Source organism: Aureimonas jatrophae (assembly GCF_900104035.1).
GTDB classification, from domain to species: Bacteria; Pseudomonadota; Alphaproteobacteria; order Rhizobiales; family Rhizobiaceae; genus Aureimonas; species Aureimonas jatrophae.
Map to the genome: position 1 here is coordinate 332,854 of NZ_FNIT01000001.1, position 110,105 is coordinate 442,958.

At 69.6% G+C, this 110,105-nt stretch carries 109 protein-coding genes and 2 tRNA genes (2 of these 111 only partly in view); 74 read left to right on the forward strand and 37 right to left on the reverse strand.

The window, feature by feature from the left end; translation table 11 throughout:
• The 7 genes from ftsH to serA form a co-directional block, all read left to right on the forward strand.
• Positions 1 to 1,866, forward strand: partial view of an ATP-dependent zinc metalloprotease FtsH gene (ftsH, locus tag BLQ76_RS01615; protein WP_090667909.1) — the 3' portion only. The gene continues 72 nt to the left of window position 1, outside the view; 1,866 of the gene's 1,938 nt are visible here — the last part of the coding sequence; its start codon lies beyond the left edge, outside the window; its stop codon occupies positions 1,864 to 1,866.
• Positions 1,867 to 2,029: 163 nt separating this feature from the next.
• On the forward strand, positions 2,030 to 3,376 hold the full coding sequence (glmM, locus tag BLQ76_RS01620; RefSeq protein WP_090667912.1) for a phosphoglucosamine mutase: 1,347 nt from the start codon (positions 2,030 to 2,032) through the stop codon (positions 3,374 to 3,376).
• Positions 3,377 to 3,512: 136 nt separating this feature from the next.
• A complete protein-coding gene (locus tag BLQ76_RS01625) occupies positions 3,513 to 4,343 on the forward strand; it encodes an outer membrane protein (protein ID WP_090667915.1) in 831 nt (276 codons plus the stop codon).
• A 183-nt stretch (positions 4,344 to 4,526) separates the two neighbouring features.
• Positions 4,527 to 5,291, forward strand: coding sequence for an outer membrane protein (locus BLQ76_RS01630; protein WP_090667918.1), 765 nt, complete (start codon positions 4,527 to 4,529; stop codon positions 5,289 to 5,291).
• 131 nt (positions 5,292 to 5,422) lie between these two features.
• On the forward strand, positions 5,423 to 6,598 hold the full coding sequence (locus BLQ76_RS01635) for a phosphoserine transaminase (protein WP_090667921.1): 1,176 nt from the start codon (positions 5,423 to 5,425) through the stop codon (positions 6,596 to 6,598).
• A gap of 19 nt (positions 6,599 to 6,617) precedes the next feature.
• Entirely contained in the window at positions 6,618 to 7,064 is a 447-nt protein-coding gene (alaE, locus tag BLQ76_RS01640; protein WP_170842421.1) for an L-alanine exporter AlaE, read from the forward strand.
• A gap of 88 nt (positions 7,065 to 7,152) precedes the next feature.
• Positions 7,153 to 8,745 carry a phosphoglycerate dehydrogenase gene (serA, locus tag BLQ76_RS01645; protein WP_090667926.1) on the forward strand — a complete coding sequence of 531 codons (1,593 nt, stop codon included), beginning with the start codon at positions 7,153 to 7,155 and terminating at the stop codon, positions 8,743 to 8,745.
• Between the two features lie 66 nt (positions 8,746 to 8,811).
• Here serA and BLQ76_RS01650 read toward each other — a convergent pair whose 3' ends face one another.
• The gene (locus BLQ76_RS01650; protein ID WP_090667929.1) at positions 8,812 to 9,750 is read right to left on the reverse strand and encodes a DMT family transporter; all 939 of its coding nucleotides are present in this window, start codon (positions 9,748 to 9,750) and stop codon (positions 8,812 to 8,814) included.
• Positions 9,751 to 9,970: 220 nt separating this feature from the next.
• On the opposite strand from BLQ76_RS01650, the gene BLQ76_RS01655 reads away from it, so the two are divergent.
• The gene (locus tag BLQ76_RS01655; protein WP_090667932.1) at positions 9,971 to 11,266 is read left to right on the forward strand and encodes an adenylosuccinate synthase; all 1,296 of its coding nucleotides are present in this window, start codon (positions 9,971 to 9,973) and stop codon (positions 11,264 to 11,266) included.
• A 247-nt stretch (positions 11,267 to 11,513) separates the two neighbouring features.
• On the forward strand, positions 11,514 to 13,283 hold the full coding sequence (locus tag BLQ76_RS01660; protein WP_090667935.1) for a hypothetical protein: 1,770 nt from the start codon (positions 11,514 to 11,516) through the stop codon (positions 13,281 to 13,283).
• Positions 13,284 to 13,370: 87 nt separating this feature from the next.
• Here the strand turns inward: BLQ76_RS01660 and rpoH are convergent, their stop codons facing one another.
• Together rpoH and BLQ76_RS01670 are read right to left on the reverse strand one after the other, a co-directional pair.
• Positions 13,371 to 14,282 carry an RNA polymerase sigma factor RpoH gene (gene rpoH, locus BLQ76_RS01665; protein ID WP_090667937.1) on the reverse strand — a complete coding sequence of 304 codons (912 nt, stop codon included), beginning with the start codon at positions 14,280 to 14,282 and terminating at the stop codon, positions 13,371 to 13,373.
• Positions 14,283 to 14,482: 200 nt separating this feature from the next.
• A complete protein-coding gene (locus BLQ76_RS01670) occupies positions 14,483 to 15,469 on the reverse strand; it encodes an RluA family pseudouridine synthase (RefSeq protein ID WP_090669475.1) in 987 nt (328 codons plus the stop codon).
• A gap of 93 nt (positions 15,470 to 15,562) precedes the next feature.
• Between BLQ76_RS01670 and BLQ76_RS22305 the strand changes: the two genes are divergently transcribed.
• Complete coding sequence (locus tag BLQ76_RS22305) at positions 15,563 to 15,928, forward strand: DUF6476 family protein (RefSeq protein ID WP_183193106.1); 366 nt, start codon at positions 15,563 to 15,565, stop codon at positions 15,926 to 15,928.
• Between the two features lie 70 nt (positions 15,929 to 15,998).
• Positions 15,999 to 16,073 (forward strand) — tRNA-Glu (locus tag BLQ76_RS01680).
• 101 nt (positions 16,074 to 16,174) lie between these two features.
• Here the strand turns inward: BLQ76_RS01680 and BLQ76_RS01685 are convergent.
• Genes BLQ76_RS01685 through BLQ76_RS01695 form a run of 3 tightly spaced genes read right to left on the reverse strand, consistent with a single transcriptional unit; the run spans position 16,175 to position 18,311 of the window.
• Complete coding sequence (locus BLQ76_RS01685; protein WP_090667940.1) at positions 16,175 to 17,206, reverse strand: TadE/TadG family type IV pilus assembly protein; 1,032 nt, start codon at positions 17,204 to 17,206, stop codon at positions 16,175 to 16,177.
• Complete coding sequence (locus BLQ76_RS01690; RefSeq protein WP_170842422.1) at positions 17,191 to 17,748, reverse strand: TadE/TadG family type IV pilus assembly protein; 558 nt, start codon at positions 17,746 to 17,748, stop codon at positions 17,191 to 17,193. Before BLQ76_RS01690 ends, BLQ76_RS01685 begins: the two co-directional genes overlap by 16 nt.
• Entirely contained in the window at positions 17,748 to 18,311 is a 564-nt protein-coding gene (locus BLQ76_RS01695; RefSeq protein WP_090667948.1) for a TadE/TadG family type IV pilus assembly protein, read from the reverse strand. Before BLQ76_RS01695 ends, BLQ76_RS01690 begins: the two co-directional genes overlap by 1 nt.
• A gap of 136 nt (positions 18,312 to 18,447) precedes the next feature.
• Here BLQ76_RS01695 and BLQ76_RS01700 point away from each other — a divergent pair, with 136 nt between their 5' ends.
• A complete protein-coding gene (locus BLQ76_RS01700; RefSeq protein WP_244519435.1) occupies positions 18,448 to 19,278 on the forward strand; it encodes a TrmH family RNA methyltransferase in 831 nt (276 codons plus the stop codon).
• On the opposite strand, the gene BLQ76_RS01705 is transcribed toward BLQ76_RS01700, so the two are convergent.
• Positions 19,217 to 20,260 (reverse strand): hypothetical protein, encoded by a 1,044-nt coding sequence (locus tag BLQ76_RS01705; protein ID WP_090667951.1) that lies wholly within the window; start codon positions 20,258 to 20,260, stop codon positions 19,217 to 19,219. The two genes, BLQ76_RS01700 and BLQ76_RS01705, sit on opposite strands and share 62 nt — an antisense overlap.
• Positions 20,261 to 20,461: 201 nt before the next feature.
• Entirely contained in the window at positions 20,462 to 21,043 is a 582-nt protein-coding gene (locus tag BLQ76_RS01710) for a DUF1134 domain-containing protein (RefSeq protein ID WP_090669480.1), read from the reverse strand.
• Positions 21,044 to 21,256: 213 nt separating this feature from the next.
• On the opposite strand from BLQ76_RS01710, the gene chpT reads away from it, so the two are divergent.
• Positions 21,257 to 21,892, forward strand: a complete 636-nt coding sequence (gene chpT / locus BLQ76_RS01715; protein WP_090667954.1) for a histidine phosphotransferase ChpT — start codon at positions 21,257 to 21,259, stop codon at positions 21,890 to 21,892.
• A 124-nt stretch (positions 21,893 to 22,016) separates the two neighbouring features.
• A complete protein-coding gene (locus BLQ76_RS01720) occupies positions 22,017 to 22,394 on the forward strand; it encodes a response regulator (RefSeq protein ID WP_090667956.1) in 378 nt (125 codons plus the stop codon).
• A 67-nt stretch (positions 22,395 to 22,461) separates the two neighbouring features.
• On the opposite strand, the gene ctrA is transcribed toward BLQ76_RS01720, so the two are convergent.
• Positions 22,462 to 23,157, reverse strand: a complete 696-nt coding sequence (gene ctrA, locus BLQ76_RS01725) for a response regulator transcription factor CtrA (protein WP_062012271.1) — start codon at positions 23,155 to 23,157, stop codon at positions 22,462 to 22,464.
• A 366-nt stretch (positions 23,158 to 23,523) separates the two neighbouring features.
• Between ctrA and BLQ76_RS01730 the strand changes: the two genes are divergently transcribed.
• Positions 23,524 to 23,892 (forward strand): flagellar export protein FliJ, encoded by a 369-nt coding sequence (locus BLQ76_RS01730; protein WP_090667959.1) that lies wholly within the window; start codon positions 23,524 to 23,526, stop codon positions 23,890 to 23,892.
• 168 nt (positions 23,893 to 24,060) lie between these two features.
• Here BLQ76_RS01730 and sciP read toward each other — a convergent pair whose 3' ends face one another.
• Positions 24,061 to 24,351: a CtrA inhibitor SciP gene (sciP, locus tag BLQ76_RS01735; protein ID WP_062012275.1), complete on the reverse strand. Its 291-nt coding sequence runs from the start codon at positions 24,349 to 24,351 to the stop codon at positions 24,061 to 24,063.
• Positions 24,352 to 24,662: 311 nt separating this feature from the next.
• Here sciP and mnmA point away from each other — a divergent pair, with 311 nt between their 5' ends.
• Positions 24,663 to 25,760, forward strand: a complete 1,098-nt coding sequence (mnmA, locus tag BLQ76_RS01740) for a tRNA 2-thiouridine(34) synthase MnmA (protein ID WP_090669482.1) — start codon at positions 24,663 to 24,665, stop codon at positions 25,758 to 25,760.
• Positions 25,761 to 25,763: 3 nt separating this feature from the next.
• On the opposite strand, the gene BLQ76_RS01745 is transcribed toward mnmA, so the two are convergent.
• The 4 genes from BLQ76_RS01745 to BLQ76_RS01760 all read right to left on the reverse strand — a co-directional run bounded on the left by BLQ76_RS01745 (position 25,764) and on the right by BLQ76_RS01760 (position 28,338).
• A complete protein-coding gene (locus BLQ76_RS01745; RefSeq protein WP_090667962.1) occupies positions 25,764 to 26,711 on the reverse strand; it encodes a Gfo/Idh/MocA family protein in 948 nt (315 codons plus the stop codon).
• Positions 26,712 to 26,842: 131 nt separating this feature from the next.
• Entirely contained in the window at positions 26,843 to 27,661 is an 819-nt protein-coding gene (locus tag BLQ76_RS01750; protein ID WP_090667965.1) for a hypothetical protein, read from the reverse strand.
• Positions 27,662 to 27,672: 11 nt separating this feature from the next.
• Positions 27,673 to 28,074: a type III secretion system chaperone gene (locus BLQ76_RS01755; RefSeq protein ID WP_090667969.1), complete on the reverse strand. Its 402-nt coding sequence runs from the start codon at positions 28,072 to 28,074 to the stop codon at positions 27,673 to 27,675.
• 187 nt (positions 28,075 to 28,261) lie between these two features.
• Positions 28,262 to 28,338 (reverse strand) — tRNA-Met (locus tag BLQ76_RS01760).
• A 114-nt stretch (positions 28,339 to 28,452) separates the two neighbouring features.
• Here BLQ76_RS01760 and BLQ76_RS01765 point away from each other — a divergent pair.
• Positions 28,453 to 29,049, forward strand: coding sequence for a DNA-3-methyladenine glycosylase (locus tag BLQ76_RS01765; RefSeq protein ID WP_425285133.1), 597 nt, complete (start codon positions 28,453 to 28,455; stop codon positions 29,047 to 29,049).
• A 91-nt stretch (positions 29,050 to 29,140) separates the two neighbouring features.
• Positions 29,141 to 30,094, forward strand: coding sequence for a DMT family transporter (locus BLQ76_RS01770; protein WP_090667971.1), 954 nt, complete (start codon positions 29,141 to 29,143; stop codon positions 30,092 to 30,094).
• 122 nt (positions 30,095 to 30,216) lie between these two features.
• On the opposite strand, the gene BLQ76_RS22435 is transcribed toward BLQ76_RS01770, so the two are convergent.
• The 4 genes from BLQ76_RS22435 to BLQ76_RS01800 form a co-directional block, all read right to left on the reverse strand.
• The gene (locus tag BLQ76_RS22435; RefSeq protein WP_244519436.1) at positions 30,217 to 31,461 is read right to left on the reverse strand and encodes an outer membrane protein; all 1,245 of its coding nucleotides are present in this window, start codon (positions 31,459 to 31,461) and stop codon (positions 30,217 to 30,219) included.
• Between the two features lie 152 nt (positions 31,462 to 31,613).
• The gene (locus BLQ76_RS01790) at positions 31,614 to 32,435 is read right to left on the reverse strand and encodes a hypothetical protein (protein WP_090667982.1); all 822 of its coding nucleotides are present in this window, start codon (positions 32,433 to 32,435) and stop codon (positions 31,614 to 31,616) included.
• A gap of 126 nt (positions 32,436 to 32,561) precedes the next feature.
• Positions 32,562 to 33,653: a CsgG/HfaB family protein gene (locus BLQ76_RS01795; RefSeq protein WP_090667985.1), complete on the reverse strand. Its 1,092-nt coding sequence runs from the start codon at positions 33,651 to 33,653 to the stop codon at positions 32,562 to 32,564.
• A 10-nt stretch (positions 33,654 to 33,663) separates the two neighbouring features.
• Complete coding sequence (locus BLQ76_RS01800) at positions 33,664 to 34,116, reverse strand: hypothetical protein (RefSeq protein ID WP_090667988.1); 453 nt, start codon at positions 34,114 to 34,116, stop codon at positions 33,664 to 33,666.
• Positions 34,117 to 34,414: 298 nt separating this feature from the next.
• Here BLQ76_RS01800 and BLQ76_RS01805 point away from each other — a divergent pair, with 298 nt between their 5' ends.
• From BLQ76_RS01805 to BLQ76_RS01825, 5 genes are all read left to right on the forward strand, one after another.
• Positions 34,415 to 35,266: a DUF2793 domain-containing protein gene (locus BLQ76_RS01805; protein ID WP_090667991.1), complete on the forward strand. Its 852-nt coding sequence runs from the start codon at positions 34,415 to 34,417 to the stop codon at positions 35,264 to 35,266.
• A 63-nt stretch (positions 35,267 to 35,329) separates the two neighbouring features.
• Complete coding sequence (locus BLQ76_RS01810) at positions 35,330 to 36,451, forward strand: anhydro-N-acetylmuramic acid kinase (RefSeq protein ID WP_090667995.1); 1,122 nt, start codon at positions 35,330 to 35,332, stop codon at positions 36,449 to 36,451.
• A 78-nt stretch (positions 36,452 to 36,529) separates the two neighbouring features.
• On the forward strand, positions 36,530 to 37,057 hold the full coding sequence (locus BLQ76_RS01815; RefSeq protein WP_090667999.1) for a 2Fe-2S iron-sulfur cluster-binding protein: 528 nt from the start codon (positions 36,530 to 36,532) through the stop codon (positions 37,055 to 37,057).
• Positions 37,054 to 38,040 carry an FAD binding domain-containing protein gene (locus BLQ76_RS01820; RefSeq protein ID WP_090668002.1) on the forward strand — a complete coding sequence of 329 codons (987 nt, stop codon included), beginning with the start codon at positions 37,054 to 37,056 and terminating at the stop codon, positions 38,038 to 38,040. Before BLQ76_RS01815 ends, BLQ76_RS01820 begins: the two co-directional genes overlap by 4 nt.
• The gene (locus BLQ76_RS01825) at positions 38,040 to 40,289 is read left to right on the forward strand and encodes a xanthine dehydrogenase family protein molybdopterin-binding subunit (protein ID WP_090668005.1); all 2,250 of its coding nucleotides are present in this window, start codon (positions 38,040 to 38,042) and stop codon (positions 40,287 to 40,289) included. The genes BLQ76_RS01820 and BLQ76_RS01825 overlap by 1 nt, the downstream gene beginning before the upstream one ends.
• Before the next feature lie 49 nt (positions 40,290 to 40,338).
• On the opposite strand, the gene BLQ76_RS01830 is transcribed toward BLQ76_RS01825, so the two are convergent.
• Both BLQ76_RS01830 and BLQ76_RS01835 read right to left on the reverse strand, forming a co-directional pair.
• Complete coding sequence (locus BLQ76_RS01830) at positions 40,339 to 41,301, reverse strand: sugar kinase (protein ID WP_090668009.1); 963 nt, start codon at positions 41,299 to 41,301, stop codon at positions 40,339 to 40,341.
• Positions 41,298 to 42,224 (reverse strand): PfkB family carbohydrate kinase, encoded by a 927-nt coding sequence (locus BLQ76_RS01835; protein ID WP_090668012.1) that lies wholly within the window; start codon positions 42,222 to 42,224, stop codon positions 41,298 to 41,300. The genes BLQ76_RS01830 and BLQ76_RS01835 overlap by 4 nt, the downstream gene beginning before the upstream one ends.
• A 191-nt stretch (positions 42,225 to 42,415) precedes the next feature.
• On the opposite strand from BLQ76_RS01835, the gene BLQ76_RS01840 reads away from it, so the two are divergent.
• From BLQ76_RS01840 to BLQ76_RS01885, 10 genes are all read left to right on the forward strand, one after another.
• Positions 42,416 to 43,483, forward strand: a complete 1,068-nt coding sequence (locus BLQ76_RS01840) for an NAD(P)-dependent alcohol dehydrogenase (protein ID WP_139183895.1) — start codon at positions 42,416 to 42,418, stop codon at positions 43,481 to 43,483.
• Between the two features lie 77 nt (positions 43,484 to 43,560).
• Positions 43,561 to 44,244 (forward strand): dihydrofolate reductase family protein, encoded by a 684-nt coding sequence (locus BLQ76_RS01845; protein WP_090668015.1) that lies wholly within the window; start codon positions 43,561 to 43,563, stop codon positions 44,242 to 44,244.
• Between the two features lie 41 nt (positions 44,245 to 44,285).
• On the forward strand, positions 44,286 to 44,711 hold the full coding sequence (locus BLQ76_RS01850; RefSeq protein WP_090668018.1) for a hypothetical protein: 426 nt from the start codon (positions 44,286 to 44,288) through the stop codon (positions 44,709 to 44,711).
• 73 nt (positions 44,712 to 44,784) lie between these two features.
• Positions 44,785 to 45,759, forward strand: coding sequence for a copper chaperone PCu(A)C domain-containing protein (locus tag BLQ76_RS01855; RefSeq protein ID WP_090668021.1), 975 nt, complete (start codon positions 44,785 to 44,787; stop codon positions 45,757 to 45,759).
• 54 nt (positions 45,760 to 45,813) lie between these two features.
• Positions 45,814 to 46,215: a winged helix-turn-helix domain-containing protein gene (locus tag BLQ76_RS01860; RefSeq protein WP_090668024.1), complete on the forward strand. Its 402-nt coding sequence runs from the start codon at positions 45,814 to 45,816 to the stop codon at positions 46,213 to 46,215.
• Between the two features lie 86 nt (positions 46,216 to 46,301).
• Positions 46,302 to 47,066, forward strand: a complete 765-nt coding sequence (gene modA / locus BLQ76_RS01865) for a molybdate ABC transporter substrate-binding protein (protein WP_244519437.1) — start codon at positions 46,302 to 46,304, stop codon at positions 47,064 to 47,066.
• Between the two features lie 14 nt (positions 47,067 to 47,080).
• The gene (gene modB / locus BLQ76_RS01870; protein ID WP_090668029.1) at positions 47,081 to 47,746 is read left to right on the forward strand and encodes a molybdate ABC transporter permease subunit; all 666 of its coding nucleotides are present in this window, start codon (positions 47,081 to 47,083) and stop codon (positions 47,744 to 47,746) included.
• The gene (gene modC, locus BLQ76_RS01875; RefSeq protein WP_170842425.1) at positions 47,743 to 48,843 is read left to right on the forward strand and encodes a molybdenum ABC transporter ATP-binding protein; all 1,101 of its coding nucleotides are present in this window, start codon (positions 47,743 to 47,745) and stop codon (positions 48,841 to 48,843) included. The genes modB and modC overlap by 4 nt, the downstream gene beginning before the upstream one ends.
• 70 nt (positions 48,844 to 48,913) lie before the next feature.
• Positions 48,914 to 49,171, forward strand: coding sequence for a type II toxin-antitoxin system RelE family toxin (locus BLQ76_RS01880; protein WP_090668032.1), 258 nt, complete (start codon positions 48,914 to 48,916; stop codon positions 49,169 to 49,171).
• A gap of 6 nt (positions 49,172 to 49,177) precedes the next feature.
• Positions 49,178 to 49,549, forward strand: coding sequence for a helix-turn-helix domain-containing protein (locus tag BLQ76_RS01885; protein WP_090668035.1), 372 nt, complete (start codon positions 49,178 to 49,180; stop codon positions 49,547 to 49,549).
• A 50-nt stretch (positions 49,550 to 49,599) separates the two neighbouring features.
• Here BLQ76_RS01885 and BLQ76_RS01890 read toward each other — a convergent pair whose 3' ends face one another.
• Together BLQ76_RS01890 and BLQ76_RS01895 are read right to left on the reverse strand one after the other, a co-directional pair.
• Positions 49,600 to 52,764 carry an efflux RND transporter permease subunit gene (locus BLQ76_RS01890; protein ID WP_090668038.1) on the reverse strand — a complete coding sequence of 1,055 codons (3,165 nt, stop codon included), beginning with the start codon at positions 52,762 to 52,764 and terminating at the stop codon, positions 49,600 to 49,602.
• A complete protein-coding gene (locus BLQ76_RS01895) occupies positions 52,764 to 53,966 on the reverse strand; it encodes an efflux RND transporter periplasmic adaptor subunit (RefSeq protein ID WP_090668041.1) in 1,203 nt (400 codons plus the stop codon). The genes BLQ76_RS01890 and BLQ76_RS01895 overlap by 1 nt, the downstream gene beginning before the upstream one ends.
• Positions 53,967 to 54,041: 75 nt before the next feature.
• On the opposite strand from BLQ76_RS01895, the gene BLQ76_RS01900 reads away from it, so the two are divergent.
• Entirely contained in the window at positions 54,042 to 54,686 is a 645-nt protein-coding gene (locus BLQ76_RS01900; RefSeq protein WP_170842426.1) for a TetR family transcriptional regulator, read from the forward strand.
• A 22-nt stretch (positions 54,687 to 54,708) separates the two neighbouring features.
• On the opposite strand, the gene BLQ76_RS01905 is transcribed toward BLQ76_RS01900, so the two are convergent.
• Positions 54,709 to 55,092 carry a hypothetical protein gene (locus BLQ76_RS01905; RefSeq protein WP_090668046.1) on the reverse strand — a complete coding sequence of 128 codons (384 nt, stop codon included), beginning with the start codon at positions 55,090 to 55,092 and terminating at the stop codon, positions 54,709 to 54,711.
• Between the two features lie 218 nt (positions 55,093 to 55,310).
• Between BLQ76_RS01905 and BLQ76_RS01910 the strand changes: the two genes are divergently transcribed.
• Together BLQ76_RS01910 and BLQ76_RS01915 are read left to right on the forward strand one after the other, a co-directional pair.
• A complete protein-coding gene (locus BLQ76_RS01910; protein WP_090668048.1) occupies positions 55,311 to 55,706 on the forward strand; it encodes a helix-turn-helix domain-containing protein in 396 nt (131 codons plus the stop codon).
• Positions 55,703 to 56,173, forward strand: a complete 471-nt coding sequence (locus BLQ76_RS01915) for a DUF6456 domain-containing protein (protein ID WP_090668051.1) — start codon at positions 55,703 to 55,705, stop codon at positions 56,171 to 56,173. Before BLQ76_RS01910 ends, BLQ76_RS01915 begins: the two co-directional genes overlap by 4 nt.
• Here the strand turns inward: BLQ76_RS01915 and BLQ76_RS01920 are convergent.
• The gene (locus tag BLQ76_RS01920) at positions 56,170 to 56,595 is read right to left on the reverse strand and encodes a SufE family protein (protein WP_090668054.1); all 426 of its coding nucleotides are present in this window, start codon (positions 56,593 to 56,595) and stop codon (positions 56,170 to 56,172) included. The two genes, BLQ76_RS01915 and BLQ76_RS01920, sit on opposite strands and share 4 nt — an antisense overlap.
• A 52-nt stretch (positions 56,596 to 56,647) precedes the next feature.
• Positions 56,648 to 57,397 carry a DUF5330 domain-containing protein gene (locus BLQ76_RS21905; protein WP_090668056.1) on the reverse strand — a complete coding sequence of 250 codons (750 nt, stop codon included), beginning with the start codon at positions 57,395 to 57,397 and terminating at the stop codon, positions 56,648 to 56,650.
• 292 nt (positions 57,398 to 57,689) lie between these two features.
• Here BLQ76_RS21905 and BLQ76_RS01930 point away from each other — a divergent pair, with 292 nt between their 5' ends.
• The 3 genes from BLQ76_RS01930 to BLQ76_RS01940 are packed head-to-tail and all read left to right on the forward strand — an operon-like array spanning position 57,690 to position 60,541.
• Complete coding sequence (locus BLQ76_RS01930; RefSeq protein ID WP_090668059.1) at positions 57,690 to 59,420, forward strand: sensor histidine kinase; 1,731 nt, start codon at positions 57,690 to 57,692, stop codon at positions 59,418 to 59,420.
• A 1-nt stretch (position 59,421) separates the two neighbouring features.
• Positions 59,422 to 60,195, forward strand: coding sequence for a peptidoglycan-binding domain-containing protein (locus BLQ76_RS01935; RefSeq protein ID WP_170842427.1), 774 nt, complete (start codon positions 59,422 to 59,424; stop codon positions 60,193 to 60,195).
• 19 nt (positions 60,196 to 60,214) lie between these two features.
• Positions 60,215 to 60,541, forward strand: coding sequence for a DUF1491 family protein (locus BLQ76_RS01940; protein ID WP_090668064.1), 327 nt, complete (start codon positions 60,215 to 60,217; stop codon positions 60,539 to 60,541).
• A gap of 10 nt (positions 60,542 to 60,551) precedes the next feature.
• Here BLQ76_RS01940 and BLQ76_RS01945 read toward each other — a convergent pair whose 3' ends face one another.
• The 4 genes from BLQ76_RS01945 to BLQ76_RS01960 form a co-directional block, all read right to left on the reverse strand.
• Positions 60,552 to 61,568, reverse strand: coding sequence for a DUF2336 domain-containing protein (locus tag BLQ76_RS01945; RefSeq protein ID WP_090668066.1), 1,017 nt, complete (start codon positions 61,566 to 61,568; stop codon positions 60,552 to 60,554).
• 534 nt (positions 61,569 to 62,102) lie between these two features.
• Positions 62,103 to 62,702 carry a DUF1254 domain-containing protein gene (locus BLQ76_RS01950; protein ID WP_090668069.1) on the reverse strand — a complete coding sequence of 200 codons (600 nt, stop codon included), beginning with the start codon at positions 62,700 to 62,702 and terminating at the stop codon, positions 62,103 to 62,105.
• Entirely contained in the window at positions 62,695 to 63,282 is a 588-nt protein-coding gene (locus BLQ76_RS01955) for a DUF1214 domain-containing protein (protein WP_090668072.1), read from the reverse strand. Before BLQ76_RS01955 ends, BLQ76_RS01950 begins: the two co-directional genes overlap by 8 nt.
• Before the next feature lie 19 nt (positions 63,283 to 63,301).
• Entirely contained in the window at positions 63,302 to 65,482 is a 2,181-nt protein-coding gene (locus BLQ76_RS01960; RefSeq protein ID WP_090668074.1) for a transglycosylase domain-containing protein, read from the reverse strand.
• 133 nt (positions 65,483 to 65,615) lie between these two features.
• Between BLQ76_RS01960 and BLQ76_RS01965 the strand changes: the two genes are divergently transcribed.
• From BLQ76_RS01965 to BLQ76_RS02120, 33 genes are all read left to right on the forward strand, one after another.
• A complete protein-coding gene (locus tag BLQ76_RS01965; RefSeq protein WP_090668077.1) occupies positions 65,616 to 66,089 on the forward strand; it encodes a YcgN family cysteine cluster protein in 474 nt (157 codons plus the stop codon).
• A gap of 165 nt (positions 66,090 to 66,254) precedes the next feature.
• Positions 66,255 to 66,557: a hypothetical protein gene (locus tag BLQ76_RS01970; protein ID WP_090668080.1), complete on the forward strand. Its 303-nt coding sequence runs from the start codon at positions 66,255 to 66,257 to the stop codon at positions 66,555 to 66,557.
• Between the two features lie 92 nt (positions 66,558 to 66,649).
• Entirely contained in the window at positions 66,650 to 67,870 is a 1,221-nt protein-coding gene (locus BLQ76_RS01975) for a DNA-packaging protein (RefSeq protein WP_090669495.1), read from the forward strand.
• Positions 67,871 to 67,880: 10 nt separating this feature from the next.
• Positions 67,881 to 69,092: a phage portal protein gene (locus tag BLQ76_RS01980; protein WP_090668083.1), complete on the forward strand. Its 1,212-nt coding sequence runs from the start codon at positions 67,881 to 67,883 to the stop codon at positions 69,090 to 69,092.
• A 29-nt stretch (positions 69,093 to 69,121) separates the two neighbouring features.
• On the forward strand, positions 69,122 to 69,469 hold the full coding sequence (locus BLQ76_RS01985) for a DUF6107 family protein (RefSeq protein ID WP_090668086.1): 348 nt from the start codon (positions 69,122 to 69,124) through the stop codon (positions 69,467 to 69,469).
• The gene (locus BLQ76_RS01990) at positions 69,466 to 69,996 is read left to right on the forward strand and encodes an HK97 family phage prohead protease (RefSeq protein ID WP_244519439.1); all 531 of its coding nucleotides are present in this window, start codon (positions 69,466 to 69,468) and stop codon (positions 69,994 to 69,996) included. Before BLQ76_RS01985 ends, BLQ76_RS01990 begins: the two co-directional genes overlap by 4 nt.
• 34 nt (positions 69,997 to 70,030) lie before the next feature.
• On the forward strand, positions 70,031 to 71,293 hold the full coding sequence (locus BLQ76_RS01995) for a phage major capsid protein (RefSeq protein ID WP_090668089.1): 1,263 nt from the start codon (positions 70,031 to 70,033) through the stop codon (positions 71,291 to 71,293).
• Positions 71,294 to 71,352: 59 nt separating this feature from the next.
• On the forward strand, positions 71,353 to 71,901 hold the full coding sequence (locus BLQ76_RS02000; RefSeq protein ID WP_090668094.1) for a head-tail connector protein: 549 nt from the start codon (positions 71,353 to 71,355) through the stop codon (positions 71,899 to 71,901).
• On the forward strand, positions 71,901 to 72,233 hold the full coding sequence (locus BLQ76_RS02005) for a phage head closure protein (protein ID WP_090668097.1): 333 nt from the start codon (positions 71,901 to 71,903) through the stop codon (positions 72,231 to 72,233). The genes BLQ76_RS02000 and BLQ76_RS02005 overlap by 1 nt, the downstream gene beginning before the upstream one ends.
• Positions 72,230 to 72,406, forward strand: a complete 177-nt coding sequence (locus BLQ76_RS21910) for a hypothetical protein (RefSeq protein ID WP_170842428.1) — start codon at positions 72,230 to 72,232, stop codon at positions 72,404 to 72,406. Before BLQ76_RS02005 ends, BLQ76_RS21910 begins: the two co-directional genes overlap by 4 nt.
• 65 nt (positions 72,407 to 72,471) lie before the next feature.
• The gene (locus BLQ76_RS02010) at positions 72,472 to 72,885 is read left to right on the forward strand and encodes a DUF3168 domain-containing protein (RefSeq protein ID WP_090668100.1); all 414 of its coding nucleotides are present in this window, start codon (positions 72,472 to 72,474) and stop codon (positions 72,883 to 72,885) included.
• A gap of 86 nt (positions 72,886 to 72,971) precedes the next feature.
• Positions 72,972 to 73,382: a phage major tail protein, TP901-1 family gene (locus BLQ76_RS02015; protein ID WP_090668102.1), complete on the forward strand. Its 411-nt coding sequence runs from the start codon at positions 72,972 to 72,974 to the stop codon at positions 73,380 to 73,382.
• The gene (locus BLQ76_RS02020; RefSeq protein ID WP_090668105.1) at positions 73,382 to 73,714 is read left to right on the forward strand and encodes a gene transfer agent family protein; all 333 of its coding nucleotides are present in this window, start codon (positions 73,382 to 73,384) and stop codon (positions 73,712 to 73,714) included. The genes BLQ76_RS02015 and BLQ76_RS02020 overlap by 1 nt, the downstream gene beginning before the upstream one ends.
• Entirely contained in the window at positions 73,711 to 73,929 is a 219-nt protein-coding gene (locus BLQ76_RS02025) for a phage tail assembly chaperone (protein WP_090668108.1), read from the forward strand. The genes BLQ76_RS02020 and BLQ76_RS02025 overlap by 4 nt, the downstream gene beginning before the upstream one ends.
• 25 nt (positions 73,930 to 73,954) lie before the next feature.
• Complete coding sequence (locus BLQ76_RS02030; RefSeq protein ID WP_090669501.1) at positions 73,955 to 74,533, forward strand: phage tail tape measure protein; 579 nt, start codon at positions 73,955 to 73,957, stop codon at positions 74,531 to 74,533.
• Positions 74,534 to 74,535: 2 nt separating this feature from the next.
• On the forward strand, positions 74,536 to 75,171 hold the full coding sequence (locus BLQ76_RS02035) for a DUF2460 domain-containing protein (RefSeq protein ID WP_090668111.1): 636 nt from the start codon (positions 74,536 to 74,538) through the stop codon (positions 75,169 to 75,171).
• On the forward strand, positions 75,168 to 76,049 hold the full coding sequence (locus tag BLQ76_RS02040) for a DUF2163 domain-containing protein (protein WP_090668114.1): 882 nt from the start codon (positions 75,168 to 75,170) through the stop codon (positions 76,047 to 76,049). The genes BLQ76_RS02035 and BLQ76_RS02040 overlap by 4 nt, the downstream gene beginning before the upstream one ends.
• A complete protein-coding gene (locus BLQ76_RS02045) occupies positions 76,046 to 76,486 on the forward strand; it encodes an NlpC/P60 family protein (RefSeq protein WP_090668118.1) in 441 nt (146 codons plus the stop codon). The genes BLQ76_RS02040 and BLQ76_RS02045 overlap by 4 nt, the downstream gene beginning before the upstream one ends.
• Positions 76,487 to 76,492: 6 nt before the next feature.
• Positions 76,493 to 80,380 carry a baseplate multidomain protein megatron gene (locus BLQ76_RS02050; RefSeq protein WP_090668121.1) on the forward strand — a complete coding sequence of 1,296 codons (3,888 nt, stop codon included), beginning with the start codon at positions 76,493 to 76,495 and terminating at the stop codon, positions 80,378 to 80,380.
• A 31-nt stretch (positions 80,381 to 80,411) separates the two neighbouring features.
• Complete coding sequence (locus tag BLQ76_RS02055) at positions 80,412 to 80,615, forward strand: hypothetical protein (RefSeq protein ID WP_090668124.1); 204 nt, start codon at positions 80,412 to 80,414, stop codon at positions 80,613 to 80,615.
• A 101-nt stretch (positions 80,616 to 80,716) separates the two neighbouring features.
• The gene (locus tag BLQ76_RS02060) at positions 80,717 to 81,028 is read left to right on the forward strand and encodes a hypothetical protein (protein ID WP_090668127.1); all 312 of its coding nucleotides are present in this window, start codon (positions 80,717 to 80,719) and stop codon (positions 81,026 to 81,028) included.
• A 35-nt stretch (positions 81,029 to 81,063) separates the two neighbouring features.
• Entirely contained in the window at positions 81,064 to 81,735 is a 672-nt protein-coding gene (locus BLQ76_RS02065) for a response regulator transcription factor (RefSeq protein ID WP_090668129.1), read from the forward strand.
• Positions 81,732 to 83,129: an ATP-binding protein gene (locus tag BLQ76_RS02070; RefSeq protein WP_090668132.1), complete on the forward strand. Its 1,398-nt coding sequence runs from the start codon at positions 81,732 to 81,734 to the stop codon at positions 83,127 to 83,129. The genes BLQ76_RS02065 and BLQ76_RS02070 overlap by 4 nt, the downstream gene beginning before the upstream one ends.
• A gap of 33 nt (positions 83,130 to 83,162) precedes the next feature.
• The gene (locus BLQ76_RS02075) at positions 83,163 to 83,600 is read left to right on the forward strand and encodes a hypothetical protein (RefSeq protein ID WP_170842429.1); all 438 of its coding nucleotides are present in this window, start codon (positions 83,163 to 83,165) and stop codon (positions 83,598 to 83,600) included.
• Positions 83,601 to 83,688: 88 nt separating this feature from the next.
• Complete coding sequence (ccmI, locus tag BLQ76_RS02080; RefSeq protein WP_090668137.1) at positions 83,689 to 84,828, forward strand: c-type cytochrome biogenesis protein CcmI; 1,140 nt, start codon at positions 83,689 to 83,691, stop codon at positions 84,826 to 84,828.
• Complete coding sequence (gene ccmE / locus BLQ76_RS02085; protein ID WP_090668140.1) at positions 84,825 to 85,310, forward strand: cytochrome c maturation protein CcmE; 486 nt, start codon at positions 84,825 to 84,827, stop codon at positions 85,308 to 85,310. Before ccmI ends, ccmE begins: the two co-directional genes overlap by 4 nt.
• Positions 85,307 to 87,295 carry a heme lyase CcmF/NrfE family subunit gene (locus BLQ76_RS02090; protein WP_090668143.1) on the forward strand — a complete coding sequence of 663 codons (1,989 nt, stop codon included), beginning with the start codon at positions 85,307 to 85,309 and terminating at the stop codon, positions 87,293 to 87,295. The genes ccmE and BLQ76_RS02090 overlap by 4 nt, the downstream gene beginning before the upstream one ends.
• Before the next feature lie 8 nt (positions 87,296 to 87,303).
• Positions 87,304 to 87,765: a cytochrome c-type biogenesis protein gene (locus tag BLQ76_RS02095; RefSeq protein WP_090668146.1), complete on the forward strand. Its 462-nt coding sequence runs from the start codon at positions 87,304 to 87,306 to the stop codon at positions 87,763 to 87,765.
• 225 nt (positions 87,766 to 87,990) lie between these two features.
• Positions 87,991 to 88,548 (forward strand): putative antibiotic biosynthesis monooxygenase, encoded by a 558-nt coding sequence (locus BLQ76_RS02100; protein WP_139183898.1) that lies wholly within the window; start codon positions 87,991 to 87,993, stop codon positions 88,546 to 88,548.
• A gap of 121 nt (positions 88,549 to 88,669) precedes the next feature.
• A complete protein-coding gene (locus BLQ76_RS02105) occupies positions 88,670 to 90,187 on the forward strand; it encodes a Do family serine endopeptidase (protein ID WP_090668151.1) in 1,518 nt (505 codons plus the stop codon).
• A 158-nt stretch (positions 90,188 to 90,345) separates the two neighbouring features.
• Entirely contained in the window at positions 90,346 to 91,029 is a 684-nt protein-coding gene (locus tag BLQ76_RS02110; RefSeq protein WP_090669504.1) for a response regulator transcription factor, read from the forward strand.
• 22 nt (positions 91,030 to 91,051) lie between these two features.
• Positions 91,052 to 92,482 carry a sensor histidine kinase gene (locus tag BLQ76_RS02115; protein WP_090668154.1) on the forward strand — a complete coding sequence of 477 codons (1,431 nt, stop codon included), beginning with the start codon at positions 91,052 to 91,054 and terminating at the stop codon, positions 92,480 to 92,482.
• Complete coding sequence (locus tag BLQ76_RS02120) at positions 92,454 to 95,387, forward strand: bifunctional [glutamine synthetase] adenylyltransferase/[glutamine synthetase]-adenylyl-L-tyrosine phosphorylase (protein ID WP_090668157.1); 2,934 nt, start codon at positions 92,454 to 92,456, stop codon at positions 95,385 to 95,387. Before BLQ76_RS02115 ends, BLQ76_RS02120 begins: the two co-directional genes overlap by 29 nt.
• Here the strand turns inward: BLQ76_RS02120 and BLQ76_RS02125 are convergent.
• Positions 95,384 to 97,630, reverse strand: a complete 2,247-nt coding sequence (locus BLQ76_RS02125) for a PAS domain-containing sensor histidine kinase (protein ID WP_244519440.1) — start codon at positions 97,628 to 97,630, stop codon at positions 95,384 to 95,386. The genes BLQ76_RS02120 and BLQ76_RS02125 overlap by 4 nt on opposite strands.
• A 318-nt stretch (positions 97,631 to 97,948) precedes the next feature.
• Positions 97,949 to 100,597 (reverse strand): aminopeptidase N, encoded by a 2,649-nt coding sequence (gene pepN / locus BLQ76_RS02130; protein ID WP_090668162.1) that lies wholly within the window; start codon positions 100,595 to 100,597, stop codon positions 97,949 to 97,951.
• 221 nt (positions 100,598 to 100,818) lie between these two features.
• Here pepN and BLQ76_RS02135 point away from each other — a divergent pair, with 221 nt between their 5' ends.
• Positions 100,819 to 101,757 (forward strand): DMT family transporter, encoded by a 939-nt coding sequence (locus tag BLQ76_RS02135; RefSeq protein WP_170842467.1) that lies wholly within the window; start codon positions 100,819 to 100,821, stop codon positions 101,755 to 101,757.
• A 16-nt stretch (positions 101,758 to 101,773) separates the two neighbouring features.
• Here BLQ76_RS02135 and BLQ76_RS02140 read toward each other — a convergent pair whose 3' ends face one another.
• The 3 genes from BLQ76_RS02140 to BLQ76_RS02150 form a co-directional block, all read right to left on the reverse strand.
• Positions 101,774 to 102,103 (reverse strand): hypothetical protein, encoded by a 330-nt coding sequence (locus BLQ76_RS02140; protein ID WP_090668165.1) that lies wholly within the window; start codon positions 102,101 to 102,103, stop codon positions 101,774 to 101,776.
• A 146-nt stretch (positions 102,104 to 102,249) separates the two neighbouring features.
• Positions 102,250 to 103,479 carry an MFS transporter gene (locus BLQ76_RS02145; protein ID WP_090668167.1) on the reverse strand — a complete coding sequence of 410 codons (1,230 nt, stop codon included), beginning with the start codon at positions 103,477 to 103,479 and terminating at the stop codon, positions 102,250 to 102,252.
• Between the two features lie 101 nt (positions 103,480 to 103,580).
• Positions 103,581 to 104,456, reverse strand: a complete 876-nt coding sequence (locus BLQ76_RS02150) for a uracil-DNA glycosylase (protein ID WP_090668170.1) — start codon at positions 104,454 to 104,456, stop codon at positions 103,581 to 103,583.
• A 241-nt stretch (positions 104,457 to 104,697) separates the two neighbouring features.
• On the opposite strand from BLQ76_RS02150, the gene BLQ76_RS02155 reads away from it, so the two are divergent.
• Positions 104,698 to 106,326 carry an electron transfer flavoprotein-ubiquinone oxidoreductase gene (locus BLQ76_RS02155; protein ID WP_090669510.1) on the forward strand — a complete coding sequence of 543 codons (1,629 nt, stop codon included), beginning with the start codon at positions 104,698 to 104,700 and terminating at the stop codon, positions 106,324 to 106,326.
• A 24-nt stretch (positions 106,327 to 106,350) separates the two neighbouring features.
• Here BLQ76_RS02155 and sbmA read toward each other — a convergent pair whose 3' ends face one another.
• The 3 genes in view from sbmA to BLQ76_RS02170 are tightly spaced (at most 59 nt apart) and all read right to left on the reverse strand, a layout consistent with a single transcriptional unit that may run on beyond the window.
• Complete coding sequence (sbmA, locus tag BLQ76_RS02160) at positions 106,351 to 107,589, reverse strand: peptide antibiotic transporter SbmA (protein WP_090668174.1); 1,239 nt, start codon at positions 107,587 to 107,589, stop codon at positions 106,351 to 106,353.
• Positions 107,590 to 107,648: 59 nt separating this feature from the next.
• Entirely contained in the window at positions 107,649 to 108,650 is a 1,002-nt protein-coding gene (locus BLQ76_RS02165) for an endonuclease/exonuclease/phosphatase family protein (RefSeq protein WP_090668177.1), read from the reverse strand.
• A gap of 11 nt (positions 108,651 to 108,661) precedes the next feature.
• Positions 108,662 to 110,105 carry the 3' portion of an AMP nucleosidase gene (locus tag BLQ76_RS02170; RefSeq protein ID WP_090668180.1) on the reverse strand. 77 nt of this gene lie beyond the right edge of the window, so the window shows 1,444 of its 1,521 coding nt (coding positions 78-1,521); its start codon lies beyond the right edge, outside the window; its stop codon occupies positions 108,662 to 108,664.

Here is a 110,105-nt window from a genome sequence, read left to right on the forward strand (position 1 = left end):
TTCTCCAACAGCTCGCAGACCGCGAATTCGCGCGAGGTACCCTATTCGCAGTTCCTGTCCGACGTCGACGCGAACCGCGTCCGTTCGGTGACCATCCAGGGCCAGCGCATCTCGGGGACCTACACCGACGGCTCCTCGCCGTTCCAGACCTACTCGCCGGGTGACCCGCAGCTGGTGTCGCGCCTGGAGGGTCATCAGGTCCAGATCAACGCGAGCCCGCCGTCCGACAACACGAACCCGATCTGGTCGATGCTCCTGAGCTTCGGTCCGATCCTCCTCATTCTTGGCGTCTGGATCTTCCTGATGCGGCAGATGCAGGGCGGCGCAGGCGGCAAGGCCATGGGCTTCGGCAAGTCGAAGGCCAAGCTTCTGACCGAGGCGCACGGCCGCGTGACCTTCGCCGACGTCGCGGGTGTCGACGAGGCCAAGGCCGATCTCGAGGAGATCGTCGAGTTCCTGCGCGAGCCGCAGAAGTTCCAGCGCCTTGGCGGCAAGATCCCGCGCGGCGTCCTGCTCGTTGGTCCTCCGGGCACCGGTAAGACGCTGACGGCCCGTGCGGTCGCCGGCGAGGCCAACGTGCCCTTCTTCACGATCTCGGGCTCCGACTTCGTCGAGATGTTCGTCGGCGTCGGCGCGAGCCGCGTGCGCGACATGTTCGAGCAGGCCAAGAAGAACGCGCCCTGCATCATCTTCATCGACGAGATCGACGCCGTCGGCCGCCATCGCGGCGCGGGCCTCGGCGGTGGCAACGACGAGCGCGAGCAGACGCTGAACCAGCTCCTCGTCGAGATGGACGGCTTCGAGGCGAACGAGGGTATCATCCTCATCGCCGCGACCAACCGCCCCGACGTTCTGGACCCCGCGCTTCTTCGTCCGGGCCGCTTCGACCGCCAGGTCATGGTGCCGAACCCCGACGTCGGCGGCCGAGAGAAGATCCTGAAGGTGCACGTGCGCAACGTGCCGCTGGCGCCCAATGTTGACCTCAAGACCATTGCGCGCGGCACGCCCGGCTTCTCGGGTGCCGATCTCGCCAACCTCGTCAACGAGGCAGCGCTGATGGCGGCCCGTCGCTCCAAGCGCCTCGTTACGATGCTCGAGTTCGAGGACGCCAAGGACAAGGTCATGATGGGCGCCGAGCGTCGCTCCATGGCCATGACCGAGGAGGAGAAGAAGCTGACGGCCTACCACGAGGCCGGTCACGCGCTGGTCGGCATCCACGTGCCGGGCAACGATCCGCTCCATAAGGTGACGATCATTCCGCGCGGCCGTGCCCTCGGCGTGACGATGAACCTGCCGGAGCGCGATCGCTACGGCATGAAGAAGATGGAGATGGAGGCGCGGCTCGCGATGATCTTCGGCGGACGCGCCGCCGAGGAGATCATCTACGGCGACGAGAACGTCACGACGGGTGCCTCCAACGACATCCAGCAGGCCACCAACATGGCTCGCGCGATGGTCATGGAATACGGCATGAGCGACAAGCTCGGTCGTCTGCGCTACCGCCAGAACCAGGAGGAGGTCTTTCTCGGCCACTCCGTGTCGCAGCAGCAGAACATGAGCGAGGAGACCGCCAAGCTCATCGACTCCGAGGTGCGCGGCATCATCGAGGTCGCCGAGAACCGCGCCCGCGCCGTGCTGCGCGACAAGATCGACGAACTGCACACGCTCACCAACGGTCTGCTCGAGTACGAGACGCTGTCGGGCGACGAGGTGCGCGACCTCTTGGCCGGCAAGACGCTGGCCCGCGACATGGGCGACGACACGCCGCCCTCGCGCGGCTCGGCGGTGCCCAAGGCCGGTTCGGTCAAGCCGTCCGGTCCGCGCGACGACAAGGAAGGCGGTCTGGAGCCGCAGCCGTCCGCCTGAGGCGGCGGTCTTCCAGCGGAGTTGGGGGAGGGGCGGTGCCGCAAGGTTGCCGCCCCTTTCGCATGCGACCATCACGCTTCTCGTCGCTCTGCGGCAAGTCTTTACTCGCCGATGGTAGAATCGCCGGGATAAACGGAACGCTCGACAGTCAAGGAGACGCGCGATGGCGAAGAGCTATTTCGGCACGGACGGCATTCGCGGACGGGCCAACCGTCATCCCATGACGCCCGAGATCGCCATGAAGGTCGGCATGGCCGCGGGGCTCGCCTTCCGTCGCGGCAACTACCGCCATCGCGTCGTGATCGGCAAGGACACGCGCCTGTCGGGCTACATGCTGGAGCCCGCGCTCTGCGCCGGATTCACCGCCGTCGGCGTCGACGTCCTGATGCTCGGCCCGATCCCGACGCCCGCCGTCGCAATGCTGACGCGCTCCATGCGCGCCGATATCGGCGTGATGATCTCCGCCTCGCACAACCCGTTCGAGGACAACGGCATCAAGCTCTTCGGCCCGGACGGCTACAAGCTGTCCGACGAGGTCGAGACCGAGATCAACCGTCTGATCGACGAGGACCTGTCGAAGCGCCTCGCCGATGGGGCGCATCTCGGGCGCGCTCGGCGCTACGACGACGGCGGCCGTGACCGCTACGTCGAGTTCGCCAAGCGCACGCTGCCGCGCGACCTGACGCTGGACGGTGTGCGCGTCGCCATCGACTGCGCCAACGGTGCCGCGTACCGCGTGGCACCCGACGTCTTGTGGGAGCTGGGCGCCGACGTCGTGAAGCTCGGCGTCGAGCCGAACGGAACCAACATCAACCTGAACTGCGGCTCCACCAGTCCCGCGACGCTGTGCGCCAAGGTGCGCGAGGTGCGGGCCGATATCGGCATCGCGCTCGACGGCGACGCGGACCGGGTGCTGGTGGTGGACGAGCACGGCGAGGTCGTCGACGGCGACCAGATCATGGCCGTGATCGGCGAGGCCTGGGCGCAGGACGGGCGCCTCGCCGCCGGTGGCGTTGTCGCCACGATCATGTCGAACCTTGGCCTCGAGCGCTTCCTGAACGAGCGGCAGATCCAGCTGGCTCGCACGAAGGTCGGCGATCGCTACGTGGTCGAGCATATGCGCCAGCACGGCTACAACGTGGGCGGCGAGCAATCGGGGCACATCGTCCTGTCGGACTACGGCACGACCGGCGACGGTCTGGTCTCCGCGCTGCAGCTTCTGGCTCTCGTGCGCAAGGCGGGCGGTACGGTGTCGGAGGTGTGCCGCAAGTTCGAGCCGGTGCCGCAGGTTCTGAAGAACGTGCGCGTGGCGGGCGGCGAGCCGCTGGAGAACACGGCGGTGCGCGATGCGATCGACGCGGCTCTGGCGCAGCTCGGCACGAGCGGCCGGCTCGTGATCCGACCGAGCGGAACCGAACCGCTGATCCGCGTCATGGCAGAGGGCGACGATCCGCAACTCGTCAACACCGTGGTCGACGACATCATCGGCGCACTGAAGCGCGCGGCCTGACGGCGGGCGTTTCGTCTCCGCGAAGCATCCGGGAAGAGGGCAGGGCCAGTAAACCGACCATTAATCATTAATCTTTAGATTTGCTCGTATCGCGGGACCCAAGCCGCGCGATCGTGCAAATCTGGAGATCTCAGCAATGGCTCGGCTTGCCTTCGGCCTCTTGGCCTCGGCCCTGTTTCTGCCCACCCTTTCGCAGGCTGCGGACATCATCGAACCGATCCCGGTCGTTGAGCCCGCGCCCTACAGCGGCTGGTACATCCGCGGTGATGTCGGCTACGTCTTCGAGTCCAAGACCGATGGTCACTGGGCGTTCTACAACCAGTTCCCAGGCGTCGAGGGCATCGACGACTACTACCGCTACGACGAGCTCCGGCTCGACTCGACGGCCAGCTTCGGCGCCGGCGTCGGCTATCGCTTCTCGGACATGTTCCGTGTGGACGCGACGGTCGACTACTTCCGCACCGACGTGAACGGCAAGACCAAGTGCCCGCTCATGATCAAGACCGACTACGCGCACGGTCTCGGGCCCTTCGACGAGTGCGACTACTACAACAAGTCCGAGGCCGACGTCTGGACGATCATGGCGAACGCCTATGTCGACCTGCCGACCTTCGGCATCGTCACGCCCTACCTCGGCGCCGGTATCGGCACCGCCTATGTCGGCTATGACGACGTCAAGACGCAGGAGAAGTGCCCGACCTGCAAGCCCGGCTACGTGCCCTATACCAGCACCAGCACCGGCGCCGACGACTGGCGCTTCGCGACCTCGCTGATGGCCGGCGCGAGCGTGGACCTGACGCAGAGCCTCGCGCTCGACGTCGGCTACCGCTACACGAAGATCTACGAAGGCGACGCCTGGGACTACGACTCGGCCGACAAGTCCTTCGGGGCGGTCGGCGTCCAGACCAAGGACAACGGCTTCGACATCCACGCGATCCGCGCGGGTCTGCGCTACTCGTTCTTCTGATCCGAACCGCTTCGCGTTCGAATACGACCGGGAAGGGCCGCTCCGAAAGGGGCGGCCCTTCTTGCGTCCGGGCACAAGCTCCGCACCATAGCTCGCCCCTAGGGTCCGGCGACCGATCCCCCCGATAGCATCCGCCCGCCGGCCGCCACGCCGGCAAAGGCGGGTGAAGCCGAGGCCGCCCGCATGACCCTCCGAAGCCTTCTGACCGTCTCCGTTGCGGTCCTGATACCCGTCGTCGGCCATGCCGCGGATGTGGACCTTCTGGCGAGCGCACCGGAGGTCGAACTGGCCGAGACGCGCTCGGGCTTCTACCTGCGCGGCGACGTTTTCTACGACGTTTCGAGCGATCTCGACGGCACCCGTGCGATTGCGCAAGGCAACGCCCTCGCCACCGGCCCCCTGCGCGGCGAGTTGGAGGAGGGGGCGAGCTTCGGCCTCGGGCTCGGCTATCGGTTCACCGATATGCTGCGCGCCGACCTGACCGTCGGCTATGGCGAGCGCGACGTCGCCACGAACGCCTTTGCGGTTCCGGGCTGCGGTTCGATCTGTCTGGCGCGCGACGCGGGCTCCGCGCATAGCTGGAACGTTCTGGCCAGCGCGTATCTGGACCTCGGCACGGTTGCGGGCTTCACGCCCTATGTCGGTGCCGGGCTCGGCGCGGTTCGCATCGACTACGACGACATAGCCCTGACCACCTGCGGCCTGACCGGCTGCCAAGCCATCGACGCAGAGGGCGAGCGTGACTGGCGCTTCGCCTACGCGCTCGACGCGGGCGTCGCCTACGACCTGACCGAGGCGCTGACGCTCGACCTCGGATACCGCTATCTCGACACCGAAGGCGGACAGGCGTGGAGCGTCCGCTCGTCCGGTGGCGCGATGGTCGCCGTCTCCGACGACGGACCGGATCAGCACGCGCTCCGCATCGGGCTGCGCTACCGCTTTCAGTGATGCGACCCGTCGCGCGGCGGAACCCGAGCTCCCTCAGATTGTCGCTTGACGCGGCTCCCGCTTCCGGCCTATCGCCGTCAGCGGGACACGCCTCCCCAACGAGGCGCTTCTATCTGTAAGGGTAGCTTCAGATGGCCAATGCCGCCAAGCCGGACCTGCGTCCGGCCGACCCCCGCTTTTCCTCCGGCCCCTGCGCCAAGCGTCCCGGCTGGACGCTGAGCGCCCTGAGCGATGCACCGCTCGGCCGCTCGCATCGCGCCAAGCTCGGCAAATCGAAGCTGGCTCAGGCGATCGAGGACACCCGCGAGATCCTCCAGGTTCCCGCCGACTACCGCATCGGCATCGTTCCGGCCTCCGACACGGGCGCCGTGGAGATGGCCATGTGGTCGCTGCTCGGCGCGCGCCCCGTCGACATGGTCGCCTGGGAGAGCTTCGGTTCGGGCTGGGTGACCGACGCGGTGAAGCAGCTGAAGCTCGAGAACGCTCGCGTTCTGGAAGCCGGCTACGGCGAGATCGTCGACTTCGCCGATGTGAACTTCGACCACGACGTCGTCTTCACGTGGAACGGCACCACGTCCGGCGTACGCGTTCCCAACGGCGACGCCATTCCGGCCGACCGCCAGGGCCTGACGATCTGCGACGCCACCTCGGCCGCCTTCGCCCAGGACCTTCCCTACGACAAGCTCGATGTCGTCACCTTCTCCTGGCAGAAGGTGATGGGCGGCGAGGCGGCCCACGGCATGCTGATCCTCAGCCCGCGCGCGGTGGAGCGGCTTCTTACCTACAAGCCGGCGTGGCCTCTGCCGAAGATCTTCCGCCTCACCTCGGGCGGCAAGCTGATCGAGGGCATCTTCAAGGGCGAGACGATCAACACGCCCTCGATGCTCTGCGTCGAGGACTATCTGGACGCGCTCAACTGGGGCAAGCGCATCGGCGGCCTCGAAGCCCTCAAGGCGCGGGCCGACGCGAACCTTGCGGTGATCGAGCGCTTCGTCGACGAGAACAGCTGGATCGGCTTCCTGGCCAAGGATCCGGCCACGCGCTCCAACACGTCGGTCTGCCTCCAGTTCACCGATCCCGCGCTCGTCAACCTGCCGCGTGAGGCGCAGGACGCCTTCGCCAAGGGCGTGGCCACCCTCTTGGAGAAGGAGGGCGTCGCTCTCGACATCGGCAGCTACCGCGATGCGCCTCCGGGCCTGCGCATCTGGTGCGGCGCGACCGTGGAGACCGCCGCGGTCGAGGCGTTGATGCCGTGGATCAGCTACGCTTACCAGGCGCAGAAGGCCGCGCTCGCGCAGGCCGCCTGAGGGCGAGCGGCTTGTGCCGGTGTCGGTCGGAACACGCAGCTTCCTGGCCGACACGCTGGCGCTGATCCTCTTCTTCACGCTGACGAGCGGCCTGAACGAGCGTTTCGTCGTCGGAATGGAGTGGAGCGAGGTGCTGGTGTCCCGGTCGATCGGCGCGGCGCTCATGGTGCCGACGGCCCGGCCCTACGGGCTCTGGCGCGAGTGGTTTCTCGCTCGGGTCCGCCCCGAGGGACGGGTCGGCACGGTGCTCGCCGATTGTGCGGCGCTGCTTCTGTTCCAGGTGCCCATCTACCTCGCGATCGTTCTCGTCAGCGGCGCGGACCTTGTGTCCGCGCTGCGAGGCTCCGCCAGCTTCGCGGTGCTGATGCTGGTTCTCGGCCGCCCCTACGGCCTCTGGCTCGAATGGGTCCGCCGCCGGTTCGGCCTCGAGGGGCCGGGCCGCAGGCCCATGTCGCTCGGCGGCTGACTGCCGATCCGCGCGTCGCCCCCGGGCGTCGCGACTCTCATCTCGCTGTTCCGGGAGCCGTCGCTCCCCATCCTTCCAGGAGGCCTGCATGGCACCCCGCGTTCTCGTTTCCGACAAGCTGTCCCCGACCGCCGTCCAGATCTTCAAGGACGGTGGCTGCGAGGTCGACTACCTCCCGGATCTCGGCAAGGACAAGGACCAGCTTCTCGCCGTCATCGACCAGTATGACGGTCTGGCGATCCGCTCGGCCACCAAGGTCACCGAAAAGGTGATCGAGGCGGCGTCGCGCCTGAAGGTGATCGGCCGCGCCGGTATCGGCGTCGACAACGTCGACATCCCGGCAGCCTCGCGCCGCGGCATCATCGTGATGAACACGCCCTTCGGCAACTCGATCACGACCGCCGAGCATGCGGTGGCCATGATGTTCGCGGTCGCGCGCCAGCTGCCCGCAGCCGACCAGTCCACCCAGGCTGGAAAGTGGGAGAAGAACCGCTTCATGGGCGTCGAGATCACCGGCAAGGTGCTCGGCGTCGTCGGCTGCGGCAATATCGGGTCGATCGTGGCGACGCGCGGCGTCGGTCTCAAGATGAAGGTGATCGGCTTCGATCCCTTCCTCAGCCCCGAGCGTGCCGCGCAGCTCGGCATCGAGAAGGTCGAGCTCGACGAGCTCTTCCGCCGTGCCGACTTCATCACGCTGCACACGCCGCTCACCGACAAGACGCGCAACATCATCGACGCCAAGGCGATCGCGACCATGAAGCGGGGCGTGCGCATCATCAACTGCGCGCGCGGCGGCCTGATCGTCGAGGCGGACCTCGCCGAGGCCATCAAGTCCGGCCATGTGGCGGGCGCGGGTATCGACGTGTTCGAGACCGAGCCTGCGACCGACTCGCCGCTCTTCGGGCTCGAGAACGTCGTCTGCACGCCGCATCTCGGCGCCTCAACCACCGAGGCGCAGGAGAACGTCGCGCTCCAGGTCGCCGAGCAGATGGCGGACTACCTCGTGAAGGGCGCCGTCTCCAACGCCCTCAACATGCCCTCGATCACCGCCGAAGAGGCGCCGATCCTCACGCCCTACGTCAAGCTCGCCGAGATCCTCGGCTCGTTCGCCGGCCAGCTGACGGAAGAGGCGATCGATGCGGTCGAGATCCTCTACGATGGCGCGCCGGGCTCGATGAATACGAGGGCCCTCACGGCTGCGGCGCTCGCCGGCCTTCTCAAGGCGCAGGTCCAGACCGTCAACATGGTCTCGGCCCCGCTCATGGCCAAGGAGCGCGGCATCGCCGTGTCCGAGGTGCGTCGCGACAAGTCGGGCGTCTTCGACGGCTACATCAAGGTCACCGTCACCACCAAGAAGCAGACCCGCTCGGTGGCCGGCACGACCTTCTCGGACGGCAAGCCGCGCTTCATCCAGATCAAGGGCATCAACATGGAGGCCGATGTCGGCCGCTACATGCTCTACACCGCCAACAAGGACGTTCCCGGCGTCATCGGCCAGATCGGCACGGCCTTCGGAAAGGCTGGCATCAACATCGCGAACTTCCATCTCGGCCGTGACGAGCAGGGCGGCAGCGCGATCGCGATCATCTACCTCGACGAGCCGCTGAGCGAGACCTTCCTCGACGAGTTGCGCGGCCTGAACGCGATCGGCCAGGCGAAGATGCTGACCTTCGACGTCTGATCGCACGCCAAGGCCATACGACACGACGAAAGGGCGGGACCCGGCCGGGTCCCGCCCTTTCGCGCGTCAGGCGGCGTCCTGGCTGACCGGGGTCTTCGGGTGGCTGGCGATCCGCTCAGAGCGTTTGCCGCGCTCTGCGAGCACGATGCCGGCGAACACCAGCGCAAGGGCCGCGAGGTGATAGGGAAAAAGCGGCTCGCCCAAGAGCAGGACGGCGAGAAGCGCGGCGAAGATCGGCGTCGCGTTGGTGAAGAGGTTCGCCCGGTTGGCGCCGATCATTTCGATGCCGCGGATGTAGAGCGCCTGCGAGACGATCGATGGCATGACGGCCGAGAACACGACGAGCGACCACCCCTGCGCATCGGGCCAGCGCGTCGCGCCGAACGCGCTCTCGACTGCGAGCAGAGGCAATGATGCCACAAAGGCGACGACGCACAGGGCGAGGAGGTTGCTGCTCCAATGCACCGGCGGGCGGCGCGTCACGATCACCGTGTAGAGCCCGAAGATGCCGACCGCGACCAGCGCGAGGACGTCGCCCCGGTTGAGCACGAGGTGCAGGAGCGTCGACGGCTCGCCGTGCGCCGTCGTCACCAGAACGCCTATCAGTGTGAGTGCGAAGCCGGCCAGTTGCAGGCTCGTCACCCTCGCGCGGAACAGAAGAAAGCTGCCGGCGAACACGAACAACGGCATGGCCGCCTGCACGATCGCGACGTGGATCGTGGATGTGAACTGGAGGGCGAGGTAGAACAGGGCGTTGAAGCCCGTGAACCCGGCGGTTCCCAGGAACAGGTAGAGCCGCTTGTGCTGGCGGATCCGCGCCCAGTCCCGCTCCAGATGGGGCCGAGCGATCGGCAGCAGCAGCAGTCCGGCGATGAGCCAGCGCAGCATGGTCAGCACCATCGGCGAGACATGACCGACCGCGAGTTTTCCGGCGACCGCGTTCGCGCCCCAGATCAGGGCCGTGAAGGTGAGGACGGCGTAGGGATGGGTCACGAAGCGCTTCATTCGCCTCCCTTAGGGCCCGGACCGCGTTTCCGGCAACAGCCCTTGTGTGCAAGCGCCCACAAATCGCCGGATGCCTCTCGCGCCGGTGGCGCGCTCCCCCTATAGTCCGCCCGTTTTGAGGGTCGGCGCGAGGCGCTCCGGCCGGTCTTGGCGCGTGCGCGCGGGACCCGAGGCATTCGCAAAGCCGGCCTTCTGTCTGCCGGCGCGCCAAGGAGTAGGCATGGCAAACGTCGTGGTGGTCGGCTCGCAGTGGGGCGACGAGGGCAAGGGCAAGATCGTCGACTGGCTGAGCGAGCGGGCCGACGTGGTGGTGCGCTTCCAGGGCGGTCACAATGCCGGCCACACGCTGGTCGTGGACGGCACCTCCTACAAGCTCTCGCTTCTGCCCTCGGGCGTGGTGCGGCAGGGTAAGCTGTCGGTGATCGGAAACGGCGTCGTGTTCGATCCGCACGCCTTCGTGGCCGAGCGCGGGCGCTTGGCCGCGCAGGGCGTCACGATCTCGCCCGAGACGCTGCGCATCGCCGACAACGCGGCGTTGATCCTGTCGCTTCACCGCGAGCTCGACGCGATTCGCGAGAACCAGGCCGCCGCCGGCACCAAGATTGGGACCACGGGCCGCGGCATCGGCCCGGCCTACGAGGACAAGGTCGGGCGCCGGGCGATCCGCGTCATGGACCTGGCCGAGCCCGACCTCCTGCCGAGCCGCATCGAGCGGCTGCTTGCGCACCACAACCCGTTGCGTCGCGGGCTCGGCCAGCCGGAGATCCAGCCGCAGGCGATCCTGGAGGAGCTGACCACGGTGGCGGCCGAGATCGTGCCCTTCGTGGATCGCGTATGGCGGCTGCTCGACGAGCGCCGCAAGGCGGGCGCGCGCATCCTGTTCGAGGGTGCACAAGGCACGCTCCTCGACATCGATCACGGCACCTATCCCTATGTGACCTCGTCCAACACGGTGGCGGGTCAGGCGGCGGCGGGCTCGGGCCTCGGCCCGTCTGCGGCGGGCTTCGTGCTCGGCATCACCAAGGCCTACACGACGCGCGTGGGCGAGGGGCCCTTTCCGACCGAGCAGGACAACGCGGTCGGCGAGTTTCTGGGCACGCGCGGTCACGAGTTCGGCACGGTCACGGGTCGCAAGCGTCGCTGCGGCTGGTTCGATGCCGTGCTGGTGCGTCAGGCGGTGGCGCTGAACGGCATCCACGGTCTCGCGCTCACCAAGCTCGACGTCCTCGACGGGATGGAGGAGATTCGCATCTGCGTCGGCTACGAGCTCGACGGCGAGCGCATCGACTACCTGCCCGCCAGCCTCGGCACGCAGGCGCGGATCGTTCCCGTCTACCAGAGTTTCGAAGGGTGGAGCGGCACCACGGCCGGAGCCCGGTCCTGGGGTGACCTGCCGGCGCAGGCCGTCAAATACGTGCGCCAGATCGAGGAACTCGTCGGCGCCCCGGTTTCGCTCCTGTCCACATCGCCGGAGCGTGACGATACGATCCTTGTCCGCGATCCGTTTCAGGATTAATGAAAACTTGACCAAAGACACGGTATTCGTCTGGACTTGAAGGCCGGGTGCGGGACGCCCGGATCGCGAACGACCAAAGCCTGCCGCGCCTCCGGCGCGGCATCCCGGCGTCCTGGCAGGACAGCCACGGTCCGGTTCGCCGGGCGGTGCCGGGCGGCCAGGAACCCGTGGCAGGACGGGCGACGTTCGCGACACCGGACCCTCAGTCGATGCCACGTCGCTTCACGACCAGTGAGTGCCCCAATCCATGGCGAACCTGACCGCCGTTCTGCGCAAGACGATCGACGGCCTTCCCAACGCGACGCCCCAATTGCGGGCCAAGGTCTACGAGAAGGCGCGTTCGGCGATCACGCGCCAGATCCAGGCTGCCAATCCGCCGCTCGAGCCCCATGTGGCCGAGGCGCGCTATCGCGTTCTTGAAGACGCGATCCGCGAGACCGAGGCGCATTACGGCGGTGGCGACGAGGACAACGCGCCTCCGCCCGCGGAGGAACCTGCCGCGCCGATCGCGGTCCGCGACGAGGAACCACCACCTGCACCTCCGCCTGCGCCAAGGCCGGTCGAGCGCCAGCCTGAACGCGCGGCCTTCCCGCGCGTCACGCCGACCATGCGCCCTGCCGCGCCGGCCGACACGACCCTAGACGTGCCGCCGCGTGGCGATCAACCGGCGCAAGCCGTCGAGCCTGCGCGTCGCTTCGAGCGCGACCCCGCGGTCGCTGCGCCGAGCGCGGTGTCGGCGCGCGCGCCCTCGCGCGAGGCGTTCGGGGCGGGCGAGGACCGCGTGGGCGAGATCGGTCCCGCTCCGCTCGAGGAGGCGCCGCGCCGCACCGCGCCACCGCCGCCACGGGCTGGGACGTTGCGTCCGGCGCGCGACGAACCGCGCGGCGAGGACGGCGCGCCCTATAGCGGCCTGTTCGCGGGCATCCCGGAGGCCGACCTCGAGGGACCTCGCCGGGCGAAGCGTCGCAGCGCCTCGAGCTCCGGTTCCCGGCGACCGGCTCTTGTCGCCGGCAGCGCGCTGGCGGTGATAGCGGCGCTTGGCGCCGCGGCGTTCTTCTACGGCGACCAGATCCGCGACGTCCTGACCGGATCGGGGACCTCGCAGGTTGCCTCGGTCCCTGCACCCACCGCGACCACCGACGGCGGAGAGGCACCCGCCGATACGGGCGGAGAAGCGCCCGCGACCGCTGCGCCGCCGAGTGGCACCGTGACCGACACGGCTCCCGCCGCACCGGTGACCGGAGGCGCGCGGCCCCGCCAGTTCACGCAGCGACTTCTGCCCGACGGAAACGAGGTCGACGAAGGGCCCGGGACGAGCGTCGCCAATGCGTTCGAGGAGGGCACCGACGTCGCGGCCGCATCCCCGGCGGAACCGGCCCCCACGACGCCGGAATCGACGCCCGCACCCGCTGCCCCCACAACATCGGCGCCGGCGACACCGCCCGCGACGGCTTCCAACGAGACCGTGCCCGTCGGCCAGCGCGCCGTGTTCTACGAAGAGCGCGCGACGAACCGCGAGGGCTCGCAGCAGAACGGCAACGTGGTCTGGAGCCTTGTCAGCGAGCCGCCCGCCGATGGTCAGCCCGCCGAGCCGGCGATCCGCGGCGTCGTGGACGTGCCGCAGGACAATCTGAAGATGACGCTCACGATCCGGCGCAACGCTGACGCGACGCTGCCGGCCAGCCACGTGATCGAGATCATGTTCGACACGCCCGCCGACTTCCCGGGTGGCGAGGTCGCCAACGTGCAGCGGCTGGCGCTGAAGCCCACGGAACAGGCGCGCGGCGAACCCTTGATCGGTGTCGCCGGCAAGATATCGCCGGGCTTCTTCATCATCGCCCTGAACGATCTGCCGCAGGCGATCCAGAGCAATCTCGGTCTGCTGGGGCGCGAGCAGTGGATCGACATCCCGCTCGCCTACGAGAGCGGGCAACGGGCGTTGATGTCGGTCGAGAAGGGATTGCCGGGCGAACGCGTCTTCAAGCAGGCGCTCGACGCCTGGGCCGCCAAGACCTAGGGCGTTCCGGCGCAGGGGGCTCGCAAGTAAAAAGGGCCGGCCTCCTCGCGGAAGCCGGCCCTTTCTGGTTTCAGTGTCGGTGGCCGATCAGGCGTGGGCGTCCTCGACCACGCGCAGCGCGCGCCGGGCCGCTTCGGCCGTGTCCTGCACCGCCTTCTGCACCTTCTCGAAAGCGCGCACCTCGATCTGGCGCACGCGCTCGCGGCTGATGTCGAACTCGCCCGACAACGCTTCCAGCGTCAGCGGGTCCTCGGCCAGACGCCGCGCCTCGAAGATGCGCCGCTCGCGGTCGTTCAGAACGTCCATCGCCTGATGCAGCATGCCGCGCCGCTGGGCCAGCTCGTCCTGCTCGACCAGGATCTGCTCCTGGTTCTCGGACTGGTCGACCAACCAGTCCTGCCACTCGCCGGACTCGCCCTCGGTCGCACGGATCGGAGCGTTCAACGACGCGTCGCCCGAGAGGCGGCGGTTCATCGAGACGACCTCTTCCTCGGACACGCCGAGCTGCGTCGCGATCTGGTTGACCTGATCCGGGCGCAGGTCGCCCTCGTCGAGCGCCTGAATGCGGCTCTTCATCTTGCGCAGATTGAAGAACAACCGCTTCTGGTTCGCGGTCGTGCCCATCTTCACGAGGCTCCACGAGCGCAGGATGTACTCCTGGATCGAGGCCTTGATCCACCACATGGCATAGGTCGCCAGACGGAAGCCCCGCTCCGGATCGAAGCGCTTGACCGCCTGCATCAGGCCGACGTTGCCCTCCGACACGACCTCGCCGATCGGCAGACCATAGCCGCGATAGCCCATGGCGATCTTGGCGACGAGGCGCAGGTGGCTGGTCACGAGTCGATGGGCGGCGTCGCGGTCGTCATGCTCTGCGTAGCGCTTGGCGAGCATGTATTCTTCTTGCGGCTCCAGCATGGGGAACCGCCGGATCTCGTCGAGGTAGCGGCTGAGGCCGCCTTCTCCTGCTGCGATGCTGGGAAGATTGGCTTTCGCCATACTCCGCACCCTCCTTCTCCTGTGTCCGACCGCCCGCAAGCCGGCCCGGTCGAAGGCGGTGCGCAGAACCGCGCCCAATCCGCCCGAACAAACATATGGGTACGCACGTGTGGTTTCGCACGGCTTCGCGCTCGCGAACGAGGTTACAAATCGTTCACGTAGTCGGCTCGATCGGACGGCGTTGGCTGCGATCGGCGATGTTATTCGGCGCTTGAACGGCGCAACGCTTCGCAGAGTTCCCGCATGTCGTCTGGCAACTCGCTCTCGAACAGCATCGTCTCGCCGGTCGCGGGGTGCTCGAAGCCGAGACGGAAGGCGTGAAGCGCCTGCCTCCCGAAGCGCTCGACGGCCTCGCCGACCAGTCCCAGCTTGCGCGCCTTGGAACGGAAGTGCGCGCCGTAGACGTCGTCGCCGACCAGCGGATGGCCGATATGGGACAGGTGGACCCGGATCTGGTGCGTACGGCCGGTTTCCAGCGTGCAAGCGACGAGCGAGGCTTGTTCGCCGAGCCGTTCGACGACCTCGTAACGCGTTACCGCGTGGCGGGCGTCCGGTCGCCCTTCGGGTACGACGCTCCGCTTGGTTCGATCGGAGTTCGACCGCCCGAGCGGCGCATCGATCACGCCTACCGGGCGGGGGAGGGTTCCCCAGACCACGGCCAGATAAGCGCGCTCCATGCGGCCGTCGCGTCCGTGCGCCGCGAACTGCTCGGCCAGCGAGCGGTGGGCGAGATCGGTCTTGGCGACCACCATGACGCCGCTCGTATCCTTGTCGAGCCGGTGAACGATACCGGGACGGCGCACGCCGTTGATGCCGGACAGCGAGTCGCCGCAGTGGTGCAGCAGCGCGTTGACCAGCGTGCCGGTCCAGTTGCCGGGCGCCGGATGCACCACGAGGCCTGCCGGCTTGTCGACGACGATCAGCTCCGCGTCCTCGAAGAGGACCGTGAGCGGGATATCCTCGGCCGCTGGCTCCGGCGCCTCGGGCATGGGCACCGCGAGCCGGACGCTTTCGCCGGACCGCACGCGCCGCTTGGGCTCGGCGACGCTCACATCATCGACGCTCGCATGGCCGCGCTCGATAAGGCTCTGGACGCGCGAGCGCGACAGCTGACCGCCGAGCTTGGCGGCGATGAACTGATCCAGCCGCGCGCCGGCATCCTCGGGCTCGACCCGCAACGCCACGATCTCGTCCTCGCCCGCCTCGAACGCGCTTGCCGGGGCGTCCTGCGTGCCTGTACCAAGCGCCGGAATGACGGTTCTCCTTGAGAAAGACGGCGAATGACGCAAACGGATGGGGCCGACGAGCCGCTCGACCCGGCCCTGGAAAAGGTCCGCCGCAAGATGATCCGGCTTCTCGCCGTCTCGATCGCGGTCCTGATGGTCGGGCTTATCGCGGTTCTGAGCGCGGTTGTCTATCGCGCGGGGCGCGACGGCGAGGAGACCGCAGACGGCGCACCCGCGACCCCGGCCGAGGCCGTGCTGAGCGTGCCGATGGGCGCGCGCATCACGGCGACGGCCGGCCTCTCGCGCGACCGGGCGATGGTCGTGGTGGAAACGGCGGACGGTCGGCAGGAGATCCTCGTCCTCGACGCAGCCAGCGGTGGCCTCGTTTCCCGGACACGCCTGCAGGCCGCGCAACCCTGAACGCGCCCCGCGCCGCAAAAAGGCCCTTGCCAGGGCGAGGCGGCGCGGCTATGTACCCAACCACTGGCACGCGCCCATCGTCTAGCGGTTAGGACGGCGCCCTCTCACGGCGCAAACAGGGGTTCGATTCCCCTTGGGCGTACCAGTTTCCCCTTCATATCGTTCATCGTTTCATTCGGCGCTGCGGCGTGTGTGCGGTGTTTCGATATCTATGTAAATGATAGGCCTGTTCGACAGCGACCGCCTTTATTGCACGAGCCGAGCGTTCTCTTCGCCGGTTGCAATCAACTCGGGGCATTTGATGATTACGCGGATGTCGTCATAGTCCTTATCGCTCTCGTGCTTCTTGTCTCCGGGAGGGCGATCCTCCCACCCGTAGTACATGTAGTGACCAGGAGAGCAGGCTCGTTCATCAAAAGTTGGCGTCCTGTTCTTCCCTTCCGGCAATACGCCGCCCTTGCTCTTAACTTCACAGGCTTTCAACGAGGGACATAATACAGTTTCGAGTATCAGTTCACCGTCAAGATTGTATACCTCAGCGCCTTTTTCGTTTAGGGTCGTGTCAGTAAAGTAAGAGTATTTGCTATTGTTTCCCTTATCCCAATTATTCTTATTTGTCCTTGCATCGCGGGCGTTGTAAAGTTGAAAACTTAAACGTTCGCCAGGCCGGCACTCAGGCATCTTCGCATCATACTTCGTGCCGCCATTGTCTGATATTGCAGTCATTTGACTGCGACCCTTGTTCGGCGCAGAAACACCTGTTGGATCAAAACAATAGGCGTACACGCGGTTGTAGTCGCCAGCCTCGGGATCAAGCGAGCTTAACTCTGGCGGCTTGTAGACGTACTTCAGCCCGATGTAGCGCGCGACGGACTGGGTGCCGACCGGCATCGTCGTTCCGGCGCCTGGTATGATTTGCGAGAGCGTGAGGGCGAGAGGAAGGATCGCCTCGACGGTGTAGTCGGTCGCGCTGGTCCACCGGCCCGTGAACGTCGCCTGACCCATCGCGCTGTTGGCGATTGCGTCCGCCTTGAGGCTGGCCAGCATCGCGGCACTGTCGGCCGCAGGCCCATGCGAGGCCACCGCCAAGGCCATGGCGTCGGCCCGTGTTTGCAGGTGCGTTCTCGCATTCACGGCGCGCGAGTAGTCCAGGGCCAGCCCCGACAGGCCGAACAGCGGGACGGCCATCAGGGCCGTCAGAAGCGCGAAGTTGCCGCGCTGGTCCCGCGCGAACCGCCGCAGGGTGCGCGTATCGAGCCTGTCTAGCAATCGTCGCATCGGACACCTGTCTTGCTTCGAGCCCGAAAGGTCGCGACCTGGGCCATATCGATCGGTTTCGTGAAGCCGTAGCCGCCGAGCGGCTGGTAGGCGTAACGCGCGGTGGTGACGACGATGAAGGCGTCCTTCAACGAGGCGAAGTCGGAACCGAGCGTGAAGGGAGAGTTGCGGGCGGGCGCGGGTGCGTTGCGCGCGAAACTCCAGACGACCTTCGCCTGACCGCTCGGCGCGATATCGATGCCGACGACCGACAGCCCGAGCGCGGTGACATCATAAGGCCGCATGATGTCGCGCGCGACATTCGCCAGCCCCTCCAGCTCCGACTTGGTGACGGCATTGTTGTGGGTCGCGAGATCCGACACGGTGCCGGCGGTATCGACGAGCTTGCGATGCAGCGTCACGGCCAGCGTCGCTTCCGTTCCGCCCATGTACAGGATCAGGAGCATCGGCGCGATCAGCGCGAATTCGAGGGCCGCGACGCCGCGTCGGTCCGCGGCAAGGCGGCGAAGGGTCGGAAGAAGATCGGCGAGGCGCGGCTTCATCAGAAACGCTCCCCCCGGAACGCCGTCGTCGAGGACAGGAGGTAATGACCGTTGTCGAGACCCGCGAGCGATCGGCGGAACAGGTCCGTGACGAGCGGCCATTCGTAGTAGACACGCACGATGTTGATGGAACCGGACCCGCCGGGCGCGAACTGGAAGCCGCTGGCGTCGAAGACGCCGTTGTCGCCGGCGGTGGCGGGCGGAATGGCGGCAAACGTGGCGTAGGAGCGAACGTCGTATCGCAGCTTGTCACAGGTCAGCAGGAAGCCGACATGCTCGCACAGGTGCTTCTGGAACACCGCCTGTTGCCCGGTTCGGACCGTCCCGAGGCGAAGGTCGCGCGAAACGCTCTCGACGCCGCGCTGAAGCGTGACCTCACCGAGAAACACGAGCGAGGTCTCGAGGATCGCCAGAACGATCAGGAAGAAGGGCAGGGCCAGCAGGCCGAACTCGACCGCCGTCGCGCCGCTGTTGTTCTTCCTCCACAGGTGGAGCGAACGACGGAGACGGCGGTTCGCAGGCCCTCGGTGCCGCTCGCGCGTCGTCAGCGTGGCCGGTGGCATGCGAGCGTCTCCCTCCGCGATAACAGAAGGATGGCATACGAATGTTAAGCACAACCTGCGCGATTACGAAGAAAAAGAGCGGTCCGGTGCCGCAAGGCCGATTGTCCACCGCTTTTCAGCCGGTCCTGACGTGGTCGTGACCGGGTTTGGCGACGCTGGACATCCGATCCGGATCGACGACCCGAACGACCCCCGGATCGAGCCGTATCGCATGGTGCGCGAGCGGGATCTCACCGGTCGTGGCGGCCTGATCGCGGAAGGAACGGTCGTGCTCGACCAGCTCCTGCGCTCGAGACGATTTCGGCCGCGATCGCTTCTCGTGCTGCCCGCGCGACTGGACGGCCTGTCCGAGCGCCTGGCGCGCCTGCCGCGCGACGTCCCGGTCTATGTCGCCGAGTCCGCGGTCTTCGATCGCATCGCGGGCTTTCCCGTGCATCGGGGCGTGCTTGCCTATGCGGAGCGCCACGAGGAGGCGAGCGATCCCCTGTCCGGCCTCCGAGAGGCGGCGGAGGGCGGCGGAACCGTGGTGGTCGCCTGCGGTCTATCGAATCATGACAACATGGGAGCGCTGTTTCGCAACGCGTCGGTCTTTGGCGCCGCCGCGGTGCTGCTCGACGATCGGTGTTGCGATCCGCTCTACCGAAAGGCGATTCGCGTCTCGGTCGGCACCGTGCTGACGTTGCCCTTCGTGCGCCTGGGCTCGGCCGGCGAGATTTGGCGCTCTCTTGAGGAACTGGGCTTCGAGGCGCTGGCGCTTTCGCCCGCGGGAACGAGCGATCTTCGGGATCTGCGCAGCGGCCCGCCGCGCGCCCTATTCCTGGGAACCGAGGGCGAGGGACTCGGCGAGGCGTTCCTGCGCCGTCACCGCTCGCTGCGCGTCGCCATGGCGAGCGGTCTCGATAGCCTCAACGTCGCGACCTGCGCCGCGATCGTCCTGCACCGTCTTTACGAGCTGCGGAACCCTTAGGGGATGTCTCGTCCGCGGCCGGCGATGGTTCCGGCACGGATGCGGACGGCGCGTCCCCTTGCGCAGCGAGCGCCCGGACGCGGGCGGCGAGCGACGGGGGCGCACCGGCCTCCGGCTCGTCCGCCGCGTCAGGGGCGAGAATGCCGGCGATGGGCGAGGTCGGTCCCTCGGCATCGACCTGCCGGCGCAGGATACGTGCCGCGAGATCGCTGATGCGCTCGCGGATCTCGGCATTCTCCGCGCGGGTCGCCGGCGCCCTGGCGCCGACGCCAGCGGCAATGGCGGCGCGCAGGCGCTCGCCGCCGGTCAGCGGCGTGGCGGTCGCCGGTTCCGGCGCTGGCGTCGTCGGCTGCGCCGCTTCCGGCTCGATGGCCGGCCTGCTCGGCGCGGTCGGCTGCGCACCGTCGACGACCGGGAGTACCGCAGGGTCGGCCGCCGGGCGCTCCAGCTCCGCAAGCCGCCGCTCGAGATGACCGAGACGGTCCTGCATCGCGGCCAACCGTTCCTGCCCCGCCGCGTGGCGTCCGTGCAGCGCTTCCAACTCGCTGCCGCGCCGCTCGAAGGCCTCGCCGAGAGCCTGGCGATCGCGCGCGATGTCGTCGCGCTCCAGGCGCGTCGCCGCGAGCGTCTGCTCGATCGCCTCGAAGCGCGCTCCGACCTCGGCGAGGTCCCGCTCGAGTTCCGCCTGGCGCGCGCGCAGCGTGCCGTTCTCGAGAACGATGCGGCCGGCTTCCGCGCGCTCCGTCGTCGCACGACCGAGGGCCTCGGTGGCGCGCATCTCCTCGCGACGCAGATCGAACGCGGCGCGTGCGCGCACGGCATCGATTTCGCCCTGCATCTCGCGCACGTTCGCCGGGATCTCCGCATCGAAGCGGCGCCGCGCGAGGCGCTGCGCCTTGTGCCAGAGAAACGGGGCGAACAGGAGGGCGATCAGCGCCGCAGCCATGAAGCCGAGCGCAAAGACGAGCAGCGTCCCGATCATGCGAGAATCCGATCAGGAATGGAGCCGGTCGCGAGGCGCACGCCGGTGTGCCGTCGCCCGTTCGGAGCGTCGACCAGCGGCAAGGGGAGGGGAAGAGCAGCGCGCAAGAGCGACCCGGCAAGGTTGCGTGGGTTCGCTCTTACCGGAGAACGGCCCGCGCTGCCAAGCGAGGCGCAGACGGGAACGGCGGGCGAGGTCCCGTCAGAACGGGTTCCAGGTCGCCTGCGGGCTGAACTTCAGGTAGCCGAGGTTCACGCCGAGCCGCGCGCCGAGCCCGGTGCGGATCGGGGCCAGCGAGATCGAGTCCTTCTGGAGAAGCGTCATGCCGAGCCCGCCCACCAGATACGCGCTTCCCGAGAAGCCCACGAAGCGCCCGTAGATGGCCTCGGTCGAGGGGAGGTTGTAGACGAGCATCATCGTGCGCGCGCCGTCGCCGCCTGCGTCGAAGCCGATCGAGGGCCCCTGCCAGTAGACGCGGTGCTCGCCCGCGTTCTTGGTGAACAACGTTCCCTCGCCGTAGCGCAGACCGCCGATAAAGGCGCCCGAGCCCTCCTCGCCGAGAATGTAGCCGTTCGGCAGTCCGCGCTCCTGAAAGGCCTTCTCGACCACCGTGGCGAGCCCGCCCGCCGTCGCGCCGAAGAAGCGATGCCCCTCCGTCACGATCTCGGCCATCGTGTAGCCGGACGCCTGCTGCGCCTGCGCGGCCACGGGAGCCAGGGCAGCCGGCGCGACGCTCGCCAGCGCAAGCGCGGTCAGGGCGAGGCGGCGGAGGAGGGGGCGCATGGAGATCATCGGCGGTGGGTCCCGGAAGATCGGATCGGATCGCGGCCCGCGCGATGGCGGGCGATGTGTCCCCAGCTTGCCGCAAGCTTGGTTTCCGAAGTGCTAACGTCGTGTTCGTCCGTTCCGCGCGAAGGCGATGCAGCGGTGCACTCGCTGGCATGCGCGTCGTCGTGTTAGGGCGGATCCATCCGGCTCTCACGCAACGGACCGACCATGCATCAGCTGCCCGAACTTTCCGCCCCGGATCTCGCCTCGCTGCTCGCCAGCCGGTTGTGTCACGATGCGGTGTCGCCGGTCGGCGCGATCCGCACGGGCCTCGAGATGCTGGACGAAGACCCGCAGGACGCCGAGGCGATGAACCTGACGCGCGAATCAACCGCGCGGGCCGTCGCCAAGCTGCAATTCCTGCGCATCGCCTTCGGAGCCTCGGGCTCGGCGACCTCTCCGATCGACCTGGGCGACGCGCGCTCGCTGTCGGAAGGTTGGATGTCGTTCGAGCGCGCGAACCTCACCTGGGAAGGCGAACGCGCCTTCGTGCCCAAGAACGTCGCCAAGCTGATCATGAACCTCGTGCTGGTCGCCAACGCCTCGGTGCCGCGCGGTCCGAGCGTCGAGGTTCGCATCGAGGCGATCGAGCCCGATCCTCGCATCGTCGTGGTGGCACGCGGGAAGCCGCTGCGCGTACCTGTGGCCTTCCGCCAGCTCGTGTCGGGCGAGGCGATGGAGGGGCCGGTCGATGCGCAGAGCGTGCAGCTCTACTACACGCTCCTGCTGGCGAACCTGGCGGGTCTCACGGTGTCCCTCGACCAGGACGAGGCGAGCGCGACCTTCACCGCCGCGAAGGCCTGAGAAAAATTTGAAAGGTTTGCACAGGTTTTCGTTAGCCTCGTTCGGAAACGCGGCGTCAGGAACCCGCTGCTAAGGTCGTCTTCGTGATCCGGCATCCGGCCGGACAGCTCGAAAGACGACCGCCATGCCACTTTGCCTGATCATCGACGAGTCGGAGATCGTCGTGAAGGTCGCCGCGCGCATCCTGTCGGGCATCGACATGGACGCGGTTGGAGCCTCCACCGCGAGCGCGGGGCTTGCGCTTCTCCCCGGGCGGGAGAAGGAGCTCGAGCTCGTCATTCTCTCCGGCGCGCTGCCGGACTCCACCGTCGAAGCCAACGTGCGGGCCCTGCGCGCCGCGCCGGCCACCGCGCAGGTGCCGATCCTCGTGTCGGTGGTCGAGACCAACCTGGGCCTGATGACCCGTGCCAAGCGGGCCGGGGCGAGCGGCTTCGTGTTCCGTCCCTTCGACCGCGCCTCGCTGCTCGCCTGGGTGGATCGCCACCTGACGGTCGCGGCCTGACGCACGCGCCGCGACGAAAAAGGGGCGCTCGCGCGCCCCGTCTCGTCCTGTTCCGTCGCGCTCGTCGTCAGGCGGCGCGCGTATCGGCTTCCGGCTCGCGCAGCACGTAGCCGCGGCCCCAAACCGTCTCGATGTAGTTCTTGCCTTCCGTCGCGGTCGCGAGCTTCTTGCGCAGCTTGCAGATGAAGACGTCGATGATCTTCAGCTCCGGCTCGTCCATGCCGCCGTAGAGATGGTTCAGGAACATCTCCTTGGTGAGCGTCGTGCCCTTGCGCAGGCTCAGAAGCTCGAGCATCGCGTATTCCTTGCCCGTCAGGTGAACGCGCTGGCCGTTGACCTCCACGGTCTTGGCATCGAGGTTCACCGTCAGGTCGCCGGTCACGATCACCGACTGGGCGTGGCCCTTCGAGCGACGGACGATGGCGTGGATACGGGCGACCAGCTCGTCCTTGTGGAACGGCTTGGTCATGTAGTCGTCCGCGCCGAAGCCGAGGCCGCGCACCTTGTCCTCGATGCCGGCCATGCCGGAGAGGATCAGGATCGGGGTCTTGACCTTCGATATGCGCAGCGTGCGCAGAACCTCGTAGCCCGACATGTCGGGCAGGTTCAGGTCCAGGAGGATGATGTCGTAGTCGTAGAGCTTGCCGAGGTCGACGCCCTCCTCGCCGAGGTCGGTCGTGTAGACGTTGAAGCTCTCGGACTTGAGCATCAGCTCGATGCTCTGCGCGACGGCGCTGTCATCCTCGATCAAAAGAACGCGCATCCGTGTGATCCTTCGCGTCAGCCCAACCGGCCCTTGGGCCGACGAGGTTGGAGTAAGTGTGGTGCCTGAGCGTGAGGATGGCGGTGAATGGTTAACAACCCCTTCTCTCCCAGGGTCTCGATCAATCAAAAATTTCGACCCGCGGCGAGAATGCGTTAGCCAGTGTCGAAACATGCGGAGACGGGGCTCGATGGGCCCCGTTCGGCCGGTTTAACCGGCCCTCAATCCTTTCCGCCGATCTTGGACGGTGCGCTTGTACAGGTTGCAGAGCACTAGCTGCCGAGCCTTGCCTGAAACCGCAGGCGCACTGCCGAAGCCGGGGTCTCATGAGCGCGAAACCCTATGAAACAAGGGATTATCCCATTCATGTCGAAGCGTGAGAACCTCCTGCGCCTGGCGCGCTTCAAGGTGACGGAGAAGCGCCGACAGGTGGACCAGCTCCAGCTGATGATGGCTGAGTTCGAGCGCATGGCGACCGAGCTCGACGTGCAGATCAACAACGAGGAGAAGCGCTCGGGCATCACCGACACGACGCACTTCGCCTACCCGACCTTCGCCAAGGCGGCGCGCGCGCGGCGCGACAACCTGGTGAACTCCGTCGGCGATCTGCGCATCCAAATGAATGCGGCCCGAATCAGCCTCGAGGAGGCGGAAGCCGAGCTGTCCAACGCCGAGAAGCTGGAGCAGCGCGACAACGGCGCGGAGATCGAGCGGCGCGGCAGCGCCGTCGCCTGATCCGCCGCCGCTTCGCGAAGGCCCATCCAGGCCCGGCGCCCTTCACGGGGCGGCCGGGCCTTTTCGTTGGCGGCTTAGCCACGCGGACGGCACAAAAAAACCGGCGCAGGCGCCGGTCTTCGTCGATGTCGCGGGAAGGGGAGCGGGCGAGATCCTCGCCCGGCGGTCCTAATGCAGGTCCGTCTTCTTGCGATACTCCTGGATCTGCGTCGTGCGCAGCCCGGCCAGGCCGTGGCTGTCGATCGACATCTGCCAGGACAGGAACTCCTCGACGGTCAGCGTATAGCGCGAGCACGCTTCGTCGAGGCTGAGCAGCCCGCCACGAACCGCGGCCACCACCTCGGCCTTGCGGCGAATGACCCAGCGCCGCGTATTGGTCGGCGGCAGGTCGTTGATCGTCAGCGGACTGCCGTCGGGTCCGATGACGTATTTCACTCGTGGTCTCACCTGATCGGTCATTGAACTCTCAAACATCCGCAAGGACCTAATCGCCAGGGAACCCTAGACTTCTGCATCTAAAAATTCCGCTAAGCCCCTAGAAAGAATTCGATAACAGGTTGAAGCAAGTTTCTCTTCGCCACGCCCGTGCCGCATTTGCGAGCGACGTCGGGCCGGGATTCGAGAGACTCCCCAACGACTTGGCATCGGCCCGTCCGCTTCGCTAAACAGCTGGGACCCGCGCGCCACGCCCGCCGACATCCGCGAGACCTGCCGTGACCAACAGCCTGGACCTGCCGAAAGCCCCCGCCGACACGCGCGTCGTCGTCGCCATGTCGGGCGGGGTCGACTCGTCGGTCACCGCGGCGATCCTCAAGGCGGAGGGCTACGACGTCGTCGGCATCACCCTGCAGCTCTACGACGGCGGCGCGCAGCCCCGCCGCGCCGGTGCCTGTTGCGCGGGTCAGGACATCGCCGATGCCCGGCGCACCGCGGAAATCATCGGCATCCCGCACTACGTGCTCGACTACGAGCAGCGCTTCCGCGAATCGGTGATCGATCCCTTCGCCGCAAGCTATCTGGCCGGCGAAACGCCCGTGCCCTGCATCGCCTGCAATCAGACCGTGAAGTTCCGGGATCTGCTCGCTACCGCCCGCGACCTGGGCGCCGACGCGCTGGCGACCGGCCACTACATCCTGTCGCGGCCGAACGGCGCGCACCGCTCGCTCCACCGCCCGGCCGATCTCGACCGGGACCAGAGTTACTTCCTGTACGGCACGACGCAGGAGCAGCTCGACTTCCTGCGATTTCCGCTCGGCCCGCTACCCAAGAGCGAGACGCGCGAGATCGCCCGCCTGCACGGGCTCGAGGTCGCGGCCAAGCCCGACAGCCAGGACATCTGCTTCGTCGCCAACGGCCGCTATTCCGACGTCATCGCGAAGCTGCGACCGGAGGCCAACGAACCGGGCGACATCCGCCACCTCGACGGCCGGCACCTCGGCCGGCACGACGGCATCATGGGCTTCACGGTCGGGCAGCGCCGCGGCCTCGGCGTCGCCTCCGGCGAGCCGCTCTACGTCGTGGCGATCGAGGCCGCGACCCGAACGGTGCGCGTGGGTCCCCGCGAGGCGCTCGCGACGCGCCGTCTGGCGCTGCGCGACGTGAACTGGCTGGGCGACGCGCCGCTCGCGCCCGGTTCCGGGCAGGAGGTCTTCGTGAAGGTCCGGTCCACGCGTCCGCCCGCGCCGGCCGTCCTGCGCATGACGCCGGACGGCGAGGTCGAGGTCGAACTGTCGGGCGCGGAAAGCGGCGTGTCGCCGGGCCAGGCCTGCGTCGTCTACGACGGGGAGGGGGCGGGCGCCCGCGTCTTCGGCGGCGGCGTCATCGCCCGCACGAGCCTGACCGAGGCGCTCGCGAGCGTCGCCGCCTGATCATCAACCGCGCGGCGAGGCCTGCGACAGGATCCGAACGGTCTCGACCGCCTCGGCCGCACCGGTGCGCACCGGCTTGCCGGTCGCGATCGCGCGCAGGAAGTCCCTCAGTTCCCGGTCGAGCGGCAGGCCGGGCTCGGTCTCCAGATACTCGGGATCGGCATGGCGGAAGCCGAAGCTCGATCCGTCGCGCCAGACCTCGTGCGCGTGGAAGGCCAGCTTGCGTCCCTCCGCTTCCAGATCGTCGAAGACCAGCATCCCCTTCGTGCCGACGGCCGTGAAGCGGCGGTCGCGATAGGCCGAAACGCGCGAGACGCGGATCGACCCCGTCAGCCCGTCGCCGAAGTCGAGCGCGATCTCGGCCTCGTCGGTCTCGTCGCTGAGCACCGTGCGTCGCAGCGTCTCGATCGATTCGGGCGGCCGGCCCGCGACTTGGAGAACCAGCGAAAGGTCGTGCGGCGCGAGGTCCCACACCGCATCCATGCCGAGGAAGCGCCCGAGGCCGAGGCGGGTCGACACGATGTGGCGCAAGGTGCCGATCCGTCCCTCGCGCACCAGCGCGTCGAGCCGCTCGAACACCGGATGGAAGCGCAGAACGTGGCCGACCATGAGGTGACGCCCGGTCTCGCGCGCGACCGCGGCCGTCGCCTCCGCATCGGCCGGGTCGAGCGCGATGGGCTTCTCGACGAGGACGTGCTTGCCCGCTCGCAGGGCGCGGCGGGCGGTCTCGCCGTGCAGGCGAGGGGGCATGGCGAGGACGAGGCCGTGGATCGAGGCATCGGCGAGCAACTCGTCGAGGCTTCGCGCCGGAACGCCGAAGCGCGACGCGAAATCGCTCGCGCGCGCCGCGTCGGCGTCGGCCACGGCGGCGAGCGCGCCGATCTCCGCCAGCGTGCGCACATGGTTGCGACCCCATTGGCCACAGCCGACCACAGCGATGCGAATGCTCATGACGATCCGGCAGAAGGAGTGCGGTTCCTGCGCTCCCTAGCGCCGCGCGGCTCCCGGCGCAACGAAGACGGGCAGGGTCGCCGCGACCATGTCCGCCTGTTCATCACGCATACCGTCGAGTCTATGTAGCCTCAGCCGACGCCGAGGTGCTCCAGCGTGTTCACGATGGCGTCGTGACGTTCCAGGGCGAGCTCGGCTCGGATCTCGCTGATCGCCGTCTGCGTGTCGCCACCGTTCTCGACGACGCGTTCCGCGAACCGCTGCATTTCGGGACTCGGGTTGGATCCGCTGACGTTCACGGTCTCGACCTTGAAGCCCCGCGCTTCCAGTTCCGACTGGACGCTGCCACGCAGCGACAGGGCGAGGAAGCCGAGGTCGTTGACCCGCCCGCCAGCTCTCTGCTCGTCGACCGTCAGATCGTCGACCCGCCCCTTGTCCAGATCGGTGAGCGCCATGACGGCGGAGGAGCCGGACTGCGTCAGCGCTTCGCCGAACTCCGGGTTCTTTTGGAACGTCGTATGGAGGCGCAGGAGCTGCATGTCGGACATGTTCTGGAACTCGTGCCGGAACATCTGACCCGACTCCTGGGTCATGCCGTCCCGGCCGGCGTCCAGCGTGCAATGACCATGGTCGAGCAGTTGCGACAGGGATCCGAGGACGCTCAACGTGTCCGGCTCGCGCTTCGTCATGGCATGCATCACGGCGCGCGTGGCGTCGTCCGCATTGTTGACCTGCTGCGGCTCGGGCGTGCTCACGCGCATGCCGACCAGGGGTTCGAAGAAGTGCTGCACCTCCAGCCATGCGGTCTTGAGAGCGCTGGTCGCGCGCGGCTGCGCGGGGGCTGCGGCAACGGTATGACCGTTGAACTGGCCCTGCGCGCCCCCGACAGTCTGCTGCGCGATGGTCTGGATGCTCTGCGCGCTGTGCGCGCTGCCGATCGTATGGGACATGGCGACCTCCCTCAGACGCGCATCATGGAATGGTCGGCAAAGGCTTCCTGCGACCGGCCACCCCCTGCGGAAGCACCGGACTTGAGCTTCTCGGTCCAGGCTCCGACCCGCGCGATGAAGTCCTCCAGCGCGTCCGTGAACTCGGCATACCCGAGGTGGCGCTCGTCCAATCGGCGCAGGAGCACGACCTCGCCGAGATCGCGATCCACGGCCAGGACCGCGGCGCCCGTATCGCGACCGAACAGGTTGCTCGACAGCAGTTGCTCGTAGATCGCCTCGCGGCCGCTGGCCGGAAGAACGCCGACCGCACTGTGCAGGAATACGGTCCCGGTCTGCGCCGCCGGAGCTCCGATGTCGACGCTAACGCGGCCGTCGAAGACGAGGCGGCAGCTGCGCGTCTCGTCCACTTTCAGTGCAAGGCCCGTCTACCGGGTGAACTGCTCCAGAATCTCTTCGATACGCATTCGGCTCTCCTCCGCCGCATCACCTCAAGCGGCGATGGAAGATGGCCGATGGCGCAGCGTCTCGTTGTCCTGCTCGAGACAGACCGGGGACGAGATCCGACCGCACTTCAAAATTCTTAAGTGATCGAGGGTTGCTTGGTAGCAGTGGGCAGATTTGAACCGCCGACCTCCGGGTTATGAATCCGGCGCTCTCACCAACTGAGCTACACTGCCAAGCCAAAGCAGAGGCGTCCGAGACAAGGGGTGCCCGCCGGACGTCTCAGCGGTATAAGGATCGGGCCTTCCCGCTGTCAAGACGCCGACGGGCCGAGCCCGTTGGCGACACCGATTTTTCCGGAGACGGTTCTGAACCTGTCCACAGACCTCCACTGGCTCGCCGCCGACCCGGTGACGCTCGCTCGCAACCTCGTCGGTGCGACCTTCACGGTCGACGGCGTTGGCGGTCGCATTGTCGAGACCGAAGCCTATCGACGCGACGACCCGGCCTCGCACTCGTTTCGCGGCGAGACCCCGCGCAACCGCACGATGTTCGGTCCCGTCGGCTGCGCCTACGTGTATCGCTCCTACGGCATCCACTGGTGCTTCAACGTCGTCTGCCACGAAGGCGAGCCGGGAAGTGCGGTGCTCCTGCGCGCGCTGGAGCCGACCGAGGGGCTGGAGCGCATGGCGGCGCGGCGCGGCACCGCGAACCCGCGTCTCCTGTGCGCGGGGCCGGGACGGCTGTGCCAGGCGCTCGGAATCGACAGCTCCCTCGACGGCCGGCCACTCGATCGGCCGCCCTTCCGCCTCGAGCCGGCGAATGCCGCGGTTCGCCTTCTGGAAGGGCCGCGAATCGGAATCACCAAGGGGGTCGAGGCGGTCTGGCGTTTCGGCGAGGCCGGGTCGCCGTTTCTCAGCCGCCGCTTCCTGTCGGCCGGATCGTAAGCCCGACGAAGCGCCGTCGTCCGCAAAGCGCTGGAGGCGGCGTGCCGGCGGGTGTATGCGCGGCCCAACGCCTTTGTCCGCCGAGCCTTTCATGACCAGCATCGCCCCCGCCCGTCGTTCGACCTCCGGTGCCCTGGCTGGCGTCGGCTTCATGCTGCTCGGCGTGTTCCTGTTCGCCAGCAACGACGCCATGGGGAAATGGCTGGTGGGCAGCTATGCGGTCGGGCAGATCCTGCTGGTCCGTTCCATCTCGGCGCTGGCCGTGCTGGTGCCGTTCTGGCGACGCGAGGGCTGGCGCCGGTTGGTGCGCCCGCCGCGCCTGCGCCTGCAGATCGCCCGTGCGGTCTGTTCGGCGCTGGAGGTCGGGCTGTTCTATTGGGCGTTGAGCTCGATGTCGCTCGCCACCGTGATGACCTTCTATCTCGCCGGGCCGATCTACGTCACCGCGCTGGGCGCCCTGTTGCTTGGCGAGCGGGTCGGATGGGTGCGCTGGAGCGCCGTGCTCGTGGGCTTTGCCGGTGTGCTGGTCGCGCTCGGGCCGGGCATCGCCGAGGCCGGGCCCGCCGCGCTGATCGCGATCGCCGGCTCCTTCGCCTATGCCGTGCTGATCATCACGACGCGCATTCTCGTGCCGTCGGGCGAGGTCACGCTGATCACGTGGCAAACCGCTTCGGCGCTCGTGTTCGGCCTCGTGCTGACGCCGATCGTCGGCTGGACCCCGCCGTCCGCCTTTGACTGGATCTTCCTTCTCCTGCTCGGCCTCGTGTCGATGACCGCGCATGTCTGCGTGAACCGCTCGCTGCTGCTCGCGCCCGCCAGCACGGTCGTGCCCTACCAGTACACGCTGATCGTCTGGGCCATCATCTTCGGCGCCGTGTTCTTCGGCGAGCAGCCTACGCCGGCGCTGCTTCTGGGCGCGGTGCTGATCACGGGATCGGGTGTGTTCATCTTTCTGCGCGAGCAGCGGCTCGGCCGCGAGGCGGCCTCGGTGGCGGCCGCGCCGCCGGAGGTCGCGGTCGGGGGTGATCCGTCCGGACGGTCCTGAAACGGGCGCGAAGGCGGAGCCGGGCAGGGGCTCCGCCTTCGCTGGGCGGGTTCGGCAGCAGGACAGGAGCGCCGAAGCCCGCTTGCGGCGGCGCCGGCCAGGCATGGCCGGCGCGATGCGGCTCAGTTGAAGCGGTAGGAGACCTTGCCCCACACGGTGTGGAAGTCGAAGTCCTCGTCGGTGCGCGTCGTCAGCGTCGAGCCGTTGGCGAGCGGCGTGACGAAGGCGCGGTCGTCGGAGCCGAGGTCGGTGTAGAGATACTCCAGGCCGATCAGCAGATTGTCCGTGACAGCGTAGTCCGTGCCTGCGCCCACGGCATAGCCGACGCGCGTGTCGTCGTCCGAGCCCGCGGCCAGGAAGGGCGTCGCGACGAACGAGGTCTCGATCTTGCCAAAGGCGACGCCGCCCGTTCCGTAGACGAAGAAGCGGTCGAGGCCCGCGCCCGCCTTCAGGCGCACCGTCGCCAGATAGTCGAGCTCCTGGCGGATGCCGACCGTGTCGAGCCCGTCGGCAATGCCGCCGCCCTTGGTGATGTCGACATAGGACAGGTCGGCCACCGCGCCGACGACGAACGTGTTCCCACCGAGCGCGCCGAGCGCGTAGTTGTAGCCGATGTGGCCGCCGCCGGCGAAGCTGTCGTCCTCGTCGGAGTAGTTCTGGGTCGTCGGTCCGAACGTGTAGGCGTAGTTCTGATCGGGAACGCCGGGCGTGCCGGGCGTTGCGGGAACCAGCGGCGTGCCTGGCGTGGCCGGGACTTCCGGTGTTCCGGGAACCGCGGGCGTGCCAGGGGTGCCGGGAGTGGCGGGGGTTCCTGGCGTTCCGGGCACGGCCGGCGTGACGACCACCGCGACCTCGACGGCCTGCCCGAACGTGATGGCCTGGCCGGAGGCGGCCAGCGTCCGGGACAGCTCGGCCGCCGGAACGTTCAGGCGGCTGGTGCCGTCCGGATAGATCACGGCGCAGGAACCGGCGCCGGCCGCGCCGGCGGCTGCGGCCGTGCAGGAATATTCAAGCGTTCCGAAGACGGCCGGAATGCCGGGCGTTCCCGGTGTGGCCGGCGTTCCGGGCGTGCCCGGGATCGCCGGGGTGCCCGGCGTGGCCGGGGTGCCGGGCGTGCCCGGTGTGGCGGGGATCTCGGGCGTGCCGGGCGTGGCCGCGATGCCGGGAACGAAGACGAAGCTCGACGGAGCATTCGACGAGCCGTTGTTGAACGATCCGCCGGCCTGTCCGCCGACGTAGAGGCCGGTCCACGAGAAGGCCGGCACGAAGGCGACCGGCGGCTCGGGCGGGGGATAGTCGACGATGTCGGCGGCGAGGGCCGAACCGGCGATGGTCGAGGCGGCAAGGGCGAGGGCCAGTTTCTGCATGGCGTCGGCTCCAGGGTTCGAGGTCTGCCCGACGTCGTGGCGAAGCGTCGGCTTGAGGGCGTGCGGAAGCCGCCGCCGAAGGGCGGGTCGAGGGCGGCGACGATGACCGGTGGAAGGGGACGGGCCCTCGGCCCGCCCCCGACCTGTCTGCCTTACTCCGGCAGGTTGAGCGCCGAGCCGTCGAAGCCCAGCGAGATCGTGCCGGTGTTGACGGCGCCGACGACCGTCGTACCGATGCCGGCGAGGTCCATGTTGTTGGCGACCGCGGTGACCGAGCCGAGGATCGTGCCACCGTTGAACGCGCGGTTCGCGGCATAGACGTCGGCCAGCGGGCCGGACGACAGGGCCTCGGTCGCGGCCGTGATCGTCGTGGACGGACCCTGGAAGTCCACCGAGTTCACCGAGCTCGCCGCGGAGGACGAGGCGGTGTTGGTCGTGCTGGCGGCCGAGGACGCGCTGCCCGAGATGGTCGTGGCGAGGCTGCCCGTGCTGGCGGTCGTGCTGTTGCTGGCGCGCAGGGCGCTGTTCTGCACGGCGCTCGCGATGTCGCCCGTGTTCACCGCGCCGACGACGACGGTCTCGATCGCGGCCGAGCTGGCGATCTCGCCGGCGGTCGCCGCACGGGTCGCCACCGAGCCGAGGTCGATGCCGAGGCCGACTTCCGCCGCGCCCGACAGCGAGAGAAGCGGCGGCAGGACGCTGATGGCGCCCGACGCGGCACCCTGGACGCCGACGTTGATCGCGCCGAGATCGACCTCGGTCGCGGTGTCCAGACCGGCCTGGCCGAGCGTCACCGCACCGTTGATGGTGCCGATGTTGATCGAGTCGTTGACCCAGTTGCCGTTTGCGAACGTCGCCTGCAGACCGACGAGATTGTCGCCGATCACCGCGCCGAGCGACTGCGCCTGAGCGCCGCCGATCGAAGCCAGACCCATGACCAGCGCCGAGGCGCCGATTGTGAAGAGGGACTTCATTTGTTAACTCCAGCTCGTTGCCTGGGGTTTGCCGGCTCCCTGTCGGCGGTCCCCTTGGGTTGGACAGGTCGTTCACGAGAGCCCTGTCGATCGGCGGAGCGGTTCCAGCGCTCCGCCGAATTTCCGTCATTGCGTCAGGATGGCCTGCGCCTTGGCCTGATCGCTGAGTTCGGTTTCCGCCTTGCCGCCGCCAGCACCCGGGAAGGCGCCGCTCGACCCGGCATAGGGTTTCTCGGTGCGCACGGCGGCCGGCGTCGTGGCGGGCGCGGCAGCCTTCACACCCATCTGCACGCCCGGCAGCGCGGCGGGCGTGGGGCCGGCGGCCGGCGCGGGCTTGGCGCCGGGCGGCTGCGCGCCGACGGCACGCGCGGCGCTCTTCGCCTTTTCCAGAGCCGCCACGGCCTCGGCCGTCTTGGTGTGGTCGATGTAGCCGTGCGCCCGATCCACGAAGCTGCGGCACTCCGCGAAGTTCTCGGCCTTCATGACCTGCGTCAGCAGCTCGAAGGTCGCGAGGTTCAGCATCTGCCGGAGCGCGAAGTGGATCGCCTCGCGCTCGCGCCCGCCGAAGTCGACATTGGTCAGCTGGTCGCCGATGAAGCGCCCGACGCCAATGCCGGCTTCCGACGAGAAGATCTGCTTCTGGAGCGGGACGTTCGCGACGATCAGGCCGCTGTTGGCGTCGGTCATCGCAAGATCGAGCCCGATCAGGATGCGGTTCTGCCGGTAGCGCGCACCGATGCCGGCGACCTCGACCTCCGCTCCCGAGCCGGGAATGAAGTCCAGCGAGTTGATCGAGCCCGTGATGTAGAAGTTCGACGGGATCTGCCGCGACAGGTCGCGCACGCGCCACTCGGCCTCCGTGGTCGCCACGCGCGGATCGCGGCGGTTCACCACGGTCGCGCCCGCCCGGAACAGGGCGGACTGGATCATGTCGCCCGCGCCCTGACTGACGAACTTGCCGACGCCACCGTCCGTGAAGCTCTCCTTGCCGGTCTGGTCCAGCACCGCGCCGACCGAGAAGACGAGCTGGCGCGCGATGCGCCCGTTCAGGCAGATCAGCGCCTTGTCGAAGGGCGTGACGATGTCGCTGATCGGCGGACCCTGGACCAGCTTGGCGTTGCTGGTCGAGCTCGCCACGCCCGGCGCGGCGGCGCAGCCGAACAGCGAGGCGGCCGACAGAATGGCCGCAAGCGTGCGCGCAAGGGGGCGAAGACGCATGACGCCTCGCTCAGTTGCAGGTGGGCTGACCGCCGGGCAAGGTCGCGTCGATCGAGACGCGTCCGTCCTGGCAACCGTGCGATTGGGCCTCGTTGCTGGTTGCGACGTTGATGTTGCCGCGGCCCGAGATATCGATGTTGTTGGTGGAGTTGTTCACGGCGCCGATCGCCGTGGTCTGCTGCCCGATCTCGTTCCGCTCGTTGTTGGTCTGCGTGCCGATCTCGTCGCCGTAGTGCACATTGTTGAACGAGGTGATCTGCGTCTTGCCGAGCGACTCGTAGTAGCCCTCCTCGTTTTTGCGCAGGACATCGGTCTGCAGGAGGCGCAGGTTCTTGTCGGCGGTCGAGGCGAAGCCGTAGTTGCCGTTCCAGTCCGACTGGGGGCTGACGGTGCTTTGCGCCCAGGCTGCAGGCGCACACAAGAGCACGGCGAGCACGCCCGCCGCCTGGCATGGTCTGATCATGTCGGTTCCCCCTGCGGTCGTGCTGTCGCCCGCCGATACGCTGCCGGCGACCCATGGAGCCGCGTGACGGAAACGACCTCGCCGAAAGGTCGAACGCCCCGTCGCCGATCATATGCCCACACCCGGCCCGATCGTCGCAACTCATAATTGCGCGAATGGTTGACGTCGCAACCAAACTGTTGCCACCTCAACACAACCATGGCGCGCGTACAACAGCGAGGGAACGGCAGCGCCGTTCTCCCCGCGTCTCCAGCCTCGCGTATGCTTCGCCGTCGCAACGGATGGACCAGGACGCGCCATGGACGAGACACCCCGACTGAACCTGCCCTTTCTGCTGGCCCAGCAGGCGCAGAAGCATCTGACCCACAACGAGGCGCTACGTCTTCTGGACGTCCTTGTGCAAACGGCCGTGCACTCGATGCGTACGGCCGCCGAGCCGGACGCCGCCGAAGAGGGCGACCTCTTCATTCTGCCGCCCGACCGCACCGGCGCCCGCTGGGAAGAGATGGCACCCGGCTCGCTCGCGCTGTTCGAGAACGGTGGCTTCGTCGCCATCCGCCCCGTGCTCGGTCAGGTTGCATACGTGCTCGACGAGCGCCGTCTTGTGATCTTCGACGGTGCAACCTGGAGCGGCGACGCCTTCGCGGCGCGCGACCTGCCGAGCCTCGGCATCAACGCCGCGCCGTCCTCCGCCAACCGCCTGACCGTCGCGACCGACGTTGAGCTGCTGACCCACGACGACCGAACGCCCGGAACCGGGGATGCCCGCAAGGTCGTCAATAAGGCGGCGAGCGCGCGCACCGCCTCGCTCGTGTTCCAGACCGCTTGGTCGGGGCGCGCGGAGCTGGGCCTGACCGGCGACGACGACCTGCAGTTCCGCGTCTCGGCCGACGGCGCGAGCTTTCGCACCGCGTTGCGCGCCGCGCGTGCGAGCGGCTTCGTGGCATTGGCGGGTGGGCACGAGCCGGCCTGCGCGCTGGACGTCGCGGGACCTGTCAGGGTCGGCGCCTATGCGCGCGCCGCGCTTCCCTCCGCCGCGAGTGGCGCCGGGCAGGTGATCTTCGTGCCGGACGAGGCGGGCGGCGCGACGCTCGCCTTTTCGGACGGCACGCGCTGGCGACGCGTCGGCGACCGCGCCGTGGTCGCTTGAGCGGGCTGGACGGCGCGGGTCCCCCTCTGCGACAAGCCGGCCGCGCGGCAGGGAGATGGATGCATGGATGCGATCTGGACGCTGGGCCTGATGACCGGAACGGTGCTCGACGGCGAGATCGACATCGCCCTCCTGCGCTCGGACGGCGAGCGCATCGCCGAGTTCGGCCCGGCGCGGCTCGCGAGCTACCCGCGCGACCTGCGCCCGCTGCTGCGCGAGACCTTCGAAGCGGCAGCCCGGTGGAACTTCGAGGGACCAGAGCCCACCATCTTCGCCGAGGCCGAGCGCGCGCTGACGCTCGGTCAGGCCGAGGCCGTGGCACGCTTCCTCGCGGAGGAGGGCGTCGATCGGTCTGCGGTCGCGGCGGTCGGCTTCCATGGCCAGACCGTCCTGCACCGACGTCGCGAGCCGGCGCGGCTCGGCGCGACGCGTCAGCTCGGCGACGGCGCGCTGATGGCGCGAGAGCTCGGCATCCCGGTCGTCTTCGACTTCCGCTCGGCCGATGTCGCCGCCGGCGGCCAGGGCGCGCCGCTTGCCCCCGTCTATCACGCCGCGCTGCTGCGCCACGCCGGGGCCGGGCCCGACACGGCGATCCTCAACCTTGGAGGCGTCGGCAACATCACCTGGGCCGACGAGAGCGGCGGACTCCACGCCTTCGATACCGGTCCCGCGAACGCTCCGCTCAACGATTGGGTGCGCGCTCATACCGGTGAGGAGATGGACTGGGACGGGCGTCTCGGCGCCGTCGGTCGCGTGGACGAGGAGCGCCTCGCCGGCCTCCTCGATCATCCCTATCTCGCCGCGCCCTATCCGAAGTCCCTCGACCGCAACGATTTCACCAGCCGCATGGCGGACGGTCTGTCGCTGGAGGACGGCGCCGCGCTTCTCACCGCCTTCACGGCGGCCAGCGTCGCGCGCGGCCTCGAGCGCCTGCCTGGCCGGCCGCGCCGGCTCGCGCTGTCCGGCGGCGGGCGGCGCAACCCGACCCTGTCGCGCATGATCGCGGAGCGCTGCGGCGTCGAGGTCGTGGACGCCGACCGTCTCGGCCTGCGAGGCGACGCCGTGGAGGCGGAATGCTTCGCGTTTCTGGCCGCGCGCGTTCTGCGCGGCCTGCCGCTCGGCTTCCCCGGCACGACCGGTGTGCCTGTTCCAACACCGGGCGGACGGATCGCCCGGCCCGACTGAGGCGCTTTTCCACGCGACAAACTGCCGGCCGCCGTTCCCTCATTGGACCTGCGCACTAGCTGCCAACCCCTGTTTGGAATGGTTTCAGGGAACGGCGGTACGCCCATGCAACTGACGATCAACGGGACCGAGCACGCGCTCGACATCGATCCGAGGACCACCCTGCTCGACGCGCTGCGCGAGCATCTCGCCCTCACGGGCTCCAAGAAGGGCTGCGATCACGGCCAATGCGGCGCCTGCACGGTGCTGGTCAACGGAAGGCGTATCAACAGCTGCCTCAGCCTCGCGGTGATGCACGAGGGCGACGAGATCACCACGATCGAGGGCCTCGGCACCCCGGATCACCTGCACCCGATGCAGGAAAGCTTCGTGCATCACGACGGCTACCAGTGCGGCTATTGCACGCCGGGCCAGATCGTGTCGGCGGTCGGCATGCTGGGCGAGGCGCGCGATAATTGGCCGAGCGCGGTGACCGAGAGCCTCGAGGGCGGCTCGGAACTCACCGACGCCGAAATTTCCGAGCGCATGAGCGGCAATATCTGCCGCTGCTCGGCCTACCCCAACATCGTGCGGGCGATCCGCGGCGCGGAAGGAGATGCACGATGAGGCCCTTCGACTACAGCCGCGCCGCGAGCGAGGCGGAAGCCGCCAAGGCCGTCGCGGCCAACTCCGCCGCCAAGTTCATCGCGGGCGGCACGAACCTCCTCGACCTCATGAAGCTGCAGGTCGAGACGCCTCGCGCGCTGGTCGACATCAACCGCCTGCCGTTGAAGACGATCGAGGCGGCGGGCGAGGGCCTTCGCATCGGCACGCTCGTGACGAACTCGGATCTGGCCGCCGACGAGCGCGTGCGACGCGACTACGGCGTCCTGTCGCGCGCGATCCTGGCCGGCGCGTCCGGCCAGCTGCGCAACAAGGCGACCACCGGCGGCAACCTTCTTCAGCGCACGCGCTGCGGCTACTTCTACGAGACCAACGCGCGCTGCAACAAGCGCGAGCCGGGCTCGGGCTGTGACGGACGCGAGGGCTTCAACCGCATCCTCGCCATCCTCGGAACGTCCGAAAGCTGCATCGCGACCCACCCGTCCGACATGGCGGTCGCCATGCGCGTCCTCGACGCGGTGGTCGAGACTGTGAAGGCCGACGGCTCGACGCGCGAGATCAAGATCGCGGACCTCCACAAGAAGCCGGTCAACACGCCCCATATCGAGACGCACCTGACGGACGGCGAGCTGATCACGGCGGTGCGCCTGCCCGCGCCCATCGGCGGCAAGCACCTCTACCGCAAGGTGCGCGACCGCGCATCCTATGCCTTCGCGCTCGTCTCGGTCGCTGCCGTGGTGCGGATGGACGAGGGGCGCATGGCCGAGGTCCGGCTCGGGTTCGGTGGTATCGGAACGGTTCCGTGGCGCTCGGCCGAGGTCGAGGCGAGCCTCAAGGGCCGGGCGCCCGACGAGGCGCTCTTCGCGAAGGCCGCCGACATTCTCCTCGCCGATGCCAAGGGCTTTGGCGACAACGACTTCAAGATCGACCTGATGCGGCGGACCCTGCCGGCCGTCCTGGCGGAAGCGGTGAGCGGAGACGCGTGATGGACACCACCCAGAACCTCACCATGAACAAGCCGGTCGGCGAGACGCGCCTCGACCGAGGCGTGCAGAACGTGCTCGGCAAGGGCGTCGACCGCTACGAGGGGCCGCTCAAGGTCTCGGGGCAGGCGACCTATGCCTACGAGCACAAGGTCGGGCAGCGCGTCGCCTACGGCTACATCGTCACGTCCGGCATCGGCTCGGGCAAGATCAAGCGCATCGACACGATGGCGGCACTCTCGACGGCGGGCGTCCTCCATGTCGTGACCGACACCAAGACCGCGCCCCGCGCCTCGGCCGATCCGAGCGATCCCGCGCCCACGCCGATCAACGGCGAGATCACCCACTTCGGCCAGCCTGTCGCGATGGTCGTGGCCGAGACGTTCGAGATCGCGCGCGACGCAGCCAAGCTCGTCGAGATCGAGGTCGAGCCGCGCGAGGGTCGCTACTCCATCTTCCGGGAGCGCGAGAACGCTATCGACCCCGGCAAGCAGACCATGGACTCCAACACGCTGAAGGGGAACTTCCCGAAGGCGTTCGAGGAGGCCGAGGTCACGTTCGACGCGACCTACACGACGCCCTCGCAAAGCTCGTCCGCCATGGAGCCGCACGCCGCGATCGCGGAGTGGACCGACGGCAAGCTGACGCTGCACGGCTGCTACCAGCTCGTCTCCACCAACGTGCAGCAGCTCGCCAAGGCGCTCGGCATCTCCACCAAGGACGTGCGCATCATCGTGCCCTATGTCGGCGGCGGCTTCGGCTCCAAGCTCGGCATCGGGCCGGAGTCCGTCTTCGCCTCGATGGCCGCGCGCGAGATCGGCCGGCCCGTCAAGGTCGCGCTGACCCGTCAGCAGGTCTACCAGGCGACCTCGCGGCGCTCCGACACGATCCAGCGTGTCCGCCTCGGCGCACGCCGCGACGGCACGATCACCGCGATCGCGCACGACACGATCACCACCAACACGCCGGGCGACGACTTCTTCGAGCCGGCCGGCATCTCGACCGTGTTCCTGTATGCCGGCGAGAACCGGCAGGTGACGCATCGCAAGGCGGACGTGAACATCCTTCTGTCCTCGTCCATGCGCGCGCCCGGCGAGGCGGTCGGCATGCTCGCGCTCGAGAACGCGATGGACGAGATGGCGGAGAAGCTGGATCTCGACCCGATCGAGTTCCGCCGCCGCAACGAGCCGAAGGAGGACCCGCAGACGGGGCTGCCCTTCTCGTCGCGCCGCCTCGTCGAGTGCATGCAGGTGGGCGCCGAGCGCTTCGGCTGGTCCCAGCGCAACAAGGTGCCCGCCCAGCGCCGCGAGGGCGAATGGTTGATCGGGATGGGCATGGCGTCCGCCTCGCGCAAGAACATGACCCAGCAGTCCTCGGCCCGCGTCACCTTGCTCAGCAACGGCACGGCGCTGATCGAGACCGACATGACCGACATCGGCACGGGCACCTACACGATCCTGCAGCAGATTGCGGGCGAGATGCTGGGCCTGCCGCTCGACAAGATCGCGGTCACGCTGGGCGACTCGGCGTTGCCGTCCGCGTCGGGCTCGGGCGGCTCGTGGGGCGCGAACTCCTCGGGCTCGTCGGTCTATGCGGCCTGCCAGGGCATCGTCGAGGCGCTGGCCAAGAAGCTCGGCGTCTCGGCCGACGACCTGACGCTCAAGGATGGCACCGCGATCGGCGCCAACCGCCAGGTTCCCCTGCACGAACTCCTCGCCGGCGAGCCCATCGCCGTGACCGGGACGTTCAAGCCGGGCTCGACCTCCAACAACACGCATCAGGCGAGCTACGGCGCGCACTTCTGCGAGGTGGCGGTAAACGCGGTAACCGGCGAGACGCGCGTTCGCCGTCTCCTGACGGTCGCCACCGCCGGGCGCATCCTCAACGAGAAGACCGCGACCTCGCAGTGCTACGGCGGGCAGATCTTCGGCATCGGCACGGCCTTGACCGAGGAGCTGGTCGTCGATGAGCGCACGGGTCTCATGGTGAACCACGATCTCGCCGAGTACCACGTCCCGGTGAATGCCGACGTGCCGGACCTCGACGTCCTGATCCTAGAGGACCGCGACGCCGCCGCGAGCCCGCTCGCGGGCAAGGGTATCGGCGAGTTGGCCATTGCCGGCGTCGGGGCGGCGATCACGAACGCGATCTACAACGCCTGCGGCGTGCGTGTGCGCGACTACCCGATGACGCTCGACAAGGTGCTGGCCGGCCTGCCGCGCGAGCCCGCGCAGCGCATGGCGGCGGAGTAGCCGTCACGCTGAAAGGAAAGGAAGGCCGGACCGAGAGGTCCGGCCTTTTTCAGGCCGCGAGCGGTCCGGCGCTCCAGTGTGTGCGCGGGTCGTCCACGATCGCGCCGTAGCCGCCGATCACCAGGCCCGCCATGCGATGCCCGGCCCGCGCCGCGGCATCGAGATCGCCGCCCTGGAGAAGGGTCGCCAGCGCCGCGCCGTCGAAACTGTCGCCGGCCGCCGTCGTGTCGACGATCGGGCCCGGCAGGGCGGGGGCGTCCACCTCGCGCAGGCCCGCATCGTCGAGAAGGATCGCCGCGCCGCCGCCGCGCTTCACGATCGCGGCCTTGGCCCCGAACTCCAGGAGGCGCCGCGCGGCAGCCTCCGCCGTTTCCTCGCCGAACAGGGCGTGCTCGTCGTCGAGCCCCGGCATGGTAAGCGTCGCCACGGCATGGCCCGCCCGGATTGCCCGTCGGGCGGTCGCGACATCGCTCCACAGGCGCGGCCGGTAGTTGCCGTCGAAGCCGACGAGCTTGCCGGCCTGCCGCATGCGCCGCGCCAGGCCGAGCAGTCGCTCGCGACCCTCGGGCGACAGGATCGCGAGCGAGATCCCTGAGAAGAACAGCGCGTCGCAGGCTTCGACCGACGCCTCGACATCCTTGTGGGCGCGCTCGGCGAACAGGCGCCGCGCGGCAGCGGCCGACCGCCAGTAGCTGAACGACCGCTCGCCCGCGTCGTCGCGCGAGATGGCGTAGATCCCGGTGGTCTCGCCGGCGCTCACCTCGATCAAGTCCGTCGCGATGCCGTGGGCCGCGCAGAAGGCGGGGATCTCCCGGCCGAACGGATCGTCGCCGACCCGCGTCACGTAGCCGACCGACACCTCACCCGCGTCGCCCAGCGCGCGCCGGCAGTAGACGGCCGCGTTCAGCGTATCGCCGCCCACCGTGCGTCGCAGCATGTCCGGCTCGTCGCCGAGCCGGTGGTAGAGTTCCACCATGCATTCGCCGAGGAACGCGATGCGTCGCTCGCTCATGCGGCCTCTGCCAGCGCGGCGTCGATCGCCTCCACGCGCGGCATGGCGGTGCGCGCGCCGAAGTCGAGGCAGCTCAGCGAGGCGGCGGCGACCGCGCGCCTCACCGCTTCGGGAACCGGCAGGCCGGCGTCGAGCGAGGCGGCGAGCACGCCGCACAGCGTGTCGCCGGCCCCGGTCGTGTCCACCGGGCGGATCGCGGGTGCCGCGAACCGTTGCACCTCCTCGCGCCCGGGCTTGGCCAGAAGGGCGCCGTCCGCACCCAGCGTCGCGACGACCGTCAGGCGCTGGCCGCGCGCGACCGCCAGGATCTGCTTCTCGGCTGTCGGCTCGCGCAGGCCGAGAAGGCGCGCCGCATCCGCCAGTTCGTGCTCGTTCACCACTAGGATGTCGGTCGAGGATAGGAGTTCGCCGAGCGCCTCGGGCTGCAGGTCGGCCGGCACCGGCGCAAGGTTCGCGACGACGGGAACGCTGCGGTGACGCGCCGAGCGGGCGGCGGCGAGCGTCGGCTCGAGCGGCAGCTCCATCTGCAGCACGAGGCAGCTCGGACGCTGGCCGAGAAGCGCGTCCACCGCGGAAGCGTCCGCCATGCGGTTCGCGCCGCTCGCGACCGTGATCGCGTTCTCGCCCTCGGCCGACACGGTGATGAAGGCGCAACCCGTCGGCTCGGCGACGCGCGCCAGCGCCTCGATGTCGATCCCCTCGCGCGAAAGGGCCTCGGCCTCCTCGTCGCCGAAGGCGTCGCGGCCCACCGCGCCCGCCATGGCGACGCCCGCTCCGGCCCGCGCCGCCGCGACCGCCTGGTTCGCGCCCTTGCCGCCGGACTGCCTGATGTAGCCGGGCGCCAGCACGGTCTCGCCGGGCTTCGGAATCGTGCCGACCCTTGCGACCAGATCGACGTTCACGGATCCGAACACCACGATCATGCGGGCCCCCCTTTAACCATTGGCGCGGACGGTGGGGGTACCGAAGTTCGGCTTCCGCGACAAGCGTCGGAAGCGGACACAGGGTTGCCGGTGCGGCTCTGGCCGACGCCTAGGTGTCACGCTATCTGGTCCGCGATCGTTTCCGGCCGCTTCTCCCGGCGGTCCGCCGCATCCACAAGGAACCAGACCGAATGACCCCTTCCTTCGGCTTTGCCTGCACCGACGCCAACGAGCCCATGAAGCCCTGGAGCTTCGAGCGCCGCGAGGTGCGCGACGACGACGTGCGCATCGAGATCACCCATTGCGGCGTCTGCCATTCCGACATCCATCAGGCGCGCAACGACTGGGGCTGGGCGACCTATCCGCTGGTGCCCGGTCACGAGATCGTGGGCCGCGTCGTGGAGGTCGGCTCCGAGGTCCAGGGCTTCCAGGTCGGCGACAAGGTCGGCGTCGGCTGCATGGTCGACAGCTGCCAGGAGTGCGCCTCGTGCCATGAGGGGCTGGAGCAGTTCTGCGAGAACGGCATGACGCAGACCTATGCCGACAAGGACCGCCGCGACGGCCAGCCGACCTACGGCGGCTATTCCGACCAGATCATCGTTCGCGACAAGTTCGTGCTGCGCATGCCGGAGGGGCTGGACCTCGCCGCCGCCGCGCCTCTCCTGTGCGCCGGCATCACCACCTACTCGCCGCTGCGCCACGTGAACCTGCAGAAGGGGCAGAAGCTCGCCGTGATCGGCCTCGGCGGCCTCGGCCACATGGGCATCAAGTTCGGCGTCGCCATGGGCGCCGAGGTGACGCTCTTCACGCGTTCCAAGTCGAAGGAAGCGGAGGCGAAGGCCCTCGGCGTCGCCCACGTCGTTCTCTCCACCGACCAGGCGCAGATGGACGCGGTGGCCAACACGTTCGACTACATCCTCGACACCGTTCCGGTGCCGCACGACATCAACCCCTATCTCTCGACGCTGAAGCGCGACGGCACGCACATCATCGTGGGCGTGATCGGCCCGATCGATCCGCCCGTCAGCGGCGCGCAGCTCATCATCGGCCGCAAGTCGGTGATCGGCTCGCTGATCGGCGGCATCGCCGAGACGCAGGAGATGCTCGACTTCTGCGCCGAGCACGGCATCACCTGCGACATCGAGACGATCAAGATCGCCGACATCAACGAAGCCTTCGAGCGCACTGTGAAGGGTGACGTGCACTACCGCTTCGTGATCGACATGGCCTCGCTCAAGGACGTGCGGCAGGCCGCCTGACGCCGCGCGTTCCCATCGGAAGGGCGGGCCGTTCGGGTCCGCCCTTCTTTCGTTTCCATCTCCTGAGACCCGTCCCGATGCGCCCGCATACGCTCTGCCTGATGATGACCTCGATCGACGGCCGCGTCCTGACGGAAGGCTGGGCGATCGACGCCCCCTCCGAGATCTTTGAGCGCGCCCACGACGAACTCGGCGGCGATGCCTGGATCGTCGGCCGCGTGACGATGGAAGAGGACTTCGACGCCGCCGGCGACTGGGAGCGGGGGCTGGCGGACGGGCCGATCGAGCGCGCCGACTGGTTCGCGAACCGCGAGGCCGGCAAATTCGCCATCGCGCTCGACCCGCACGGCAGGCTCAACTGGAAGCGCGACAACATCGACGGCGAGCACTTCGTCGCGATCGTCGGCGACGAGGTGTCGGACGACTACCTCGCCTTCCTGCGCCATCGCGGCGTTTCCTACATTCTCGGCGGGCGCGACGGCATCGATTTTTCGCGTGTCCTCGATACGCTCGGCCGCGAACTCGGCATCCGGCGCCTTCTGGTCGAGGGCGGCGGCGGGCTGAACGGCGCGATCCTGAACGCGGGGCTGCTCGACGAGCTTCTCGTCTTCCTTCTGCCGCTCACGGACGCGCGGCCCGACGCGCCGAGCCTGTTCGATGCGGCCGGCGAATGGCACGGGTCCCGCAAGCTCGAGCTCCTGTCGCACGAGCTGCGTGACGGCGGCATCCTCAAGCTGCACTACCGCGTCATCAACGGCTAGCGCCGCTTCCCGGCCGCGCGCCGGGCTGGTAGATCGACGGCATGAGGCCATCGCGCACATCACGCTGGAACGGGTTCGCCGCGCTGCGGCGTGAGCGCTCGGCCTTTGCCGCGCTCGGTCTCGTGCTTCTGTTGGTCCAGATGCTCCTGTCCGGCGTCTCGCAGGGCGCGATGGCGGCCGAGCGGCTGGCGGCACCGGACCTCGGCCTGATCTGCCATTCGCTGGCTGACGGCAACCGGCTGATCGCCCCTCAGACGCCGGAAGAGCCGGAGCGCTCGTGCCCGTGTCTGGCGGGCGTCTGTCTCGTCTCGGCCCATGCGCTCGTGCCGGGTGATGCGGACGCCTCGGTCACCGTCCGACCGCAGGTCGCGCGTTCCGTCGCGACGCGCCCGGCAGCCGCGTCGGACCCCCGGCGTCCGATCGACCTCTTCGCCCGGGCCAGTCGAGGCCCGCCGACCCGGATCTAGACGGCATTCTCCGGCGGCGTCGGTCGCGCTCGCGTCCCGCGCCGTCCGTTCAGCTCTGGTTTCGGATCCTCCCATGAACACCACCCTTCGTTTCGGGGCGCTTTTCCTCGCGCTCACCCCGGCGCTCGCCCACGCCCATGCCGTTCTCACCGAAGGCGAGGCGACCGCCGGACGCGCCTTCAAGGCCACGGTCGGCATCGGCCACGGCTGCGACGGCGCGCCGACCGACACGCTGGCGGTCGAGCTTCCGCCCGGCTTCCTGTCCGCCCATCCCATGCCCAAGCCGGGCTGGCAGATCGACGTGCGCGAGGGCGACTACGACCGGACCTACACGCTCTACGGCGAGACGGTCTCGCGCGGGCCGGTCGAGATCCGCTGGACCGGCGGGTCGCTCGACGACCGCTTCTACGACGAGTTCACCGTTCGCGGCGTGTTCGATGCGCAGGCGGTCGGCGACGCCGTTCCCTTCAAGGTGACGCAGGGCTGCGGTACGCAGAGCGTCGCTTGGACCGAGGTTGCGGCGTCCGGCGCGGATGCCCATGCCCTGGAGCATCCCGCTCCCACCGTTCGCGTGTTCGAGGCCGCGCCGGCGGCGGGCGGCGGCCACGCTCATCACGCCATGGCAGCGCCTGCGGCGGCGACCTCTGTCACGGCGGAGGGCGGCTATGCGCGTGCGATGCTGCCGGGCGCCAAGGTCGGCGGCGGCTATCTCACCGTCACGAACCTGGGCGCCGAGCCCGATCGTCTCGTCTCGGCCACGTCGCCGCGCGCGGGAGAGGTCTCGATTCACGAGTCCTCGATGGAGAACGGCGTCATGCGCATGCGCGAGGCGACGGGCGGCCTTGCGGTCCCGGCCGGGGGCTCCCTTCAGCTCGAGCCGAGTGGGGCGCATCTGATGTTCGAGAACGTCGCGCAGCCCTTTCGCGAGGGCGAGAGCGTGCCGGTCACGCTGCGCTTCGAGCGGGGCGGCGAGGTCGCGATGACGCTGATTGTCGGCGCGCCCAACGCGGCGGGCGCCCCCGACCCTCACGCGGGCCACGGCAACTGACGCTTTCGCCAACGTCGTCCCGGCTCTAAACCGAGCCGGGACGGAGGGTGAGAGATGAGCGACGAGACCGAAAGGACGGACGACGCGGCGCCCCATCTCGTGCCGCGCCTGCGCATCCTCTTCGGCGACCGGCGCATCGTCGGTCCCGGGCGGGCCGACCTTCTCGAACACATCCGCGATACCGGCTCGATCGCCGCCGCCGGCCGCCGCATGGGTATGAGCTACAAGCGCGCCTGGTCGCTGGTGGAGGATCTGAACCGGACGTTCGATGCGCCGCTTGTCGCCATGCATCGCGGCGGCGCGGGGCAGGGCGGCGCGGCGCTCACCGTGCTCGGCGCGGAAGTCCTCGCCCGGTACCGCCATATGCAGCGCGAAAGCGACCGCGCCATCGCTGCCGACCTCGAGGCGCTGGCGGCCCGGCTCGCGCCTGTGGACGAGCCCGGCTCCGCGGCTTGAGACGGGACGCCCGCGCCTTGTCGATAGCCCCGCGCCGGCCTAGCTTGCGCGATATGTCCAACCGGCCATATCGGAGCGCCGCGCGCATGAGCACTACCCGTCGTCTCGTCCTGCAGCTCGGTCTCGGCCTGTCGGCCCTCGTTCTTCCGGCCGCGGCCGAGGCCGCATCCGTCAACGTCGTCGTGGCCGCCAACTTCACCGACGCCGCCAAGGAGATCGCCGGCGCCTTCCAGGCCGACACGAAGCACGAGGCCGTCCTGTCCTTCGGTGCGACGGGCGCGATCTACACGCAGATCACGCAAGGCGCGCCCTACGAGGTCTTCCTCGCCGCCGACGACCAGCGCCCGAAGAAGGCCGTCGACGAGGGCTACGGCGTCGCCGGCACCGTCTCGACCTATGCGATCGGCCAGCTCGTCCTCTATTCCAAGGAGCCGAACCTCGTGTCCAGCGAGGCGACGCTGCGAAGCGCGGCGTTCGAGACGATCGCGATCGCCAACCCGGAGGCCGCGCCCTACGGTGCGGCGGCCGTCGAGACCATGCGCAAGCTCGGCGTTTACGACAGGCTGCAGCCGAAGATCGTCCAGGGGACCTCGATCGCCCAGGCCTATCAGTTCGTCGAGACCGGCTCGGCGGCGCTCGGCTTCGTCGCGCTCGGACAGGTCGTCAACGAGTCGGGCGGTTCGCGATGGGACGTTCCGCAGGAGTTCTACAAGCCGATCCGCCAGGACGTCGTGCTTCTCAAGACCGGCGAGAACAACGAGGCGGCCCGCGCCTTCGTGGAGTATCTCAAGGGCCCGAGGGCGCTGGAGATCATCCGCAAGTACGGCTATCGCACGGGAGCCGGCGCCTGACAGAAGGGAGCGCGATGTCGCCCGACCTCTGGACCGCCGTCGGGCTGACGCTGAAGCTCGCCACCGCCACGACGCTGATCCTTCTCGTCCTGGCGACCCCGCTCGGCTACTGGCTTGCCTTCTCGCACCGGGCCTGGAAGGAGGCGGTGGCCGCCGTGGTGGCGCTGCCGCTCGTGCTGCCGCCGACGGTTCTCGGCTTCTACCTCCTGATCGCGCTGGGACCGCAGGGCCTGGGCGGACTGACGGGGGTGCGCACCTTCGCCTTTTCCTTCACCGGCCTTCTCGTCGGATCGGTGGTGGCGAGCCTGCCCTTCGTGGTGCAGCCGATCCGGGTCAGCTTCGATGCGATGGGCCGCCGGCCGCTCGAGGTGGCGGCGACGCTGCGTGCCTCGCCGGTCGACCGCTTCGTCACGGTCGCGCTGCCACTGGCGCGGCCGGGTCTTCTCACGGGCGCGGTGCTGGGCTTCGCCCACACGGTCGGCGAGTTCGGCGTGATCCTGATGATCGGCGGCAATATTCCCGGCGAGACCCGTGTCCTGTCGGTCGCGATCTTCGATCTCGTGGAGACGCTGCGCTGGCGCGAGGCGCACATCCTGGCGGGCGCGCTCGTTCTGTTCGCCTTCCTGGTGATCCTCGCCGTCCAGCTTCTCGACCGTCGCCAGCGGCAGCGCACCCTGTGACCGAGACGGGCGAGGGGATCGCGGCACGATTGTCGGGCCAGCTCGGCGGGTTCACGCTGGACGTCGCCTTCACGGCGCCGTCACAGGGCGTCACAGCGCTGTTCGGCCCCTCCGGCTGCGGCAAGACGACGATCCTGCGCTGCATCGCCGGCCTCCAGCGCCTCGCGGGTCGTCTGACGGTTGGCACGGAGGTCTGGCAGGACGAGCGCCGCTTCCTGCCCGCGCACCGGCGCGGTGCCGCCTATGTCTTCCAGGAGGCAAGCCTCTTTCCGCACCTCGACGTGCGAGGCAACCTCGACTTCGGCCGCCGCCGCCTCCCTGCCAGCCGGCAGCCGACCGCCCGCCTCGACGAGCTTGTCGTGCTTCTCGGCTTGGAGCCGCTGCTCCCCCGGCGACCGCAGGCGCTTTCGGGCGGCGAGCGTCAGCGCGTCTCGCTCGCCCGCGCGCTGCTCGCCGAGCCGCGTCTCCTCCTGTTGGACGAGCCGCTCTCGGCGCTCGATCAGGACGCCAAGGACGAGATCCTGTCCTATCTCGAACGGCTTCACGCGCAGCTGCGCATTCCGGCCATCCTTGTCACGCATGACCGTACCGAGGTCGAGCGGCTGGCCGATCGCGTCGTCGTCCTCCGGGCGGGGCACGTCGTCGGATCCGGTGCGATCGCCGAGGTTCTCGCCGATCCCGTGCTGCCCTTCGCCGCGCGCCAGGGGGCGGCGAGCGTCCTGCGCGCGACCGTCGTCGGGCACGAGGCAGCGGACGGTCTCGCCGTGCTCGACCTCGCCGGCCATCGCATCCTCCTCGCAAGCCCGGAACTCCCGGTCGGTGCTGCGCTGCGCCTGCGCGTGCGCTCGGCCGACGTCAGCCTGACCCTCGCGCCGTCGCAGGACACGACGATCCTGAACGTCATCCCCGCGACGATCGGGCGGATCCTTCCCGCCGGTCTCGCGGAACTCGACGTCGCGCTGCGGCTCGCCGATGGCCAGCACCTCGCCGGCCGCATCACCCGCCGCTCCGCCCGTCTCCTCGCGCTGACGGAAGGGCAACCGGTCCACGCACAGATGAAGGGCGTGTCGCTGTCGGGCGCGGTGGAGGGGATGTAAGGACGCGCTCGTTATTGCAAATTCATAGCTGCACGCTATAAATATTGCAGTGGCGTGAGTTGAGGGTGTCGTGAGGGAGCTTCGTTTCGAACGTCAGGCCTTGAAGACGTTGAAGCGGATGCCCGCCAACACGGCGCGAACCATCCGGTCCAAGATCGATCAATATGTCGCCGATCCGGCAAGCCTTGCCAACAATGTCAAGCGGATGCAGGGCATCGACGACCTGTTCCGGCTGAGGGTCGGGGACTGGCGCATCATCTTCGGCGACGATGGCCGGGTCGTCGCGATCATCCGTATCGGTCCGCGCGGCGACGTGTACGAAGGATAAAGGGCTATGAACAAGCAGGTCATCGTGTCTCCGACCGGCGAGCGCCTGGTCGTCATTGCCGAAGCGGATTTCGATGCGCTGGTCGAGGCGGCGGACGATCGGTCCGACAGGGAAGCGGTCGTGGATTACCAGCGCCGGCTGGCAGCAGGCGAAACGGAGTTCGTGCCGGCCGCCATGGTGGACCGCATTCTGGCCGGGGAAAGCGCTCTTCGTGTCTGGCGCGAGCATCGTGGTCTCAGTGTCTCGGCTCTGGCCGAGGCGGCAGGTTTGTCGCAGCCCTTTGTCAGCCAGATCGAGTCCGGCCGGCGGGTTGCGGGACGCGACAGCCTCGCGCGCCTGGCCGCAGCGCTCGGCGTCGACGCGGACGATCTCGAGTAAAAGGGTTTCGACAAGCGAAGGGCGCCGTCTCCGGCGCCCTGTGTCTATCGTCATTCCGCCGGGGCGGGATGGCCGCCGCCGTGGCTCACGGTCTGCGGTGGCTGCGGCGCGGCGGCTGCCGGCTTCTTCCGGTCCCGTGCGAGCAGCTTGTAGAAGAGCGGGATAAAGAAGATCGCGACAAAGGTCGCCATCAGCATGCCGCCGATCACGCCCGTGCCGATCGAGTGGCGGCTGGCCGACGAGGCGCCGGTCGCGATCGCCAGCGGCACGACGCCGAGAATGAAGGCGAGCGAGGTCATCACGATCGGGCGGAAGCGGAGCTTGGCGCCTTCCAGCGCCGCGTCGAAGGCCGACAGACCCTCCTCGCGTTTGAGCACCGCGAACTCCACGATCAGGATGGCGTTCTTGGCCGCCAGTCCCACCAGCGTCACGAGGCCGATCTGGAAGTAGACGTCGTTCTCGAGCCCGCGCGCCCAGATCGCGGCGAGAGCCCCGAACATGGCGAAGGGAACGGCGAGAAGCACCGCGATCGGCAGCGACCAGCGCTCGTACTGGGCGGCGAGGATCAGGAACACCATGATCATGCCGAAGCCGATCGCGATCGCGCCCGTGCCGCCGGCCTGGATCTCCTGGTAGGCCGAGCCCGTCCACGCGACCACGAAGCCTTCCGGAAGAGACTGGCTCGCAACCTCCTGCATGGCCTGCAACGCCTGGCCCGACGAGTAGCCGGGGGCGGGGCCGCCCGAGACCTTGGCCGAGGTGAAGGCGTTGAAGCGCTCGATGAGATCGGGACCGACGATGCGCTTGGTGATCAGGAGCGAGTCCAGCGGCACCATCGAGCCGTTCGACGCCTGCACGTAGACGAAGCGCAGGTCCTCGGGCTTCTCGCGGAAGTCGGACTCCGACTGGAGCGAGACGCGGTAGTTGCGGCCGAGCAGTGTGAAGTCGTTCACGTAGAGCGAGCCGAAGGTCGACTGCATGGTCTCGAAGATCGAGGCGATGGGAACGCCAAGCGCCTTGGCCTTCTCGCGGTCGACGTCGATCTGGTACTGCGGCACGTTCGCCTCGAACGAGGTGCGCACGCCGGCGAGCTCCGGCCGCTTCGAGGCTTCGGCGACCAGCGCGCCGGTCGCCTCGATCAGGGCCTGGCTGCCACGGCCGCCGCGGTCCTGCACGAAGAGCTCGAAGCCGCCCGTGGTCGACAGGCCCTGGATCGGCGGCGGCGAGAAGGCCAGCACCATCGCGTCCTGAATACCGCTATTCATGCCGATGAAGGGGCCCGGCAGGTTGCGCGCGTCGAGGTCCGGCGTCGGACGCTCTGACCAGTCCTTCAGCGTGATGAAGGCGGCGCCCGCAGACGACTTCTGCGACCCCGACAGAAGGTCGAAGCCTGCAAAGGCCACGACGTCCTTCACCGCCGGATGGTTGCGGATGTTGGCGCTCATCTCGTTCATGACGTCGGTCGTGCGCGAGAGCGAGGCGGCCGGCGGCAGGATCGCGACGCCGAAGTTCGAGCCCTGGTCCTCGTTGGGCACGAGCGAGCCCGGCAGCGTTTGGAAGAGATAGGCCGTGCCGCCGAGAAGCGCCGCGAACAGGACGAGGGCCAGGAACGCGCGGCGCATGATGAAGGCGACGCCATGCCCGTAACCGTTGGTCAACCGGTCGAACATGCGGTTGAACCAGCGGAACGGCGCGATCGGCTCCTTGTGCTCTTTGCGCAGGAGAAGCGCGCAGAGGGCCGGGGTCAGCGTCAGCGCCACGATGCCCGAGATCGTCACCGACACGGCGATGGTCACGGCGAACTGACGGTACATCGTGCCCGCCAGACCGCCGAGGAAGGCGACCGGGATGAACACGGCGCAGAGCGTGAGCACGATCGCGATGACGGGACCCGTCACCTCGGTCATGGCCTTGGCGGTGGCATCGGCCGGCGCCAGTCCCTCGTCGCGCATGATGCGCTCGACGTTCTCCAGCACCACGATCGCGTCGTCCACGACGATGCCGATGGCGAGCACGAGGCCGAACAGCGTGAGGAGGTTGATCGAGAAGCCGAGCGCGAGAAGCACGCCGAACGTGCCGATGATCGACACGGGCACCGCGATCATCGGGATCAGCGTCGCGCGGAAGCTCTGGAGGAAGAGGTAGACGACCACCAGCACCAGCACCATCGCCTCAATGAAGGTGTGGATCACCGACTCGATCGAGGCCTCGATGAAGAGCGTCGTGTCGAACGGCACGGCAAACGAGATGCCGTCCGGGAACTGCTTCGACAGCTCGGTCATCCGCGTCTCGACCGCCGACAGCACGTTCAGCGCGTTCGCGCCGGGCTGAAGGTAGAGGCCGATCGGCACCGTCTGGTTGCCGTTGTAGGTGGCGTTGAACGAGTAGTCCTGCGAGCCGAGCTCGACGCGCGCGACGTCCTTCAGAAGCAGCGCGCCGCCGTTGGCGTCGGAGCGGATGATGATATTCTCGAAAGCCTGCGCGTCGGGCAGGCGGCCGGCCGTGGTCACCGAATAGGTGAAGGCAAGCGGGTTGTTCGAAGGCTGGGCGCCGAACTGGCCGGCGGCGAACTGGGCGTTCTGCTCGCGGATCGCGGTGGCGATGTCGGTCGGCGTCAGGTTGTACTGCGCGAGCTGGTCGGGACGCAGCCAGATGCGCATGGAGTAGTTGCGCGCGCCGAAGAGCTGCGCGTTGCCGACGCCGGGAATGCGCTTCAGCTCGTCGAGGACGTAGAGCAGCGCGTAGTTCGACACGTAGGTCGCGTCGTAGCGCGGGTCGGTCGAGGTCATGGTCGCGACCGCGAGGATCGACGACGACTGCTTGGTCACGGTCACGCCGAGGCGCTGCACCTCGGAGGGAAGCGAGGAGACGGCCTGCTGGACGCGGTTGTTGACGTTGATCGTCGCCTGGTCGGGGTCGGTGCCCGACTGGAACGTCACGGTGATCGTGGCCGTGCCCGTCGAGGAGTTCGACGAGGTCATGTAGATCATGTCCTCGACGCCGTTGACCTGCTGCTCGATCGGCGCCGACACGGTCTGTGCGATGGTCTCGGCGGAGGCGCCGGGATAGGTCGCCGCGATCTGGACCTGCGGCGGCACGAGTTGGGGATACTGCTCGATCGGCAGCGCGCGCATGGCGGCGAGGCCGCCCAGCACGATGATGATCGAGATGACGGCCGCGAAGACCGGCCGGTCGACGAAGAAGCGCGAGTTCATCACTGGGCCTCGGCGACGGAGCTGGCGGGGGCGGCGGAGGCCTGGGGCACCTGCCCGGCAGGCGAGGAGCCGGCGGGCGTCTCGACTGCGCCGGTCGGCTGGACCGGCGAGCCGGGCCGGACCTTGATGACGCCGACCGTCACGACGCGGTCGCCGCCCTGCAGGCCGTTCGAGACAAGGAGGCGGTCACCGAGCTCGCGCCCGACCGTGACGGGCCGCACCGCCGCGACGTTCTGCGCGTCGAGCGCATAAACGAAGGTGCCCTGCGGACCCTGCATGAGCGCGGCCGTCGGGATGGTGACAGCGTTCGGGACCTTGAGGCCCTCGACCTCGACGCGGACGAACTGGCCGGGCAGCAGGCGCGAATCGGGGTTAGGCAGGACGGCGCGCGACAGGATCGTGCCGGTCTGCGTGTCGATCGAGGAGCTCAGGAAGTCGATCGAGCCGGTCTGCGCGTAGGTCTCGCCGTTGCCGAAGCGCACGGACACCTTGAGGTCCTCGAGCGAGCCTTCCGCCGTGCCGCTCTCGATCTGCTGGCGAATCGACTGGGCTTCCGTGTCGGCGGGCGAGAAGTTGACGTAGATCGGGTCGAGCTGCGTGATCTGGGTCAGGAGCGCGCCCTGCTGGATCAGCGAGCCTTCCGGCACCTGTTCCAGCGAGGTGATACCGCCGGCCGATGCGGTGACCGTGGTGTAGCCGAGCGAGAGTTGGGCGGTTTGGAGCCGCGCCTCCGCCTGCGCGACCGCCGCATCGGCGAGTTCGCGCTGCGAGCGAGCGTCGTCCAGCGTTGCGGTGGATGTCGCGCCGGTGCGGGCCAGCGACTGGGCCCGCTCCTCGGTGCGCTGGGCCTGGGACTGCTGCGCGCGGGCCTGCGTCACCTGCGCTTCCGCCAGCGCCACCTCGGCCTGGTAGGGCTTGGGATCGATGCGGAACAGCGTGTCGCCCTCGTTGACGCGGGCGCCCTCGTTGAACGAGCGCTCCAGGAGGATGCCGCCGACCTGCGCGCGGATCTCCACGAGACGCGAGGCGGCGACCCGCGCCGGATACTCATAGGTCACGGGAACGGTGGAGGGGGTCACCGTCTCCACCGTCACGGCCGGCGGGGGCGGAGCGGCGCCGCCGCCGGGCGCACCCTGCGCAAAGGCCCATCCCGAGGAAGCCAGCAGCGGAAGCGCGAGGAGGAGTGCGCGGGAGGAGGGCATCGTGGCTCCGGGAACTTGGATATTGCGTTGCAGCGAACATACATTCATAAATGGATGTATTCAAGGAGGGCCACGATGCGCCGCACCAAGGAAGCCGCCGACCAGACACGCGCCAGCATCCTCGATGCGGCCGAGACGGTTTTCTTCGAGCGCGGCGTCAGCCAGACCTCGCTGTCGCACATCGCGGCGGCGGCCGGTTGCACGAGAGGAGCGATCTACTGGCACTTTCGCGGCAAGTCGGACCTCTTCATGGCCATGCGCGAACGCGCCTTCCTGCCGCAGGAGGAGTTCTTCGAGGCGCAGAACATCGTGTCCGATCCCGACCCGCTGGAGGCGCTGCATCGCACCACGATCGAGAGCCTTCAGCGCTTCGCCGCCGACGAGCGCGCGCAGCGCGTGGTCGCGATCCTGACGCTGCGCTGCGAGTATGTCGGCGAGATGGAGGAGGCGACGCTGTGCCAGCGCGAGGCGGACGCGCACATGCACAGCAACATCCGCCGTGCCTTCGAGCGGGCCGCGCAGCTTGGACATCTGGCCGCCGAGTGGACCCCCGAGCGCGCGACGGATGCCTGCGTCTGCGTCTTCACCGGCCTGTTCAACCATTGGTTGCGCTCGGGCGAGAGCTTCGACTTCCCGACGCTCGGAGCCCAGCTCTTCGACGGGCTGTTTGCCCAGATGCGCGCCGCTCGCGCCCCGGCGCAGCTCGCCGCCGCCGAGTAGGGCGCCGCACGCGCAGCGGTCCTCAGACGGTCCGGCACGGCGTGCGGAAGCGCCCGTTCAGTTCCGCGCCGGAACGCCGCGTCTCCCGAATCGAAGGCATCGGCAACGCCGCCTCCTGTCCCGCCAGGAGGCGTCGCACCGCAATGTGCCGGTTGAGGTCGTAGCGTGCATCGCCCCGCAGCGCCGCGCGGCGCAATCGCTCGTTTTCGCGCGTCAGCGCGGTGCGAGCGGCGTCCGGAAGCGGAAAGCGCGCGCCCTCGAAGCCGAGACGGCCGAGAAGGGATTCGGCCGACCGGCGAATCGGGTCGGTGGATCTCTGCAGCCGGTCGCCAAAGGCGGCAACCGCTTCGGCGAGCGCGGCTTCGAACGCGTGCAGGGCGGGAGAGGCAGGGGTGGATGCAGGCATGGACGGCTCCTTGCGATCGAGTGTCGAGCCGCAAGGGTGAGGGATCGGAAGCGGGCGGGAAGAAATCGGGGACGCGGGAGCGACTAGCTGGAAGCCTCGGGAGCCGCACACGTAGGCGTTGCGGACACCAACATTTTTTTCTGAAGTCCGGAAAATATTCCTGACTCGTATGTTCACGGTATGTTCTCTTATCTCGTCACCGATGCCGTGAGTCGAACATGCCCCAGCCCCGCGCCACGCCTCGCAACGGTCGCCCCGCCGCTCCGCCGCCGGACCCGGCGCGCCGACGTCGCGGGCGATTGCAATGCCGTGTCTCGGTCGAGATCGCCGCGGCCTTCACGGGCGTCAGCAGTCTCGAGATCCTGTCGGCGCATCGCTCCGGCTCCGCCGTCTCGCGGGCGCGGCATCTTGCCATGTATCTTGCCCATGTCGCGTTCCAGCTACGCTACGCCCAGGTGGCGGAGGGCTTCGGGCGGGACCGCAAGAGCATCGTCTATGCGGTGGAGCGCATCGAGGACGCGCGCGACGACGAGGTGTTCGACCGGCAGCTGACGCAGCTCGAACGCCTTGCCGGCTCGTGCCGCCAGCTGTCGAGCGAGGATGACGGCGCATGAGCGCCGCGCGCGGTTCGACCGAGACGCCCCTGATGCGCCTCGGCAAGCGGCGCGGCGCGGACGGCGTGCCGTTCCTCGCCCCCGAGGAGGTCGAGGCCGGCGAGCGCCTGGCGCGCGACTGGATGCGCGGCCAGCTCATGCCCTCCGTGACGCAAAGCTGGAGCGGCATGCCGGCGGGCGGAACGGGCGGAGCCGGCGCGGGCGCCGACATCGGCGACTTCGCGCTCGAATGCCGGACGCGCGTCGCCCGCGCGCTGGACGCGGCGGGGCCGGAACTCGCCGGCGTCCTCGTCGACATCTGCTGCTTCGAGCGCGGGCTGGAGGACGTGGAACGGGCCCGCCAATGGCCGCGACGCTCGGCAAAGCTCCTTCTGAAGGCCGGCCTCTCCGTTCTCGCCCGGCACTACGGTCTCGTTCACGAGAGCGGCGGCGCGGGCGGTGCGACGCGCGCCTGGCGCAAAAGCTAGGCGGCTTCCGCCAGCGCGGCCTGCGCGTCGCGGCGGATGCGGCCGACCATGGAGCGCAGGCCGTTGGAGCGCTGCGGCGTCAGGTGCTCCTTCAGACCCAGCTCGGCGAACACCGTCTCGGCGTCGAGCGCCAGGATCTCGGGCGCGGTCTTGCCGGAATACAGCGCCAGCGTGATCGCCACGAGCCCGCGCACGATGTGAGCGTCCGAGTCGCCCTGAAAGAAGAGGTGCGGCGGCGAGGCGGCGTCGTGCCGGCTGAGGAGCCAGACCTGGCTGACGCAGCCCGGCACCTTGTTCTCGTCGTTCGTCGCGCCCTCGGGAAGCGGTTCGAGTTCGCGCCCGAGCTCGATCACGTAGCGATAGCGATCCTCCCAGTCGTCCAGGAGTTCGAAGTCGGCGAGAATGTCGTCGAAGGTCCGCATGATGATCCGCTCTTCCTGTGCCGCCCTCATATAGGCGGTCCGGCGCGGATCGTCAGGCGCGCGGCGCGCTCAGCGGCATGGGCGGCCGGGCCGGAGCCGGTGGCGGCACGAGGGCGAAGGGTCGCGGCGAGACCGGTGGCTCGGCGCCGCCCGCCATGGCCGGCATGCGGAACGGCTTGTCGGCGCCCGGCACGCCCGCCGGCCGAACCGCGGGACGCGGCTCGGCCTGCGCGGCGCGCGTCGTCGAGGCGCGAGGGGGTGCCGTCACGGCCGGGCGGCTCGGGGCGGTGGCCGCCGGCGCGCGGGATGCCGTGGCCGCCGGCGACGCGGGTGCGGCGTCGCGGCGCGGCGCGGTCGGCACGTCGCGGCGGACCGGCGGCTCGGGCTGCAGGAGCGGCGGCTGATAGGGGCGGGGACCCGGCGCGATCGATCCGGTTCGCTCGGACGGCGCCGTGGGGCGCAGCGACACCGCCTCCGCCGGCGGGGCAACGAGCGGCGAGCGAACGGGCGCGGCCGGTCTGGCCTCGGCGGGCTCGCTCCGACCGGTCGCCATGGCGACCAGAACCTGGACGCCGTCCATGATGCGTGCGCCGGCATAGGCCGCCGCCTCGCGGCCCGACGCACAGGCCGCCGGCGAGCGGTCGCAGAAGCTGCCGAGATCGGACAGCGCTTGCGTCGCCCCGTAGAACAGAACCACCGGCGACAGGGCCGGCTCGGCCGTCCGGCCGTCCCGGTCCTCGCGCGGCACGAAGAAGGCGACCACCGCGATCAGGAGCGCCAGCTTAAAGAGAGTTCGTATCATCGCCGTCCGTCACGCTCGGGTCGCGCAGTCGTTGAGCGGGCGATCATGCCCCGGAAAACGTTGCCAAAACACCGCCGACGCGCGCGCGATCCACAAGGATCCGCCCGGTTTAACCATGCGGCAGGATTTTCCCGGGTTGTGGCCCGTACGGTCTTCCCCAAATCCGCGCGCCTGGTTTTCGCGCCTCCGCTTATGCCTTCCTTAAACGCTCGGCTCCAAGATCGGGACCGCGAGCCCGAAGAGCCGGCACCATGAGGGGGCCATCGACGGGCGCGCAGGAGATGGAATTGCGATGCTGCATCAGAGCGCCGACACACAGGGCTGCACGCCTGCCGCGCGTGACGGTTCGCCGCTTCCGCGCGGCGCCGCGATGATGCGCGCCGGTGGGTCGAGCCTGGGCGCACGCCTCGATGCGCTGGTGTCTCCGCGCGTCCACGATCCGGAGCGCCGGCGGGCCCAGGCCCGCCGCATGGGCGCTCTCGTGGGCGGCGCGCTGCTTCTGGCCGTGAGCGCGCCGGCCATGACGCTGGCGGGCGCGGGCCTGGCTTCGACGCTCGCGGTCGCGACGCTGGCCGGGCTTCTGCTCGTATCCGCCGCCGCGCTGGCGGGGACCGGCGAGGACGACCTGTCGCTGGCGATCCTGTTCACGGCCGGTGCGGTCGCGCTCGGCGCGATCGCGCTGCGGCTCGACAGCGTATGGCCGCTGGCGCTTCTGCTGGCCGGTCCCGCCGAGGCGTTCAGCGCCAACCGGCGCCCTCTGGCCCGCCTGATGCTGCCGGCGGTTCTGGCCGCGTTCGGCCTGACAGGGTTCCTGTCGCTGCACGGCATCGGCCCGACGGCGGACGGCTTCGTCGGCTGGCCGTTCGCGCTTCCGATCCTGTCGATCTACGCGACGACGCTGGTCTTCCGCGGCGCGCCGCGCCGTGCCGCATCCCCGTCGCAGCCCTTCGCGGTGCTGTCGCCGGACGGGCTCGACAACCGCGCCGGCGCGAGCTTCGGCCAGCGCCTGCACCTTCTCGACCGCATCCAGTTCCTGAAGGCGATGGACGACCTGCGCGAGGGCGGCGAGGCGCGCGATCTCGTGCTCCGGCTCCTCAGCGGCGACGGCCGGGCGGAGGAGGCGACGCTGCGCTTCGTGCCCGAGCGCTCCGGCGGTCGCTTGCGCGAGGTCCGCGTGTTCCGCGAGGGCGCGGTGGACCCGGTCGCCGTGCCGCAGGCAGCGCCGGCGAGGCGCGACCAGGCCGCGTTTCTGGCCACCGTCAGCCACGAGCTGCGCACCCCGCTCAACGCCATCGTCGGCTTCTCCGACATGCTCGACGGCGAGGTGTTCGGTCCCTTCGCCGACCCGCGCCAGAAGGAATACGTCGCGCTGATCCGCCGCTCGTCGGAGCACCTCCTGTCGCTGGTGAACGGCCTTCTCGACATGTCGAAGATCGAGGCGGGACGCTACGAGCTCCTGCGCGAGCGCTTCGAGGTCGCGGAGGTCGCGGAAGCCGCCGCCGCGATGATCCGCTGCGAGGCGGAGCGCAAGGGCCTGCGCCTCGTTGTGCGCACCGGAACCGGCGGCGAGACCGCCGTCGCGGACCGGCGCGCCTGCCAGCAGATCCTGCTGAACCTTCTGGCCAACGCCGTGAAGTTCACGGACCGGGGAACCGTGACGCTCTCGGTGGCGGTGGACGGCCCGTGGCTCGACATCACCGTGTGCGACACCGGCATCGGCATCGCCGCGGACGACATCAGCCGTCTGGGACAACCCTTCGTCCAGCTCAGCCAGGGCCTTGCGCGTCGCTACGAGGGAACCGGCCTCGGCCTGTCGCTCGTGCGGGGCCTGGCCGAACTGCACCACGGCACCCTGACCATCCGCTCCACGGAAGGGCGCGGCACGACCGTTTGCGTGCGCATCCCGGCCGAGGGCGTGGATATCCGATCCGACCTCTCCGAAAACATCGTAGCGTTGACCGATGCCCGCCAAAAAACCAGCAGCCCGTCCGTCGTCCTCCCGTCGCGCCGCTTCTCGGCCTAGCGTGACGGCGCTGGCGGCTCAGGGTCTTGCGCGCGGCACGGCCCGCGGGGCCGCAACCTGCCTCGGGATCATCGCCGCGCGGCCGGTTCTCTTCGGCTCCGTCGCGCTGTTCGGCGCGCTGGCGGGACTGGTGGGCGACAACGCGCTGAACCGGCAGACCGGGCGGCACCCCCATCCCATGCTGGTGACGCGGCCGGACGCGGGCGCCGCGACGCAGCGCGCCGGCGCCAGAGCCGCATCGGCCGCGCCGCGCGTGGCCAGCGCGCCCCGCATCGAGAACGACCCGCGCATCCTGGCCTTCCCGCTCGTCAGCGAGGTCCAGACGCTTCTGGCGGAAGCGGGCTACTACAAGCTTGCTGTGGACGGCCGCCCGGGTCAGGCGACGGATATCGCGATCCGCGCCTTCCAGCGCGACCATGGCCTGCGCGTCGACGGCATGGCGACGCCGCTTCTCCTGTCGCAACTGCGCCAGGGCGACGATCTCGCGCCCGCGAGCGACAGCGCGGACCAGGTGGCGAGCCTGATCGAGGGCACCGACCCGGCCGCGACCGGTGCGGTGGTCTCCGACGCCTCGCCGGGCTCCGCCGATGGCGATCTCGTGCGCCAGATCCAGGACCGGCTCGCCAGGGCGCGCATCGCCGACGTGCAGCCCGACGGTATCCTGGGCGAGCGTACGCGCGCGGCGATCCGCACCTTCGAGGCGCTGGAGGGCATGGAGCCGACCGGCGAGCCCAGCACCGAGATCCTGCGCCGCCTTGAAAAGGCGAGCCGTTGAGGTGGCAGGCGGGCGGCTCATGCGTCTGACGAGCGAAATCTTCGCGGCGGTCCTCACACGGCGCGTCTTTGCGGATGGCGGGTTCGCGGCCGTCGTGCGGCGCGGCGCGGAGGCGGCGGGCGCGGTGTTCGTGACGGTGCGGGGGCGCGAGGGTTCGCTGCGCTTCTATGCGCCCGCGCCTCAGACCCTGGCCGAGCCCGATGGCGAGCGACGCTTCACGCTGGAGCCGGAAGGCGACGACGAGGCTCTGGAGGCACGACTTCGGCGGGAAGCGCGCTTCGACCCGGACTTCTGGGTGATCGATATCGAGACCGACACGCCGGAGCGCTATCTCGCGATCGTCTGAGCCAGGGGCCTCAGCCCTTGGCGCTGCGCTCGTCGGGGCGGGACGCGCGACGCCCGAAGGTCGCGCGCGGCTCGGCGACCGGCTCGATGCGCGGCCGGGCCGGAGCCCTTGCGGCGGGTGTCGGGACGGCCTGCGCGCCTTGGATCAGGCGCCGGCAGTCGTCGGACTGGAGCTGCGCATAATAGCGGCCGATCGCATCGAACGCCGCGACGTCGTGACCGATGCGGGGCTTCAGAAGAAGAAGGATGCTCATCGCGTCGGCGGCGCGCAGGTCCAGCGCCTTCAGGGCGACCGCCAGGCGCTCGCCCGACGCGTCCGCCTCGATCAGCGCCACCGTGTCCCCGTCGATCCGCAGCATGGCGGCCAGACGGTCCGCGAACAGGGCGCTGTCGCGCTCCATCGCGGCCTGAAGGAGATCGGCCTCGGTGAGGCTCGCGGTCGCGGCGCGCGTGCCAAGCACCATGCGCTTGAGCGCCTCGCGCACGCCGGCGGCGCTCGCCGTGATCTCGGCGCCGGTCGCCGTGACGGGCCGGACTGGCTGCAGGGGCTCTGCCGCCAGCTCGCCCGCGAGTTCGACGGGGGCGAGGGGCGGGGCCTCGATGTCGGGGCGGTCGCCGGTCGCGGGCGAGGGGAGCGCACCGTCCGCCTCGCGCAGGGCGCGCGATGCCGCGACGCGTCGGACCCGCTCGTCGAACGAAGCCGCGAGCCGGTCGAGATCCTCGCCCGTCACCAGCGGGCTCGAGACGAGAAACGGCGCCGACACCTCGATTGGGCTCGCCACGAGTTGCTCCACCAAGCCGCGCGGAACCCGATCGGAATGCGACAGGGCGGCCGCGCAGTTGCGCAACGTGTCCGCGGACACGCGATCCCACAGGGGCAGGACGAGGCGGGCCAGGTCGTCGCATTGGCGCGGCGTCGGGCGGCGCAGCGCCGCGAAGGCGCTGACGGCCGCGGTGACCACGTCGTCCAGGTCGGGGCCGCCCTGCCGCGCGAGGGACCGGAAAACCTTGGGGCTGGCGTCCTTCATGGAACTCCCGGCATGCGCTCGAAACCGTCGATGCGTCCGGGTCACACCGGAGACATCGGTCAATTTGCGCCCAACTCCTTATGAAGCTGTTAACCCTGGCTTTGCTTTGATCCGGATCGCGCTCTCGCGATTGTGCTCGCACAACCACGCCGGTTTCGGGAAAGCCGAGACTGGCATGACAGACCCGTTATCAGGGACGGCCAAAGTCGAGCGTCAAAGCCGTCCAGCGCAGATCGAGCGCCGGAACGGACCCCGTCGGGTCCGGCTCCGGCGGCCATCAGGATCGCCGAGGCCTTGCGGGGCGCTGGCGCGATCCGTTGTCAGAACCTGGAAGAGCTGGTCCGCCGCGGCATATCGTTCGGCAGGTCAGCGGGGACACGAAGACCATGGCAGTCGTTCATCGCCTGGAGACCGCTCCGGGGAAAACGCGGGAAAGACCTCAGCCGACGACGCGCGGACCGGCGGAGATCGTCATCCTGCCCTGCGTCCGGCGCGAGCCGCTCGCCGCAGCGCCGACCCCGGCATCCTGACGCGTCAGGGCGAGGTCGTGGCGATCTGGCCCGATTCCTCGGGACTGGCCGGCCGGCACGCGACGGACCGCGCGAAGCGGTCGACGAAGGGGCGTTCGCTCTCGGCCCGCACCAGCGCCCGAACCGTCACGTAGCCTTCCGCCGCCGGGAACTCCACCGGGATCGCCGTGTCGTCGTCCTCGGTTCCCTCGACTCGTGCCAGATCCAGCTGCTCGCGCGTGCCCACGAGAAGGTCGAGGCGACCTTCCAGTGCCACGCGCTCGGAGATCGAGTACAGGTTGTCGCCGTTGCGCGCATAGATCGACGCGCTCCAGAAGCCGGTCCGCTCGCTCGCCTGAACGCGCACCGGCGCGGCCGACAGATCGAAGCGGCAGGCGACGTCGATAAAGGCCGGGTCCACGAAGACGAAGTCGGCGCCGGGCGCCGGATCCGCGCCCTGGGCCGGGACCGTGGCGATCTGGACCGTCGCGAACAGGGGTCCGAGCCGCGACAGGCGGTTCCAGCTGTCGTTCTGCGCGAGACCCGGGATCGCGAAGATCACCGCGATATGGACGATCGCCGCGCCGACGAGGCCGATCAGGACAGCCAGGAGAAGCTTACCCATCGGTGAGGCATCCCGTCCGGACGATCAGGGGCATGGCCACCGGCGCCGCGCCGCTATCGGTGGAGATGGGCGTGTCGTAGAAGGTCAGCGCCAGGACGAAGGGACCCGTTCCGCTATTGGCGAGCCAGTTGCCGGGACGCGCTTCGCGCCCGACCGAGATCAAGGCGCTGTTGTCGTCCGCGCGCATGAGGTTGAGCGACACGAGGTGGCGCGGACGTCCGTCGTCGCCGCCGATCAGGCGACCCGCCGGATCGAAGGCCGCCAGCGTCCAGACGCGGGCCGGCGGATAGGCGCCCTCCAGCCGGTAGGCGCATTCGCGGCGCAACTCGCGGTTTTGCGTGTCGACGCGCGCCTGGAAGGCGACGCCCTCGCCAAGGCCCAGCGTCAGGTTGCCGGAACGGGCGAGGCGCGCCTTGGCATAGGGGTCGGCATCGGGCGAGCCGGTCGTGCGGTCGGCGTGCCAGGGCCCGACGATCAGCGCATCCGCGCCCTCGAAGCGCTCCAGCATGCGAACCGCCGATGCGGTGCCGAGGCCGAGCGCGATGGCCACCGCCAGAACGGTCAGAAGAAGAAAGCGCATGGGCGGCGTGCGGGTCCCGTCAGCGACGCGCGAGCGCTTCGTCGGCGGCGTCCGCCGTGGCCGCGAACTTCTCGGGCGTGGCGGCAACCGGCGCGCTGTCGAAGAGGGTGGCAAGATCCGCCAGCACCTTCTGCGCCGCGTTGTTGACGAGGCTGGGCCGCGCGCGGACCGGCTGGCCGTCCTCGCCCTCGGCCTGTGCGACCTTGACCGAGCCGGGCTTGGGCAGCGGGTTGTCGATATAGGGCAGGGGGCGCAGCTCGATGCCCTGGTGAGCCGCTTCCATGAAGCGCTGCCAGGTCATCGCCGGCAGGCCGCCGCCGGTCAGCTTGTTGGTGGGCTTGTAGCTGTCGTTGCCGAACCAGACGGCTGCGGTGAAGTTGCCGGTGTAGCCGACGAACCAGGCGTCGCGGTAGCTCTGCGTCGTGCCGGTCTTGCCGGCGGCGCGCGTCATGGAGAGCTGGGCCCGGCGCGCCGTGCCCACTTCCGGAATGCGCACCATCATCTCGATCATGCTCTTGTCGGCCTGTTCCGACAGGACGCGGTGGCGCGGGGGCATGTCGCGGTCGGCGTTCCACAGGACGTGGCCCTCGCCGTCGGTCAGCTCCTCGATGGCATGGCGGTGGGAGCTGAGGCCGCCCGAGGGAAAGACGGAGTAGCCGGTCGCCTGGTCGAGCACCGTCACCTCGTTGGTGCCGAGCGCGATGGTCTTGTCGCCGCGCAAGGGGGTCTCGACGCCGAAGCTCTTGGCCAGCGCCGCGACGCGGCCCGGACCGACGCCCTTCTCCTGCGATAGCTGGACCGCGACCGTGTTCAGCGAGCGCGCCATCGCGTCCTGGATCTGGATGCGGCCGGCGAACGAGTTGCCGTAGTTCTGCGGGCTCCAGTTGCCGACCGTGATCGGGCGGTCCACCACGACGTCGGTCGGCTTGTGACCGTTCTCCATGGCGGCGGCGTAGACATAGGCCTTGAACGACGAGCCCGGCTGGCGAAGCGCGCGCGTCGCGCGGTTGAACTGCGACAGGCCGTAGTCGCGACCGCCGACGATGGCGACGAGGCCGCCATTGTCGTCGAGAACGGCCATCGCGCCTTCCTCGACGCCGTAGGTCTTGCCGAACTGGCGCAGGTGGAAGTCCACCGCCTCGTCGGCGAGCTTCTGCAGGCCCATGTCGATCGTCGTGCGGGCGACGAAGGTGCGCTGGGGCATCGTGGCCGCGATGCGCTGCACCTCGTCGAAGGCGAAGTCGAGGAAGTAGTCCGGCGACTGGATCACGGAGCGGTCGACCGCGGTCGCGGGATGGCGGCGCGCGGCGACGACCTGACCCTCGGTCATGAAGCCGGAATCTACCATGGCCGACAGAACGACGTTGGCGCGGGCGCGCGCGGCCGGCAGGTTGACGTGCGGTGCGTACTGGGTCGGCGCCTTGAAGAGGCCGGCGAGCATGGCCGACTCGGCGAGGTTCACGTCGCGGATGTTCTTGCCGAAGTAGAACTGCGCGGCCGCCGCCGCGCCGTTGGTGCCGCCGCCCATGTAGGCGCGGTCGAGATACATGCCGAGGATCTCGCGCTTGGTGAGATTGGCCTCGAGCCAGAGCGCCAGGAAGGCCTCGTTGATCTTGCGCTCCAGCGAGCGCTCGTTCGACAGGAAGACGTTCTTGGCGAGCTGCTGGGTCAGCGTCGATCCGCCCTGAACGACGCCGCCGGCGCGCGCATTGGTGGAGAGCGCGCGGGCAAGGCCCAGGAAGTCGATGCCCCAGTGCTCGAAGAAGCGCCGGTCCTCGGTGGCGAGAACGGCCTTCACGAACTGGTCGGGCAGCTCGTCGATCGGGACGGCATTCGCCTTGAGGATGCCGCGCCGGCCGATCTCGTTGCCGTGTCGATCCAGAAACAGGACGGAATAGTCGGCCTGCTGCGGCAGCCCGTTCACGGTCATCTTCATGGCCGACTGGCTGAGAAGCAGCAGGACCACGAAGCCCGCGACGCCCAGCGTCAGGGCCTCGCCGGTGAGCTCGGTCACCCAGCGGCTGAAGCCGCGCACGCGCATGCGGCGCGACAGGATGGTAACGCTCTCCCAGAAACGCGAAAGACCATGAAAAAGACGCCACAGGCTGGTATCCAGCCAAGCGTCGACCTCGATCAGCCGAGACGGGCCGCCGCGGGACTTCCCCTTGCGTTCCAACAGCTTCGGCACCGCACCCACCATTCCAGGACGCGCCCCTTCGGCGCGCCACGTTCGCATTCTACAGCAAGACATGGCCGAAACAACGACCGGAGCCCCATCCATCCCCCGCTCGCCCGACGACATAGCGCGCGCCGAGGCGCCGGCCCACGGCCTGATGGCCGCGGCGGAGCCCTTGCCCTTCTGGCGCACCAAGACGCTGGAGGAGATGAGCACTCAGGAGTGGGAATCGCTGTGCGACGGCTGCGGCCGATGCTGCCTCAACAAGCTCGAGGACTGGGACACGGGCGAGATCATCTGGACCGATCTCGCCTGCCGCCTGTTCGACGGCGAAAGCTGCCGCTGCCGGGACTACGAGAACCGGCTCGAAACCGTGCCGGACTGCGTCGGCCTCGACGCCGAGACGGTTCGCACGATCTCTTGGCTGCCGCCGAGCTGCGCCTATCGGCTCGTGGCGGAAGGGCGGGACCTGCGCTGGTGGCACCACCTGATCTCCGGCGACCGCGAGACCGTTCACCTGGCCGGCGCCTCGGCGCAGGGGCGGACGAGCAGCGAAGAGGGAATCGAGCCGGAAGCCTACGAGGACCACCTGGCCGCGTGGCCCGGCGAGGATCCGGACGCCTCACGCTGATTGGCAATTATTCCTAGAATAGGAAAATAGTCATTGACACCGTGACGGTCCGTGGGTAGGTTCTGTCTACGGTCGAGATAGTGCGGGTTGCGCCAAGGGCGCTCGCTTCCGGAAACGGAGGGAGCGCCCTTTTTCGTGCCCGCTCGGGGACAGGGGAACGCAATCATGGGCGAGACGAAGACGACGCGCGTGCCGCCGCCGCGCCTTTCGGAGCGCCTGCTGCGGGCCCTAACGCAGGAGATCGAGCTTCTCGAAGGCGACGCCAGCGAGGGAGCCGGCGGCAAGGCGCGCGTCGAGGCGATCTCGCTTCTTGCGCGCACTTTGGAGAAGCTGCTCGACCTGTCGCGCCTGGAACGCGAGCCTGCGACGGAGGGCGCGGCCGGCGAGGGGGAACGCCTGCGCAAGGAGCTGATGCGCCGTCTGCGCGCCCTGCACCGGCGCGAGGCGGGCGGGGAAGCGCTGGCGTGAGCGCGGCGCACGAGGGGCCGGCGGATGATGCCTTCTGGCGCGACCTCGAACGCCGTCTCGCCGGGCTGCCGCCCCGCGTTCTGCGCGAGGCGATGCCGCCCTGGAGCGCGATCGCGCGCCGCTCGCAGCGCCCGCCGCCCGGACCCTGGCGCCAGTGGCTGCTGATGGGCGGGCGCGGCTCCGGCAAGACGCGAGCCGGAGCCGAGTGGATCCGGGCGCAGGCGCTGGGCGAGAGGCCCTTCGCCAGCCGGCCGCACGGACGGATCGCGCTGGTGGCCGAGACGCTCGGCGACGCGCGCGAGGTGATGGTGGAGGGCGAGAGCGGGTTGCGCTCGCTGGACTACGGCGAGCGCCCGGTCTTCGAGGCGACGCGTCGTCGGCTCGTGTTCGCGAACGGCGCGATCGCGCAGATCTTCTCCTCGGAGGACCCCGACAGCCTACGCGGCTACCAGTTCGATGCGGCCTGGGGCGACGAGCTCGCCAAGTGGACGCATGACGAGGCGACGTTCGACAACCTGCAGCTGGCGCTTCGCCTCGGCGAGGATCCGCGCATGGTTCTCACCACGACGCCGCGCCCGGTGCCGCTGGTGAAGCGGCTGCTGGGCGAGGACGGCACGGCGGTGACGCGCATGCCGACCGGCGACAACCGGGAGAATTTGGCGGCGGGCTTCCTTGCGGCGATGGAGCGGCGCTACGGCGGCTCGCGCCTCGGGCGACAGGAACTCGACGGCGAGATGGTGGAAGGGCGCGAGGACGCGCTGTTCCGGCGCGAGCGGATCGACGCCGGACGGCTGCGCGCCGCGCCCGAGCTGCGGCGCATCGTGGTGGCCGTCGACCCGCCGGCCTCGGCGACCCGTCGCTCCGATGCTTGCGGGATCGTCGCGGCGGGCCGCGCGGCGGACGGGATCGTCTACGTTCTCGCCGACCGGTCGCGGCGCGGCCTCTCGCCGCCGCAATGGGCGGAGCGGGCGGTGGCGCTGTTCCGCGAGCTGGAGGCCGACCGGATCGTCGCCGAGGTGAACCAGGGCGGCGACATGGTGGAGGCGGTGATCCGGGCGGTGGCGCCGGGCGTGCCGGTGTCGGGCGTGCGGGCGACGCGCGGCAAGTGGCTGCGCGCCGAGCCGGTGGCCGCGCTCTACGAGCAGGGGCTGGTGCGCCATGTCGGCGGCTTTCCCGAACTCGAGGACGAGATGGCCGACTTCGGCCCGGACGGCCTGTCGAACGGCCGTTCGCCGGACCGGCTCGACGCGCTGGTCTGGGCGGTGACGGCGCTCGGCGGCCCGGTGATCGAGCCGCGCGTCAGGACGATCTGAGGAGACATCGATGGTGGGACCAGTGGAGAGGCTGCGCGCCTGGGCGCGCGGGCCGGACGGCGCGCGTGCGCCCGAGCGCAAGGAGGGCGGGTTCCACGGGGGCGCGCTTGTCTTCGCCGGCGGGCAGTCGGACGGGGCGAGCTGGAGCGAGCGGGGCTACGTCTCGGCGGCGCGCGAGGGCTTCATGCGCAACCCGGTGGCCTATCGCTGCGTGCGGCTCGTCGCCGAGAGCACGGCCGCGGTGCCGCTGATCCTTTACGACGGATCGCAGGAGGTGGCCGAGCATCCGATGCTCCAGCTGCTGCGCCGCCCGAACGGCGCGCAGGACGGCGCGGCGCTGGTGGAGGCACTATGCGGGCATCTGCTCCTGTCGGGCGCGGCGCATCTGGAGGCCGTCGCGCTGGACGGGGTGCCGCGCCTTCTCCACGCGCTGCGGCCCGATACGGTGCGCACGATCGCCGGGGCGGACGGCTGGCCGACGATGGTCGAGGTTCGCCACGGCGAGGGCGTGCGCCGCTTGGCGCTCGACGGCGACGGCGGGCGGCCGCCGCGCATTCTGGCGATCCGCCTCTTTCATCCGCTGAACGGGGCCGACGGCTTTGCGCCGCTGGAGGCCGCGCGCACCGCGCTCGACCTGCACAACGCGGCGACGCGCTGGAACAAGGCGCTGCTCGACAACTCGGCCCGGCCGAGCGGGGCGCTGGTCTACCAGCCGGGCGACGGCTCGAACCTGTCGCCCGACCAGTTCGACCGACTGAAGAGCGAGCTGGAAAGCGGCTATGTCGGCGCGGCGCGGGCCGGGCGACCGATGCTGCTGGAAGGCGGCCTCGACTGGAAGACCATGGCTCTCTCGCCCCGCGACATGGACTTCGTGGAGGCGCGCAACGGGGCGGCGCGCGACATCGCGGTCGCCTTCGGTGTTCCGCCGATGCTGCTCGGCATTCCCGGCGACGCCACCTACGCGAACTACGCCGAGGCCAACCGGGCGCTGTTCCGGCTGACGGTGCTGCCGCTGGTCGCGCGCCTGTGCGCGGCGGTCGGCGACTGGCTGGCCGCGCTCTATGGCGAGCCGGCCTTGCGGCTCGGCTTCGACGCCGACCGGATCGAGGGTCTGGCGCAGGAGCGAGAGGCCCTGTGGCGGCGGCTCGGCGGGGCGGAGTTCCTGTCCGAGGACGAGAAGCGCGAGGCGGTGGGCTACGGCCCGCGCCGGACCGCGCGCTGACCTTTCCCATTCACTGATGGAGGCAAGCCATGGATACGACGGTGGCCGGGGACGTCGCGTCCCCGCTCGTGCTCCTGGGCGCGAAGTGCGCCGGGGCGATCGGCGGCTCGGTGATCTCGATCGCCTATCTCCTGCCGGAAGGGCGACGCGAGGCGGCGACCCGCTTTCTGATCGGGCTCGCGACCGGACTGGTGTTCGGGGGGCCGGCGGGACTTCTTCTGGCCGACCATCTCGGCTTCGGGCAGGCGCTCGGCGCCACCGAGACGGCGGTGATGGGTTCGGCGGCGGCCAGCCTATCGGCCTGGTGGGCGCTGGGGGCGCTCGGACGCTTCGCGGACGGCCTGTTCCGGCAGCGCCGCCGGGGAGGCCGCTCGTGAACCCCGCCCGGCTGGAATCCGACGGGACCGTCAGGGGTTACGCCAGTCTGTTCGAGCGACCCGACAGCGGCGGCGACCGCGTGGAGCGCGGCGCCTTCCGCCGCTCGCTGGCACAGCGCGGCGCGGCGGGCGTGCGCATGCTCTGGCAGCACGACCCGGCGCGACCGATCGGCATCTGGACGCGCCTCACCGAGGACGCGGTCGGGCTCTTCGCGGAAGGGCGCCTGGCGCTCGCGTCGGGCGCCGGGCGCGAGGCCTTCGAGCTCGTGCGGGCCGGCGCGATCGACGGCCTGTCGATCGGCTTCCACACGCGCCGGGCGCTGCCGCTGCGCGACGGACGCGCGCGGCGCAGCCTCGTCGAGCTCGACCTCTGGGAGATCTCGATCGTCACCTTCCCGATGCAGGAGGCCGCGCGCGTCACGCAGACGCGCTCGGCCGCGCGGCCGGCCCGCGACCTGTCCGTGCGCCTCGTCGAGGCGGCGCGACGCCTGCTGCTGCCACCCGCGGCGCCCCTGGCCCTGCGCTGAACCCTTCACCTTCAAGCCAACAAGGATGGATCCGATGCACACGATGCCCATGACGTCGCCCGAGACCAAGGCCGCGGACGCGCCGCGCGGCGCCGAAACGACGGATGCCTTCGACGAGTTCATGCGCGCCTTCGAGGGCTTCCGCGAGGCGAACGACGAGCGCCTCGCGCAGATCGAACGGCGCATGAGCGCCGACACGGTGACGCAGGACAAGGCGGACCGCCTGTCCCGCGCGATGGACGAGCAGGAGCGGCGCCTGGAGCGCCTCGTCCTGAAGGGGCTGCGACCGCCGGTGGGCGGCGCCTCGGACGGCGCCATGCCGGAGCCGAGCGAGCACCGCTCGGCCTTCGAGAGCTACGTGCGCGGCGGCGACGAGAACCGCATCCGCCGCCTGGAAGAGAAGGCGATGTCGGGCCTGGCCGGCCAGGACGGCGGCTTCCTGGTGCCGCCCGAGACCGAGACCGAGATCGGGCGACGGCTGGCCGCCGTGTCGCCGATCCGCTCGATCGCGAGCGTGCGGACGGTCTCGTCGACCGTGCTGCGTAAGCCGTTCGCCGTGAACGGCGCGCAGACGGGCTGGGTGGGCGAGGCCGACGCGCGGCCGCAGACCAGCGCGCCGCAGCTTTCGGAGCTGAGCTTCCCGACCATGGAGCTCTACGCCATGCCCGCGGCCACCGCCGCGCTGCTCGACGACGCGGCGATCGACCTCGATCGCTGGCTCGGCGAGGAGGTCGAGCAGGCCTTCGCGACCCAGGAGGGCGCGGCCTTCGTGACGGGCGACGGCGTCGCCAAGCCCAAGGGCTTCATGACCTATCCGACGGTCACGGAAGCCGATTGGGCCTGGGGCAAGGTCGGGACGGTCGCGACGGGGGCTGCGGGCGGCTTCCTCCCGGGGCTCGGCGGCGACGCGCTGATCGACCTCGTCTATGCGCTCAAGGGCAGCTACCGGCAGAACGCGACGTTCGTGATGAACCGTCGCACGCAGAGCGCCGTGCGAAAGCTCAAGGACGCCGACGGCAACTACCTCTGGGCACCGCCGAGCGTGGCGGGCGGACGCGCTAGCCTGATGGGCTTCCCGGTGGTCGAGGCCGAGGCCATGCCCGACATCGCGGCCGGGGCGAAGGCGATCGCCTTCGGCGACTTCGCGCGGTTCTACCTCGTGGTGGACCGGCAGGGCGTGCGCGTCCTGCGCGATCCGTATTCCGCCAAGCCCTACGTCCTTTTCTACACGACCAAGCGCGTGGGCGGAGGCGTCCAGGACTTCGACGCGGCGAAGCTTCTCGCCTTCACGGTCTGACCGGGCGGGCCGGGCGGCAGGCCGTCCGGCCCATCTTCCAGCAATCCGAGGGTGTATCCATGATCTGGATCGAGACCAACGCGCCGGCCGACGAGCCGGTGGGCGTGGCGGAACTGCGTGCCTTCCTGCGCCTCGAGCGCGAGGACGAGGACGCGCTGCTCGTGCGCCTCCTGCGGGCGGCGCGCGAGGACGTGGAGCGGCGCACCGGGCTGCTCGTCGCCGAGCGAACGGGACGGCTCGTCGTGGAAGCGGCGGTGGGCACGCTGACGCTCGGCTTTCGGCCGGTCACCGCGGTGCTCGGCGTCACGCTGTTCGACGAGCAGAGCGAGACCCGCGCGGGCGACCCCGCCGATGTCCGGTTCGAGAATACGCCGCTGCGCACCCGCCTTCACTGGCGCCGTGCGGTCGCGGCGCCGGGCGGCGCGGAGCTCGAGCTGCGGGCCGGGTTGCCGCCCGAACTCGTGCCGGAATCGCTGCGGCTCGCCATGCTGCGACTGGCGGCGACGAGCTACGAGACGCGCACGCTGCTCGCCCCGGCGCTGCAGCCCGACACGATCCCGCCGCTGGTCGGCAGCCTCCTGTCGCCCTACCGGAGCCTGGCGATCTGATGGGGACGCTGTTTCTGGACGCGGGGCTGCTGCGGCACCGGGCGCTGATCGAGCGCAACGACCCGGTGCCCGACGCGATGGGCGGGGCGGCGGATCGCTGGCACGAGGTGGGCGAGGCTGCGGTCCGCGTCGAGCCGGCCCGCGCCGAGGTTTCGCCGGAGGCCGGACAGCGGATCGCCCGCATCACGCATCGCGTCACGCTGCGGCATCGCGACGGGCTCGAGCGCGGCATGGCGTTTCGCCTCGGTTCCCGGCGGCTCGTGATCCGGACGCTGCACGACCCCGACGAGACGGGACGCTATCTCGTTTGCCGCTGCGAGGAGGAGCGGTGAGGGCGCTCGTGCGACGACCGGCCGGCGCGAAGCTGCGCGCCCGCATGCTGCGCCAGCTGCGCGAGCGGCTCGCGCGCGACCTCGAACGCCGCCTGGACCCGCTGCCGCGCGGCGATAGCCGGAGGGTCGAAGATGAGGAAAAGTTAACGGATCCGCTGGACGCGCGTGCCTGATCACGCCACATTTCAGTGCATATATTCCGTGACACGCACATCGTGAAACAGGGAGATCACCGGCCATGATGCAGGCCAGCGCCGAACTGCAGACCACGATCGTCTCCGCGCTGACGGGCGACCCGGCGCTGACCGCGATGCTGGGCGGGCCCAAGGTCTTCGACCGGCAGCCCGAACGGGCCGCCTTTCCCTACCTGACGCTGGGACGTACGGCGGTGGTGGACTGGTCCACGGGCTCCGAGGACGGGTCCGAGCATATCCTGACGCTTCATGTCTGGGGACGCGGCGGCTCGAAGCAGGAAACCTACGCGATCATGGACAAGGTGACGAACCGGCTCCACGACGCGACGCTTCCGATGGACGGGCACCGGCTGGTGAACCTGCGCCTTCAGTTCGCGGAAGCGCGGCAGGAGCCGGACTCGCCCGCCTATCACGGCATCCTGCGCTTCCGGGCGGTGACCGAGCCGCTCGCCTCCTAGCGCGCCCCATCCACCACCGACGCCATCGCAAGGGGCGGTCCGAACGGACCGCCCCTTTTTCGTTTTCCGATCAGGGATCGACGCTCATGGGCGCACAGCGCGGCAAGGACCTTCTTCTCAAGATCTCGGTGGACGGCACCCCGTTCCAGACCGTGGCGGGCCTGCGCACGCGCCGCCTCGCGATGAACGCCGAGGTCGTCGACGTGACCGACGGCGAAAGCGCGGGTCGCTGGCGCGAGCTGCTGGGCGGGGCGGGCGTGCAGCGCGCCTCGCTGTCGGGCGCGGGCATCTTCAAGGACGCGGCGTCCGACGCGCTGATCCGCCGGGTATTCTTCGAGGGGCGGCCCGTCGCCTTCCAGGCGGTGGTGCCGGACTTCGGCAGCGTCACCGGCCCGTTTCAGGTGACGGCGCTGGAATACGGCGGCGAGCACGACGGCGAGGTGTCGTTCGAGATGACGCTGGAATCGGCCGGCGCCCTGAACTTCGAGGCGCTGTGATGGCGGCGAACCGGCGGCGCGGCGAGGTTTCCGCCGTGATCGGGGGCGAGGAGCGGCGGCTGTGCCTGACGCTCGGCGCGCTGGCCGAGCTCGAGGACGCCTTCGCGCTGGAGGATCTCGGTCAGCTCGCGACGCGCTTCGGCTCGGGTCAGCTTTCGGCGCGCGACCTGACGCGCATCCTGGGCGCCGGGCTTCGCGGGGCGGGCGCCACCACCAGCGACGCGGAACTCGCGCGCCTACCGATCGAGGGCGGCGTGGCGGGTGCGGCGCGCGTCGCCGCCGAGCTTCTGGAGGCCGCCTTCGGCGGCGGCGAGGCGCCCGCCCGCCCTTGACGGCCGCCGCGCCCGAGGGTGAGGGCGCGGCGGCGTTTCCCTGGGACCGCGCGATGCGGGCCGTGCTCGCGCTCGGCCTGTCGCCCGCCGACTTCTGGCGCCTCGCGCCGCGCGAGCTGGCCGTGCTGCTGGACGCGCATGCGCCCGCCACCCCCGGCCGACCCGACCGCGCCGGTCTCGACGCACTGATGCAACGCTTTCCCGACGGAGGATGACATGGCGCTGGACGGCGCGGACACGATGCGCATCGCGGTGGAGGCCGACACGCGCGGCTTCGATCGCGCGATGGGCGACCTGCAGCTGCGGGCCGGAGCGCTCGGCTCGGCCTTCACGAGCGCCTTCCGCCAAGCGTCGGGTGGCGGCCGGTCGCTGGAAGGCGTCCTGCAGCAGCTGGCCACCCGCATCAGCGGGCTCGCGCTGGACAGCGCGCTGCGGCCGATCGGGAACCTGGCGGGCAATCTCCTGAACGGGCTTCTGGGCAGCCTAACGGGAGCGCTCGGCGGCGGCGGTGGCGGCGCGGCGGCCTCGCCGGCGCGCGTCCTGCCCTTCGCCAAGGGTGGCGTTGTGCGGGCGCCGAGCTTCTTTCCGATGGGCGGCGCCGCCGGACTGATGGGCGAGGCGGGCGCGGAGGCGATCCTGCCGCTTCGACGCGGCAGCGACGGGAGCCTCGGCGTCGCCGCCGGCGGCGGGGGCCGGGGAGGCCCGACGACGGTGGTCTTCAACGTCTCGACGCCGGACGCGCCGAGCTTCCGCCGGGCTGAGGGGCAGATCCAGGCGATGCTGGCGCGCGCCGCCATGCGCGGGCAGAGGGGGCTCTGACCATGGCCATCCCGTCCTTCTGCGACGAGCGTTTTCCGCTTCGGCTGAGCCTCAGCACGAGCGGCGGACCCGAGCGGCGCACCGACATCGTGCGCCTGTCCACCGGCTTCGAGAACCGCAACCAGCGCCAGCGTCATTCGGCCCGGCGCTACGATGCCGGCTCGGGCGTGAAGGCGTTGGCCGATCTGGCACTCGTGCTTGACTTCTTCGAGGCGCGGCGGGGTCGCCTCGTCGCCTTCCGCTTTCGCGACCCGTTCGACCATGCCTCGGCACGTTTCGGGCTGCCGGTGACGGCGTTCGATCAGACGCTCGGCGTCGGCGACGGCCAGCGCACGGAGTTCGCCCTCGTGAAGCGCTACGGCGCGGGCGAGGGCGCCTACGAGCGGCCGATCTGCAAACCCGTCGCCGACACGCTGCGGGTCGCCGTCGGCGGCACGCAGACCGGCGCGGGCTTCGCGCTCGACGCGGCGACGGGGTTGTTGCGCTTCGACGCACCGCCCGTCGCGGGCGCGGCGGTGACGGCGGGCTTCCTGTTCGACGTGCCGGTGCGCTTCTACACCGACCATCTCGCGATCAACCTCGCGGCCTTCGAGGCGGGCGAGATCCCGACCATTCCGCTCATTGAGGTGCGCGCATGAGAGAGCTTCCCGCCGAACTGGCCGAGCGGCTGCGCCAGCCCGCCACGACGTTGGCGAGCGCCTGGCGCCTCACGTGCCGCGACGGTGCCGTGTTCGGGTTCACGGACCACGACGAGGACCTGCGCTTTTCCGACACGCTGTTTCGCGCTGCGAGCGGCTGGACCGCGGGCGAGGCGGAGGCAGCGGCCGGGCTGGCGGCAGGGTCGGCGGCGGTGGAGGGGGCGTTGTTCTCGAAAGCCTTGCGAGAGGACGATATCGCGGCGGGCCGCTTCGACGGGGCCCGGATCGAGGTCTTCCGCGTGGACTGGAGCGAGCCGGCGCTGCATGTCCTCGTCGACGTGGCCGACCTTGGGCCGATCCGGCGCGCCGGTGGCGGCTTCTCGGCGGAACTGCGGGGGCTCGCGGCCCGGCTCGACGACGAGCACGGACGCACCTACCGGCGCCGGTGCGATGCCGTTCTGGGAGACCGGCGCTGCGGCGTCGATCTCGGGCAAGCCGCCTGGCGGCGCGCGGGCACGCTGGTCGAGAGCGGCGAGGGGTGGCTCGTCGCGCGGCTCGGGTCCGGGGTCGACGCGGCGGTGTTCGGGCTCGGCCGCGTCGTCCTCGATGGGGAGACGCTGTTCTTGGCGGGCCTCGGCGAGGCGGACGCGCCGGGTGACTGGCGGCTGGCGTTTGCCGAGCCGCAGGCCCGCACACGGGCGGCGCCCGGCGCCTCGCTGCAGCTTGTGGCCGGGTGCGACCGACGGTTCGGCACCTGCCGCGACCGGTTCCGCAACGCGCTCAACTTCCGCGGCTTCCCGCACATGCCGGGCAACGACGCGGCGCTGGGCGTCGCCAAGCGCGACGGCGCGCATGACGGCTCTCCGGTGGTGCCGTGACCGGCGCGCGGCGGAACGAGGCGCTGCGCGAGGCGCGGCGCTTTCTGGGAACGCCCTACCGCCACCAGGGGAGCCGCGCGGGCGTCGGATGCGATTGTCTCGGGCTGGTACGCGGCGTGTGGCGCGCGCTCTACGGCGCGGAACCCGAAGCCATGCCGACCTACGCGGCGGATTGGGCGGAACTGGCAACCGGCGATCCCCTGCTGGAGGCGGCGCGTCGGCACTTTCCGGCGGTCGACCGCCGCGATGCGCGACCGGGCGATCTCGTGCTGTTTCGCTGGCGGGACGGTCGCCCGGCGCGCCACTGCGCCATCCTCGACGAACCCGACGCGGCCGGCCCCCGCATTCTCCACGCGCTGGAGGGCGCGGCGGTGATCTCCTCGCCGCTGGCTGGCGCCTGGGCCCGTCGTATCTGCGGTCAGTTTCAATTTCCGTGAGGCACTATGGCGACGATCCTTCTTCAGGCGGCCGGCGGCGTGGCGGGCGGGCTCGTCGGCGGACCGTTCGGGGCGATGGCGGGCCGGGCGCTGGGCGCGCTGGGCGGCGCCGCGATCGACCAGACGCTGTTCGGCACCGGCGGGCGACGCGAGGGGCCGCGCCTCGGGGCCGCCCGCATCCTCGAGGCCGACGAGGGGGCGGGCGTGCCACGCCTCTACGGCACCGCCCGCATCGCGGGGCAGGTGATCTGGACGACCCGCTTCGAGGAGGTCGCCAGCACGGAGCGACAGGGCGGCAAGGGCGGGCGCGGCGCGGGCACCGAGACCACGAGCTACAGCTACTTCGGCAACGTCGCGATCGGCTTGTGCGAGGGGCCGGTCGCCTGCGTGCGCCGCATCTGGGCGGACGGCGAGGAGATGGACCTGTCGCTCGTCAACTGGCGGCTCCACCCCGGCGACGAGAGCCAAGCGCCCGATCCGCTGATCGAAGCGCGGCAGGGACGCGGCAACGCGCCGGGCTATCGCGGTCTTGCTTATGTCGTGTTCGAGCGGCTCCCCTTGGATCGGTGGGGCAACCGCATTCCGCAGATCTCGTGCGAGGTCGTTCGGCCGGTCGGCGCGCTGGAGGCCAACCTGCGGGCCGTGACGATCATTCCCGGCGCGAGCGAGCACGGGCTCGACCCGGCGGTGGTGCGCGAGCGCGTCGGCCTTGGCGAGGACCGGCTCGTGAACCGGCACGTGCTGCACGGCGAGAGCGACTGGACCGCATCAATTGACGAGTTGACCGCGCTCTGTCCGAAGCTGACGCGCGCGGCGCTCGTGGTCGGGTGGTTCGCGACCGATCTGCGGGTCGGACGTGCCGAGGTGCGTCCCGGCGTCGAGACGGCGCAGCGCGACGAGACGGAAACCTGGCGCGTCGGCGAAACCGAGCGGGACGCGGCGCTTCTGGTCAGCCGGTCGGAGGGCGGACCGGCCTATGGCGGCACGCCCTCCGATGCGGGCGTCCTGCGCGCGATCGCGGATCTCAAGGCGCGGGGGCTGCGGGTGACGCTCTACCCCTTCCTTCTGATGGACGTGCCGGCCGGCAACGCGCTGCCGGACCCTTACGGCGAGGCGATGCAGGCAAGCTATCCCTGGCGCGGGCGCATGACGCTGGACGAGGCGCCAGGACGACCGGGATCGAGCGACCGGACGGCGGACGCACGCGCCGAGATCGCGCGCTTCGTCGGCCGCGCGAGCCCGGCGGACTTCCGGCTGGAGGCCGGGCGCGTCCGCTACACCGGGCCGGGGGAATGGAGCCTGCGGCGCATGGTGCTGCATCAGGCGTTCCTGGCGCGGCTGACCGGCGGCGTGGACGCCTTCGTGATAGGCTCGGAGATGGTGGGCCTGACGCGGCTGCGCGACGACGGCGACCGCTTCCCCTTCGTAGAAGCGTTGATCCAGCTGGCGCGCGACGTGAAGGCGGTCCTGCCGGAGGCGACCGTGACCTATGCCGCGGACTGGAGCGAGTATTTCGGCTTCCAGCCCTCGGACGGGTCCGGCGACGTCTTCTTCAACCTCGACCCGCTCTGGGCCGAGCCGGCGATCGGGGCCGTCGGCATCGACAACTACCTGCCGCTTCTCGACTGGCGCGACGGCGACGCCGACGGTTCGTCGCCCGACGGAGCGGCGTCGTCGCTGGACGAGACGGCTCTGCGCCGGAACATCGCCGCGGGCGAATGGTTCGACTGGTTCTACGCCGACGACAAGGATCGTCGCGCGGGACGTCGCACGCCGATCACGGACGGTCTCGGCAAGCCCTGGGTGTTCCGTGCCAAGGATATCCGCAGCTGGTGGGAGAACCGCCACCGCGAGCGACGCGGGGGCCGGGAGACCGGAGGTGACACGGCCTGGGTGCCGTGCTCCAAGCCCATCTGGTTCACCGAGCTCGGATGTCCCGCGGCCGACCGGGGCGCGAACCGGCCGAACGTCTTCCTGGACCCGAAATCCGCCGAAAGCGCCCTTCCGTGGTTCTCGACGGGACATCGCGACGACGCGGCGCAGCGTGCCTTCCTGGACGCTCATCTCAGGCACTGGGACGAGACCGCGCCGGGTTTTCGCGACCGGGACAACCCGGTCTCGCCGCACTACGGCGGACGCATGGTGCCGATCGACGCGATCCATCTCTGGTGCTGGGACGCGCGACCCTATCCGGCGTTTCCGGCCGCCCGCGAGGTCTGGCGCGACGGCGCGAACTGGGAGCGCGGACACTGGCTGAGCGGCCGGCTGGGCGCGGTCTCCCTGCGCGAGCTGCTTCTCGCGCTTCTGACCGACCATGGCGTGACGGCCGTGGACGCGTCCGGCGTCGAGGGCGTCGTCGGCGGCTTCCTTCTGGCATCGCCCGGCAGCGCCCGCTCGCAGATCGAGGCGCTGCTGCGTCTTGGCGGCATCGAGGCGGCGCAGGTCGACGGCCAGCTTCGCCTGCGCACGATCGACCGGGCGACCCGGATCGCCGAGATCGAAGCGGTGGCCGAGGATGCGGACGCACCTCTCCTGGAACGGCGACGAACCGAGGACCGCGATCGCCCGGGGGAACTCGTTCTCGCCTTCAGCGATCCGGCGCGAGCCTACCAGCCGGGTGTCGCGGAGGCGCTGCGCGGCGATGCGGAGCGTCCCCGCCAGGAACGGGTGCAGCTTCCGCTGACGCTCGATGAGGACGCGGCGCGGCGCCTCGCCTCCGGTCTCCTGCGACGTCTGGCGGGAGCAAGCGAGACCGCGAGCTTCGCCCTTTCGCCGGCCGATCTCGAGGTGGTGCCGGGCGACCGGCTCCGCATCGCCGGCGAGATGGGCATCTGGAGCGTGGAGCGGATCGAGGACGGCCTCATGCGCCGCATCGAGGCGCGCCGCATCGGCTTCACCCCGGCGCTATCGGACGGCAGCGGGCGCGAGCCCCCGGCCGCGCCGGTCACTGCCGCGCCGGTGTTCCCCTCGCGCCCGCTCGCTACGTTTCTGGACCTGCCGCCGCTCGGCCTTTTGGCGGACGGTGAGGGGCCGCGCGTCGCGCTGGCGGCCCGGCCCTTCGTGCCGCTCGAGGTGCTGGTCTCGCGCGGGGGCGGCGACATGCGCCCGCGTGCCCGCGTGATGCAGCCGGCGGTGATGGGACGCCTTGCCGCCCCGTTGCCGGCCGGCCGCGAGGCGATCCTCGACCGGTCGAACCGGATCCTCGTGGACCTCGCCGTCGGAGCGCTCGCGTCGGCCGACCAGCCGCGACTGATGGGCGGCGCGAACCTGGCGGCCGTGGAAACCGGCGAGGGCCGATGGGAGGTCCTGCAGTTTCGCGACGCCGACGAGGTGTCGCCTGGTCGCTTCCGGCTCGGCGTTCTCGTGCGCGGTCGCGCCGGTTCGGGCGGGGCGGCGGCAGCGGTGGGGGCGCGCTTCGTGCTGCTCGACGAGCGCTGCGTGCCGCTTCCGCTCGCCGAAAGCGAGACCGGCGCGGCGCTCGACTGGCTGGTCGTCCCGGCGGGGCGCCCGCTCGACGACGGCGCGGCGCTGCGCGAATCGTACGCGCTCGGTCGGCAGACGCGGCTTCCGCTGGCGCCCGCGCATCTGCGCGCCCGGCGCGACGCCGCCGGCCTCGCGATCCGCTGGATCCGGCGCAGCCGCGCGACCCTCGATCCCTTCGACGACGAGATCGCGCTGGACGAGGATGCGGAGCGCTATCGCGTTCGCATCGAAGCGGGGAACGGACGGGAGATCGTCCGGGATACGCAGGCGCCCTCGCTCGCGGTGACGCGGGAGGAGATCGCAGCGGCCTTTGGCGCGGAGGCGCCGGGCGTGCTGCGGGTATCGGTCGCACAGATGGGTGCGACGGTCGGTCCGGGTGGGTGGCGGACCGTGGAGGTCGGAGCGGCGTGACGCCGCTCCGCGAACAAGGATGGAGACAGGCATGGACGAGAAGGACTGGTGGAAGTCGAAGACGGTCTGGGGCGCGGTGGTGGTGCTGGCCGGCGCGCTGGCCGGCATGGCGGGCGTCCAGCTCGACGCCGCCTCTAGCGAGGAGGCGGTGGGCGCGCTGACGGCGCTCGCCGGAGCGGCCGGTGCGTTGGTCGCGATCTGGGGCCGGTTTGCCGCACGCGAGACGCTGCGCTAGGTCGGTGCGGCGGGCGTTCCCCGGGGTGGGAGCGCCCGCCATTCATTGGACATTCAGCGACGGGTTGCTAGCGTTCGGGGGACTGCTGGAATGGATCACCGATGACGCGTCCCTCGACCCTTCGCCCGCTTGCGCTCGCCGCACTGGTTCTGTTGCCGGCGACTGCGGCCGAGGCGCTGCACGTCGCCCCGCGCGGGACGCGAACCGGCGATTCCGTTGCGGAGACGGGCCTTCGAGTGGCGCAAGGCGGCTGTTCGGCGGCCGCGCGCGAGGCCGCCCAGCAGTCGGGCGGTCAGGTCCTTTCGGTGCAGACCGCCAACCGCGGCGGCCGGACGGTCTGCGTCGTGACCGTGCTGATTCCCGCGCAGGACGGCAACCGGCCGCGTCGCCAGACGATCACGATCGAGCAGTAAGCGACACGCGACAGACCCGAGGCCGGACCCGTTTCATGCGCATCCTGATCATCGAGGACGACCCGAACCTCAACCGCCAGTTGGCCGAGGCGCTGGAAGGCGCGGGCTACGTGGTGGACCGCGCGAGCGACGGCGAGGAGGGGCATTTCCTCGGCGACACCGAGCCCTACGACGCCGTGGTGCTCGATGTCGGCCTGCCCAAGATGGACGGCATCAGCGTCCTGGAGCGCTGGCGCCGGGAGGGGCGCGCCATGCCGGTCCTCATGCTGACGGCCCGCGACCGCTGGAGCGACAAGGTGGCCGGCATCGACGCGGGCGCCGACGACTACGTGGCCAAGCCCTTCCACATGGAAGAGGTGCTGGCGCGCCTGCGCGCGCTGATCCGGCGCGCCGCCGGGCACGCCTCGTCGGAGATCCTGTGCGGCCCGTTGCGGCTCGACACGCGCACCTCTCGCGCGACGCTGAACGGCCAGGTGCTGAAGCTCACCTCGCACGAGTATCGCCTGCTGAGCTATCTCATGCATCACCAGGGCGAGATCGTATCGCGGTCGGAACTGACCGAGCACATGTACGACCAGGATTTCGACCGCGACTCCAACACGATCGAGGTCTTCGTTGGCCGGCTGCGCCGCAAGATCGGGTTGGATCTGATCGAGACGGTGCGTGGGCTCGGCTACCGCATGAACGGGGACGCGGGCGGCTCGTGATCGGCCCGACGCGCTTTCGCCCGACCGAGAGCCTGGCGGTTCGCGTCATCGGCCTGTCGAGCCTCTGGGCGATCGCCGCCTTTCTCGTGGTGGGCACGCTGATCTCCTCGCTCTACGAGCGGACGGCCCAGTCCGGCTTCCAGGCCGTGGTGCGTGCGCAGCTGTTCAACCTCATCAACGCCGTGACCGTGAACGAGGACGGCGGACTCGTGGGCGTGCCGGACCTTGGCGACCTCGAATACTCCCAGCCGCTGTCGGGCTGGTACTGGGAGGTGCTGCCGGCCAGCGCCAACACGGAGGGACGCCTGTCCTCGTTCTCGCTGGGACCGGGCCGGATCGAGGCGCCGAACGAGCGCGAGCGACCCTTCGACGGCCAGTATCGCCGCGATTACCGGACCACCGGCTTGAATGGCGAAACGCTCTATGTCGAGGAGGCGGAGGTCGTGCTGGACGGCGACAACCACGCCGCGCGCTTTCGCGTCATGGGAAACGCCAGCGTCGTGGACGGCGACGTCGCTGCCTTCAACCGGCGTCTCGGCCTTTATCTCGGCGTCTTCGGCCTCGGCTCGATCGTCATCAACGCCTTGGCGATCCTGACCGGCCTTCATCCGCTGATCGGCGTTCGCCGGTCACTGGCCGAGGTGCGGGAAGGGCGCGCCGACCGGCTGCCGGGATCGTTTCCCGCCGAGATCCGGCCGCTGGCGACAGAGATGAACCTCCTGATCGACTCCAACCGGCGCATCGTGGAGCGGGCCCGCACGCAGGTCGGAAACCTCGCCCATTCGCTGAAGACGCCGATCGCGGTGCTCCGGAACGAGGCGGATGCGATCGGCGGCGAACGCGGCCGCCTTGTCGCCGAGCAGACCGAGGCGATGCGCGTTCAGGTGCAGCACTATCTCGACCGGGCGCGCGTCGCCGCGCTGGGCGGTCTGGCGGTGGCCCGCACGCCCGCGCTGCCCGTGCTGGAGCGCTCCATGCGCGTCATCGCCCGGCTGTCGCCGGGCAGCCGCGTCGAGCTCGACGCAGACGGCGCGGGCCGGGCGGTGTTCGCCGGCGAGGCGCAGGATCTCGAGGAGATCGTCGGCAACCTTCTCGAGAACGCGGCGAAGTACGGACGGAGCCGGATCCGCGCCGAACTGCGCCTCCCGGACGACGACCATCTCCTGATCGCCATCGAGGACGACGGGGCAGGGTTGTCGGAGCGGGAGCGTGCCGAGGCGTTGCGACGCGGCGCCCGGCTCGACGAACGGGTGGCGGGAAGCGGGCTCGGCCTGTCGATCGTGACTGATACCGTTCTGCAATACCGTGGCGACTTTCGCCTCGCGAAGGCGGAAATCGGGGGATTGCGCGCCGAGGTCGTCTTGCCTCGCGCGCCCGACACGCCGATGTCCTGACGGTTGTTTCCTGGCGCCGCGACGAGGTTTCGGATGCCACAGCGGTCCGGTTCCATGCGCCTAGCCCGTCGATCGATCCTGCTCATCGTTCCGCTGATCCTGGCGGGCTGCGCGAACGCGAACCTCACCGCGCTGCCCGGGCTGACGGGTGCCCAACCGGTCACGCTGCCGCCGGGCGCGGTGGCGCTGCGCGGCTCGATCGCCTCGACGCAACGCATCAAGCTTTCGCCGTCCGCCGAGGAGCGGGCGATCCTTGCCGAATATCAGGCGCTCCAGTTCGGCCCGGTTGGGCAGCCGGTAAGCTGGGAAGCGGACGGCTTCCGCGGCCAGTTCGTGCCGACCCAGCTTTACCGCGTCGGCTCGCAGGACTGCCGTGGCTTCACGCATACGATCACGCGCGGTGACAACACCGTGCGCCAGGTCGGCACCGCCTGCCGGCAGGGCGAGGACCAGTGGACGCCGGTTGCCTGACGCGTGCGTGACCGGATCGCGCGCAGGCCCGCCTTGATGTCGCCGCCCCGAACGGGCAGACGGGCCTTCTGACCCGTCCGGATCGTTCATGCTCTTCTGGCTTCTCGCCGCCCTTCTCACGCTTCTTGCGACTGCCGCGATCGTCCTGCCGCTTCTGCGTCGCCGGCGCGACGACACGGTGGACGACACGCGCGAGGCCTATGACCGCGAGGTGTTTCGCGCCCAGCTGCGTGAACTCGCGGTGGACGTCGAGCGCGGCGCGATCTCGCCAACCGACGCCGCCGGCGCGCGGGCGGAGATCGGCCGGCGGCTCCTGCGCGCCGAGACCTCGGCGCCCCGAGCGTCCGTCGCATCGCGGCGCCCGGTTCTGGCCGCCTTGTTCGTGGCTCTGCTGCTGCCGCTCGGTGCCTTCGTCTTCTACGACCGCACCGGCGCGCCGGAGATCGGCGACCAGCCGCTGGCCGCGCGGGACCTCGAAGCCGAGCGGCCGAGCGTCGCCGCCATCGTCGGACTGATCGAACGGCGCCTGGCGGAGCGACCGGACGACGGCGAGGGGTGGAGCGTCGTGGCGCCCGTCTACCTGCGCATGGGCGAGGGGGCGAAGGCCGCGAACGCCTATCGCAACGTGATCCGCCTTGCGGGCGAGACGGCGCAGAGCCAAGCGGGGCTCGGCGAGGCGCTGGTGCAGGCCGCGGGCGGCGAGGTGACCGGCGACGCGCAGGCGAGCTTCCGCCGCGCGCTGGACCTGCAGCCCGGCTATCCGGCGGCGCGCTTCTACCTCGCGCTGGCGCTGTCGCAGACCGGACGGGCCGCCGAGGCCGCCGACGCCTGGAGCGCGCTTCTGGCGGACGCCCCGGCCGACGCGCGGTTCCGGCCCGTGGCGGAGGCAGCCTTGGCGGACGCGCGCGCGGCCTCGGCCGCGCCCGCTCGCGGCCCGACCGCCGCCGATGTCGAGGCGGCGGCGTCCTTGTCGACCGAGGATCGCGGCGCGATGGTCGAGGGCATGGTCGCGCAGCTCGCCAGCCGCCTCGAGGCGACGCCGGACGATCCGGCTGGATGGGCTCGCTTGATGCGCTCCTACATGGTTCTCGGGCAGCGCGAGCGCGCCGACGCGGCGCTGCGGCGCGCCCTCGACGTCTTTCCGCAAGGGTCGCCCGGGCGTATGACGGTGAGCGACGCCGCGACCGCGCTCGGCCTCGACGCATCCGCACCGGTAGCAACGCCATGACCCGCAAGACCAAGCGCGCCCTTTCGCTGGCCGCCATCCTCGCCGTGATCGGAACGGCGGGAGGGCTCGTCCTGACCGCCTTGTCCGACAGTGTCGCCTACTTCGCCTCGCCCACCGACGTGCTGTCGCATCCGCCGGGTTCGGGCCAGCGCCTGCGGCTCGGCGGGATCGTCGAGGCGGGATCGGTCGCGCGCGGCGAGGGCGCGCCCGTGCGCTTCCGCGTGACCGATACGGTGGGAAGCGTCGACGTGACCTATGCGGGCCTCCTGCCGGACCTCTTTCGCGAAGGACAGGGCGTCGTGGCGGAGGGAACCGTCGGGCCCGACCACGTCTTCCGCGCCGACACGGTTCTCGCCAAGCACGACGAGACCTACATGCCGAAGGAGGTCGTGGACGACATGAAGCGTCGCGGCCTGTGGAAGGAGGGCGCCGTCATGGCCGGCGCGGATGCCCCGGCGGCGCAAAGCGGAGCGGGCATGTGAGCGTCGAGCTCGGCCATTTCGCCCTGGTGCTCGCGCTGGCGCTCTCGCTCGTCCAGTCCGTGCTGCCGCCGCTCGGCGCGCGCCTGCGCGACGATCGGCTGATGGCGACGGGGCCGGCAAGCTCGGTCGCGGGCGTCCTGCTCCTTCTGCTGAGCTTCGCCGCGCTGACCCATGCCTATGTCGCGTCCGACTTTTCGGTCGTGAACGTCGTCGAGAACAGCCACTCGGCCAAGCCGCTTCTCTACAAGATCACCGGCGTCTGGGGGAACCACGAGGGCTCGATGCTCCTGTGGGTGCTGATCCTGTCGCTGTTCGGATCCTCCGTCGCCCTGTTCGGTCGCGACCTGCCACCGACGCTGAAGGCCAACGTGCTAGGCGTTCAGGCCTGGATCCAGACGGCGTTCCTTCTGTTCATCCTGCTGACGTCGAACCCGTTCCTGCGCTCGGTGCCGGCGCCGCCCGAGGGCAACGACCTCAATCCGGTGTTGCAGGATATCGGCCTCGCGATCCATCCGCCGCTGCTTTATCTCGGCTATGTCGGCTTCTCGATCTCCTTCTCGTTCGCGGTCGCCGCTCTCATCGATGGTCGCATCGACGCTGCCTGGGCCCGCTGGGTGCGGCCGTGGACGCTGCTCGCCTGGGCGTTCCTGACGGCCGGCATCGCGATGGGTTCCTACTGGGCCTATTACGAGCTCGGCTGGGGCGGCTGGTGGTTCTGGGATCCGGTCGAGAACGCCTCCTTCATGCCCTGGCTTTCGGGCACCGCTCTTCTGCACTCGGCGCTGGTCATGGAGAAGCGGTCGGCGCTGAAGATCTGGACCGTGCTTCTGGCGATCCTGACCTTCTCGCTGTCGCTGCTCGGAACCTTCCTCGTGCGCTCCGGCGTCCTGACGTCGGTCCATGCTTTCGCGGTGGACCCGGAGCGCGGCGTCTTCATTCTCGGCATCCTGTGCCTGTTCATCGGCGGCTCGCTGTCGCTCTTCGCCTGGCGGGCGCAGGCTCTCGAGTCGGGATCGATCTTCGCGCCGATCTCGCGCGAAGGCGCGCTCGTCTTCAACAACCTGTTCCTGTCGACGGCCGCCGCCACGGTGCTCGTCGGCACGCTCTACCCACTGGCGCTCGAGGTGGTCACCGGCACGAAGATCTCGGTCGGCGCACCGTTCTTCAACCTGACCTTCGGCCCGCTCATGGTGCCGCTCCTGCTGGCGGTGCCCTTCGGCCCCTTCCTAGCCTGGAAGCGAGGCGATCTCCTGGCCGCCGCTCAGCGCCTCTACGTGGCGATCGGCGCGGCGATCGTGGCGGTCGTGGTGGTCCTCGCCTTCACGCAGGGGCCGCGCATCCTCGCGGCGCTGGGTTTCGGGCTCGCGGTCTGGGTGATCGTTGGCAGCCTCGTCGATCTGGCGAGCCGCGCGGGCCTCGGCCGCGTGCCGCTCGGCACGGCCTGGGCTCGGTTCCGCGGCCTTCCGCGTTCGGCGTTCGGTACGGCGCTGGCCCATGCCGGCGTCGGCGCGACGCTTCTCGGCATCGTCGCGGTGAACAGCTTCGAGACCGAGACCGTCACCACCATGGTGCCGGGCGCGAGCGTCGTGGCCGATGGCCAGACGGTGCGCTTCGACGGGATGACCGCGCGCGAGGGGCCGAACTACCGTGAGGATGTCGGGCGCTTCACGCTGATCCGTCCCGACGGCGCGCAGACGCCGATCGAGACCGCGCGGCGCTTCTATCCGGTGCGTCAGATGCCGACCACGGAAGCGGGCATTCATACGCGGTTCTTCAGCCAGGTCTACATCGCGCTCGGCGACAGCGCCGCGAACGGCGGGGCGACGGTCGTGCGCATCTGGACCAAGCCGATGATCACGCTGATCTGGCTGGGCGCCGTCTTGATGGCGCTGGGCGGCGTCGCCTCGCTCAGCGATCGGCGCCTGCGCGTCGGCGCCCCGGCGCGCTCGCGGCGCGCGGCGGCATCGCCGGTCCCGGCCGAGTAGGACGACCGTTGCGTCGCGCGCTCGCCACTCTGGCTCTCGTTCTGTCGCTCGGTGGCGCCGCGCTCGCGGTCCAGCCCGACGAGGTGCTGCCCGACGCCGCGCTGGAAGCGCGGGCGCGCGGCATCTCGGCCGAGTTGCGCTGCATGGTCTGCCAGAACCAGTCGATCGACGACTCCGACGCGCCGCTCGCCAAGGACCTGCGCGTCCTTGTGCGCCAGCGGCTTCAGGCCGGCGACAGCGACGACGGCGTGCGCGACTATCTCGTGTCGCGCTACGGGCAGTTCGTGCTCCTGCGCCCGCGCCTGGAATGGCAGACCGTCGCCCTCTGGGGCACGCCAGCGGCGCTTCTTCTGTTCGGGCTCTGTCTCGTCTGGCTCGCGCGACGCGGATCCGGCGCTGCGTCCGAACCTCGTCCGCTGGACGCCGGCGAGGAGGCGGCCTTGAAGCGCCTTCTCGAGCGCGAGCGCTGACGGGCGACCGAACCGCCTTCTTTTAGCACACATGATTGGCTTCTCGCGAGCGTTCGGGCGGACACCGCGCCGCTTTGCGGGCGCGGCGCGACGGCGCAGGGCCCGGCGATCGTCCGATCGATGGGAGCCTTTCGCTCGCCACGGGACTTCTGGTGTTCGACGGCTACGCACAGCCGGCTGACGATCCGGTGCCGCTGCCCGATGACGCCCAACAACGAAGCTTCTGTGACGACGGATGAGGGACCACAGGCCTGTCTCGTCGTGACCCGTATCGTCGCCCCGAACAAGGAGGACGACCTGCGCCGTTGGACCGACGGGGTCGGCGATGCAGCGCGCGCGGCCGACGGGTTCGCCGCGATGCTCCGCTTCCGGCAGACTGGCGGGCTGTCCCACAACGTCTTCCTGTTCCAGTCGGCCGCCGACCTCGACCGCTGGGAGGGGACCCGTCGTTACCATCAGCTCATGGAAGACGGCGACCGCTTCTCCACGGCCCGGCGTCAGCGGCTCGACCCCGGCAACGGAATCGCCCAGCTGCCGGCGGAGTCGGACAGTCCGAAATGGAAGCGCTTCATGATGACCTATGTGGCGGTTCTGCCGATCGTGCTGGTGGTGAACGTCGCCCTGAATGCTCTGCCGCAGCCGCTTCCGGCGCTCGCGCAGGCCGTCGTGTCGTCGCTGATCCTGGTCGCCGCGATGACCTGGGCGGTGCTGCCGTTCGTGTCGCGCCGCCTGAAGCCCTGGGTCGTTCGCGACGAGCGGGGCCGGGCGCGGATCGAGCGCTGACCGGCGCACCTTACCAAGGTTTCATGCCCCCGAAGGATTGCCGTAAGGTGGCAATCCCTACGTTCCGGGTCACGGACACAGCGGCATACCGCCCGACCGAACCAATCGAACGAGGGTCATCATGAGCATCCAGAACCTGTCGAAGACGAAGCGCCGCCTTTCCGCCGCCGCGCTCGCGGCCGGCGTCGCCGGGCTCGCCTTCTCCACCGGTGTCGTGACCACCACCGGCCCGAGCTATGCCGAGGCCGTCCAGGTCGCCCCGGCCGCCGAAAGCTTCGGCTTCGCCAACGTCGTCGAGAAGGTCTCGCCTGCCGTCGTCTCGGTGCGCGTCAAGGAGGCCGTGCGGCCCGCCGCCGACGACGGCGACGGCGCGTCGCCGTTCGATTCCCTGCCCGAGGGGCATCCGCTGCGCCGCTTCTTCGAAGGCCCGAACGGTCAGCAGCTTCCCGGCCAGCGCGGTCCCCAGCGCCGTGCCCCGCGTGAGGGCGGCATGGCTCAGGGCTCCGGCTTCTTCATCTCCGACGACGGCTATGTCGTGACCAACAACCACGTGGTCGACGGCGGCACCCAGTACACCGTCGTGATGGACGACGGCACGGAGTACGACGCCAAGCTGATCGGCACCGATCCGCGCACCGACCTCGCCCTCCTGAAGGTCGATGCCCAGAACCAGAAGTTCACCTACGTGAACTTTGCCGACGACTCCAAGGTTCGCGTCGGCGATTGGGTGATCGCGGTGGGCAACCCGTTCGGCCTCGGCGGCTCGGTGACGGCCGGCATCGTCTCGGCGCGCGGCCGTGACATCGGCGCGGGTCCCTACGACGACTTCATCCAGATCGACGCGCCGGTGAACCGGGGCAACTCGGGTGGTCCCGCCTTCAACCAGCAGGGACAGGTGATCGGCATCAACACGGCGATCTTCTCGCCCTCGGGCGGCTCGGTCGGCATCGGCTTCGCCATTCCCGCCTCGACCGCCCAGTCCGTGGTGCAGTCGCTGCGCGAGAACGGCAATGTCCAGCGCGGCTGGCTCGGCGTCCAGATCGCCCCGGTGACCAAGGACATCGCGGAGGCGGTGGGCCTGGGCAACGAGAAGGGCGCGATCGTCACGCTGCCGGACACCGAGACCCCGGCCACCAAGGCGGGCATCCAGACCGGCGACGTCATCACCGCGGTCAACGGCGAGACGGTGGACGGACCGCGCGATCTGGCCCGCAAGGTGGCGGCCTACCGCCCTGGCACCACGGTCGACGTGACCCTGTGGCGCGGCGGCTCGGCGCAGGACGTCAAGGTGGCGCTGGGCAACATCGCCTCGCTCGACGAGGCGTCGAACCAGGGCAACAACAACAGCCGCGTGCCGGTCAACCCGTCGTCGCTGCAGGGCTATGGCCTGACGCTGACGCCTTCCGACGAGGGCAACGGCGTGGTCGTGACCGACGTCGATCCGGACTCCGAGGCCGCGACCCGCGGCGTGTCGGCCGGCGACACGATCGTGGCCGTGAACGGCAAGGCCGTGAACTCGCAGCGCGAGGTGCAGGACGCGATCAAGGCGGCCAAGGACTCGGGCCGCAAGGCCGCCCTGTTCCAGCTGCGCCAGAACGACCAGAACCGCTTCGTCGCGCTGCCGATCGCCGGCAGCTGACATCAGCGAGGCCCCGCTTTCCCCGATGGGGAGGCGGGGCCGCCCGAGCGCATCGGGGCGGCGAGCCAGCGGGTTCGCCGCCCTTTTTACGATCAAGTCCCCTCGAACCGCCGGAGGATCAGATGACGCTGGCCGCCGTCTCCCCTACATCCGACCCCATGCGCATCCTCATCATCGAAGACGACCGGGAGGCCGCCTCCTATCTCGTGAAGGCCTTCAAGGAGGCCGGGCATCAGGCCGACCACGCGGCCGATGGCGAGACCGGCTTCCATATGGCCGACACGCAGAACTACGACGTTCTCGTGGTGGACCGGATGCTGCCCGAACGCGACGGCCTGTCGGTCATCTCGGGTCTTCGGGACAAGAAGAACGCGACGCCCGCGCTGATCCTCTCGGCGCTCGGACAGGTGGACGACCGCGTGACCGGCCTGCGGGCGGGCGGCGACGACTATCTCTCCAAGCCCTACGCGATGTCGGAGCTGCTCGCGCGCGTCGAAGTGCTCGGTCGACGGCGCGGGACGCGCGAGGTCGAGATGCAGTATCAGGTCGGCGACCTGGAGCTCGATCGCCTCAGCCACGAGGTGCGGCGCGCCGGCAAGACCATCTTGCTGCAGCCGCGCGAGTTCCGCCTGCTCGAATACATGATGAAGCACGCGGGCCAGGTGGTGACGCGCACCATGCTTCTCGAGAACGTGTGGGACTACCACTTCGACCCGCAGACCAACGTGATCGACGTGCACATCTCGCGCCTGCGCTCCAAGATCGAGCGCGACTTCGGCGAGCCGCTGCTTCATACGGTCCGGGGCTCGGGCTACATCATGAAGGCCGGCGAGGGCGCGTGATCCGGCGGACCGACGGCCCCCGATGACGCGGCTGCGAGACCTCCTGCGAATGACCGCCGTCCGCTTGTCGGCGGTCTTCCTTCTCCTGTTCGCCGTGTTCGCGGCGGTTCTCCTGCTCTACGTCACCTCGACCGCTCAGACGCTTCTTCAGTCGCAGAGCCGCGCGACCATCGCGGAGGAGATCGCCGAGCTCAGCCAGATCTACGAGGGCGCCGGCATCGTCGGGCTCGTGCGCTCGATCGACCGCCGCTCGCGCCGACCCGGCGCCTCGCTCTACCTCGTGTCCGACGCGTCGGGCCGGATCCTGGCGGGCAACGTCGAGAGCATCCAGCCCGGCACGCTCGACGACCCGGGCTTCACCCAGCGCGCCTTCGGTTACGCGCGCTACTCCGAGAACGAGACCGATCGCGTCCATACCGCCGTCGCGGAGGTTCTGACGCTGTCGAACGGGATGCGGGTACTGGTCGGGCGCGACGTCTCCGACCTCGAGCGCATCCGTCTGATCGTGCGCAACGCGGTGATCCTGGCGCTGGTCCTGATGACGGTCGGCGCCCTGGCCGCCTGGGTGCTCGTCGGCCGCACGGCGCTCCGGCGCCTGAACCGCATGTCGGCATCCACCGCCCGCATCATGGCGGGAGATCTCCATGAGCGCTTGCCCGTGGACGGCTCGGGCGACGAGTTCGACCGCTTGTCGGCCAACCTCAACCTCATGCTCTCGCGCATCGCCCTCTTGCAGGAGGGGCTGCGTCAGGTGTCCGACAACATCGCCCACGACCTCAAGACGCCGTTGACGCGACTGCGCAACCGCGTGGAGGCGGGCCTGTCCGGCAGCGCCGACGAGCCCCGGTCGCGCCAGGCGCTGGAAGGGGCGATGGCGGAAGCCGACAACATGATCCGCACCTTCGACGCGTTGCTGATGATCAGTCGCGTGGAGGCTGGCTCCCACCCGGCGATCAAGACCCGCGTCGATCTGGCGGAGCTCGTGGCGGGCGTGGCCGAACTCTACGAGCCGCTCGTGGAGGACGATGGCGGCCGGCTGATCGTCGAGACCGACAGCCTGCTTCCGGCCGTCGTCAGCCGCGAGCTGATCGCGCAGGCCGTGTCGAACCTCATCGACAATGCCCTCAAATACGGCGAGACGCCGGAGCGCGCGCTTGTCGTGCGTGTTCGCGTGCGGCAGTCGGGGAGCCTGATCGAGCTCTCGGTCTCCGACAACGGGCCTGGCATTCCGACCGACAAGCACGACCGCGTTCTGGAGCGCTTCTTCCGGCTCGACGAAAGCCGCACCAAGCCGGGCTCCGGCCTCGGCCTGTCCCTTGTGCAGGCGATCGCGCGCATCCATGACGGAACCTTGCGCCTGAGCGACGCGGAGCCCGGCCTCGAGGTGACGCTGAGCTTCCCGGCAGGCGAGGGGGAGGGAACCGATGGAGAGGGCGAGCGGGGCAGCGTCTGAACTGCGGATCGGGGGCGGTCTGCCGCTGTCGGCCTATGACGCCGATCTTGCCGCGCGACGAAGCTCGGAGCTGGCGGAACGGGCGGCGGAGACGGGTTGCGATCGCCTCGCCGACTGGCTTCGGTCCGCCCGGGTCGATGCGCGGCTGGCGGCCGTTTGGTCGCTTTCGCCCCACCTCTTCTCGATCGCGCACGCCCATCCCGACTGGCTGCAGCAGCTGTTCGACGAGGACGCCGGCGCCCGCGTCGAAGCGATCATTGCCGGACTGGCTGTGCCGGTTATGGATGGCGCCAGCGAGGCCGAGGTCATGACGCAGCTGCGGCGCGCCAAGGCGGAGGCCTCGCTTCTCGTCGCGCTTCGCGATCTTCTCGGTGCCGCCACGCCCGATCGAACCTGCCGCGACCTTTCGGCCCTCGCGCAGGCCGCCGTCGGCCATGCGATCCGCTTCCTGGCGCTCGATCTCGACCGGCGCGGCGCGCTGCAACTTCCGGACCGCGCGGACCCCGAGCGGGGGCTTGGCCTCTTCGCACTGGGCATGGGCAAGCTCGGCGGCGCGGAGCTGAACTACTCCTCCGACATCGATCTGATCCTGTTCTTCGATCCCGATGCGCCCGCGGTCATGGACCCGGCGGACAGCGTCGAGACGTTCGGCAAGCTCGCGCGACGGCTCGTGCGCATGATCGGGGAGCGCACGCGCGAGGGGTATGTCTTCCGCACGGACCTGCGGCTGCGGCCCGATCCATCCGCCATGCCGCTCGCCATCCCGCTACCCGCCGCGCTGGTCTACTACGAAGGCTCGGGCCGCGACTGGGAGCGCGCCGCCATGATCAAGGCTCGCGTGGTCGCCGGCGACCGCGAGGCGGGCGCGGCCTTCCTTCAGGAGATCACGCCCTTCGTCTGGCGTCGCTATCTCGACTTCGTCGCGATCCGCGACATCCGGAACATGAAGGCACGCATCGATCAGCACCGCGGCTTCACGGGAATCGAGGTCGCCGGTCACAACCTCAAGCTCGGTCGCGGCGGCATTCGCGAGATCGAGTTCTTCGCGCAGGCCCAGCAGCTGATCGCGGGCGGCCGCGCCCCGCGCCTGCGCACCCGGCGCACCGACGAGGCGCTCGAGCAGCTGGCGGCCAGCGACTGGATCGACGCCGAGGTCGCGGCCGAGATGACGCGCGCCTACTGGTTCCTGCGTCGCGCCGAGCATGCGGTGCAGATGATCGCCGACGAGCAGACCCACACGCTACCGGACAGCGCGGACGCGCTGGAAACCGTCGCGCGCCTTTGCAACCAACCCGACGCCGCGCACTTCGCAAGCGCGCTGACGGGGCATCTCGAACGGGTGGAGCGCCGCTTCTCCGCCCTGTTTGCGGACGGCCGCGACGACGACGCGACGGACACTTTCGGCGACGACGACGCGACGCGCGAACGGCTTGCCGCGCTCGGCTACCGCCGGCCGGCCGACATGGCGCGCATTCTCGGCGGCTGGACCGAGGGACGGTTGCGCGCGACGCGCTCCGAAGCCGCCCGCGAGCCGCTCGGCCGGGTCCTGCCCCGCCTGCTCCAGAGCTTTGCCGCCGCGCCCGACCCGGACTCGGCGCTCGCGGAGTTCGACCGCTTTCTCGCGGGTCTTCCGGCCGGCCTCCAGTTCTTCTCGCTGATCGCCTCGAACCCGCGCCTCCTCGATCTTCTCACGCTGATCGTGACCTCGGCGCCCGAGCTCGGGCGCACCATCACGGCGCGGCCGCACGTCTTCGACGCACTGCTGGAGCCCGCCTTCTTCCGCGACGTGCCGGGCGCCGACGCGCGGCGCCGGCAGCTTGCGGTCTTTCTGGCCGAGGCGACGTCGCTCGAGGAGCGCCTAGTGCGGCTGCGCATCTTCGCTTCGGAAGGCCGCTTCCTGATCGGCGTCCGCCTTCTGTCGGGCGCGATCGAGGGGCCGGCGGCCGGCGAAGCCTTCACGACGCTGGCGGAGGTCGTGATCGAGGCCGTGCTGGACGCGGTTCTGACCGAGTTCATGAAGGCGCACGGCGAGGTCGCGGGCGGACGCGTCGCCGTGCTCGGTTTGGGTCGGCTCGGCTCGCGCGAGCTGACCGCGAGTTCCGACGTCGATCTCATGCTCCTCTACGACCATGACGAGGGCGCCGAGGAGAGCGACGGCCCCCGGCCGCTGCCGGTTTCGACCTACTACATGCGCCTCACCCAACGGCTGATCGCCGCCCTGTCCGCACCAATGGCGGAAGGGTTGCTCTACGCCGTCGACTTCCGGCTCCGTCCGTCCGGCAACAAGGGTCCGCTGGCGACCCATATCGACGCCTTCCGGCGCTACCAGGCGGAGGCGTGGACCTGGGAGCGGATGGCGTTGACGCGCTCGCATCCGGTGGCGGGGAACGAGGCGCTGCAGGTGGACATCGTCGCGGCGATCCGCGAGACCATCGCCGCCCACCGGGACGATCCGCTCCTGTCGGACGACGTGGCCGACATGCGCGCGCGCCTCGATGTCCAGAAGCCGGCACGCGGGCTCCTCGATCTGAAGCGGCTGCCGGGCGGACTGACCGACCTGGAGTTTCTCGCGCAATGGGCGATCCTGACGGGGCGCGCGCCGCTGGAGGCGGTGGGGCGGCCAACGGGTGAGGTCCTGCGCCACCTGCGACCGGAGGATCGGGCGGGCCTCGCCCTCGAGCCGAGCGACGCGATGGAGCGCCTGACGCGGCTCGTGCAGCTTCTCCGCCTGGGAACCGGGACGGCGAACCGCGTGGCCGACCTGCCGCTCGGGCTGGCGCGACGCATCGCATCCTCGCTCGATCTCGCCGAGCCTGCCGCCATCGAGACCGAAGTCGCCGACACGGCGCGGGGCGTGCGCGAAATGTTCTCGGCGCTGCTGCCGTTCGATCCGAAGCTCGGCTAGGCGGCGCGCCGAATCTCGGCGGCCGGAGCGGCCGCCTCGGCCTCCGCGCAGGGAAGGCGCAACGACACGACCGTGCCCTTGCCGGGTTCCGAGGCGATGCGCAGCGTGCCGCCCTGCAGCTCGATCAGCGAGCGGGCGATGGCCAGGCCGAGCCCCGTGCCCTTGTTGGTTCGCGTCAGCTCGTTCTCGACCTGCTCGAACGGGCGTCCGAGGCTGCGCAACGCCTGGCGCGGAATGCCGATGCCGTTGTCGCGGATCGTCACCAGCGCCCGGTCGCCGACCTGGCGCAGGCGCAACTGGACCGCGCCGCCGGGATTGGTGAACTTCACCGCATTGGCGATGAGGTTCAGAAGGATCTGCTTGGTGGCCCGCCGGTCGCCGATGAGCGGCAGATCCTCGGCGCAATCGACCTGCATCGCGATGCGTTTGCGCTCGGCCAGAACCTCGACGATCTTCGTGGTCTCGTGGACGATGGCGGGCAGGTCGACGCGCTCGCTGGCCAGCACCATGCGCCCCGCCTCGATCTTCGACATGTCCAGGATGTCGTTGATGAGCTTCAGGAGGTAGTGGCCGCTCTGGTGGATGTCGGCGGCGTATTCCGTGTACTTGCCGTTGCCAATCGGCCCGAACGAGCCGTCGCGCATGATCTCCGAGAAGCCGATGATGGCGTTGAGCGGCGTGCGCAGCTCGTGGCTCATGTTGGCCAGAAACGTGGTCTTGGCCTGGTTGGCGCTCTCGGCCCGTTCCTTCTCGATCAGGAAGTTGCGGTTGAGATCGGTCAGCTGGCGAGCCTTGGCCTCGGCGTCGCGGCGCGCGCTGGAGAGGTCGGCGATCGTAACCATCAGGCGACGCTCGGAGTCCGACAGGCGCTCCTGGTGAACCTTGAGCTGCGTGATGTCGGTGCCGATCGACACGTGGCTGCCGTCGGCCAGCGTGCGCTCCGAGACCTGAAGCCAGCGCCCGTCGGCCAGCCGCGTTTCCGTGGCGCGCTCGCCGAGCACGAACGAGGGCGACGTCAGCTTGCGCTCCTCGATCGGGCGGCGCGCCTTGGCGCGCACCTCGTCGAAGCCGGTGCCCGGCTGCACGTCGGCATCGCTCAGCCCGAACACCTCCTGGTATTTCGAGTTGCACAGGACCAGCCGGTGATCGGCATCCCAGAGAACGAAGCTTTCGGAGATGTTCTCGACCGCGTTCTGGAGGCGCGTGGTCGCCTCGTCGGTCATCTGGGCGAGGATGTGGTTCTCGCTCACGTCCACCGCGACGCCGATCAGGTGGATCTCGTTGTTCTGGTTGCGGACGATCTCGGCGCGGGCCCGCAACCAGAGGAACTGGCCGTCGGCACGGCGCATGCGGAAGGACCGCTCGATGTTGCCGCCCTGCGCGGACGCGACCTGGCGAGCGAACTCGAAGAACGAGCCGTCCTCGGGATGCAGCAGCGCCGCGACCTCGGCGAAGGACAGGACGTCGTCGCGCGGCTCCATGCCGAGGATCTCGTACATGGACCGCGACCAGTACATGCGCCCGCGCGCCAAATCCCAGTCCCACAAGCCGCAACGACCGCGCGAGAGCGCGGTGTCCACGCGCTGATGCTGTTCCATCAACAGGCGGCTCGCCTGGCTGGCCTGCGTCGCCTGGCGGAAGTAGGCGACGAGGATCGCGAGCAGCACGAGGCTCGTCAGGCAGTAGAGCGTGACGCTGATCGAGACCGAGCGGCGCCACCCGGCGTAGAGCGAAGCCTCGTCGCGCAGAAGAAGGACGCTGCCGAGCGTGCCGCCCAGATGGGCCGCTGCGGCCATCGCCGGTTCGCGCTCGAACAGGACGGGCAGGACCCCCGCGCGCTCGCCGAACACCATGAGCGGCTGCGAGTTGCCGACGAGCCGATCGACGTCCTGACCGATCATGCGCTCGGCGCCCGGCGTCGCGGTGAGAACGCGCCCGGTCGGATCCAGCACGAGACCCATCATGCGCCGGTCGTTGAGGAAGGGGGAGAGAACGTTCGCCATCAGGGCTTCGGCGCGCTCGTTCGCGGGAAGCCCGTCGATCAGCGACGCATCCTCGGCCCGAACGAGACTGGCGGCCAGTCGCAGCTCGGCCTGCGCCCGGTCCTCGATCGCCCCGCGCTCCTCGACCAGGGCGACGACCCAGCTCAGCGCGAGGACGCCCAAGAAGAGCACAACGAAATACGGGAGTGCCGCACGCAGGAAGGGCTCGAACTCACCCAGCCGGGCCGCGTCGAGCCGCAACCGGAACGAGTGCCGCTCATCGGTCCCTGCCGATCTGCCGGAAAAAAGCGACGACGTCGCTCGTTCCGGAACGCTTGCCGCGTCCAGCCCCATTCACCGACCCCTCGAATGTCGATCATTGGATCCGGGCCGCCACCCGAAACCTTACCAACATTCAACCAGCCGACGACTCACTTGTCCAGCAAGCGCGGGGCACGCAAACCGCCCCCGCGCAAGCCGCGAGGGGCCGTGTTGCCCGTCTTACACACCGTTTTTCCACGTGTTTCGCCGATCAAGGTGAACGAATGGTAAACGTAAATATTTATCGATCCGCGAGATTTAATTCAGGCTTCGGACGACGATATCGGCGAGGTCGCGCGACAGGCCGGGGGTGGCCGCGAGGTCTTCCAGCGCCGCGCGCGCGTGGCCCTGACGAACCGGTTCGAAGGCGCGCCACGACCGGAACGCTGTGGCAAGACGCGCCGCTGTCTGCGGATTGACCGGATCCAGCCGCCGCAACTGCTCGGCGACCCAGCGATAACCCGCACCGTCGGCTCGGTTGAAGGCCCGCTGGTTGCCGGTCGCAAACCCGCCGATCAGCGCTCGCGCGCGGTTCGGATTGCTGAGCCGGAACAGGGGATGCTGCGCCAGCGCCTCGACGCGCTCCAGCGTATCGGGCCGAGGCACCGTTGCCAGCAGCAGGAACCACTTGTCCATGACGAGCGCGTCGTCCTCGAAGCGCTGGAAGAAGCTGCCGACGGCTTGCGTGGCCAGATCGCTGTCCGGAAAGACGTGCGCCAGGACCGTCAGCGCCGCGAGGCGATCGGTCATGTTGTCGGCGTCGCGATAGCGTCGTGCCGCGCGCTCCGGCGAACCGTCGGCCAGCGACAGCGGCAGGAGAAGCGCGTTGCGCAGGGCGCGGCGTCCTGCGCTCGCGGCATCCGGCGAGAAGCCGGCATCACCGCCGAGCGTCGCCTCGACATGGCTCAGCCGTTCCGAACCGGTGCGGGCGATCTGCGCCAGGACCGCCTCGCGCACGGCATGGACCCGCTCGGGGTCGACGTCGCGCCCGATCAGCCGCGCGATCTCCGCTTCGCCGGGCAACTGCATCATCTGGGCGCGCAGGGCGGGCTCAAGTCGCCCGTCCTCCACGCTCGCGATCAACGCTTCGGCGATGGCAGGATCCGTGGCACCGGCCTCGGTACCACCCGCCTTCGCTCCGTCACGCAAGCGTTCGCCGACCAGATCGGTCAGCGCACGCCAACGACCGAACGGATCGGGATCGAGCCGTGCCAATGCCAACCGGTCGGCTTCGGCCTGCGCATGGAGCAAGGTCACGGGTGCGGAGAAGCCGCGCAGGACGGAGACGAGCGGACGCTCGGGCAGGTCCGCGAAGACGACGCTCGCACGCGGCTCGGTGAGGAGAATGACGTCACCCTCGACCTCGGCGCTGCCGGCTTCCGGCACGGCCTCGATGTCCCGGCCCGCCCGGTCCACCAGGCCGAAGCGGATGGGGATCACGAGGGGCGCGGTCGGGGTTCCGGCCGAGCCGGGCGCGAGCGATTGCGAAAAGTCCAGCGTCAGGCGACCGTCCGCAAAGCTCTCGCGCACCTCCAGCGTCGGCGTGCCGGCCTGGGCGTACCAGCGCGAGAACTGCGACAGGTCGGTCTCGCCCGCCTCCTCGAAGCAGCGGATGAAGTCCTCGATCGTCGCGGCGTCGCCGTCGTGACGCGCGAAGTAGAGATCCATCCCGGCGCGAAAGCGCGTCTCGCCAAGGATCGTCGCGATCATGCGCACCAGCTCCGCGCCCTTCTCGTAGACGGTCGCTGTGTAGAAGTTGTTGATCTCCCGGTAGCGCGTCGGTCGCACCGGATGCTGCAACGGTCCCTGGTCCTCGGGGAACTGATGCGATTTCAGCGTATGCACAGAAGCGATCCGCTTCACCGCGCGCGAGCGCTCGTCGCTCGTGAACTCCTGATCGCGGTACACCGTCAGACCTTCCTTCAGGCAGAGCTGGAACCAGTCGCGGCAGGTGATGCGGTTGCCGGTCCAGTTGTGGAAGTACTCGTGGGCGATCACGGTCTCGACACCCTGGTAGTCGCCGTCGGTCGCCGTGTCGGGGTCGAGCAGGACGTACTTGTGGTTGAAGACGTTGAGACCCTTGTTCTCCATCGCCCCCATGTTGAAGTCGCCGACGGCCACGATGTTGAAGACGTCGAGGTCGTATTCCAGGCCGAAGCGGCGTTCGTCCCAGACCATGGAGCGCTTCAGCGCGTCCATCGCGTAGCCCGCCCGGCTCGATAGGCCCTTCTCGGTATAGATGGTCAGCCGCACGTCGCGGCCCGACCGGGTGCGGAAGCGCTCCTCGATCGGATCGAGGTCGCCGGCCACCAGCGCGAACAGGTAGGAAGGCTTCGGGAAGGGGTCGTCCCAGACCGCAAAATGCCGGTCGTCACCCAGCGCCCCGGCCTCGACCGGGTTGCCGTTGGACAGGAGAACCGGCGCCGCGCGGCGGTCGGCCTCGACGCGAACGCGATAGGTCGCCAGCACGTCGGGTCGATCCAGGAAGTAGGTGATGCGCCGGAAGCCCTCGGCCTCGCATTGCGTGCACCAGACGCCGTTCGTTCGGTACAGGCCCATGAGCTGGGTGTTGTCTTCCGGGCGAAGCCGCGTGCGCACGGAGAGCTGGACGGCTTGCGCCGCGGTCGCCTCGGGAAGTGCGACACGGAGGCGGTCCGGCGAGACGTCCAGCCGGTCGCCCGCGATGTCGAGCCCGTTCACCGAGGCGGACACGAAGTCCAGCGCGTCGCCGTCGAGAACGAGCGGGCTGGCGGGATCGGTGCCCTCGCGCCGCCGCAGCGTCGACACCGTTTCCACGAGAGCCTCGTTCTCGAAGAGCTCGAAGCGCATCTCGACATGCTCGATCAGGAAGTCGGTCGGGCGGTAGTCTTCCAGCCGGACCACCTGTCCATCGTCGCTGCGCGCCATCGAAGCTCTCCTGTTGGGTTCTCTGTCACCCGTCCGTTACCGCTCCGGGCGCCGGATGCCAATCACGGGTGCCGGGATCGCGATCACGGGTCATGTCCCGAGCTAACCATAAGTTTCACGGATCATGCGGGAAGCGGGTCGACCCACCGGGATGCGGGGCGTAAGCGGTGGCCGAACGTTCCCGCTCCCGTTTCCTGACGCCGGACGCCATGGCCCTCGCGATCGATTCCTCCACCACCAGCCCGATGCTGGGCATCGCGCTGAAGGTCGTCTCGGTGGTCGTGTTCGTGGGGATGCAGACCGCCCTGAAGGCGACGGGCGACGCGTTTCCGGCCGGACAACTCGTGTTCTTCCGCTCGTTCTTCGCCCTCGTGCCGGTGATCATCTACCTGATCTGGCTGGGAGACCTGCGCGGCTCGCTGCACACCGACGATCTCGGCGGTCATTTCCTGCGCGGCGTGATCGGGGTCTCGTCCATGGGCTGCGGCTTCTACGCGCTCGGTCGGCTGCCCTATCCCGAATGGATTGCCGTGTCCTATGCCTCGCCGCTGCTGACCGTCGTGGCCGCCGCGGTGTTCCTGCGCGAGACGGTGCGGGCCTATCGATGGGGCGCGGTGCTGATTGGGCTGATGGGCGTGGTGGTGGTGGTCGCGCCGAACTTCACCTTGAGCACCGACAGCATCGATGCCTCGCAGACCGCCGGCATCCTGGCATCGCTCGCCGGCGCGGCGATCGCGGCGGTCGCCATGATCCAAATCCGGCGCCTCGTGCGCACCGAGAAGACCGCGACGATCGTGATCTACTTTTCGCTCACCTCGACGATCATCTCGGCGGCGACGCTGGTCTTCGGCTGGACGTGGCCGACCTGGCCGCAGGCGGTGCTCCTGGTACTGGCGGGCCTTTGCGGTGGGGTCGGGCAGCTTCTGCTGACGGCGTCGTATCGCCATGCCGACACGTCGACCATCGCGCCCTTCGAATACACCTCGATGATCCTGGCGGTCGCGGTCGGCTACTTCCTGTTCGGCGAGGAAGCCAGCGGAACGACGCTGCTGGGAGCCGGCATCGTGATCGGGGCGGGGGTGTTCATCATCCTGCGCGAGCACCGTCTCGGGCTCGAGCGGCGCGCGGCCAAGCGCGTCAGCCCCGGCGCGGGGGGCTGACGCGCGTCAGACGGCGTCAGTAGCCGTAGGCCGAGTTCTTGTCGTTCGGGCTGTAGTTGTAGATCGCGGCATCCGAACCGGGGACCGAGAGCGGATCCACGACCTTGCCCTCGCGGGCGACCGTCGGCGAGTCGCCGGAACTCAACGGGCGATGGTTCGGCGCGCCGTAGGTCGAGGACATGGCGGGGCCGCGCATCGCCGCGTGATGCCGCATGGGCATGGGATGCTTGATCATGCTGGCATGATGCATGGGCTTGCGATGGTGGGTCGCGGGCTCGGCCGCCGAAGCGGCCCCGGTGGCCAGGGTGCCGAGCACGAGACCGGCGAGAATCAAACGGGTGTTCATCGAATTGCCTCCCAAAAGGCGTTTCCGCTGGGAGCGCCCGACCCTTGCCGGACGACGCGGCGGACATGACAAGACCTACAATGCACGAGATCGTGATCGCGTTCGGGCCGAACCGTCAGCTTGCCAAAGTTTAATCCGCGGCGCCCTCAGGCCAGCTCGCGGCGCAGCGTCTCGGGCGTCGTGATCGGCACCGGGGCGACCGACGCCGTATCGGCGCGCTCGGCGGCGGGCACGACGTCCGGCCTGCGGAGCATGCGCCAGGCTGCGTAGGCCGCGAACCCGACATGCGACGCGCCGGTCGCCAGAAACAGGCCGCGCGGCCCGAACGTCTCCATCAGCCAGGCCGCCAGCATCGGTCCCGCCATGGTGCCGAAGCCGTAGAGGATCAGAAGGCCGCCCGAGATCTTCACGAAGTCGGTCGGCCGGGCGAAGTCGTTGGCGTGAGCGACCGCCAAGGAATAGGCGGGATAGATGACGCCCCCGATCACGAAGGCGATCGCGAACAACGGCAGGTGCGCACTGCCCCAGACGAGGAGGCCCGCCAGCGCCGCCGACAGGCCGATGAGGCCGGCGAGCACCATGACGAGGCGACGGTCGACCCGGTCCGACAAGCGCCCAAGCGGAAACTGGAACACGAGCCCGCCGCCCATCGTGGCGACCAGCAGGGTCGAGATCTCGGCGGTGGACAGGCCGACGCGCTGTCCGAAGACCGGCGCCATGTTGGTCCAGGCGCCGGACAGGACGCCCGACAGCGTGACGCAGACCACGGCGGCGGGCGAGTTGCGCCAGATCATCCGCAGGTCGAGACGGGCCTGCACGAGGGGCTTGGGGCTCGGCGCGCGGGACAAGGCGTTGGGGATCACCGCCAGCGCATAGAAGACCGCGCAGAGCATGAACGCCGCCGGGACGCCTTCGCCAACCTTCGGCAGCGAGAACTGCCCGGCCATCATCGCCGCCATCGACACGGCCATGTAGAGCGAGAAGACGAGGCCGCGCGTCTCGTTGGTGACGCGCTCGTTCAACCAGCTCTCGATCACCATGTAGGCGCCCGCGATCGCGAAGCCCGAGACCGCGCGCACCGGGATCCAGCCGAAGGGCGAGACCCAAAGTCCGTTCAGGAGCACGCAAACCGCGAGAAGCGCCGCGAGGCTGGAAAAGGTGCGGATGTGGCCGGCGCTTTTGACGAGACGCGGTGCGACAAGGCAGCCCGCCGTGAACGCGATGGCGTAGGCCGTGCCCATGAGGCCGATCTCGTAGGCGTTCCAGCCCTCGCTCGCCGCCCGAACGGGCATGAGGATACCCTGCAGGCCGATGCCGACGAGAAGAAAGAAGGTCGACGTCAGAAGCGCGACGATCGGAAGAAGATGGGCGCCCATGCGACGGCTCGACAGAAGGAGGATCGCCGCCTCGCTAGCCTATCGAGCCGGACGGCGCGAGCGTCCTAGCGCCGTTTCATGTCGGCGATTCGACATGGGTCTCATGCGCCGGCGGCGTCGACCTCCGCGAGCTTGGCCTGGAGCGAGAGAAGGTCGCGCCAGGATAGCCGCTTGTGGGCGGGCTGCCGCAGGAGATAGGCTGGGTGCAGCATCGCCATCGCGGGGATTTCGGTGCCGTCCGCCAGCCGCAGGCTCGACCACCGCCCGCGCGCGCGCATGATGCCCTCCTCGATGTGGAGAAGCGCCTTGGCAGAGGGCGAGCCGAGGCAGACGAGGACGCGCGGGCGCACCAGCTCGATGTGGCGCAGCGTGAACGGCAGGCAGATCTCGGTCTCGGCAGGCGTCGGCGTCCGGTTGCCGGGAGGGCGCCAGAACACGGTATTGGTGACGCGCACGGCGTCGCGCTCGAGCCCGATCGCGGCCAGCATGCGGTTGAGCAGCTGTCCCGAGCGTCCCGTGAACGGCTCGCCCACGAGATCCTCGTCGCGTCCCGGCGCCTCGCCGACCATCATCAGGCGCGCATCCGGCCGGCCGCTGGCAAAGACCAGCGAGCGAGCCGAGGCGCGCAGGGCGCAGCCCTCGAACGCGCGCAGCGACGCTTCCAGCTCGTCCAGCGTCTTCGCCCGCCGGGCGCGGGCACGGGCGTCGTCGGCGGCCGCGTCGTCGCTCTCGAAGGCCAGCGCGGGACGGACCGGGGGCGGGGGTGGCTCGGCGCTCGCGGACGGACGCCGGTCGACCGGCAGCGGGGCCGCGGCCTCGACGGCTCGGGTCGCCGGCGCGGCGGGGGCGGGGCGGGTCCCGGCGGTTTCCGCGAAGCGGTCGCGCGGCGTCTCACCCGCGAAGTCGCGCACGCCGACCGTCTCGTACCAGGCCAGAAGGGCCGCGATCACTTCGGCCGGTGGGGACGCAACGCTCATGGCGCCGGTCTAGCACGAAACCGCAGCGCTCGCATGCGGTGCCCGGACGGCGAGCGACACTTTGACGTTTACGTAAGAATGAAGCAGCGGGAGGGTGTCGCGTCCCCGATCCGCCCTGTATGAGCAAGGGTCATACCGGAACGATTCCAGACGGGGCGTGCGCGTCCCGCGACCGCGAGCGGAGGAACGGCATTTGAGCGAGTTGGCGTCCGAACACGAAGCGGTCCCCGAGCGCGAGTCGATGGAGTTCGACGTCGTGATCGTCGGGGCCGGGCCGGCGGGCCTCTCGGCGGCGATCCGCTGCAAGCAGGTGAACCCCGACCTGTCGGTCGTGGTGCTGGAGAAGGGGGCCGAGGTCGGGGCCCATATCCTGTCCGGCTGCGTCCTCGATCCGTCCTCGCTCGACGTGCTGCTGCCGGAATGGCGCTCCGAGGAAACGCCGATCCGCCAGCCCGTCACCGCGGACCGCTTCTTCGTCTACGGGCCGGAAGGGGCGGTGCGACTGCCCAACGCCCTGATGCCGAAGTTGATGAGCAACGAGGGCAACTTCGTGGTCTCGCTCGGCGAGGTGTGCCGCTGGATGGCGGCGAAGGCCGAGGCGCTCGGCGTCGAGATCTATCCGGGCTTTGCGGCAACCGAGCTCCTGACCGACGCCGACGACACCGTGGTGGGCGTTGCGACCGGCGACATGGGCATCACGCGTTCGGGCGAGCCGGGCGGCGCCTACCAGCGCGGCATGGCGTTGCTCGGCAAGTACGTTCTCGTGGGCGAGGGCGTGCGCGGTTCGCTCGCCAAGGAGATCGTCGAGCGCTACGGGCTCGCCCATGGGCGCGAGCCGCAGAAGTACGGGCTCGGCATCAAGGAGTTGTGGGAGATCGATCCCGCCAAGGCGCAGCCCGGCCTGGTGCAGCACTCGTTCGGCTGGCCGCTGAACCTTGAAACCGGCGGCGGCTCGTTTCTCTACCATCTGGAGGGAAACCGCGTTTACGTCGGCTTCGTCGTCCACCTCAACTACAAGAATCCGTACCTGTCGCCCTTCGAGGAGTTCCAGCGCTTCAAGCGGCACCCCGACATCGCCGCGCTGCTCGAGGGCGGCCAGCGCATCAGCTACGGTGCCCGTGCCATCTCGGAAGGCGGCTGGCAGTCGGTGCCCCATCTCGTGTTCCCCGGCGGGGCGCTGATCGGCTGCTCGGCGGGCTTCGTGAACGTACCGCGCATCAAGGGCGTCCACAACGCGATCTCGTCCGGCATGCAGGCGGCCGAGGCGGCGGCGGCGGCGATTGCGGCGGGTCGCTCGGCCGATCGGCTCTCGACCTACGAGGACGGATGGCGGGACTCGCCGATCGGGCGGGACCTGCGGCCCGTGCGCAACGTCAAGCCGCTCTGGTCGCGCTTCGGCACGGGGCTCGGCGTGGTTCTCGGCGGCATCGACATGTGGTGCAACCAGCTTCTCGGGCGTTCCGTCTTCGGGACGCTCGGCCACGGCAAGACGGACGCCGAGTCCACGGAGCCGGCAGCCAAGCACCGGCCGATCGACTATCCGCGCCCCGACAACAAGCTGACCTTCGACCGGACGTCCTCGGTGTTCCTGTCCAACACCAACCACGAGGAGGACCAGCCGGTGCACCTCGTGGTGAAGGACATGGCGCTGCAGAAGCGGTCCGAGCACGACGTCTATGCGGGGCTCAGCCAGCGCTACTGCCCGGCCGCCGTCTACGAATGGGACGAGACCAACGCGGCCGACCCGCGCTACGTGATCAACGCGCAGAACTGCGTGCACTGCAAGACGTGCGACATCAAGGATCCCAACGGCAACATCCGCTGGGTGCCGCCGCAGGGCGGCGAGGGCCCGGTCTACGCCTCGATGTGAGGGCTCTGGCCCGGCCCGCGCGGATCACTCCGCCGGCTGGGCCATGGGTGGGGCGGCGGGCGCGGGAAGCTCGCCGTCGATGACGCCCTCGAAGGTGCGCAGGCGCTTGTAGATCGAGATCAGCTCCACGATCGTCGTCCAGCTCATGACCAGGAACTGGAACGAGGACCGCACCTGCCCGAAGGCGTTCATGATCTGGTTCATGACGCCGAGCGTGATGGCGCCGACCGCGATTGTGGGCGCCAGGATCAGGAACGGGAAGATCACGTCCGCCTGAAGGTACACGTACCGCGCGACGTTGAAGTACATGTAGTGGAAATACAGTCGGAAGTAGTTGTGCCGCACGTCCGCGAAGAGTGCACGGACCTCGGGCGGTCGAGCGCGGTCGGAGTGGTCTTCGCCCATGACGAGTTCCTTGCGGTAGGCCGCCTCGACCTTCTGGTTGCGGAACTCAAGACCCGGCAGCTTGATGCCGACAAGTGCCAGGAATGCCGTGCCAACCACCGACCATAGGATGGCCGCGACGACCAGCGCGTGAGGTACCTCGCCGATCAGCGGCAGCGTCGTCACAGACGCGGACAGGCCGACGAGGATCGGCAGGAAGGCAATCAGCGTCATCACCGAGTCGATGAGGCGCACACCCAGCGTCTCCATCGTGGTGGAGAAGCGCATCGTGTCCTCCTGGACGCGTTGCGACGCGCCTTCCACGCCTCGCAGCTTCGACCAGTGCGACATGTAGAAGTCGTTCATCGCCTCGCGCCAGCGGAAGATGTAGTGGCTGACGAAGAAGGCGGTCAGCACGCTGACCGTCACGCCCATGATGGCGAGGCCGCCGAATGTGTAGACGATGCTGTTGACGATCTCGCCGACCTCGACGGGTCGCGACTTCGAAAGCGCCGCCTGGATGATGTCGTAGAACGGGCCGTACCAGTTGTTCACGGCGACCGAGATCTCAACCTGAAAATAGGTGATGAAGAGGATCAGCGCCGAGCCGAGGATCGACCAGTTCTGCCAAGGGTGGTTCGCGATCACGCGCCAGGCCACGTAGAAGAGCGCGACCGCGACGGCGAAGTAGCCATAGAACCAGAGGAACGAGCCGGACCAGAACGTCTGGATTCCGACGTCACCCTCGGCCGGCGGCGCGAAGCCGAGATCGCCGCCGAGGCCGCGCGCGAAGCCGTACCAGAGCGCGACGCAGAGCAGCGTCCAGCCGACGACGGACAGAAAGAAGGCGCGCGGACGTGGAAAGAACGAAACGAACATCGGCCAAAAGGTCCCCGGGAGGCGGGCGCATCATGGCAGCGCCGACCCGGCGCCGCATGTTAATTCGCGTTCACGCTTTCCGCGACGCGGGCGGGCGCCGCCGGATCGGGCGCATCGTCCGCGATCGTGAAGCGCAGCAGCACCGGCAGGTGATCCGAACTCGTCGGCGCGAGCGTGCGCATCTCGACGACGCGGATCTCGCGGGAGGCCAGGATGTTGTCGATCGGCAGGCCGAACAGGTCGGCGGGCACGGCGGGCAGCGCCGCCAGCATGAAGCTCGGCCCGATCCCCGGCACGATGCGCGCGCCCGCGGCCTCTGCGACGGTTCCGACCGAGGCGCTCCAGGGTGCTGCGTTGAAGTCTCCACCCAGCAGCGTCGGAGCGGGCAGCTTCGGGAGGATCGGCTCCAGACGCCGTACCTCGCGCCATTGCGTCCGCGGCCAGGGCCAGTCGAGATGCAATGCCGACACCACGACGCGGCGTCCGTTGAAGTCGATCGTGCGCGTCGCGAGCCCGTCCATCGGACGGCACAGCGTGATGCCCGGAGACACGAACGGACGCCGCGACAGGATCGCGGTGCCGCCGTCGCCGTAGGTGCCGCAGTAGTGCTGATACGGGTAGGCCGCTTCCAGCGTCTGGAAGCTGTCGCGCCATTCCCGGGTGACCTCCTGCAGGGTCACGATGTCGGGGCGCATTTCGGCGATGGCGCGGATCGCCGGCGCGTGATCGGGCGCGTCATAGCGCAGGTTCATCTGCAGCATCGTATAGACCGCGCCGCTCGCGGGGGCGGGCTCTGCGGGCAGCACGAAGGGCAGGGTCGTAGCCAGGCCGAGCGCCGCGCCGGCGCAGGCGACCAGCGCGCCGATCCATCGCCGAGCCAGAAGCAGCGCGACGCCGACAAGGGCCGCCAGAACCGCGAGGTGGAGGCGGAAATGGGCGACGCTGTCGAGCGCGTGAACCTCGGCGCCCGCAAACGACGCCGCGATGGCGATCGCGAGGATGAGACCGACCATCAGAAGAAGGCCGCCCGCGAGACGGACGGCCGGGGAGCGATGCGGCACGGCGGCGGGTCCTACTGGAACGCGGTCTCGAAGAAGGACCGCAGCTTGCGCGAATGCAGGCGCTCGTGCGGCATGTCGGCCAGGCTCTGCATGGCGCGGATACCGATCTCGAGGTGCTGCGAGACCTGGCGCTTGTAGAAGTCGGTGGCCATGCCCGGCAGCTTCAGCTCGCCGTGCAGCGGCTTGTCGGAGACGCAGAGTAGCGTGCCATAGGGAACGCGGAAGCGATAACCGTTGGCCGCGATCGTGGCCGACTCCATGTCGAGCGCGACCGCGCGCGACTTCGACAGGCGCTCCACCGGCTCGCGCTGGTCGCGCAGCTCCCAGTTGCGGTTGTCGATGGTGGCGACCGTGCCGGTGCGCATGATGCGCTTCAGATCGTAGCCCGACAGCCCGGTGACCGAGGCCACTGCCTCCTCCAGCGCGACCTGGACCTCGGCCAGCGCCGGGATCGGGACCCAGACCGGCAGGTCGGCATCGAGCACGTGATCCTCGCGCACATAGGCGTGGGCGAGCACGTAGTCGCCGAGCGCCTGCGTGTTGCGCAGGCCTGCGCAGTGCCCGAGCATGAGCCAGGCGTGCGGCCGCAGGACCGCGACGTGGTCGGTGATGGTCTTGGCGTTGGACGGGCCGACGCCAATGTTGACGAGGGTGATGCCCGACTGGCCGGCGCGCGCGAGATGGTAGGCCGGCATCTGCGGCAGGCGCGGCACGGCCAAGCCGCTTTCGGCGTGCGAGGCGCCCGCCCGCGTCACGACGTTGCCGGGCTCGACGAAGCAGTCGTAGCCGTGACCGCCTTCCGCCATCCAACGACGCGCCAGCGCGCAGAACTCGTCGACATAGAAGCCGTAGTTCGTGAACAGGACGAAGTTCTGGAAATGCCGGGGGCTCGTCGCCGTGTAGTGCGCGAGGCGGTGGAGCGAGTAGTCGACGCGCTGCGCCGTGAACGGCGCGAGCGGCATCGGTTCGCCCGGAACCGGCTCGAAGTTGCCGTTGACGATGCGGTCGTCGGTGGCGTCGAGATCGGGCACGTCGAAGATGTCGCGCAGCGGCTTGTCGAGCCGATCCGCCGAGGCACCGTCGACATGCGACCCCTCGGGCAGCGCGAAGTGCAGCGGGATCGGCGTCTCGGACGGGCCGACCTCGACCGGCTGGCCGTGGTTGCGGATCAGGAGATCGAGCTGCTCGCCGAGATAAGTCTCGAAGAGATCGGGACGGGTCACCGTGGTCGCGTAGAGCCCGGGACCCGGCACGAAGCCGAAGGACAAACGGGAATCGACGCGCGCATGGCCGACGGTGCGAACCGAGACCTGCGGGTAGAAGGCCCGGAAGCGCCGGCTCGTGTCGCCGGTTCGTAGAACCTCGCGAAAGCTGTCCACCAGGAACTGCGTGGCCGCGTCGTAGAGCCGACGCAACTCGGCGACGGCCTCGCCGGCCTCGAAGAAGGCGCGGGCC

What these genes read in the sequence shown, in the direction of transcription:
- BLQ76_RS01720 (WP_090667956.1), top strand. Translation starts at nt 22,017, where the DNA reads ATGCCACTTTGCCTGATCATCGACGAGTCGGAGATCGTCGTGAAGGTC.
- BLQ76_RS01790 (WP_090667982.1), bottom strand. Translation starts at nt 32,435, where the DNA reads ATGAAGTCCCTCTTCACAATCGGCGCCTCGGCGCTGGTCATGGGTCTG.
- glmM (WP_090667912.1), top strand. Translation starts at nt 2,030, where the DNA reads ATGGCGAAGAGCTATTTCGGCACGGACGGCATTCGCGGACGGGCCAAC.
- BLQ76_RS01650 (WP_090667929.1), bottom strand. Translation starts at nt 9,750, where the DNA reads ATGAAGCGCTTCGTGACCCATCCCTACGCCGTCCTCACCTTCACGGCC.
- BLQ76_RS01815 (WP_090667999.1), top strand. Translation starts at nt 36,530, where the DNA reads ATGGTTTCAGGGAACGGCGGTACGCCCATGCAACTGACGATCAACGGG.
- BLQ76_RS01730 (WP_090667959.1), top strand. Translation starts at nt 23,524, where the DNA reads ATGTCGAAGCGTGAGAACCTCCTGCGCCTGGCGCGCTTCAAGGTGACG.
- BLQ76_RS02145 (WP_090668167.1), bottom strand. Translation starts at nt 103,479, where the DNA reads ATGGGCGCCCATCTTCTTCCGATCGTCGCGCTTCTGACGTCGACCTTC.
- mnmA (WP_090669482.1), top strand. Translation starts at nt 24,663, where the DNA reads ATGTCGGGCGGGGTCGACTCGTCGGTCACCGCGGCGATCCTCAAGGCG.
- BLQ76_RS01770 (WP_090667971.1), top strand. Translation starts at nt 29,141, where the DNA reads ATGACCAGCATCGCCCCCGCCCGTCGTTCGACCTCCGGTGCCCTGGCT.
- BLQ76_RS02060 (WP_090668127.1), top strand. Translation starts at nt 80,717, where the DNA reads ATGACGCGTCCCTCGACCCTTCGCCCGCTTGCGCTCGCCGCACTGGTT.
- BLQ76_RS01930 (WP_090668059.1), top strand. Translation starts at nt 57,690, where the DNA reads ATGCTGCATCAGAGCGCCGACACACAGGGCTGCACGCCTGCCGCGCGT.
- BLQ76_RS01945 (WP_090668066.1), bottom strand. Translation starts at nt 61,568, where the DNA reads ATGAAGGACGCCAGCCCCAAGGTTTTCCGGTCCCTCGCGCGGCAGGGC.
- BLQ76_RS01905 (WP_090668046.1), bottom strand. Translation starts at nt 55,092, where the DNA reads ATGCCTGCATCCACCCCTGCCTCTCCCGCCCTGCACGCGTTCGAAGCC.
- BLQ76_RS01745 (WP_090667962.1), bottom strand. Translation starts at nt 26,711, where the DNA reads ATGAGCATTCGCATCGCTGTGGTCGGCTGTGGCCAATGGGGTCGCAAC.
- BLQ76_RS01805 (WP_090667991.1), top strand. Translation starts at nt 34,415, where the DNA reads ATGGACGAGACACCCCGACTGAACCTGCCCTTTCTGCTGGCCCAGCAG.
- BLQ76_RS02040 (WP_090668114.1), top strand. Translation starts at nt 75,168, where the DNA reads ATGAGAGAGCTTCCCGCCGAACTGGCCGAGCGGCTGCGCCAGCCCGCC.
- BLQ76_RS01705 (WP_090667951.1), bottom strand. Translation starts at nt 20,260, where the DNA reads ATGATCGGGACGCTGCTCGTCTTTGCGCTCGGCTTCATGGCTGCGGCG.
- BLQ76_RS01910 (WP_090668048.1), top strand. Translation starts at nt 55,311, where the DNA reads ATGCCCCAGCCCCGCGCCACGCCTCGCAACGGTCGCCCCGCCGCTCCG.
- BLQ76_RS01655 (WP_090667932.1), top strand. Translation starts at nt 9,971, where the DNA reads ATGGCAAACGTCGTGGTGGTCGGCTCGCAGTGGGGCGACGAGGGCAAG.
- BLQ76_RS01810 (WP_090667995.1), top strand. Translation starts at nt 35,330, where the DNA reads ATGGATGCGATCTGGACGCTGGGCCTGATGACCGGAACGGTGCTCGAC.
- BLQ76_RS01950 (WP_090668069.1), bottom strand. Translation starts at nt 62,702, where the DNA reads ATGGGTAAGCTTCTCCTGGCTGTCCTGATCGGCCTCGTCGGCGCGGCG.
- ctrA (WP_062012271.1), bottom strand. Translation starts at nt 23,157, where the DNA reads ATGCGCGTTCTTTTGATCGAGGATGACAGCGCCGTCGCGCAGAGCATC.
- BLQ76_RS02005 (WP_090668097.1), top strand. Translation starts at nt 71,901, where the DNA reads ATGGGGACGCTGTTTCTGGACGCGGGGCTGCTGCGGCACCGGGCGCTG.
- ccmE (WP_090668140.1), top strand. Translation starts at nt 84,825, where the DNA reads ATGACCCGCAAGACCAAGCGCGCCCTTTCGCTGGCCGCCATCCTCGCC.
- BLQ76_RS01660 (WP_090667935.1), top strand. Translation starts at nt 11,514, where the DNA reads ATGGCGAACCTGACCGCCGTTCTGCGCAAGACGATCGACGGCCTTCCC.
- BLQ76_RS01840 (WP_139183895.1), top strand. Translation starts at nt 42,416, where the DNA reads ATGACCCCTTCCTTCGGCTTTGCCTGCACCGACGCCAACGAGCCCATG.
- chpT (WP_090667954.1), top strand. Translation starts at nt 21,257, where the DNA reads ATGCATCAGCTGCCCGAACTTTCCGCCCCGGATCTCGCCTCGCTGCTC.
- BLQ76_RS01685 (WP_090667940.1), bottom strand. Translation starts at nt 17,206, where the DNA reads ATGCGACGATTGCTAGACAGGCTCGATACGCGCACCCTGCGGCGGTTC.
- modB (WP_090668029.1), top strand. Translation starts at nt 47,081, where the DNA reads ATGTCGCCCGACCTCTGGACCGCCGTCGGGCTGACGCTGAAGCTCGCC.
- BLQ76_RS02015 (WP_090668102.1), top strand. Translation starts at nt 72,972, where the DNA reads ATGGGCGCACAGCGCGGCAAGGACCTTCTTCTCAAGATCTCGGTGGAC.
- BLQ76_RS01970 (WP_090668080.1), top strand. Translation starts at nt 66,255, where the DNA reads ATGGGCGAGACGAAGACGACGCGCGTGCCGCCGCCGCGCCTTTCGGAG.
- BLQ76_RS01915 (WP_090668051.1), top strand. Translation starts at nt 55,703, where the DNA reads ATGAGCGCCGCGCGCGGTTCGACCGAGACGCCCCTGATGCGCCTCGGC.
- BLQ76_RS02150 (WP_090668170.1), bottom strand. Translation starts at nt 104,456, where the DNA reads ATGAGCGTTGCGTCCCCACCGGCCGAAGTGATCGCGGCCCTTCTGGCC.
- ccmI (WP_090668137.1), top strand. Translation starts at nt 83,689, where the DNA reads ATGCTCTTCTGGCTTCTCGCCGCCCTTCTCACGCTTCTTGCGACTGCC.
- BLQ76_RS02000 (WP_090668094.1), top strand. Translation starts at nt 71,353, where the DNA reads ATGATCTGGATCGAGACCAACGCGCCGGCCGACGAGCCGGTGGGCGTG.
- BLQ76_RS01795 (WP_090667985.1), bottom strand. Translation starts at nt 33,653, where the DNA reads ATGCGTCTTCGCCCCCTTGCGCGCACGCTTGCGGCCATTCTGTCGGCC.
- BLQ76_RS01630 (WP_090667918.1), top strand. Translation starts at nt 4,527, where the DNA reads ATGACCCTCCGAAGCCTTCTGACCGTCTCCGTTGCGGTCCTGATACCC.
- BLQ76_RS02155 (WP_090669510.1), top strand. Translation starts at nt 104,698, where the DNA reads ATGGAGTTCGACGTCGTGATCGTCGGGGCCGGGCCGGCGGGCCTCTCG.
- BLQ76_RS01800 (WP_090667988.1), bottom strand. Translation starts at nt 34,116, where the DNA reads ATGATCAGACCATGCCAGGCGGCGGGCGTGCTCGCCGTGCTCTTGTGT.
- BLQ76_RS01890 (WP_090668038.1), bottom strand. Translation starts at nt 52,764, where the DNA reads ATGAACTCGCGCTTCTTCGTCGACCGGCCGGTCTTCGCGGCCGTCATC.
- BLQ76_RS01980 (WP_090668083.1), top strand. Translation starts at nt 67,881, where the DNA reads ATGGTGGGACCAGTGGAGAGGCTGCGCGCCTGGGCGCGCGGGCCGGAC.
- BLQ76_RS02115 (WP_090668154.1), top strand. Translation starts at nt 91,052, where the DNA reads ATGACGCGGCTGCGAGACCTCCTGCGAATGACCGCCGTCCGCTTGTCG.
- BLQ76_RS02030 (WP_090669501.1), top strand. Translation starts at nt 73,955, where the DNA reads ATGCGCATCGCGGTGGAGGCCGACACGCGCGGCTTCGATCGCGCGATG.
- BLQ76_RS02140 (WP_090668165.1), bottom strand. Translation starts at nt 102,103, where the DNA reads ATGAACACCCGTTTGATTCTCGCCGGTCTCGTGCTCGGCACCCTGGCC.
- BLQ76_RS22435 (WP_244519436.1), bottom strand. Translation starts at nt 31,461, where the DNA reads ATGCAGAAACTGGCCCTCGCCCTTGCCGCCTCGACCATCGCCGGTTCG.
- BLQ76_RS01860 (WP_090668024.1), top strand. Translation starts at nt 45,814, where the DNA reads ATGAGCGACGAGACCGAAAGGACGGACGACGCGGCGCCCCATCTCGTG.
- sbmA (WP_090668174.1), bottom strand. Translation starts at nt 107,589, where the DNA reads ATGTTCGTTTCGTTCTTTCCACGTCCGCGCGCCTTCTTTCTGTCCGTC.
- pepN (WP_090668162.1), bottom strand. Translation starts at nt 100,597, where the DNA reads ATGGCGCGCAGCGACGATGGACAGGTGGTCCGGCTGGAAGACTACCGC.
- BLQ76_RS01955 (WP_090668072.1), bottom strand. Translation starts at nt 63,282, where the DNA reads ATGCGCTTTCTTCTTCTGACCGTTCTGGCGGTGGCCATCGCGCTCGGC.
- BLQ76_RS01850 (WP_090668018.1), top strand. Translation starts at nt 44,286, where the DNA reads ATGAGGCCATCGCGCACATCACGCTGGAACGGGTTCGCCGCGCTGCGG.
- BLQ76_RS01885 (WP_090668035.1), top strand. Translation starts at nt 49,178, where the DNA reads ATGAACAAGCAGGTCATCGTGTCTCCGACCGGCGAGCGCCTGGTCGTC.
- BLQ76_RS02050 (WP_090668121.1), top strand. Translation starts at nt 76,493, where the DNA reads ATGGCGACGATCCTTCTTCAGGCGGCCGGCGGCGTGGCGGGCGGGCTC.
- BLQ76_RS01695 (WP_090667948.1), bottom strand. Translation starts at nt 18,311, where the DNA reads ATGCCACCGGCCACGCTGACGACGCGCGAGCGGCACCGAGGGCCTGCG.
- BLQ76_RS01820 (WP_090668002.1), top strand. Translation starts at nt 37,054, where the DNA reads ATGAGGCCCTTCGACTACAGCCGCGCCGCGAGCGAGGCGGAAGCCGCC.
- BLQ76_RS01985 (WP_090668086.1), top strand. Translation starts at nt 69,122, where the DNA reads ATGGATACGACGGTGGCCGGGGACGTCGCGTCCCCGCTCGTGCTCCTG.
- BLQ76_RS01690 (WP_170842422.1), bottom strand. Translation starts at nt 17,748, where the DNA reads ATGAAGCCGCGCCTCGCCGATCTTCTTCCGACCCTTCGCCGCCTTGCC.
- BLQ76_RS01845 (WP_090668015.1), top strand. Translation starts at nt 43,561, where the DNA reads ATGCGCCCGCATACGCTCTGCCTGATGATGACCTCGATCGACGGCCGC.
- BLQ76_RS21905 (WP_090668056.1), bottom strand. Translation starts at nt 57,397, where the DNA reads ATGATACGAACTCTCTTTAAGCTGGCGCTCCTGATCGCGGTGGTCGCC.
- BLQ76_RS02065 (WP_090668129.1), top strand. Translation starts at nt 81,064, where the DNA reads ATGCGCATCCTGATCATCGAGGACGACCCGAACCTCAACCGCCAGTTG.
- BLQ76_RS01895 (WP_090668041.1), bottom strand. Translation starts at nt 53,966, where the DNA reads ATGCCCTCCTCCCGCGCACTCCTCCTCGCGCTTCCGCTGCTGGCTTCC.
- BLQ76_RS01995 (WP_090668089.1), top strand. Translation starts at nt 70,031, where the DNA reads ATGCACACGATGCCCATGACGTCGCCCGAGACCAAGGCCGCGGACGCG.
- BLQ76_RS02075 (WP_170842429.1), top strand. Translation starts at nt 83,163, where the DNA reads ATGCCACAGCGGTCCGGTTCCATGCGCCTAGCCCGTCGATCGATCCTG.
- BLQ76_RS01830 (WP_090668009.1), bottom strand. Translation starts at nt 41,301, where the DNA reads ATGAGCGAGCGACGCATCGCGTTCCTCGGCGAATGCATGGTGGAACTC.
- BLQ76_RS02110 (WP_090669504.1), top strand. Translation starts at nt 90,346, where the DNA reads ATGCGCATCCTCATCATCGAAGACGACCGGGAGGCCGCCTCCTATCTC.
- BLQ76_RS01855 (WP_090668021.1), top strand. Translation starts at nt 44,785, where the DNA reads ATGAACACCACCCTTCGTTTCGGGGCGCTTTTCCTCGCGCTCACCCCG.
- serA (WP_090667926.1), top strand. Translation starts at nt 7,153, where the DNA reads ATGGCACCCCGCGTTCTCGTTTCCGACAAGCTGTCCCCGACCGCCGTC.
- BLQ76_RS01750 (WP_090667965.1), bottom strand. Translation starts at nt 27,661, where the DNA reads ATGTCCCATACGATCGGCAGCGCGCACAGCGCGCAGAGCATCCAGACC.
- BLQ76_RS01825 (WP_090668005.1), top strand. Translation starts at nt 38,040, where the DNA reads ATGGACACCACCCAGAACCTCACCATGAACAAGCCGGTCGGCGAGACG.
- BLQ76_RS01940 (WP_090668064.1), top strand. Translation starts at nt 60,215, where the DNA reads ATGCGTCTGACGAGCGAAATCTTCGCGGCGGTCCTCACACGGCGCGTC.
- BLQ76_RS01635 (WP_090667921.1), top strand. Translation starts at nt 5,423, where the DNA reads ATGGCCAATGCCGCCAAGCCGGACCTGCGTCCGGCCGACCCCCGCTTT.
- BLQ76_RS01625 (WP_090667915.1), top strand. Translation starts at nt 3,513, where the DNA reads ATGGCTCGGCTTGCCTTCGGCCTCTTGGCCTCGGCCCTGTTTCTGCCC.
- BLQ76_RS01960 (WP_090668074.1), bottom strand. Translation starts at nt 65,482, where the DNA reads ATGGTGGGTGCGGTGCCGAAGCTGTTGGAACGCAAGGGGAAGTCCCGC.
- BLQ76_RS01965 (WP_090668077.1), top strand. Translation starts at nt 65,616, where the DNA reads ATGGCCGCGGCGGAGCCCTTGCCCTTCTGGCGCACCAAGACGCTGGAG.
- rpoH (WP_090667937.1), bottom strand. Translation starts at nt 14,282, where the DNA reads ATGGCGAAAGCCAATCTTCCCAGCATCGCAGCAGGAGAAGGCGGCCTC.
- BLQ76_RS01975 (WP_090669495.1), top strand. Translation starts at nt 66,650, where the DNA reads ATGCCGCCCTGGAGCGCGATCGCGCGCCGCTCGCAGCGCCCGCCGCCC.
- BLQ76_RS02020 (WP_090668105.1), top strand. Translation starts at nt 73,382, where the DNA reads ATGGCGGCGAACCGGCGGCGCGGCGAGGTTTCCGCCGTGATCGGGGGC.
- BLQ76_RS01920 (WP_090668054.1), bottom strand. Translation starts at nt 56,595, where the DNA reads ATGCGGACCTTCGACGACATTCTCGCCGACTTCGAACTCCTGGACGAC.
- BLQ76_RS01835 (WP_090668012.1), bottom strand. Translation starts at nt 42,224, where the DNA reads ATGATCGTGGTGTTCGGATCCGTGAACGTCGATCTGGTCGCAAGGGTC.
- BLQ76_RS02105 (WP_090668151.1), top strand. Translation starts at nt 88,670, where the DNA reads ATGAGCATCCAGAACCTGTCGAAGACGAAGCGCCGCCTTTCCGCCGCC.
- BLQ76_RS01900 (WP_170842426.1), top strand. Translation starts at nt 54,042, where the DNA reads ATGCGCCGCACCAAGGAAGCCGCCGACCAGACACGCGCCAGCATCCTC.
- BLQ76_RS02035 (WP_090668111.1), top strand. Translation starts at nt 74,536, where the DNA reads ATGGCCATCCCGTCCTTCTGCGACGAGCGTTTTCCGCTTCGGCTGAGC.
- BLQ76_RS02010 (WP_090668100.1), top strand. Translation starts at nt 72,472, where the DNA reads ATGATGCAGGCCAGCGCCGAACTGCAGACCACGATCGTCTCCGCGCTG.
- BLQ76_RS02120 (WP_090668157.1), top strand. Translation starts at nt 92,454, where the DNA reads ATGGAGAGGGCGAGCGGGGCAGCGTCTGAACTGCGGATCGGGGGCGGT.
- BLQ76_RS02055 (WP_090668124.1), top strand. Translation starts at nt 80,412, where the DNA reads ATGGACGAGAAGGACTGGTGGAAGTCGAAGACGGTCTGGGGCGCGGTG.
- modA (WP_244519437.1), top strand. Translation starts at nt 46,302, where the DNA reads ATGAGCACTACCCGTCGTCTCGTCCTGCAGCTCGGTCTCGGCCTGTCG.
- sciP (WP_062012275.1), bottom strand. Translation starts at nt 24,351, where the DNA reads ATGACCGATCAGGTGAGACCACGAGTGAAATACGTCATCGGACCCGAC.
- BLQ76_RS01710 (WP_090669480.1), bottom strand. Translation starts at nt 21,043, where the DNA reads ATGCGCCCCCTCCTCCGCCGCCTCGCCCTGACCGCGCTTGCGCTGGCG.
- BLQ76_RS22305 (WP_183193106.1), top strand. Translation starts at nt 15,563, where the DNA reads ATGACGCAAACGGATGGGGCCGACGAGCCGCTCGACCCGGCCCTGGAA.